We start from the raw sequence: 109,826 nt of genomic DNA on the forward strand, positions 1-109,826 counted from the left end.
GCGAGGCGTCGGCGGGGTCGAGGGCGGGCGCGCCCAGGCCGAGCGCGGTGAGCACCTGCTCACCCGGTCGGCGGGCCGCCGTGGCGGAAGCGTCGGTCGTCACAAGCTGTCCTTCGTGTTCGATATTTCGGACAAGGTTCGCGGCTCGGGGCAGAGAAAGGGCTTGGGTGTACGCCGGTACGGGGACCGTCAGGTCGTCCCCGTACCGGCGTACGGCTAGGGGCGGAGCAGCACCTTGCCCACCTTCGGATCGCCGGACCCGACCAGCTCGATGGCCTGCGGGAACTCGTCCAGCGGCAGTTCGTGCGTGACGAGCGGCAGCGGATCGAGCAGACCGGCCGCGAACACCCGCACCGTGTGCGCCCAGGCGTCCGGCGGTGCCCCGAAGACGGTGTGCACCTCCAGCTGCCGTACGACCAGGTCGGTCGGGTCGAGGCCCTCGGCGCCGGGCGCCGGGATGCCCGTCAGGACCAGACGCCCGCCGCGCCGGAGCAGACCGGCGGCGGTACGGGCCGCGTCCGCGGATCCGGCGGTCTCGATCACGACGTCGAGGTCGCCGGGCAGCTCCTGGTCCTTGGTGCGGAACTCGGTGGCGCCGAAAGTTCTCGAAAGCCCGGCCCGGTCGGGTCGCGTCCCCACGACGAGCAGCTCGCCCGGTGATCCGGCCCGCAGGAACTGCACGGCGAACATGCCGAGCGTCCCGGTGCCCACCACGCCGACCCGCTCGCCCGGCAGGGCGTTCGCCTTGATCGCGGCGGCCGCGATGCAGGCGGCCGGCTCCAGCAGGGCGGCGGCCGTCAGGTCCGCGTCGTCCGGCAGGACGTGCAGCAGCCGGGCCGGCAGGGTGAGCGTGGTGGCCATCGCACCCGGCTGGGTGAACCCGGTCTCCTCGTACCCGGCGGTGCACAGCGTGGTCTCGCCCGCGTGGCAGCGGTCGCACACCTGGCAGTTGCGGAAGCCCTCGCCGACGACCTTGCGGCCCACGAGACCCGACGGCACACCGGTCCCGACCGCCGCCACCGTCCCGGACCACTCGTGGCCGGGCGTGAGCGGGTAACGCACGTACCCCTCGGGCCGGTTGCCCTGGTACACCTCGCGGTCGCTGCCGCAGATGCCGACGGCGTGGACCCGGACGAGGGCCTCGCCGGGGCCGGGCTCGGCCGGCGTGTGACCGGTGAGCCGGTGCTCGCCCGGTCCCTCCACGACGACGGCGCTGCTCACTTGGCGCCCTTCGGGCTGCGCTTCTCCCAGCCCTCGGCCCACAGGTCGAACCGGGCCTGCTGCTGCGGGAACTCGGCCGCCGCGTCGACGTCCAGCTCGACGCCGAGACCGGGCGCGTGGGAGAGGTGGAAGCAGCCGTCCTCCGGGTTCACCTGCGGCGCGCCCTTGACGACCTTCTTGATCTCCGCGTCCGCGAAGTCGTTGAAATGCTCCAGGATCTTGAAGTTGGGGGAGGTGAAACCGACCTGGAGCGAGGCGGCGGTGAGCACGGGCCCGCCCACGTTGTGCGGCGCGACGAGCATGTAGTGGGTCTCGGCGGTCGCCGCGAGCTTGCGCGTCTCCCAGATACCGCCGATGTGGCCGACGTCCGGCTGGATGATGTCGACGGCCTGGCTCTCGAACAGCTCGCGGAACTCGATGCGGTCGTGAATGCGCTCACCGGTGGCGACCGGCATGTCGACCTTGGCGGCGACCTTCTCCAGCGCCTTGAGGTTCTCCGGCGGTACGGGCTCCTCCAGCCAGGCGGGCTTGAAGGGGGCGAGTTCCCGCGCCAGCCGTACGGCGGTGGCGGGGGAGAACCGGCCGTGCATCTCCAGCATCAGCTCGGCCTCGGGCCCGATCGCGTCGCGCACGGCCTCGATGAGGGAGACGGCGTAGAGGGTCTGCGCGTGGTCCAGCTCGAAGTGCCCGGTGCCGAAGGGGTCGATCTTCAGGGCCCGGTAGCCGCGCTCCATGACGCCCTGGGCGGCCTTGTGGTACGCCTCGGGCGTCCGCTCGGTGGTGTACCAGCCGTTGGCGTACGCCTTGACCTTGTCGGTCACCTTGCCGCCCAGCAGCTGCCAGACGGGCACGCCGAGAGCCTTGCCCTTGATGTCCCAGCAGGCCATCTCGATCACCGCGATGCCGGACATCACGATCTCGCCGGCCCGGCCGTAGTCGCCGTACTTCATCCGGCGGACGAGGTCTTCCACGGCGAACGGATCGGAGCCCAGAATGTGGTTGGCCTCGGCCTCCCGCAGATAGCCGATCAGCGCGTCGGTGTGGCCCAGCATGCGGGTCTCGCCGACTCCCGTGATCCCTTCGTCGGTGTGCACCTGGACGTAGGTCAGGTTGCGCCAGGGCGTCCCGACCACGTGAGTGCTGATTCCGGTGATGCGCACGGCAGTTGTCCCTCGCTGGTTCGACGTCTCTTCAACTGTGTTCGAAATTTCGTCACACGTTCGAAATGCTGGCGTGACAGTAAGGACGGGGCGGTAGGGGTGTCAATGGGTCGAACGCATAACGGTTTCGACACTGCTTTCGGTGCGCTTTTCGGCGACGGTTTCGGCGCCATCGGGGGAGATGCCCGACACGCCCTGCCGGACGACCTCAACTCGCCGCACCGGAACGGGTAGTTCCCCACACAACTTTCACAGCTGTGACTATGACCGTTACCTGAGAGGAACTTAGTCTTCCGGCGTCATGGATTACTGCCACCCGTGCCGCCGGCACCTCAATGGCGCCCTCGCCTGCCCGGGGTGTGGCGCGCAGCTCGAAGAACTCCGCGCGCATGCGGAGCACAGCGGCGTGCGTGAGCACGGGGGCGCGGCGTACGGCGCGGGTCCCGAGGGCCCGTACGGAGGCGCGGAGAGCCACGCCTCCGACGAGGACGAAGAGGGCGACGAGGGTGACGGGGACGCCGCCGCGGACGCCGATGACGCTCACGCGCCGGTGGGCCGTGCGGCCGCGCGGCGTGCGCAGGGACGTGGCCGCGGGCGGGGGCGCGGCGGACGGGCCGCCGAGGGACCCGGGGGCGCCGCAAGCCGCCGCGACCGCAAAGCGGCCGCCCATCGCCGTCGGCGGCGCCGGATCCTGCTGATCACCGTGGCCTGCGCGCTCGCGGCCGGCGGCCTCAGCCTCGCCGAACTGGGCGTCGACGCGCCCTTCTCGACCCCCAAGCCGGCCGCGGCCGGGGATCAGTCGGCGGAAGGCGCGGCGGCGTCGGAGGTGGGCAAGGCCAAGCCGGGTGACGGCAAGGCGGGCGCGGGTTCGGCCACGGGCGCCCCGTCTGCGGACGCGTCCCCCTCCGCGTCGAAGTCCCCCAAGGGCAAGGCGAAGAAGGACGAGCCCGGCAAGGACGCGCAGTCCTCCACGGCGACCGCGAACCCGGCCCCCGCGACGACACCCCCGGCTGCCACGCCCCCGCCGTCGACCCCGACGCCGACCACCGCCCCGACGAGGTCCGACCCGACCCCGACGCCTACGCCGTCACAGACGTGCAAGCGGTTCCTCTGGTGGTGCGGCTGAGGGGCTGAGTTCCCCTAGGCCGCGAGCATCCGCCGTAGCAAATCGCGCAAAGACCGGCGCTCCTCGTCCGACAGCCCGGCCAGCGGCTCGCGGGCGAAGCGCAGGCCGTCGCGGAGTTCCCGGGCGACCCGCAACCCCTCGTCCGTCGCGGCGGCCAGCTTCACCCGGCGGTCGGCCGGGTCCGGGCGGCGCTCGACGAGCCCCCGCGCCTCCAGGCGGTCCACGATCCCGGTGACGTTCGACGGCTCGCACTTCAGCTTGTGCGCCAGCTTCCGCATCGGCAGCGGCTCCAGCGACAGCAGACTCAGCAGCCGCGCCTGCGCGCCGGTCAGCGCGTGCTCGCCGGCGGCCTCCTCGTAGTCCGCGTAGAACCTGGCCACGACGTCGCCGATCAGCTCGACGACCTCCATGGTCAGCGCGTCGGGACGGCGGGTCTTCTCAGGGGTGGGCATGGCTCCAGGATACCCGGTTACTTGACAACATGAAATATTCAGGAGCATGGTTGTTTCAGCTACTGAAACATTTCCCCCACGCCCGGAAAGGCGCCCGACATGATCAACCGCGAATGGCACCTGCTCAGCCGTCCCGTCGGCTGGCCCAAGCCCGAGGACTTCGCCCTGGTCGAGACCGAGGTCCCGGCGCCGGGTCCGGGCCAGGTGCTGGTGCGGAACAAGTACCTCTCGGTCGACCCCTACATGCGCGGCCGTATGAGCGACGCCAAGTCCTACGTCGCCCCCTTCGAGCTCGGCAAGGTCATGCAGGGCGGCGCGGTCGGCGAGGTCGTCGCCTCGAACGCCGAGGGGATCGCGGCCGGCGACCACGTCCTGCACGTCTTCGGCTGGCGCGAGTACGCGGTCATGGACGCCAAGAACGCCGTCAAGGTCGACCCGGAGGCCGCGCCGCTGAGCACGTACCTCGGCGTCCTCGGCATGACGGGCCTGACGGCGTACGCGGGCCTGCTTCGGGTCGCCGCCTTCCAGGAGGGTGACGCGGTCTTCGTCTCCGGCGCCGCGGGTGCCGTGGGCAGCCAGGTCGGCCAGATCGCGAAGCTCAAGGGCGCCTCGCGGGTCATCGGCTCCGCCGGCTCCGACGAGAAGGTCAAGCTGCTCGTGGAGGAGTACGGCTTCGACGCCGCCTTCAACTACAAGAACGGCCCGGTCCGCGAGCAGCTGAAGCAGGCCGCCCCGGACGGCATCGACGTCTACTTCGACAACGTCGGCGGCGAGCACCTGGAGGCCGCGATCGGCGCGCTCAACCTCAAGGGCCGGGCCGTGATCTGCGGCATGATCTCGCAGTACAACGCGACCGAGCCGGCCCCCGGCCCGCGCAACATGGTCAAGATCCTGCAGAACCGGCTGCGCGTCGAGGGCATCCTCGTCGGCGACCACTACGACCTGCAGCCCCAGTTCGTCCAGGAGGTCGGCCCCTGGGTCGCCTCGGGGCAGCTGAAGTACCGCGAGACCGTCGTCGAGGGCATCGAGAACAACCTGGAGGCCTTCCTCGGCGTCCTGCGCGGCGACAACACCGGGAAGATGATCGTCAAGCTCTGACCCTTCCATGAGCCGGCCTCTTCTGCTGATTTCCGGTATGCGATAACTTCTTTCTGAAACCGTCGTCGATCGTGGGCGCGAGTCGCGGCGGACCCGAGGAGGAAGACAACCGCATGTCCATCCAGCAGACCGACGTCCTCTACACCGCCGTCGCCACCGCCGAGAACGGTCGCGACGGCCGGGTCGCCACCGACGACGGCAAGCTCGACGTCGTCGTGAACCCGCCCAAGGAGATGGGCGGCAGCGGCGCCGGCACCAACCCGGAGCAGCTGTTCGCGGCCGGCTACAGCGCCTGCTTCCAGGGCGCCCTGGGCGTCGTCGCCCGCCAGGAGAACGCCGACGTCTCCGGCTCGACGGTCACCGCGAAGGTCGGCATCGGCAGGAACGACGACGGCTTCGGCATCATCGTCGAGATCTCGGCCGAGATCCCGAACGTCGACGCCGCCACCGCGCGGGGCCTGCTCGAGAAGGCCCACCAGGTCTGCCCGTACTCGAAGGCGACTCGCGGCGACATCACCGTGACGCTGGGCTGACACCGCTCGTTGCGTACGACGGGGCCGCACCCCTGGACGTGGGGTGCGGCCCCTTCGTGCCGTGCGGTCTCTTCGTGCCGTGCGGTCTCTTCGTGGGGTGCGGCCCTCTCTTGTGGGACGCGGGCCGGATCAGACGCTCAGCGCCGCCGTGTGCGCCGCCCGCACCAGCCGCTCGTTCTCCGGCGCCGCCCCCTCCGGGCAGGCGCAGCGCCGCCGGGTGTAGCCGTAGGCGAGGCCGCTGCGCGGGTCCGCGAACGCCTGCGCCCCACCCCACCCGCTGTGCCCGAACGCCCCCGCGCCCAGGAACGGGTACCAGGTCTCGGCCGTCGCCTGGAAGCCGAGGCCGAAGGCCAGATGTGTGCGGGTCACCAGGTCGTGACCGACCGAGTGGATCTGCCCGACCTCGGCGACGGCGTCCGGCTTCAGCAGCGGCGGCCGCCCGGCCACCTCGCTGATCGCCGCGGCGTACATCCCGGCGAGCCCGCGCGCGGCGGCCACCGCGCCCGCCGACGCCGGTCCTCTGGCGCGCACGAGACGGGAGTTGGCGTGGTCCGCCGGTTCTCCCGCCCCGGGCACATGCGTGTTGAAGGCGATCGAGGCGAGCATGTGCGGCCCCTGCGGCGTCGCGTCCAGCACGGCCTGCTGCTTGGGCGTCGGGGCCATCGGCTGCACGGACCGGAAGCGCGGCTCCAGGGCCTCGGGCAGTCCCAGGTGGAAGTCCAGTGCGTACGGCGTCCGCACCCGGTCCTCGTAGACCTCCCGGAGGGTGTGGCCGGTGGCCCGGCGCACCACCTCGCCGGTGAGCGCGCCGATGACGAACGCGTGATGGCCGAAGGCCGTGCCCGGGCGCCAGAACGGCCGCTGGTCGGCGAGCCGTTCGGCGATCACGCGGTCGTCGGCCAGCTCGGACTCGGTGAACCCGGTGTCGAGGCCGATGAGTCCGGCGCGATGGGTGAGCAGGTCGCGCAGCGTCAGCGCCGCCTTGCCCTCCGCCCCGAACTCCGGCCAGTAGTACGTCACTTTGCGGTCCAGTTCGAGCGTGCCGTCCTGCACGAGCAGCGCGACGACCAGGTGGGCGGCGCCCTGGGTGGAGGAGAGCACGCCGTACAGGGACTCGGCGTCGTTGCCCTCGCCCGCCCACAGGTCGACGACCTTCCTCCCGTGCACGTAGGCGCACAGCTGTCCCTCGTAGTCCGGCAGTTCCCCCGCGACGAACGCGGCGAACTCCTCCCGCACCGCTTCGAAGCCGGTCGCGACGGTGCCGTGAATCTCTCGCGTCATCCGTTCTCCTCAACCTCGGCCGCCGTTCACCTGCGCCGGGCAGCACGTAGATCCGTACGGCGAGGTGGGCCCGTTCGACTCAACCGCACCAACCGGGAGTTCGGGTCACGGATGCCCCGGACGGCACATCCCGGACCGGCGGATGGGGGCATCCTGAGGTCGACCGGCGGCCGCCGACCGTGAGCCGAGGAGAGCCCATGGCAACGATCCCTTCGCTCCCGAGCAGGGACGAAGTGCTGCGCATGGCACGCAGCACCACCGACATCACCGGCCAGATCCTGGACACGGCCGGGAACATCACGAAGATCGCCATCAACACCTTCGACCCGCGCGACGGTTCGGGCACCGAGGTGCTGCGCGTGCTGCGGGAGACCACCGCGGAACTGGCCGAGGCGAGCGCGTCGCCCCAGGCGCAGGAGGCGTTCTACCGCATCGTCGACACCCTGACCCGGCTGGGCACGAGCGGGGCGCCGCTCGCGGTGCATCCGGTGAGCGAACCGGCACAGGCGCTGCTGACCGCGCTCGGTGACAGCCTGCTGCCGGTGCTGGACGCGGTGGAGCCGGCCGTCGAGGAGTTCGCGGACGCACTGGGCGACCTGGTCGAGGCGACCTCGCCGCTGCTGCCCGCGGCGGCGGGCGTGGCCGCGGGGGCGCTGCTCGCCGTGACGCCGGTGCTGCGGGCGGCGGCGGACGTGCTGCGCGACTCCTCGCCCGAACTGCGGCGTGTCGCCGACGCGTTGACGGCCGCGCTGGCTCCGCTGATGCCGTTGCAGGTGGCCCTCGCGGAGCGGGCGGCCGCCGCCGGGGCGGGGCTGGTCAGTGCCACGCTTCCGCCGCTGGCCGATCTCGTGGAGGCGGCGGCCGCGACGACGAAGGTGGCGCGCCCTCTGCTCGTGGCGGGGGAGGAGATGCTGGTGTCGGGACTGGAGCAGCTCCAGCCGGCGCTGCTCGCCGCGGCGTCCCGGGCGGGGCGGTTCGTCCGGGCGGGGGCGGTGCGGGTGTCCGCGGCGGTGTCGCCCGCGGCGGAGCAGGGGGTGGTCGTGGCCGTCACGCCGGTGTAGTGCTCGGCGAGGGCGCCCAAGCCGACCTCGGTAGAGTTCCCCCATGCGCGATCTTGGGGCCGGCTTCACCTACCTGCTGAAGGGCCAGCGGTGGGTGGCCCGGCATGGGAAGCAGTACGGGTTCGGGCTGCTGCCCGGGCTGATAACCCTTGTTCTGTACGCGGCGGCGCTGGTCGCGCTCGGGATGTGGGGGGAGGACGGGGTCGCCTGGGCGACGCCGTTCGCGGACGGCTGGGCGAGTCCGTGGCAGGGGTTGTTCCGCGGGTTCCTCACCGCCGTCCTGTTCGCCCTCGGTCTGCTGCTCGCGGTCGTCACGTTCACCGCGATCACGCTGCTGATCGGCCAGCCCTTCTACGAGAACCTCTCCGAGAAGGTCGACCGTGACGTCTCCCCGGACGGCACCGCCCCCGAATCCGGACTCCCCCTCTGGCGCGAACTGTGGATCTCGGGCCGTGACAGCCTTCGGATCGTCGCCCGCGCCCTCCTCTGGGGCATCCTGCTCTTCGCCCTCGGCTTCCTCCCGTTCGTCGGGCAGACCGCGGTCCCGGTGATCGGCTTCTTCGTCACCGGCTTCTTCCTCACCGAGGAGCTCGCCTCGGTGGCGCTCCAGCGCCGCGGCGTCGAACTGCGCGACCGTCTCGCCCTGTTGCGCTCCCGCAGGACCCTGGTCTGGGGCTTCGGCACGCCCCTCGGCCTCGCCTTCCTGGTCCCCTTCGTCGCGGTGTTCCTGATGCCGGGCGCGGTCGCGGGCGCGACGCTGCTGGCGCGGGAACTGCTGGGCGAGGAGATCGAGGAGGACGAGCCCGAGGACGAGCAGGTCACTTCCTGAGGGTCACTTCCCGGCGGTCACTTCCGGAAGGTCGCGTCGGCCGCCACGGTGATGATCGACCGCACCTGGGCGACGATGTCCAGCCGGTTGCGCACGAACTCGGGATCGGTGATCTGGGTCGTGTTCCCGCTCGCGAACTGGAGCACAGGCGTGTGCACATGGCCGCCCGGCAGCGTGTCGTGCAGTCCCATCCGGTCCCGCAGCAGTGTCGCCCGGTAGGCGATCTCGTTGGAGAGGTAGTCGCCGCCGCCCCCGGCCCGCGCGGTCGAGCCGGGCGTCGGCCCGTCCGGCCGTACGACGGGATCGGTGGCCCCCGCCGGGATCTCCGTCACCTCCGTGTGGTCGTACACCGGGAAGCGTCCCGTGTCCGCGGCCACGATCGCCTTGTACGGCAGGGTCGTCGTCGTCCACTGCGGCTGCGTGGCCGAGTCGGTCACCGGGACGGTCTCCGTCCGGCTGACGTTGTCGTTGTCCGGGAACCCGCCCCGCCAGGCCCCGTTGGTCCGCTCCACGTCGAACCGGCCGACCCGTCCCTGGCTGATGGTCGTGAAGAGATCCACCTTCTTGAGGTACGGCCGCAGGGTCCGTTCCACGGTTCCGTCGGCGAAGTCCCGCCAGCGCACCGGGAACACCACCGCCTCGATGCGCGCCGGACCCTCCGCGGTACGAATGACGGTGCCGTCGAGGGCGAGTGCCGTGGCCCCGGAGGGGTTGGAGATGCGGATGTCCCGGTCCAGCGTGAAGGGATCGAAGCCGGTGACGAGGATCCGCTTGACCGCCTTGCCGTGCGGGAGGCGGATGTCCGTCTGCCCGCGCGAGGTCCGCTCCAACTCGTCCAGCAGGGCTACGCGTTGGGGGTCGGTCAAGGCGAACCGAGGCTCCCAGGTGCGGACGTCCCTCGTCAGGCCGAGTCGCGCCCAGTACAGCGGGCGGTCGTCGTCCCTGCTGAGGTCGCCGTCCGCCGGGCCCCGGCCCTGCACCCGGTCCACGGCCCGCCGCCACAGCGCCGATCCCTCGCGTACGACGGTGCGGCGCGCCTCGCCGTAGGAGCGCGCCCTGCCCAACTCCGTTGCCAGGCGCGGCGCCACGTCGTCGAAGCCGGAACGGCGCAGGATCTCCTGGGGTGCCGCCTTGTCGAGCCGCTGCTCCTCGACGGTCGGGGAGGGGGCGGCCTGGGCCGTCGCCGTGGCCGCCGGGGCCGCGAAGCCCGCCATGAGTGTGAGTCCGAGGATGCCGATCCGAACGCGTAGGGAGTTCAAGGCCATCGGGTCCTTCCGTCGCCGTCGTGGGGGAGCGTGGTGCGGACGGTCGGCAGTATCACCCGGGGGAAGTGGTCTACGCCATGGGGCCGTTGAGGCATGTGGGGATCCTGGCCACCGCCTCTCGCAGTGCTCCGACGAACGCCTCCGCCGCCGGGGAGGCCGACCGGCCCCGTGCCGTCGCCGCGTACACCGCCCGCGCCGGCGCTCCCTCGTCGAGCACCGGCAGCAGGGCCACGTCCGGGCGTACGGACTCGGCGGCGAGGGCCGGGACCAGGGTGACGCCCAGGCCGGCGGCGACGTACCCCTGCTTGGCGGTCCACTCGCCGACGACATGCGTCACGCGCGGGCGAAAGCCCTGGCGCAGGGCCGCGTCCAGGAGGGTGCCCTCGGGGCGTGAGCTGCCGGATATCCAGTCGGCGTCGGCGAGTCGGCCGAGGCGGATCGGGCTCTCGCGGGCGGCCAGGGGGTGGCCGGCGGGGACGGCGACGTACAGCGACTCGTCGAGGAGGTGGTGGAGTTCGTACGAGTCCAGGGGCGCGCCGCCGGTGGTCGAGACGACGGCCAGGTCGAGGTGGCCCGCGGTCAGGCGGTCCAGGAGCCCGGGTGTGAAGCCCTCCTCGCGGGAGATCAGGACCTCGGGGTGCCGGGTGCGGAAGGCGGCCAGCGCGTACGGCACCAGGGCCGCGTCGGCCGTGGCGAACGCCCCGAACCGCAGCCGTCCGCCCGCCACTTCGCGCAGCGCCCGGAGTTCGCGGACGGCGCCGTGCAGCGTGTAGACGACCCTCTCCGCGTGCGGGACGAGCACGCGGCCGGCCTCCGTGAGGCGTACGCCGCGCGGCAGCCGGTCGAAGAGCTCCGAGCCGCCCAGGGCGGCCTCCAGTGCGGCCACTTGGCGTGACACCGCGGACTGGGTCCAGCCGAGGCGCCGTGCCGCCACCGTGAACGAACCGTTCCGGGCGACTTCCAGGAACACCCGCAGCCACACGGTGGACAGATCCGCTTCGTGATGCGTGTTCGGCATGGCAACCATGCTAGACACTCGCTTGTGGCATCCCGCCGGGCCCGCCTAGCGTCGGCGTATGAAGGTCACCCTGGACAATCCGCCCGCCGCGCCGCAGCCCGCGAGCCCCTACTACTCCCAGGTCGCCCGCGTCGAACACGCCGACGGCGGCGCCCTGTTGTTCGTCTCGGGCCAGATCGCCGAGGGCGACACGCTCGCGGAGCAGACGCGCGGCATCTTCGAGGGCCTCACCGCGCTGCTGGCGGCGCACGGCGCGACCCTGGAGCACGTCATCAGCATCCGCTCGTACCTGACCGACATCGAAAAGCTCCAGGAATACGGTTCCGTACGGCGGGAGTTCCTGATCGGGACGCCGCCGACGAGCATGACCTTCGAGGCCGCGCGGCTCTTCCGCCCCGAGGCGCAGATCGAGATCGAGGTCGTCGCCGCGGTGCCCGCTCCGGAGTGATCCATTCCGGGTGATACTGCCGTCCATGAAGGCTGCGAACCTCGGCGTCCTCTTCCTGATCGAGCTCGGCGCCCTCGCGGCCGTCGGGTACTGGGGCTTCACGCGTGACGTGGCGACCCCGCTCACCTGGCTGCTGGGCCTCGGCGGCCCCGCCGTACTCGTCGTGCTGTGGGCGCTGTTCGGCTCGCAGAAGGCCACGTACAAGACGCGCGGCGCGGTCCGCGTCGGCTTCGAACTGCTCTGGTTCGGAACCGGCGTGGCCGCGCTGTGGGCCGCCGGGGCGGTGGGCTGGGCGATCGCCTTCGCCGCCGTGTGCGCCGTCAGCAAGACCCTCGCGGTCATCTGGCGCCAGTAGCGGGAAGGTTCAGGTCTGCTCGCCCAGCAGCGCGAGGAAGTCCCGGAACGCGCCCGGCATGTCCACCGACTCCGGGTCCAGCAGCCACTGGTACTGCAGACCGTCCATGACCGCGACCAGGAGCGGGGCCGTGCGCTCCGGGGTGAGCCCGTTCGGCAGCCGCTCGCCGTACTCGGCGCGCAGCACCCCCGCCATGCTCTCGCGCACCTGCCGGTAGCGGTCGGTGAAATACTCCCGCGCCGGATGCCCCTCGGTGACGCTCTCGCCGAGCAGTGCGGAGAAGGTCTGGATGATGCCGGGCCGCATCGCGTTGTACTCCACCAGCGAGGCCAGCAGGTCGACCCGCCACTGCGTGGCCGGCACCGCGTCCCACTGGTCGCGCTCCTTGAGCACGGCGACCAGCAGCGCCTCCTTGGTCGGGAAGTGGTGCAGCAGCCCCTGCTGGGTGAGCCCGACCCGCTCCGCGACCGCGGCCAGGCTCGTGCCGCGGTAACCCCGCTCGGCGATCACCTCCAGCGCCGCCCGGACGATCTCCGCGCGCCGCTCCTCGCTCCTGACCCTGGCGTTCATGGCGTCACCGTACGGCATCCATGGGCCCGCACTATTACGGCACGATAACGAAACCTACCGCGTTACAGGTAACGGGTGCACGATGTGTCCCAGCACGACAGGACTCGACGAGGAGGCATCCCGATGGCGGGAAACCCTGGAACCTCTCCGGCCGACCAGGCGCGCGAGGCCGCCGTCGAGGCGGCGCTCGGCAAGCTGGACCTGGACGCGAAGACACGGCTGCTGGCCGGCCAGGACACCTGGTCGCTGCCCGCCCTGCCGGAGATCGGCCTGAGGTCCCTCGTCATGTCCGACGGGCCGATCGGTGTCCGAGGGGTGCGCTGGACCGCCGACGACCCGTCCGTCGCGCTGCCGTCCCCGACCGCGCTCGCCGCCACCTGGGACCCCGAACTCGCCCGCCGCGCGGGCACGTTGCTCGCGCAGGAGGCCCGCCGCAAGGGCGTGCACGTGCTCCTCGCCCCGACCGTCAACCTCCACCGCTCCCCGCTCGGCGGCCGCCACTTCGAGGCGTACAGCGAAGACCCGTACCTGACCGGCGTGATCGGCGCCGCCTATGTGAACGGCGTGCAGGCCGGCGGCGTCGGCACCACCGTGAAGCACTTCGTCGCCAACGACGCCGAGACCGACCGCTTCACGGTGAACAACCTGGTCTCCGAGCGCGCCCTGCGCGAGCTGTACCTCGCCCCCTTCGAGTTCATCGTGGAGAACGCCCACCCCTGGGGCATCATGACCGCCTACAACACGGTCAACGGCACGACGATGAGCGAGCACCGCCACCTCGTGAACGAGGTCCTGCGCGGCGAATGGGGCTTCGACGGCTACAACGTCTCGGACTGGACGGCCGCCCGCTCCACCGTCGGCGCGATCCAAGGCGGCCTCGACGTCGCCATGCCCGGCCCGCACACCGTGTACGGCGCACCCCTCGCCCAGGCCGTGCGGGACGGAAAGGTCGAGGAGGCCACCGTCGACGAGGCCGTACGCAACGTGCTGCGGCTCGCCGCCCGCGTCGGCGCCCTGGAGAGCGCCGAGCCGGCCGTCACCGAACCGCCCAGGCCCGTCGACGGCGCCGCACTGGCCCGCGAGATCGCCCGCCGCGCCTTCGTCCTCGTGAAGAACGACGACGGGGCGCTCCCGCTCAGGCCGGGCACGGTCGCGCTCATCGGCGCCGCCGCCCGTGACGCCCGTGTCCTCGGCGGCGGTTCCGCCACCGTCTTCCCCGCCCGGGTCGTCTCCCCGCTCGACGGCCTCACCGCCGCCCTGCCCGAGGGCACGCTCAGCTACGCCGTCGGCGCCGACCCGGCCACCGAACTCGCCGTCGCCGACAAGGGGTTCGCGCTGCGGGCCGTGTGCCGGGACGCGGACGGGAACGTCATCGGCACCGGCTCGGCCCCCAACGGCGCGATCCAGTGGATGGGTTCGGACCTGCCGGAAGGCGTCACCCACGACCGGCTGCACACCGTCGAGCTGACCGGCACCTTCACCCCGCGCGAGAGCGGCCCGCACACCTTCGGCACCAAGGGCAGCGGGCACTTCACCCTCACCGTCGGCGGCACGACGTACTACGACGAGGTCCAGCACCCCGCGGAGGACGGCGACCGCTTCGAGGCGTTCTTCGGCGCCCCGGTGCCCCGCGCCCTGGCCGAGCTGACCGCGGGCGAAACGGTCGAGGTCTCCCTCACCTTCGTCGTCACGCTCCCGGACGACATCCCCTTCAAGGTCGTCGCCTTCGCCCTCTGCCACCAGGAGCCGCAGCGTGACGCCGACGAGCTGATCGCCGAGGCCGTCGAGGCCGCCCGCGCCGCCGACACTGCCGTCGTCGTGGTCGCCACCACCGAGCGGGTGGAGTCCGAGGGCTTCGACCGCAAGGACCTCGCCCTCCCCGGACGCCAGGACGACCTGGTCCGCGCCGTCGCCGCCGCCAATCCGCGCACCGTCGTGGTGGTCAACTCCGGCTCCCCGGTGGAACTGCCGTGGCGCGACGACGTGGCCGCGGTCCTGCTGAGCTGGTTCCCCGGCCAGGAGGGCGGCGCGGCCCTCGCGGAGGTCCTCACCGGGGCGCACGAGCCGGGCGGCCGCCTGCCCACCACCTGGGGCTCCCTCGCCGACGCCCCGGTCACCCAGGTGGTGCCGGAGAACGGTGAACTCCCGTACACGGAGGACCTCTTCATCGGCTACCGCGCCTGGGAGAAGGCGGGCCGGACACCCTCGTACCCCTTCGGCCACGGACTCGGCTACACCGACTGGACGTACGAGTCCGTCGAGGTCGACGGCACCACCGCCAAGGTCCGCCTGCGCAACACCGGGGAGCGGCCGGGCCGCGAGGTCGTCCAGATCTATCTGGCCCCGGCCGCGACCGACCCCGCCCGCCCGGCCCGCCGGCTCGCCGGTTTCGCGGGTGTCCAGGCCGGACCCGGCGAGACGGTCGAGGCGGTCGTCGACCTGCCGCGCCGCGCCTTCGAGGTCTGGGACGAGGCGAACGGGGCATGGTCGTTTGTGAAGGGTTCGTACGAGATCCAGGTCGGGCGCTCGATCACGGACCGCAGGATCACGGTGACGATTAACGTCTGATCCGGGTCAAGTCTCTCCCCATGAACAGCCCCGGCCCGGGTCCTGACCCCTGGGCCGGGGCTCGTCACGTGTACCGCCCGGTCAGCGGGTGCCGAAGCGGTACGTGGTCCGGGACCTGAACACCTCGCCCGGCCGCAGCACCGTGCTCGGGAAGTCCGGCCGGTTCGGGGAGTCGGGGTAGTGCTGGGTCTCCAGCGCGATGCCGTCGCCGGGGGCGAAGGGCTCGCCCAGGTGGTCCGCGGTGTAGAGCTGCAGACCGGGCTCGGTGGTCTCCACGGTCATGACCCGCCCGGACGCGGGGTCGTGCAGCTCGGCGACCTCCCGCGGGGTCTCGGTGACCCCGCCGTCGAGCGCGAAGTTGTGGTCGTAGCCCCCGCCGGTCTTGCGCGCCTGACGGAAGTCGAAGCGTGTCCCCGTCACGTCGGCGGGGCCGCCGCTGGGAATCAGGTCCCCGTCGACCGGGGTGAAACGGGAGGCGGCGAGCCGCAGTTCATGACCGCCCGCGTTCCCCTGGCCGCCGAGGTTGAAGTAGCTGTGGTTGGTCAGGTTCACCACGGTCGGCGCGTCCGTGACCGCCTCGTACGAGATCGCCAGCGCCCCGTCCGCCTCCAGCGCGTACGTCGCGGAGACCTCAAGACGGCCCGGGAAGCCCTCCTCGCCGTCCGGGCTGACCCGGCTCAGCCGCAGCCCGTGTGCCCCGTCCGCCAGGGGCGTCACGTCCCACACCCGCTTGTCGAAGCCGCCGTCACCGCCGTGCAGCGAGTTCGGGCCGTTGTTCCGCGCGAGCACGTGGACCGTGCCGTCCAGCGAAAAGCGGCCGCCCGCGATCCGGTTGGCGTACCGGCCGATGAGGGCGCCCAAGTACGGCTCCGGGTGCGTGAGATAGCCGTCCAGGTCGGCGAACCCCAGCACCACGTTCACGGCGCGCCCGTCCCCGTCCGGGACCTCCAGCGACTGCACGATCCCGCCGTACGACAGGATCCGGACCCGTATGCCCGCCCGCTCCAGGGTCCAGCGGTGGACCGGAGTGCCGTCGGAAAGTGTGCCGAAGAGTTCGTTCATGTTCGGAACTTTAAGTCACCCCCTGCGCGGCGCCTGCCCCAGACCTTCGTCAGGCCTTCTCCGCGGTGACCTTGCGGTAGGCGATCTCCGCCAGCCTCGCCTGGCCGTTCACACTCGGGTGGAACCAGTCCCACCTGCTCAACTGCTCCGTGCCGAAGCGGTAGTCGTAGACCGCGCCGTCGTCGAAGCGGCACCGGCGGTCCTTCGCGCAGACCTCCCTCAGCACCGTGTTGTACGCCTCCACCCGCTTCTGCACCGTGTTCCGCCGCAGGGTCGCCGCCGAGTCCAGCGCGTCCGCGTCGCTCAGCATCGAGGGGCAGATGCCGAGCTTCCACACCTGCTTGCCCAGCGGATTGGTGCGCCCCTGCGACCACAGCCGCTTCAGGTTCGGCACACTCGCCACGTACACCTGCGTCTTGGGCAGGGACTCACGCAGCGTGCTCAGCGCGTCCTCGAAGTCGGCGCGGAAGCTCTCCACCGAGGTCATGGCGGAGGTGCTGGCCCGGCAGGCGTCGTTCGCCCCCGCCATGACCGTCACCAATTGGGGCCGGCGTGTCGCGGCCTGGGCCATCTGGCCGGGCAGGTCCGCCATTCGGGCCCCCGTCATCGCGTAGTTCCAGCTGCGCTCGGCCGCCCGCGTCCTGCCCAGCAGCCGCACCGCGAGGCTGTCCACGTCGGAGCTGGTGCCGGTCGCCCAGGAGACCTCGGGGCAGTCCGACAGGACCGTGCAGGCGTCGAAGCCGCGCGTGATGGAGTCGCCGACCGCGGCGATCGAGCGGGGGCTGACGTCCCACGCCGGTGCCGGCCTCACCTTGTGCGCCGACGCGCTCTTCGGTCCGGAGGAGTTGCCACCGACGGCGTCGCACCCGGCGAGGCCCAGCACGGTCGCCGCCACGGCGGCGAGAACGGTCCGTGAGCGGTGGCTTGTCTTCCGCATCCGCAGGCGATCCCCTCGGTAGTCGTACGCACGTGTCCCCTCATGACAACGTGCGAGGGTTCCCGATCCACGCCCTCCTGGAACGGTTCACACCCGTACAAGCGTCCTGCCGGGTGAATGGCGGACGTTTCAGCGCATCGGGACCGACGGTACGTCACACTCCTTGCGCCGTCGCACGGTAGCCTCGCCATCAACGTGGCTGCCCGGCCACGAGTCCGCCAGTTCGCCAGATCGACCTGCTCTGCCCGGAGGTGCCGGTGACGACACGTGGGGTTCTGTACGTGCACTCCGCGCCGCGCGCGCTGTGCCCGCACGTCGAATGGGCCGTCGCCGGAGTGCTCGGCACGCGCGTCAACCTCGACTGGATCCGGCAGCCCGCCGCGCCCGGCACCTGGCGCTCGGAGTTCTCCTGGCAGGGCGAAGCCGGCACGGCCTCCAAACTGGCCTCCGCGCTGCGCGGCTGGCATCTGCTGCGCTTCGAGGTGACCGCCGAGCCCTGTCCCACCGCGGAGGGCGAGCGCTACAGCTGCACCCCCGACCTCGGCATCTTCCACGCCGTCACCGGCATCCACGGCGACATCCTGATCCCCGAGGACCGTCTGCGCGCCGCCCTGACCCGCGCCCAGCAGGGTGAGACGGACCTCGAGGCCGAGATCGCCAAGCTGCTGGGCAAGCCGTGGGACGACGAGTTGGAACCTTTCAGATACGCGGGCGAGGGAGCACCGGTGCGCTGGCTGCACCAGGTCGTCTGACGCACGGACACGCGAACCCGCGGACAACACGGACACGCGAAGGGCCCCCACCGTCCGGTGGGGGCCCTTCGGTTGCGTACGGGCGCCGCTCAGATCGTGCGGAAGGCCAGCACCACGTTGTGGCCGCCGAAGCCGAACGAGTCGTTCAGCGCGGCGATCCGGCCCTCGACCGGCAGCTTGCGGGCCTCGCCGCGGACGATGTCCGCGTTGGCCTCGGCCTCCGGGTCGAGGTTCTCGACGTTGATGGTCGGCGGAGCGACCCGGTGGTACAGCGCGAGGATCGTCGCCACGGACTCCACGCCGCCCGCGCCACCCAGCAGGTGACCGGTCATCGACTTCGTCGCGGAGACCGCCATGTGGTCGGCGTCGTCGCCGAACACCTTGCGCAGCGCCTTCAGCTCGGCCACGTCACCGGCCGGCGTCGAGGTGGCGTGCGCGTTGACGTGCACGATCTCGGCCGCGTTCAGGTCGGTGCGCTCCATCAGGTTCTGCAGGGCGTGCGAGATGCCCTTGCCCTCGGGCTCCGGCTGCACGATGTCGTGGCTGTCGGCGGAGATGCCCTGGCCGACCGCCTCGGCGTACACCCGGGCGCCGCGCCGCTCGGCGTGCTCGGCGGACTCCAGCACCAGGACACCGGCGCCCTCGCCGAGGACGAAGCCGTCACGGTCCACGTCGTAGGGGCGCGAGGCGCCCTCGGGGTTCTCGTTGTTCTTGGACATCGCCATCATGTTGCCGAACGCGGCGATGGGCAGCGGATGGATCGCCGCCTCCGTGCCACCCGCGACGACGACGTCGGCGCGGCCGGTGCGGATCATCTCGATGGCGTAGCCGATGGCCTCGGCGCCCGACGCGCACGCGGAGACCGGCGTGTGCACGCCCGCACGGGCGCCCACCAGCAGGCCCACGTTGGCCGAGGGGCCGTTCGGCATCAGCATGGGGACGGTGTGCGGGGAGACGCGGCGGACGCCCTTCTCCTTGAGCACGTCGTACTGGTCGAGCAGGGTGGTCACGCCGCCGATGCCGGAGGCGATGACGGCGCCGAGCCGGTCGGGGTCGACGTGGCTGTCCTCGCCGGCCTTGTCGGTGAAGCCGGCGTCCGCCCAGGCCTCCTTGGCCGCGATCAGCGCGAACTGCGCCGAGCGGTCCAGCCGGCGGGCCTGCGGCCGGGGAATGACCTCGGTCGGCTCCACGGCGACGGGCGCGGCGATGCGGACCGCCTGCTCGGCGGCCCATTCCTGCTCGAGGGGCTTCACGCCGGACTTGCCGGCGATCAGACCTTCCCAGGTAGATGCTGCGTCGCCACCCAGCGGTGTGGTTGCGCCGATACCGGTGACGACCACGGTGCGATTGGTCGGGCTCACGGGAATTCTTTCTCCAACGGATCGGGATTCAGCGGCGCCACCGCCGGGTGGCGGGGCAAGGCAACCGGACCTGGAAGATCAGGCCTGGTGCTTGAGGATGTAGTCGGTCGCGTCGCCGACCGTCTTGAGGTTCTTGACGTCCTCGTCGGGGATCTTGACGTCGAAGCGCTCTTCGGCGGCGACGACGACCTCGACCATGGACAGCGAGTCGACGTCCAGGTCGTCGGTGAAGGACTTGTCCAGCTGGACGTCCTCAACCGGGATGCCGGCGATCTCGTTCACGATGTCGGCGAGACCGGCGACGATCTCTTCCTGAGTGGCGGCCATGTCAGGCGCTCCTTCTTTGTGATCCAGAGGGTTTGGCGGCCCACCGCGTCAGCGGCAGGTTGGGTACTGCCCGTGCGGACCGGTCGTACCGGCCCGGCACGGAGTGCCTAGGGGAGAGTAACGACCGTCGCGGCATACACGAGACCCGCCCCGAAGCCGATGACGAGCGCGGTGTCGCCGCTCTTCGCCTCACCGGTCGCCAGGAGCCGCTCCATCGCGAGCGGAATCGAGGCGGCCGAGGTGTTGCCGGTGGTGCGTACGTCACGCGCGACCGTGACGTGCTCCGGCAGTTTCAGCGTCTTCACCATCGAGTCGATGATCCGCTCGTTGGCCTGGTGGGGAATGAAGACGTCCAGGTCGTCCGGGGTGATTCCGGCCGCGTCCAGCGCCTGCTGGGCGACCTTCGCCATCTCGAACACGGCCCAGCGGAACACCGCCTGGCCCTCCTGCGTGATCGCAGGGAACTTGCCCGTGGAGCTGTCGTACTCGGTCCACGACACGGTCTGCTTGATCGTCTCGGACTTGTCGCCCTCGGAGCCCCAGACGGTCGGGCCGATGTGCGGCTCCTCGGCCGGGCCCACCACGACGGCGCCCGCGCCGTCGCCGAACAGGAAGGCCGTGGCGCGGTCCTCCAGGTCGGTCAGGTCGGACAGCCGCTCCACGCCGATGACGAGGACGTACTGCGCGGAACCCTCGACGATCATGCCCTTTGCGAGCGTGAGGCCGTAGCCGAAGCCGGCGCAGCCCGCCGAGATGTCGAACGCGGCGGCCTTGGCGGTGCCGAGCTTGTCGGCGATCTCGGTGGCGACGGCCGGGGTCTGCTTGAAGTGCGAGACGGTCGAGACGATCACGCCGCCGATCTGCTCGGCGGAGATCCCGGCGTCGGCGATCGCCTTGCCGGAGGCCTCGATGGACATCGCGGCCACGGTCTCCTCGTCCGAGGCCCAGTGCCGGGTCTCGATGCCGGAGCGCGAACGGATCCACTCGTCGGACGAGTCGATCTTCTCGAGGATCACCTCGTTGGGCACCACCCGGGTCGGGCGGTAGCCGCCGACGCCGAGGATGCGCGCGTACGGGGCGCCCTTGCTGGGCTTGATCTTCGACATGTTCGTACGGCTCCTTAGGGCTCAGGCTTCGGCGCCCGCTGCGCCAGCAGCAGAATCAGATGCTGCGGCGATGAGCGCGCGGGCCGCGTCGAGGTCGTCGGGGGTCTTCAGCGCCAGGGTCTGCACACCCGGCAGCGCGCGCTTGGCGAGGCCGACCAGCGTGCCGCCGGGGCAGACCTCGATGATCGCGGTCGCACCGAGCTCCTTGAAGGTCTCCATGCACAGGTCCCAGCGGACCGGGTTGGCGACCTGGCCGACCAGCCGCTCGACGATCTCGGCGCCGGTGGCGACAGTCTGCCCGTCCTTGTTGGAGACGTAGGTGATCCGCGGGTCGGCGGGCGCGAGTTCCTTGGCGGCCTCGGCGAGCCTGTCGACGGCGGGCGCCATGTGGTGCGTGTGGAAGGCGCCGGCGACCTTCAGCGGGACGACCTTGCGGACGCCCTCGGGCTTGTCCTCGTTCAGCACGGCGAGCTGCTCCAGCGTGCCCGCGGCGACGATCTGGCCCGCACCGTTGACGTTCGCCGGGGTCAGGCCCAGCTTCTCCAGGTGCGCGACGGACACCTCGGGGTCGCCGCCCAGCAGCGCCGACATCCCGGTCTCGGTGATCGCGGCCGCCTCGGCCATCGCCAGACCGCGCTTGCGTACGAGGGTCAGCGCGGCCGTGTCGTCGAGGACGCCGGCGAAGGACGCGGCGGTGATCTCGCCGACGCTGTGACCGGCGACGGCGCCCGGCGTCATGGCACCGAGTGCCGCGGCCGACAGGATTCCGGCCGCCACCAGCAGCGGCTGGGCCACCGCGGTGTCACGGATGGCGTCCGCGTCGGCCTGGGTGCCGTAGTGGGCGAGGTCCAGTCCGATGGCGTCCGACCAGGCGCCGACGCGGTCGGAGGCGCCTGGCAGTTCGAGCCAGGGAGTCAGGAAGCCGGGCGTCTGGGCGCCCTGGCCGGGAGCGACGAGTACGAGCACTCTCACACTCTCTCTTGAGGGCGGCCCAAGCCGCCCGTGGGGACAGGGACGAAGAACAGCAGGGGGTTTTGTAGGCCCCCGACAAAAGCCTAGGCCGGTAGATCTCCGTCGGCCAGACGCCCCAGGATCAGCGCGATCCGCAGCGTGAACGCGGAGCGTACATCGGAAGGCGACCACCCGGTGACGTCAGTCACACGTCGGAGCCGGTAGCGCACGGTGTTGGGGTGAACGAAGAGCATCCGCGCGGCTCCCTCCAGACTGCTCGCCTGCTCCAGATAGACCGAGAGCGTCTCCAGGAGAGCGGACCCGGCCTCCTCCAGTGGTCTGTAGATCTCCTCCACCAGCTGCTCGCATGCGCTCGGGTCGCCGGCGATGGCGCGCTCCGGCAGCAGATCGTCGGCGAGCACCGGCCGCGGGGCGTCCTGCCAGGCGAAACACGCCTTGAGGCCGGCGGCGGCGGCCTGCGCGGAGCGGGTCGCGGTGAGCAGGTCGGCCACCACGGGACCGGCCACGACGGGCCCGGCGGCATAGGGCCCGATCAGGGACTTGGCCACCCCGATGGGGTTGTCGCTGCCGCCGGCGATGACCACGAGGCGGTCGCCGAGTACGCCGGTGAGCACCTGGAGCTTGGCGTGCCGGGCGGCCCGCCGGATGGCCTCCACGGTCAGCTCGGAGTCCCCGTCGGGCGCGGTCCCGAGGACGACACAGACATGCTCGGGCGCGTTCCAGCCCAGGGCGGCGGCCCTGCTGACCGCGCCCTCGTCGGCCTCGCCGCTCAGCACGGCGTTGACGACAAGGGACTCCAGCCGGGCGTCCCAGGCACCGCGTGCCTCGGCGGCCTGGGCGTAGACCTGGGCGGTGGCGAAGGCGATCTCGCGGGCGTAGACGAGCAGCGCCTCGCGCAGCACGCGCTCGTCGCCCGGAGCGGCCACCTCGTCGATGGCGCTCTCCATGACCTCGATGGTGGTGCGCACCATCTCCACGGTCTGCCGCAGGGTGATCGCCCGGGTCAGCTCGCGCGGAGCCGTACCGAACACGTCCGTCGAGATGGCCTGGGGCGCGTCGGGATGCCGGAACCACTCGGTGAAGGCGGCGATACCGGCCTGGGCGACCAACCCGATCCAGGAACGGTTCTCCGGCGGCATCGCCCGGTACCACGACAGCGTCTCGTCCATGCGCGCGATGGCCTGCGCGGCGAGGGAACCGGAGGACATCTCCAGTCGCTTCAGGGTTCCGGCATGCGGGTGCACATCGGGCGCAATGGTTTCGGGCTTGCTCGTTTCGGGTTCGGGCACGGGACAAGACTGCCTTATCCGGACGGGAGTGCGCGTCGCCGGGTCGCCGGTGCGTCCCACGGCGCGGTTCGCGCGCCGCTACCGTGGGGTGCGTGATGGACGTACGGCGCGCTGCGGAGCGCTATCCGGGAGGCGACCCGGCGGCCGGTATCGAATCCCGGCACGCCTTCTCCTTCGGCCCGCACTACGACCCCGACAACCTCCGCTTCGGCGCGGTGATCGCCTGCAACGAGGAGTGCCTGGCTCCCGGCGCCGGCTTCGACGAACACCCGCACAGCCACACGGAGATCGTGACCTGGGTGGTCGAGGGCGAACTGACGCACCGTGACTCGGCGGGTCACCGGACGGTGGTGCGCCCCGGCGACGTGCAGCGCCTCAGCTCGGCGGCGGGCGTACGGCACGTGGAGCGCAACGACGACGACCGGCGGCTGGTCTTCGTGCAGATGTGGCTGGCCCCCCTCGAACCGGGCGGCGACCCCGCCTACGAGATCGTCCGCGGCATCGCCGACTCGACGCCGTACGCGGTCCCGGAGGCGGGCGCGATGCTGCACGTCCGGCGTCTGCGGGCCGGGGAGCGGGCGGCGGTCCCGGACGGCGCCTTCGTGTACGTCCACGTCGTGCGCGGCGAGGTACGACTCGACGGCGAACGGCTCGCCCCCGGCGACGCGGCCCGCGTCACGGACGCCAAGGACCTCGAGGCGGAGGCCCTGACGCAGGCCGAGTTCCTGATGTGGGAGATGACGGCGGTCTAGAGGACCGGCCCGTACGCGCGGTGCCGTCGCGCCCGCCGGCTCGTCCGCCGTCGCACCCGGAGTGCCGATGCCGCTCTTGTCGTGGTGCTTGTGCTGTGGTCCTCCGCGGCAGGAACAACTCCGAGATCGCCCGGGACCTGTTCGTCGCCGAGAGCACCGTCAAGACGCACGTCACGCACGCCCTCGCCAAGCTGGGCCTGCGCGACCGCATCCACGCCGTGCTCTTCGCCTACGAGCACGGCCTCACCGAGCCGGGGAGGCCCGGCCCCGGGACCGGCTGATCAGCGGCGGCCTTCGGTGACGTCCCGGCGAACGGCGGCCGCAACGGCCCGGGACTAGCGGGCCTCCGCCAGCACCGCGTCCGTGAACGCGGGCCACGCCTCCACGGCCCACGGCCCGAAGTCCCGATCCGTCAACGCGGCGCACGCGATCCGCGCGTCGGGGTCGATCCACAGGAACGTGCCCGACTGGCCGAAGTGGCCGAAGGTTCGGGCGGACGAGGAACTCCCCGTCCAGTGCGGTGACTTGGAGTCGCGGATCTCGAAGCCGAGGCCCCAGTCGTTCGGGTTCTGGTGGCCGTAGCCCGGCAGGACGCCCTTGGTGCCCGGGTACTGCACGGTCATCGCCTCGGCGACGGTGCGCGGGTCGAGCAGGCGCGGTGCCTGGACCTCGGCCGCGAACCGCAGCAGGTCCGCCACCGTGGAGACGCCGTCCTTCGCCGGGGAGCCCTCCAGCGACGTCCCCGTCATGCCGAGCGGCTCCAGCACCGCCTGGCGCAGATACTCCGGGAACGGGATGTCCGCCGCCTTGGCGATGTGGTCGCCGAGCTGCTCGAAGCCGGCGTTGGAGTACAGGCGGCGTTCGCCGGGCGGGGCCGTCACCCGGTGCTCGTCGAAGGCCAGGCCCGAGGTGTGGGCGAGCAGATGACGCACGGTGGAGCCGGGCGGGCCGGCCGGCTCGTCGAACTCGATCGCCCCCTCCTCGTACGCGACGAGGGCGGCGTACGCTGCGAGCGGCTTGGTGACCGAGGCCAGCGGGAAGCGCCGGTCGACGGGTCCGCGGGTGCCGAGGACCGTCCCGTCGGCACGCACCACACCCGCCGCGGCAGCGGGAACCGGCCAGTTTTCGATCAACGCGAGGCTCTGCAAGGACATGCCGACGAGCCTAAGCGGACCCGCGGCCCGGCAGCACCCAGGGGTGCGGCCGCCGCCCCCGCGGGGAGGGCGCCGCCGATTTCTTACCCGTTCCGCTTGCTTGGAGTGCGCTCCAAGGCCATAGCGTTGAGGGCATGACGGTGATGGAGACCACGCCCACCAGGACCGACGCCTGTGGCGCCCCACCCCACCCGCACAGGCGTCCCGAAGGACAGGACAGCTACACCATCAGCGAGGTCGTCGCCTTCACCGGGCTGACCGCGCACACCCTGCGCTGGTACGAGCGGATCGGGCTGATGCCGCACGTCGACCGCTCGCACACCGGTCAGCGGCGCTACAGCAACCGCGACCTCGACTGGCTGGACCTCGTCGGCAAGCTCCGGCTCACCGGCATGCCGGTCGCCGACATGGTGCGGTACGCGGAGCTGGTGCGCGAGGGCGACCACACGTTCGGCCAGCGGTTCGAGCTGCTGGAGGCCACCCGCCGGGACGTGCTGACCCGGATCGCCGAGCTCCAGGACACCCTCGCGGTGCTCGACCGGAAGATCAGTTTCTATGCGGACGCCGACCGCGCCCGCGCCTACGAGGCAGAGAAGGTTCGATGACGGACAGCACGATCCCGACCGCACGGCTCGGCGCGACCGGCCCCGAGGTCGGCGTACAGGGCCTCGGCTGCATGGGCATGAGCTTCGCCTACGGCCCCGTCGACGCGAAGGCGTCGCGGGCCACCCTGGAGCGGGCCCTGGAGCTGGGCGTCACGCTGTACGACACCGCGGACGCCTACGGGATGGGCGAGAACGAGAAGTTCCTGTCGCCGTTCTTCAACGCCAACCGCGACCGGCTGGTCATCGCGACCAAGTTCGCCCTGTCGATCCCGGCGGACGACCCCACCCGCCGCGTCATCCGCAACGACGCGCCCTACATCCGCCAGGCCGTCGAGGCCAGCCTCAAGCGCCTGGACGTCGACGTGATCGACGTCTACTACATGCACCGGCGCGACGTGAACGTGCCGATCGAGGAGACCGTCGCCACCATGGCCGAGCTGGTGCGCGAGGGCAAGGTCAAGCACCTGGGCCTGAGCGAGGTCACGGCGGAGGAGCTGCGGGCGGCCCAGGCCGTGCACCCCATCGCCGCGGTGCAGTCGGAGTGGTCGCTGTTCAGCCGGGACATCGAGGCGCACGTGGTGCCGGCCGCGCGTGAGCTGGGGGTGGCCCTGGTGCCGTACTCCCCGCTCGGCCGCGGCTTCCTCACCGGCTCCTTCACCAACGCCGACAAGGAGCTCTCCTCCGACGACTTCCGCCGTCAGCAGCCCCGCTTCACCGGCGACAACGCCGCCGCGAACGCAGCCCTGCTGGAGCCGGTCCGTGCGGTGGCCGAGGCGCACGACGCCTCGCCGGGCCAGATCGCCCTGGCCTGGGTCCAGCAGCAGGCGGCCGTCCACGGCCTGTCGGTGATCCCGATCCCGGGCACCCGCAAGCCCACCCGGGTCGAGGAGAACGCGGCGGCCACCCACATCGTCCTGACGGAGGCCGAACTGGCCCTCCTGGAGCCGATCGCGGCCAAGGTGGCGGGCGAGCGGTACGCGGACATGACGTTCACGTCCGCGGGCCGGGAGTGACCTAGAGCTCGGCCAGCAGCTCGGCCTTCTTCACCGAGAACTCCTCGTCCGTCACCAGCCCCGCCTGGTGCAGTTCCCCCAGGTGCCGGATGCGCTCGGCGATGTCGGCGGGGTCCCGCCGCACCGGCCCGGCGGGCACCGCCGCGGCACCGTTCTGCCGTACCGCCGCCAGTACGGCGGCGGCGAACGGAAGCGACTCGTGCACGGGGCCGTACCCGAGTCCGAACACCACGGCCGCCGGATCCTGGTCGGGCTGCGCGGGCACCGCCGTCCCGTCGCGGCGGATCAGCCGCAGATGTCCCTCGAAGACCTCGGGGGAGCGCCACTCGACCCCGCTCAGCTCGGCGACCGGGAAGCTCTGGTCGCCCGCCTTCCACTTCGCCGACGACGCGCCCGTCCAGAACCAGCGGAAGTTCACCGTCCCGCCGTCGAAGGACGCCTTCGCGTCGTACGCCTTGAACTGCCGGGGCGCCTCGGGAGCGTCCACCAGATGGCGCTCGGCGGGCTCGCCGTCGTCCTTCAGCCGGGTCCGCAGCTCGTCGGCGTAGTACTCGGCGAGCGTCTCGCGTTCGGCGGGCAGCACCAGCCGGTACGGATCGCACCCCTCCTTCAGCTGCCCCGCGGCGGCCTCCAGGAGGGGATCGGCGCCGGCCCGCAGTTCGGCGCGCAGCACGACCGTGCCGCGCCTGCCGGGGGCCAGTGTCACCCCGGAGATCGCCTCGATCGGAACACGACGCTCACCCAGCGCCTGGAAGAGCTTAGGTGTTCGAATCCCCCGTTCGTAACGGATGAGCACGGAGTCGGACTCGAACTCCCAGGCGGCATGAAATCCGGCCAGTACGTCACCCATGCGGCTCATCGTATGCGGGTCCTGCTCTTTCGTCGCCACCCTGCGCAGACCGCAGTTTCTGCGCCTCTACGCGCGTCCCACGGCGGCGGCGCCGGACAAACCCGTCCGGCACGCGCCGTCGTCCCGTGCACAGTGCACCGAGCGGTATGCGCCAACCCCGATCTCGGCGAAGTTCTCCAGGCTCTGTGTGCCCGGTTCGAAGTAACCGGCGTGTCCCTTCGCGCCCCGCGCCGACAGCACCCGCGCCCCGAACCCGGCCGACACCGGGTCGGCTCCGTGGCCCAGCCCGCCGACCTCCATGTACGGCACGTCCTGGATCCAGTCCGTGGCGTCCCGCATCGCCCACACCTGGGCGGAGGTGCGCAGGTGCACGGCGCTCTGCACGCGCATGCCGGGGCTGGCGGCCACCGCGATGTCGGCCACCCGGCGTGGCAGCTCGTGCGCGGCGACGCCGCACACCACGGAGCCGTAGCTGTGGCAGAACAGCGACACCGGCGCCTTGCCGGGCAGGCTGCGCACGAGGTCGTTCAGCCGCACCGCACCGTCCTCGGCGCGCATCGCCGTCGCCGACTCGATGCCGAGCCCGGCGGGCGCGGTGTAGTCGGCCCAGGCGATCACGGCCGTGGGCGTGGCCGGGCTCGCCTCCTGCTCGGCGCCGTAGAGCGACTTGGCCATGCCGACCGGCGCCGTGTACTGGCGGTTGGTCTTCTGGAAGGTGAGCAGGTCGGTGTCGACGCCGGGGACCACGACCGACACGCGCTCGGCCTTGGCGAGGTCCCCGAACACCTCGGCGACCCGCCCCGCCCCGGCGGGGTCGAAGGCGAGGATGTGCCGGTCGCCGCTCATCAGCGCCTCGTAGCGGTGCATACGGCGGCCGGCGTCCTGCTGCCCGGTGGGCGAGAGGCGGCTGTCGTGCATCCGCTTGAGCTCGACCTTGCGCTGCTCGGCGAGCGCGTGGTGGTTGGCGCGGTAGCGCAGCTCCACGGGGGCGCCGTTCATGTTGCCGACCGCCAGGGAGTAGCGGTGCGCGAGGTGCGTGCGCTCCTGGGCGGTGAGCGAGGCGAAGAAGCGGGCCAGGCGGGCGGGGGCCGCGTCGGGGTCCGGCAGGTGGTGCCCGTGGATGCGGCCGTGCTGCCAGGAGGAGATCGATGCCTGGAGCGGGGTGTCCGGGCGATGGCTGCGCAGGGCCGTCCAGCCGGTGGTGGCCAGCATGACGAACACGACCGCCAGGGCGAGCACTGCTCGCCCGACGCTCAGTTGCGGGGGAGTTTCGAAGGAAGTCACTGGGAGGACACACTAGGAGAACGGGAGGGTCTCGCGTTGGCCGAGTGACAGGGATCACGTTTCGATAACGCGGTGATGGCCTCGGCGTGTCCGTATGTGTATCAGGTTGTCCGCCAGTTCTGTGTAAGTGCTGGTCCCACCTGTTCGAGGTACGCGATCGTCAACGCGCGCATGGCGTCGAGGCCGAGCTCCCCGCCCGCGCTCCAGCGCCGCTCCGTCACCCGCATGACCCCGCCGAACACCGCCACGGCCAGCCGCGGCCGGGGGTCGGCGTCCACGTCGACGCCCTCGCGCCCGGCGAGCACGCGCGCGAGTGTGTCCTCGGTCTCCTCGTTGCGCCGCAGGTGGGCGGCGAGCAGGACCGGTGTCGACTCGATCACGCGGTACATCCGCAGATACAGCTCGACCGGTACGACGGATTCGATGACCTCGCCGAGCGTGTCCCAGCCCTCCAGCACCGCCTGGCGCAGTGCCTGCATCGGCGCCTCGTCGGCCGGCCGCTCGCGCACGGCCTCGACGAACCGCGCCACGGCCAGCTCCTGGAGGGCGAGGGCGGCCTCCTCCTTGCCGGCGAAGTAGCGGAAGAAGGTGCGCTGCGAGACGTCGACGGCCTCGGCGATCTCGTCGACGGTCGTCCGCTCGTAACCGCGCGTGGTGAACAGTTCGACGGCGGCCCGCAGCAGCGCGTCCCGGGTGCGCTGCTTCTTGCGTTCGCGGAGTGTTTCCATACACGTCAGTTACTGACTTGTGATTTGGTTTGTCAATTGTCAGCGGCTGTCATTAGCCTCGCGCGCATGACTAGTCAGACCGCCATCGAATCGACGGGGTCGGGGGACAAGGCACCGGCAGCCCCGTCGGACGCGCCGCCGGCCTCCGGGCTGCGCGGCCACCCGTGGTTCACGCTCATAACCGTCGCCGTCGGGGTCATGATGGTCGCCCTCGACGGCACCATCGTGGCCATCGCCAACCCGGCCATCCAGAAGGACCTCGAGGCGAGCTTCGCCGACGTCCAGTGGATCACCAACGGGTACTTCCTCGCCCTCGCGGTCTCCCTGATCACCGCGGGCAAGCTCGGCGACCGCTTCGGGCACCGCCAGACCTTCCTGATCGGCGTGACCGGCTTCGCCGCCGCCTCGGGCGCCATCGGGCTGTCCAGCAGCATCGCCGCGGTCGTCACCTTCCGCGTCCTGCAGGGCCTGTTCGGCGCGCTGCTGATGCCGGCCGCGCTCGGTCTGCTGCGCGCGACCTTCCCGGCCGAGAAGCTGAACATGGCCATCGGCATCTGGGGCATGGTCATCGGCGCCTCCACCGCGGGCGGCCCGATCCTCGGCGGCGTCCTGGTCGAGCACGTCAACTGGCAGTCGGTGTTCTTCATCAACGTCCCGGTCGGCGCCCTCGCCCTGGTCCTGGGCCTGCTGATCCTGCGCGACCACCGCGCCGAGAAGGCCCCGCGCTCCTTCGACGTGCTGGGCATCGCCCTGCTCTCCGGCGCGATGTTCTGCCTGGTCTGGGCCCTGATCAAGGCTCCGGCGTGGGGCTGGGGCGACGGCAGGACGTGGGCGTTCATCGGTGCCTCGGCGGTCGGGTTCGTCCTCTTCTCCTTCTGGGAGACGAAGGTCCGGGAGCCGCTGATCCCGCTCGGCCTGTTCCGCTCGGTCCCGCTGTCGGCGGGTGTGGCGCTGATGGTCCTGATGGCCATCGCGTTCATGGGCGGCCTGTTCTTCGTGACGTTCTACCTGCAGAACGTGCACGGGATGAGCCCGATCGACGCCGGTCTGCACCTGCTGCCGCTCACCGGCATGATGATCGTCGCCTCGCCGCTCGCGGGCGTCGCGATCACCAAGCTCGGCCCGCGCGTCCCGCTGGCCGGCGGCATGATCGCGACCGCGGTCGCCATGTACGGCATGTCGACGCTGAAGGCCGACACCGGCAGCGCCGTGATGTCCGTCTGGTTCGCCCTGCTCGGCCTCGGCCTCGCGCCGGTCATGGTCGGCGCCACCGAGGTCATCGTCGGCAACGCCCCCATGGAGCTCTCCGGCGTCGCCGGCGGTCTCCAGCAGGCGGCGATGCAGATCGGCGGCAGCCTCGGTACGGCGGTGCTGGGCGCCGTCATGGCCTCCAAGGTCGACAGCGATCTTGCGGGCAACTGGAAGGACGCCGGGCTCCCGCAGCTCAACCCGGCCCAGTTGGGTCAAGCGTCGGAGGCGGTCCAGGTCGGCGTCGCCCCGGTCGCCAAGGGCACCCCGGACGCGATCGCCGCGAAGATCGCGGGCGTCGCGCACGACACGTTCATCTCCGGCATGAGCCTCGCGTCGCTGGTCGCCTGCGGCGTCGCGACCGTGGCGGTCTTCGTCGCCCTGCTCACCAAGCGGGGCGAGAACGCGGAGGCGGGTGCGGGCGCCGCCCACATCTGATCCGGTGAAGGACGCGGTCAAGGCGGGGGCGCGGTCACGGCGCGGTGCGATTGCACATAACTCGGCGGATTTCAAACCGACTTCGCCTATCAGGGTGAAGAGGCTAAAGATCCGTCGCTCCCGGTGCGCGCCGCAGGTCACAGTGGTCAAGCCCCGCCGTACGGCATGTTCCGCAGGCAAGTTCGTACGGTTCCGGGGGCGACCGGTGCTGCGGCGCGCTGCCGGAGGGGGACAGCGCGCCGACGGCCCGGGGATTAGGGAGCGGATCGGGGGTACCCGCTGTTTGAACCCCGAACAGACCCCGGGGTTCAGGGAGTTGATGATGGCGGGCTTCGGACAAGGAACGCGCAGGCACCCCCGCTCGCGTGGCCGGACGTGGTCACGGTCCGGGCCGGATCGCGCAACGCTCGGAATCATCGGAGTCATCTGCGCAGTCGCGGGATTCTTCGTGCTGGGGATCATCCTCGGCCCCGTGGCGATGGTCTGCGGCTGGCTCGCAATGGGCCGCCAATGGGCACGCTCCGGTCCCATTCCGGCACTGGTCGCCCTGGTACTGGGCGCCATCGACACGCTCCTCGCGATCATCTGGCTCGCGGGAGCGGCCACCCCGGGCAACGGCTTGCTGTGACCCGGGGAGTGTGAGGGAAGGGCCCCCGGTGGGACGACCGGGGGCCCGCCTTCATCCCTCGACCCTTTCGGCGGGCGTCCCCCTCAGTTCCGCCACCTCGGCCCGCAGCGCCCGTACCTCCTCGGTCAGCGCCTCGATGGCCTCCGTCTGCCGCCGCTCCTCCACGTCGTCCTTCTCGAACCGGGCGAGGAACCACGCGGCGATGTTCGCGGTCACCACACCGAGCAGCGCGATCCCGGAGAGCATCAGCCCGACGGCGATCATCCGGCCCAGTCCGGTCGTCGGCGCGTGGTCCCCGTATCCCACGGTCGTCATGGTCGTGAACGACCACCACAGCGCGTCACCCAGCGTCCGGATGTTCCCGTCGGGCGCGTCGCGCTCCGCCGAGAGCACGGCCAGCGAGCCGAACATCAGCAGCCCGACGACCGCCCCGGCGACGTAGGTCGTCAGCCTGATCTGCTCGGCCATCCGGGCCCGCCGCCCCAGCAGCATCAGCGTCGCGACCATGCGCAGCAGCCGCAGCGGCTGGAGGATCGGCACCACCACGGCGCACAGGTCCAGCCAGTGCCTGCGCACGAACTCCTTGCGCTCGCCGGCGAGCGCGAGACGGGCCACGTAGTCCGCGGCGAACGCGCCCCACACCAACCACTCCACCACCGTGCAGGCCGCGGTCAGCGAACGGCCCGCCGAACCGTCCACGATCGGCACGGCGTAGGCGACGGCGAACACCACGGCGAGCGCCAGCAGAGGCCGCTGGGTGTGGTGTTCCCAGCGTGCTTGCGCCGTTTGTTGCTCCATGCCCGCATCGTAAGGAAAACGTGAAGGGCGACGGACCCGCAGGCCCGTCGCCCTTCACGACAGCGTGCCTCAAAGGGGCGCGGGGAACCGCGCGCTCAGCCCCCACCGGCCCGCAGCGGCGCTCGGCCCGTCGTCAGCCGAAGCCGAGCGCAGCGGTTACGCGTCGCCGCCGGCGGCCCCCGGGTCCGCCGCCGACACGTCGAGCAGCTGGTACCGGTCGATCGCCTGCTTGAGCACCGAGCGGTCGACCTTGCCCTCCCGCGCCAGCTCGGTCAGCACCGCCACCACGATCGACTGCGCGTCGATGTGGAAGAAGCGCCGCGCCGCACCGCGGGTGTCCGCGAAGCCGAACCCGTCGGCGCCCAGCGACTGGTACGTCCCCGGCACCCAGCGCGCGATCTGGTCCGGAACCGACCGCATCCAGTCGGAAACGGCCACGAACGGGCCCTCGGCCCCGCTCAGCTTCCGCGTCACGTACGGCACCCGCTGCTCCTCCTCGGGGTGCAGCAGGTTGTGCCGCTCGACCTCGACGGCCTCGCGCCGCAGCTCGTTCCAGGAGGTCGCCGACCAGACGTCGGCCTTGACGTCCCAGTCCTCGGCGAGGATCCGCTGCGCCTCGATCGCCCACGGCACGGCCACGCCCGAGGCGATGACCTGCGCCGGGATCGACCCCGACGGGCCCTCGCCCAGGCGGTGGACACCCTTGACGATGCCCTCGACGTCGACGTCCGCCGGCTCGGCCGGGTGCTGGATGGGCTCGTTGTAGAGGGTGAGGTAGTAGAAGACGTCCTCGCCGTGCGGGTGTTCCTCGGAGCCGCCGTACATCCGGCGCAGACCGTCCTGCACGATGTACGCGATCTCGTACGAGTACGCCGGGTCGTAGGCGACGCAGGCCGGGTTGGTCGAGGCCAGCAGCTGCGAGTGGCCGTCCGCGTGCTGGAGACCCTCACCGGTCAGCGTCGTACGGCCGGCGGTCGCACCCAGCACGAAACCGCGCGCCAGCTGGTCGGCCATCTGCCAGAACTGGTCGCCGGTGCGCTGGAACCCGAACATCGAGTAGAAGACGTAGACCGGGATCAGCGGCTCGCCGTGCGTGGCGTACGCCGAGCCCGCCGCGATCAGCGACGCCGTGCAGCCCGCCTCGGAGATGCCGTCGTGCAGCATCTGCCCGGTCGGCGACTCCTTGTAGGCGAGCAGCAGATCGCGGTCCACCGACTCGTACTGCTGGCCGAGCGGGTTGTAGATCTTCGCACTCGGGAAGAACGAGTCCATGCCGAAGGTGCGGTACTCGTCCGGCGCGATCAGCACGAACCGCTTGCCGAACTCCTTGTCCCGCATGAGGTCCTTGAGCAGTCGTACGAAGGCCATCGTGGTGGCGATCGACTGCTGGCCGGAGCCCTTCTTCACGGTCGCGTACGCCTTGTCGTCCGGCAGCGCGAGCGGCTTGGAGCGCACCAGGCGGGTGGGGACGTAGCCGCCGCAGCCCTTGCGGCGGTCGTGCATGTACTGGATCTCCTCGGAGCTGCGCCCCGGGTGGTAGTACGGCGGCGCCCCGCTCTCCAGCTCCTTGTCGGAGATCGGCAGGTGCAGCCGGTCGCGGAAGCCCTTGAGGTCGTCGACCGTCAGCTTCTTCATCTGGTGTGTGGCGTTGCGGCCCTCGAAGTTCGGGCCCAGCGTCCAGCCCTTGATCGTCTTGGCCAGGATCACCGTCGGCTGGCCCTTGTGCTCCTTGGCCGCCGAGAACGCCGCGAAGATCTTCTTGTGGTCGTGGCCGCCGCGCCCCAGGTGCAGGATCTGGTCGTCGGTCATGTTCTCGACCATCGCGCGCAGCCGCTGGTCGTCGCCGAAGAAGTGGTCGCGGATGTACGCGCCGGACTCGGTGGCGTACGTCTGGAACTGGCCGTCCGGCGTCGTGTTCATCCGGTTCACGAGCAGGCCGTCGCGGTCCTGGGCGAGCAGCGGGTCCCAGGAGCGGTCCCAGATGAGCTTGATGACGTTCCAGCCGGCGCCGCGGAAGACCGACTCCAGCTCCTGGATGATCTTGCCGTTGCCGCGCACCGGGCCGTCCAGGCGCTGCAGGTTGCAGTTGACGACGAAGGTCAGGTTGTCCAGGCCCTCACGGGCGGCGATGGACAGCTGGCCGAGCGACTCCGGCTCGTCCATCTCGCCGTCGCCGAGGAAGGCCCACACGTGCGACTTCGAGGTGTCGGCGATCCCGCGCGCGTGCATGTAGCGGTTCATCCGCGCCTGGTAGATCGCGCCGATCGGGCCGAGGCCCATGGAGACCGTCGGGAACTCCCAGAAGTCCGGCATCGAGCGCGGGTGCGGGTAACTGGACAGGCCGTCGGGGTACTTCGACTTCTCCTGGCGGAAGCCGTCCAGCTGCGCCTCGCTGAGCCGGTCGAGCAGGTAGGCGCGGGCGTAGATGCCGGGGGATGCGTGCCCCTGGAAGAAGACCTGGTCGCCGCCGTCGCCCTCGTCCTTGCCGCGGAAGAAGTGGTTGAAGCCCACGTCGTACAGCGACGCGGAGGAGGCGAAGGTCGCGATGTGGCCGCCGACGCCGATGCCGGGGCGCTGGGCGCGCGAGACCATGACCGCCGCGTTCCAGCGGGTCGCGTTCAGGATCTTGCGCTCGATCTCCTCGTTGCCCGGGAAGAACGGCTCGTCCTTGGTCGCGATCGTGTTGACGTAGTCCGTGCTGCGCATCTCGGGCACGGCCACGCGCTTCTCGCGGGCCCGCTCGATGAGCCGCAGCATCAGATACCGGGCACGCTCACGGCCGCGCTGGTCGACGGCGGCATCGAGGGAGTCGAGCCACTCCTGGGTCTCCTCGGGGTCGAAGTCAGGTACCTGACTCGGAAGGCCGCCAATGATGATCGGGTTGCGATCGGATCCGGAAGCCACGCTGATCCTTACCTGTCAGAGGGCTGTTCGAGCTGTATTTCGGTATGTCTGCACCGTTCCCCATCGTGTACCTCGGGCGGGCAAACGTCATCTCTACTGCGAGGTAACCGAGGCCCGCCTCGGCGACTTCGGGTTCCCAAAGCCGCAAAGGGGGCACAAAGGTGTGGTGTGGCTCACGCGTGGCGGCGACGTCGTGCCTGGAGTTGCGGTGAGACGGCCAGGATCGTCACCGTTTCGGCGGTCTGAACGGCCGGGTACTTGCGCGATCCGCCCCGCCCGTGTGGACTACGGCCAATGCTTCGCGCACGCGCGTGGCTGAGATACTCACCAAGACATGATCAGGAGGCAACCCGTGAGCGCGACCGCGGACCACGCGGAGACGAGCCCTGCCGTAAGGCTGGGGTTCCAGCCCGAGCAGGTGGTCCAGGAGATCGGCTACGACGACGACGTAGACCAGGAACTCCGCGAGTCCATCGAGGAAGTCATCGGCAGCGACCTCGTGGACGAGGACTACGACGACGTCGCCGATGCCGTGGTGCTCTGGTTCCGCGACGACGACGGCGACCTGACGGATGCGCTGGTGGACGCCACCACGTACATCGAAGAAGGTGGCTCGATCCTGCTCCTCACGCCGAAGACAGGGCGTGATGGCTACGTCGAGCCGAGCGACATCTCCGAAGCCGCGACGACGGCGGGACTCTCCGCCTCCAAGAGCGTCAGCGTGGGCAAGGACTGGAGCGGCAGCCGGCTGGTGACGCCGAAGGCGGCCAAGTCCAAGAAGTGACCTCGCCGGACGGGCCGGGCGCATCGCCCGGCCCGTCCGCCGTACCCCGGTGATCGCTGCGTAGGGTGGAAGCCACCCGAACAGCTCCACCGAAAGGGACGTACTGCGATGGCGATCCAGGTCGGCGACAAGGCCCCCGACTTCGAGCTCAAGGACAACCACGGTGCCACCGTGAAGCTCTCCGACTTCCGTGGCGAGAAGAACGTGGTCCTCCTCTTCTACCCGTTCGCCTTCACCGGCGTGTGCACCGGCGAGCTGTGCGAGGTGCGCGACAACCTGCCGAAGTTCGCCGACCGCGACACCCAGGTGCTCGCCGTCTCCAACGACTCCATCCACACCCTGCGCGTCTTCGCGGAGCAGGAGGGCCTGGAGTACCCGCTGCTCAGCGACTTCTGGCCGCACGGCGAGGCCAGCCGCGCCTACGGCGTCTTCGCCGAGGACAAGGGCTGCGCGGTGCGCGGCACCTTCGTCATCGACAAGGACGGCGTGGTCCGCTGGACCGTCGTCAACGCGCTGCCCGACGCCCGCGACCTGAACGAGTACGTGAAGGCGCTCGACACCCTGTGATCCGTCGACACCCCGTGATTCTTCGGTGCCAAGCCCTGCGTGGTTCGGGAACCCCTCACTAGGATCGATTCGTTGATCCGATGTCAGACGCACGGCGGGGCACCCCGCCCCTGGACACCAATGGAGGGACTCGTGGGAGTCAGCCTCAGCAAGGGCGGCAACGTTTCGCTGACCAAGGAGGCCCCGGGCCTGACCGCGGTCATCGTCGGTCTGGGGTGGGACGTCCGCACCACGACCGGCACCGACTTCGACCTGGACGCCAGCGCCCTGCTGCTGAACGCCTCGGGCAAGGTCGGCAGCGACGCCAACTTCGTCTTCTTCAACAACCTCAAGAGCCCGGACGGCTCGGTCGAGCACACCGGTGACAACATCACCGGTGAGGGCGAGGGGGACGACGAGCAGATCAAGATCAACCTCGCGGCCGTCCCGGCCGACATCGAGAAGATCGTCTTCCCGGTCTCGATCTACGACGCCGAGAACCGCCAGCAGTCGTTCGGCCAGGTGCGCAACGCCTTCATCCGCGTCGTGAACCAGGCGGGCGAGGCGGAGATCGCGCGGTACGACCTCTCCGAGGACGCCTCGACGGAGACCGCGATGGTCTTCGGCGAGCTGTACCGGCACGGTGCGGAGTGGAAGTTCCGTGCCATCGGCCAGGGCTACGCCTCGGGCCTGCGCGGCATCGCGCAGGACTTCGGCGTGAACGTCTGAGCCCGGACGCGCACGTCGCAGGCTCGCACCAGCCGGCGCCGCACCCTTCCGGTGCGGCGCCGGGGGCGCCCCCTCTGGGGGAGTGCAGGACAACCAAAAAGCACCATCTCGGGGAGGACCAGCATCATGGGCGTCACGCTCGCCAAGGGGGGCAACGTCTCCCTGTCAAAGGCCGCACCCAACCTCACGCAGGTGATGATCGGGCTCGGCTGGGACGCACGCTCCACCACAGGCGCACCCTTCGACCTCGACGCCAGTGCGCTGCTGTGCAACGGCGGGCGGGTGCTGGGTGACGAGTACTTCGTCTTCTACAACCAGCTCAAGAGCCCCGAGGGCTCGGTGGAGCACACGGGCGACAACCTCACCGGTGAGGGCGAGGGCGACGACGAGTCGATCCTGGTCGAGCTCGGCCAGGTGCCCGCCCAGTGCGACAAGATCGTCTTCCCGGTCTCGATCCACATGGCCGACGAGCGCGGACAGACCTTCGGCCAGGTCAGCAACGCCTTCATCCGCGTCGTCAACCAGGCCGACAACCAGGAGCTCGCACGCTACGACCTCAGCGAGGACGCCTCCACCGAAACCGCGATGATCTTCGGTGAGCTCTATCGCTACCAGGGCGAATGGAAATTCCGTGCAGTAGGTCAGGGGTACGCGTCCGGTCTGCGAGGCATCGCTCTAGACTTCGGAGTCAATGTTTCGTAAAGCCGAGTACGGCGCGGGGGAGATCCACCCTCAAGCTGCGCTTGGGGGGACCCCCAGACAGGATTGGGTAGCCAGTGCTTCTGAAAACCTTCGGCTGGTCGTTCGCGATTACCGCGCTCGGCCTGGTCGCGGCCGTCTTCTACGGGGGGTGGGAGGCCTTCGGGATTGTGGCGATCCTCGCCGTCCTGGAGATCTCCCTGTCGTTCGACAACGCGGTGGTCAACGCCGGGATCCTGAAGAAGATGAATGCCTTCTGGCAGAAGATCTTCCTCACCGTCGGTGTCCTCATCGCCGTCTTCGGCATGCGGCTGGTCTTCCCGGTCGTCATCGTCGCCGTCACGGCCAAGATGGGCCCCATCGAGGCCGTCGACCTCGCCCTGAACAACAAGGACCGCTACCAGGAACTGGTCACCGACGCCCACCCGGCGATCGCGGCCTTCGGTGGCATGTTCCTGCTGATGATCTTCCTCGACTTCATCTTCGAGGACCGGGACATCCAGTGGCTGCGCTGGATCGAGCGGCCGCTGGCCAAGCTCGGCAAGGTCGACATGCTGTCGGTGTGCATCGCCCTGATCGTCCTGCTGATCACCTCCTTCACCTTCGCCACCCACGCCCACCAGCACGGCGGCGGCCACGCGGACAAGGCGCAGACGGTGCTGATCGCCGGCATCGCGGGTCTGATCACGTACATGGTGGTCGGCGGCCTGTCGGGCTTCTTCGAGGACCGGCTGGAGGAAGAGGAGGAACGGGAGCACGAGGCGGAGGAAGAGGCCGAACGCACCGGCAAGAAGAAGTCGCCGGTCGTACTGGTCGGCCAGGCGGCGTTCTTCATGTTCCTCTACCTGGAGGTCCTGGACGCCTCGTTCTCCTTCGACGGCGTGATCGGCGCGTTCGCCATCACCAACGACATCGTGCTGATGGCGCTGGGCCTGGGCATCGGCGCGATGTACGTCCGCTCGCTCACCGTCTACCTGGTCCGCCAGGGCACCCTTGACGACTACGTCTACCTGGAGCACGGCGCGCACTACGCGATCGGCGCGCTGGCCGTGATCCTCATGGTCACCATCCAGTACGAGATCAACGAGGTCATCACCGGCCTCGTCGGCGTCATCCTGATCGCCTGGTCCTTCTGGTCCTCCGTCCGCCGCAACCGCGCCCTCGCCGAAGCCGAGGGAAACGCGGGCTCGGACGAGAAGGCTGAGGTCTCGGCCCCTCTCTAGGGCCCGATCCAGCTCGCTCGGCCCGTCAGGTGTGTCGCACCCGCGGGTGAGGGAACGCTCTGAGCGGGGCGGCCGTCCTCCGGCCGCCCCGCCGGTCTTTTCGAGGGAAGGCCGGGTCCGCCGGGACCCGGGTGACGGTGGGGGCGGGAATGGGTTTCTTCGACGGGCTCTGGGGTGGGCGCGACGCCGACTTCGACTCGGGCAGCGCGGCCACGAACTCCATAGAACTGACGAAACGGCACCACCAGGTCTCGCTCACCAAGCAGGGCGCGGCCACGGGCCATCTGCGGGTCAACCTCAGCTGGCGGATGCGGACGTCCGACATAGGCGGCTCCCCGCGGGAGTCGCTGTTCCGCCACCCCTTCAAGGCGCTCAAGCCCGCCGAGATCATGGGGCACGGCCAGAGCATGGTCAACGTCGACCTCGACCTGGGCTGCCTGTACGAGCTCATGGACGGCACGAAGGGGGTCGTGCAGCCCCTCGGCGGCTACTTCGGGGACGTCAACGCGGCCCCGTACGTCAAGCTCAGCGGCGACGACCGGTTCGGTTCGGCGTCCGGCGAGACGATGTACGTCAACCTCGACCACCGGGAGCAGATCAAGCGCCTGCTGGTCTTCGTCTACATCTACGACCAGACGCCGGCCTTCGACCGCACGCACGCGATCGTCACGCTCTACCCGAGCAACGGCCCGCGCATCGAGATCCACCTCGACGAGCGCCACCCCCAGGCCCGCTCGTGCGCGGTCGTGATGATCGAGAACGTCAAGGGCGAGCTGGTCGTCCGCCGCGAGGTGAAGTTCGTCTACGGCTTCCAGGCCGAACTGGACCGGCTGTACGGGTGGGGGCTGCAGTGGGGCCGGGGCTACAAGTCGAAGGTGGACCGCTGACCCCTCGCGGGGCGTCGGCGGAACACGCCTGAGAGCTCGGTGCGTTCGGTCGTGTGGCGGCTGCGGGGCGCCCGTGGCCGGTCGCGCAGTTCCCCGCGCCCCTGGCCCGTCAGCGGCCGATGAACTGGGGGCCCTGGGGTGGCAGCCGGAAGTCCGGGTCCGGGGCCGACGTGACCGCGGGCGGGTAGCCGTAGCCGGCCTGGGTGCCTGCCACGGCCGCCGCGGGCTGCGGGTAGCCGTAGGCGGGCTGGGTGGTGAGCGGCGGCTGGGGATAGCCGTAGGCCGGCTGGGACGGGACCGCGGCCGGCTGCTCCGGGGGCAGCGGCTGGGCGAACTCGGGCACGGCCGTGGTGGCCGGCGGGGCCTGTGTGGCCTCGGGCACGACCTCCGACTCGTCCACCGAGATGCCGAACTCCGTGGCCAGGCCCTTCAGGCCGTTCGAGTAGCCCTCGCCCAGCGCGCGGAACTTCCACACCCCCTCCCGGCGGTAGAGCTCGCCACAGATCAGGGCGGTCTCCTGGCCGGTCTGGGGCTTGATGTCGAAGTGCAGCAGCGCTTCGTCCTCGGAGCCCGCCGCGTCGTACAGCAGGATGCGCAGCCCTTGTACTCGGTCGAAGGTGACGTCGTCGGCCGATGCGACCAGGAGAATCCGGCTGACATCGGACTCGACTCCGGCCAGATCTGTCTGGATCGTGTCGGTGAGGCCGTCGGCGACGCGTTTCTTGCCGAGCCACCTGGCCTTCCCGGAGGGGTGCCGGGGCTGGTTGTAGAAGACGAAGTCCTCGTCGGAGCGCACACGACCGCCGGGGCCGAGGAGCAGCGCGGAGGCGTCGACGTCGGGGACCCCCTGCCCGGGCGTCCAGCGCAGCACCGCGCGGACCGTGGTGGCATCGAGCGGGACGTTCGACCCCTTCAGCATCGCGTGCGTCATGCGGTCATCCTGCCTTCTCGGTCCTGGCCACGACAACGCGGGGTGCAAGCAGCGCAGTCGTTCCGACGGTGCCCCGCAGCGCCGCCGACATGGCCGAGTTACCAGAAATTCATGCCCTGCGGGAACCCCTGACATGGATCTCTACGTACTATTACCGGCCACCTGTTTACGAATCCACAGTTTTACCTTGCGCCACGGGGGAGTCCTATGCGTCATTTCGGGCACATCGCCCCTGAGGTGCGGCAGCGCCTCTTCCACCAGCAGCCGTGCGAGTTCGACGCGAACTCACCGGCCCGGCTGCTCGCCGCGGCCCTGGGTGCCACGCTCTACAGCCCGGCCACCCGCGCGCGCCTCGCCGACGACATCCTCAAGCAGGCGGCGCGGGGCGTGGTCTCCATGGTGCTGTGCCTGGAGGACTCGATCGACGACGCGGACGTGCCGGCGGGGGAGGAGAACCTCGTCCGCCAGTTCGCCGACCTGGACGCACGGGACGGCGCGGGCCTTCCGCTGCTGTTCGTCCGGGTCCGTGCGCCCGAGCAGATCCCCGACCTCGTCGAACGGCTCGGGCCGTCGGTCCGTCTGCTGTCCGGGTTCGTGCTCCCCAAGTTCACCGAGGAGCGCGGCATCCCCTTCCTGGAGGCCCTCGCGAGCGCCGAGGCCGCGAGCGGGCGGCGGCTGTTCGCGATGCCGGTGCTGGAGTCGCCCGAGCTGCTCTACCGCGAGTCGCGGGTGGAGAGCCTGGAGGGCATCGCCCGCGTCGTCGACAAGTACCGCGACCGCGTGCTCGCGCTGCGACTCGGCGTGACCGACTTCTGCTCCTCGTACGGCCTGCGCCGGGCTCCCGACATGACGGCGTACGACATCCATGTCGTCGCCTCCGTGATCTCCGACGTCGTGAACCTGCTGGGGCGCGTCGACGGCACCGGGTTCACGGTGACCGGGCCCGTGTGGGAGTACTTCCGGGTCCCGGAGCGCATGTTCAAGCCGATGCTGCGGACCAGCCCCTTCCTCGAGGGGCAGGCCGTCGAGCTGCGCGAGAGACTGATCGAGCACGCCATGGACGGGCTGCTGCGGGAGATCTCCCTGGACCAGGCCAACGGCCTGCTCGGCAAGACCTGCATCCACCCCTCCCACGTCCTGCCCGTGCACGCGCTGTCCGTGGTCAGCCACGAGGAGTTCGGGGACGCCTCGGACATCCTGCGGCCCGAGCGCGGCGGCGGGGGTGTGCTGAGGTCGGCGTACACGAACAAGATGAACGAGGTGAAGCCGCACCGCGCATGGGCCGAGCGGACCATGCTGCGGGCCGAGGTGTTCGGTGTCGCACGCGAGGACGTCAGTTTCGTGGACCTGCTCGCCGCCGGCGTGACCGGCTGAGCCTCACTACCTAGGGACGCATGATCAACGCAGTGAACAACGGGGTCTGGTCCGGCAGCTGGGTCGCAGAGCGGCTCGGCGTCGAACTCGTGGGCGACGACAGGCTGACCGACCTGCTCGGGCTGGCGCTCCGGCGCAACCCCAAGCGGGCGCATCTCCTGGTCTCCCACGTGCTCGGCAAGCACGTACCGCAGTCGCCGTCCGTCGTGTACGGGTACGGCTTCGCCCTCGGCCGCCGGGTACGGGACCTGCTCGGCGAGGAGGCCGGGGCGGCGGTCGTGCTCGGATACGCGGAGACGGCGACCGGCCTGGGCCACTCGGTGGCCGACGGTCTCGGGCTCGCGCCCTATCTGCACTCCACGCGGCGCCCGGTCGCGGGCGTGGCGGCCGCGGGCGGCTTCGAGGAGTCGCACTCGCATGCCACCTCCCACCTGCTGCTCCCCGAGGATCCGGCGCTGCTGGCGGGCGACGGGCCGCTGGTGCTGGTCGACGACGAGTTCTCCACGGGGAACACGGTGCTGAACACCGTCCGGGACCTGCATGAGCGGTACCCGCGGCGGCGGTACGTCGTGGTCGCCCTGGTGGACATGCGGTCGTCCGCCGACGCGGGGCGCCTCGCGGATTTCGCGGCGGAGATCGGTGCGCGAGTGGATCTCGTCGCCGCCGCCTCGGGGACGGTGCGGTTGCCCGAGGGGGTGCTGGAGAAGGGGCGGGAGCTGGTGGCACGGTACGAGTCTGTCGGTGCCGGGTCGGGTGGTTCGTCGACTGCGGGTGCGCCGTGGCCGGTCGCGCAGTTCCCCGCGCCCCTGAAAGACGCTGCCGTGGCGGCCGACGTCGACTGCGACCCCCCAGGGGCGCGGGGAACTGCGCGACCAGCCCCCACGCACCTGCACCCGGTCACGCGCGTGGAACTGAACTGGCCCCGCAACCTGCCGGACGGCGGTCGGCACGGCTTCACCCCCGCCCACCGCACCCGCCTCGAAACGGCCCTCCCCGCCATGGCCGCCCGGCTCGCGGAGGCGCTCCCCGCCGCTGCCCGCCGCGTGCTGACGCTGGGCTTCGAGGAGTTGATGTACGCGCCGCTGAGGCTCGCGCGGGAGCTGGAACAGATCGTCGACGCCGAGGTGCGGTACTCGACGACCACCCGGTCACCGGTCCTCGCGGTGGACGACCCCGGTTACGCGATACGCAGCCGCATCGTCTTCCCCGCGCACGACGACCCCGCCGACGGCCCCGGCGAGCGGTACGCCTACAACGTCGCCGGCGCCGGTTTCGACGCCGTGATCGCGGTGGTCGACTCCGCCGCCGACACCCCCGAACTGCACGCGCCGGGCGGCCTGTTGGCCCGGCTGGCGGAGCACACCCCGCACGTCGTCCTCGCCGTCGTGCCCGCGTACGTCCCCGAAAGGCCCGCCATGCTGCCCGAGCCCCTCCGCGGCCCCGCCTTCTCCTCGTACGCGCCCGAGGAGGTCGGCTGGCTGCTCCAGGACCTCTCGGACGTGACGCTGGAGGCGCCGACCGAGGAGCGGGAGGAGGCCATCCAGAGCGGGGGCGCGCACTACGCCGAGTCGCTGCCCGTCGAGTACCAGCCGAGCGAGCAGTACCAGGAGCTGTACCACGCGGCGCTGGAGACGGCCGCCGTCCGGCTGGCGCAGGCGGTGGGCGCGGTCACCGAGATCGTGCTCGCCGAGCGCCCCCACGCCGGCCGGCCCGTCCTCGTCTCGCTCGCCCGTGCCGGCACCCCCGTGGGCGTCCTGATGCGGCGCTGGGCGCAGTTCCGGCACGGCCTGGACCTGCCGCACTACGCCGTCTCCATCGTGCGCGGCCGCGGCATCGACGCCAACGCCCTGCGCTGGCTGGCCGCCCACCACGACCCGTCCGACGTCGTGTTCGTCGACGGCTGGACCGGTAAGGGCGCGATCGCCCGTGAACTCGCCGCCGCCGTCAAGGAGTTCGAGGCGTCCGAAGGTGTCACCGGGTTCGACCCGGAGATCGCGGTGCTGGCCGACCCGGGCTCCTGCGTGCGGACGTACGGCACCCGCGAGGACTTCCTGATCCCCTCCGCCTGCCTCAACTCGACCGTCTCGGGCCTGATATCACGCACCGTGCTGCGCGCGGACCTGGTCGGCCCGCACGACTTCCACGGCGCCAAGTTCTACCGCGAACTCGCGGGCGCCGACGTCTCGGTGGGCTTCCTGGACGCCGTCGCCGCCCGTTTCCCGGAGGTCGCGGACGCCGTCGACATCCAGGCCAAGGAGCTGCTGTCCGGCGACCGCACACCCACCTGGGAGGGCTGGGCGGCCGTGGAACGCATCAGCGAGGAGTACGGCATCCACGACGTGAACCTCGTCAAGCCGGGCGTCGGCGAGACCACGCGGGTGCTGCTGCGCCGGGTGCCCTGGAAGATCCTGGCGCGGGCCGGGGCGGGCGCCGACCTGGACCACGTACGGCTGCTGGCCGGTCAGCGGGGTGTCCCCGTCGAGGAGGTCGGCGAACTGCCGTACACCTGCGTGGGGTTGATCCACCCGCGCTACACCCGCGGCGCGACGGGTGCCGACGGCAAGGCGGTGAACGTCTGATGCCGGTGCTGGTGGCGAGCGACCTCGACCGTACGCTGATCTACTCCGCGGCGGCCCTCGCACTGACCATGCCGGACGCGCGGGCGCCCCGGCTGCTCTGCGTGGAGGTGCACGAGAGCAGGCCGCTGTCGTTCATGACGGAGACGGCGGCCGCCCTGCTGACCGACCTCGGTGACGCGGCCGTGTTCGTGCCGACGACGACCCGGACCCGCAAGCAGTACCAGCGCATCAACCTGCCGGGCCCGCAGCCGACGTACGCGATCTGCGCCAACGGCGGCCATCTGATGGTGGACGGCGTCTCCGACCTCGACTGGCACGCCCAGGTGACGGCACGCCTCGCCGAGCAGTGCGCGCCGCTGGACGAGGTGCGCGAGCATCTGCTGGCGACGGCGGACCCGGCGTGGGTGCGCAAGCACCGGGTCGCCGAGGACCTCTTCGCCTACCTCGTGGTCGAACGCGAACTGCTGCCCGAGGAGTGGCTGAAGGAGCTCGCGGTCTGGGCGGAGAACCGCGGCTGGACGGTCTCGCTCCAGGGCCGCAAGATCTACGCCGTCCCCAAGCCGCTCACCAAGAGCGCCGCGATGAGGGAGGTGGCCCGCCGCACGGGCGCCCACCTGACCCTGGCCGCGGGCGACTCCCTCCTGGACGCCGACCTCCTCCTCGCAGCCGACAGGGGCTGGCGCCCGGGCCACGGCGAACTCGCGGACGCGGACTGGACGGCCCCGGCCATCACGGCGCTACCGGAGCGAGGAGTGCTGGCAGGGGAACGAATCCTGCGCGAGTTCCTGAAGCTGACGGGGGCCGCAACTCCCTAGGGGCGCGGGGCCGTGTCTGATGTACGGCTACCGCCGCGTGGGCGCGTCCCACCACGACGCACCCGCACCCGGCCAAGCACCGGGGCCGACCTGGTGCTGTGACCGGAAAGGTTCACCGGCTCGCGACGCCCGGCACGGCACCTCGCCGCGTTGTCGCATCACCCGAGTACATCCAGTACGCGGGCGATGCTCCGCCTTGCGATGCACCGCACCGGACGCCGCGAGCCTTCCGGCAAACCTTTCCGGTCACAGCACTAGCCGCAGCACCCTCCACCGCAGCAACCGCCCCCGCCGCCCCCGCCCCTCGGCGCCGCGGCGGGGGCGGACGCGCTCCCGCCCACCGCCACCGTCGACAGCAGCTTCACCGTGTCCGCATGCCCGGCAGGGCACTCCGCGGGGGCGGACGACTCCGCCATGGGCCGGCTCATTTCGAACGTGTCGCCGCAGGTCCGGCAGCGGTACTCATAGCGAGGCATGTGGCCAGATTAACGTGTGCCTGTTCCGGGACCCCCCACGGCAAGGAGAACCCCCCAGTGAGATCAAGCAAGTCCCTTGCGGGCAGCGGCCGGTGCACCGCCCTCACCGCGATCTCCCTGTCCGCCGCGCTGGTTCCCCTGTCCTCCGCCCACGCCGCCGGCGATGGCCCGTCCGGGGGAAAACCGGCCCTGACGGCGGCGGCCACCGGCACCTTCGGCCGCGCCGCGGACGCCCTGCTCACCGGCCGCACGACCGCCCTCGTCGAAGCGACCCCGTCCGGCCGTACGGCCCTGAAGGCGGCCGGCGGAGTGCGGCTGACGGCCGCGGAAGCCAGGTCCGAGACCCGCGCCCTGGCCTCCCTGCACGGCACCCGCTCCCGGCTCGCCTCGCTCGGCGAGGCCTACACCGGCTCCGACACCGAGGTCACCGTCGACAGCATCCGCCTGCGGGGCCGCACGGCCACCGTCCAGGTCACCGAGAACACCACGCTGACGTACGCCAAGATCCGCGGCGACGAACCCGACACCACGGCATTCGTCGCGCACCACGAACTCACCTTCGCCGCCCGCCCGGACGGCACCTGGCAGCTCACCGGTGAACACCTCACCGACCAGGGACCCCGCCCGGTCAACGCCCCCCTCCCCGTGGGCATGGGAGCCGTGGTCCGCCCGGACGACGTCATCGACGCGCCCCGTTCCGCCATCACCTACCCCGCTCGCGCGAAGGCCAAGAACCTCGGCACCGGCGCCAGGTACAAGTACGCGGCGATGGCGGCGTACGCCGAGAAGTACTGGCAGAACTACAACACCGCCTACCGCCGCTACAACAGCGACGGCGGGGACTGCACCAACTTCCTCAGCCAGTCCCTCTACGCCGGCGGCTGGAAGGAGGTGACGAACTCGGCTGCGGACTACGGCACTTGGTACTCCAAGAAGAAGACCGCCGATTCCGACACCTGGGTCGGCGTCAACGAATGGTCCTGGTTCACGCAGACCACGAGGCGGACGACAGCGCTGGCCAACGCGTACCAGATGGACGTCGGTGACGTGCTGCAGATCGACTTCGACAAGGACGGGTCCAAGGACCACTCGATGCTGACCACGTACCGCAGCGCGAGCGGCGTCCCCTACATGACCTACCACAGCAACGACACCTACCGGCGATCGCTGTCGAGCGTGATCGCCGCGAACCCGAACGCCGCCTACTACGCCTACCGCAGCTGACCGCGCCCGCGCAGGGACGCCGGACTCAGTGCCCGCCCCCGCGCTCCTCCCGGATCTGCGCGACCACCCGCGCCACCGTCTGCCGTACGGCGTCCGTCTCGGTCAGGAAGTGCCAGAAGTCGGGGTGACGCCCCTCCAGACCGGCGATCGCCCGGTCCAGCCGGGCCACCGAGTCGTCCAGCGGGCGGGCATGCTTCGGATCCGGCGTGCTCCGCCCGGTCATCGCCAGGCGCTGCGCGTCGCGGATCGCGAAGCGGGTGCGGTCGATCTCCTGCTGCGGGTCCTTCTGCACGGCGTTGAGCCGCTGCAGCCGGTCGCGCGCGGCCGACACCGACTCGTCCGTGGTGTTCAGCAGCGCCCGCACCGTCGACAGCAGCGAGGTCGCGTCCGGCCAGCGCTGCTCGTCCCGCGCCGCCTGCGCCTCCTTCAGCTTCAGCTCGGCCTGCCGGACGTTCTCCCCGGCCTGCTCCGGCACATGCTGCAGGTCCTGCCAGCACGCGGCCACGAACCGCCGCCGCAGCTCGCTCAGCACCGGATCCACCTGCCCGGCACGCGTCGTCAGCGCCTGCGCGCGGGTACGCAGCGAGACGAGCCGGTGATCGATCTCGGCAGCCCTCGCCGGCAGCCGCTCGGCCTCCGCCCGGACCGCCGCGGCCTCCCGCGCCACCCGCTCGGCGCGCTCCAGCGTCTCGGGCACCCCATGGTGTCCCGCACCCTGGTTCAGCTTGGTCAGCTCGGGCGCGAGCGCGGCGAGACGCGCGGCGAGATCGTCCGCCTTCAGCGCCGTCCCCCGTACCGCGTCGAGGGCGTTGGACGCGGCGAGCAGCCCCTGCCGGGCCCGCTCGACCGCCGGAGCCACCCGGGCCAGCTGCGTCTCGGCCTTGCCGAGCAGAGGCCCGAGACTGTCACCGAAACGATCCAGCTCCCGCTTGACGTTCGTGAGCTCGTCCTTGGCCCGGGTGAGCTCGGTGCGCGCCTGCGCCGCGACCGCGGCCTCCAGGTCGTCACGGTCGAGGTCGTGCGCGTCGACCGCCTCGATGTACTGATGGCTGACCTCGTCGATACGGCGCCCCAGCGCCTCGAAGTCGGACACCGCGCGCCGGGCGGCGGGGGAGTCGTCCACCGCCATGATCGTCTCGATCGAGATCCGCAGATCCCGCTGGGCGGTGTCCAGCTCGTAGAACGCGGCCGCCGCGGCGTCCTTCGCGGCCTGCGCCTCGGCCCGCTGGCTCTCGGCCCGGCCGCCGAACCAGCGCCGGGTGCCGCCGCCGGCGAACGCGGCGGCCAGCGCCGGCGCGGCGAGCAGCGGCAGCGCGAGAAGGGTGAGGGTGTCCTTGACTGCCTGGCGGTGTGCACACGGCACCGACGGCGAGTCCGACTGCGAAGGTGTCGCCGTCACATCCCTCTCCTGTGCTGTCATCCGTCCTGGCCGGTGCCTCGCTTCATTCTCCCACCGGTTAAGGACGAACACACAGGCCGGTCAGTTCGCGGTCCTGAGCGTGACTTTCCCGTCGCCGGTACGCGCGGACACCACATGCGCGCTGGAGTCGGAACGCGGCACCGACACGTCCACCGAGCCGTCGCCGGTCTTCGTCGTCACGCGGTAGGACGCCTTGGGCAGCGCCACGGTCACCGAGCCGTCGTGGCTGGTGGCGTCCACCAGGTCGGGTACGGCGCCCAGTTCGAGGTGCACGGAACCGTCACCGGTCTCGGTGCGCACCTGCCGCGAGGACACCTCCGCGTGCACGGAGCCGTCGCCGGTGTGCAGATCGAGCGGACCGGCGGAGTCCGTGACGTGCACCGACCCGTCGCCCGTACGCACGCTCAGCGCGTCCTCGAAGCCCCGCGCCCGTACGCTCCCGTCGCCGTCCTCCACCTTCACGGTGACCCCGCGCGGCACCTCGATCCGGTGCTTGGCCGAGCAGTCGGCGACGACGCCGGAGCACTTCATCCGCAGCGTCAGCCGGTCGTCCTTCATGGACCACGACACCTTGGGGTCCTTCCCGAACGCGACCTGCCCCTGGAACCAGCGCGTGACCTCGACCTTCCCCTCGGGATTCCCGTCCGCGGCGACGATCTCCAGCGCCGAGTCGTCCGAGTCGACGGTGAGGGTGTGCCCGCTGAGTCCGAACGTCCGGTGATCGGGATCCTTGTCGTCCCCCGCGGACGCCCCACAGGCGGTGGCCGCCCCGACAAGAACCACGACGGCCCCGGCGGCGAGGGCTGCGCGGGCGGTGACGGTACGGACCATGACGATCTCCCCCTGGGAATGCTGGTCGGACGCTGATGTGAGGCGCTTCGGAACGTGGTGACGGTGAAGGCACTTAGAACGTACGGACCGGGGGACCGCAGCGGGATCCGGGCCGCTCCCGGATCCGGGGTGGGGTAAACCCCCGCATTGACCGGCCCCGATACGGGTTTGCGGGGCACCGGCCCGGGCAAGGTAGGCTGTCGGCTTGCCTCGGGTGCGTAGCTCAGTGGTAGAGCGCCTGCCTTACAAGCAGGATGTCGGCGGTTCGAAACCGTCCGCGCCCACAGCCAAGAAGACCCCGGCCGATCGCGGCCGGGGTCTTCTCGTGTCATGCCTCGTGGGCGTGCTTCAGTCTCGTGCGGGCGTCGACGCGGTCGGCGCCCGTGATCTGCGTCCAGAAGCGGTGGGTGGTGACGAAGACGGCGAGTTCGTGCTCGCGCTGCCGGAGCTTTTCCACCTCGGCCTGTTCGTCGGCCGTCCAGCCCGGGGAGGCGGGGCGCTCCACCTTGCGCCAGCCGCCCTCGTCGCTGAATCCGTCCAGGGGCTCCACCGACCAGGGGAGCCGCTTGAGCAGGGCCGACAGCTCGGCCCGGACCTGATGCAGCTCCTCCTGACCGGCCAGGAGGTCACTCGGAAAGTCATAGGTCGCTGCCACGGCCCAATGCTACGCCTGTTCGATTTTGGGATGCGAGTTCCTTCGCGGGGTTCACGCGAACGAGTCGTCAGCCGAGCTCCTCCGCCAGTCCGACGACGATGCCCTCGGGGCCGCGGACGTAGCAGAGCCGGTAGACGTTCTCGTACTGCTCGATCCCGCCCACGAGTTCGGCGCCGCGGGTGCGCAGACGGGCGACGGTGTCGTCGATGTCGTCGACGGCGAACATGATGCGGCGGATGCCCAGCGTGTTCGAGGGCGCGTCGTCCGGGACGCCGGAGACCGCCTTCGGGGTGTGGAACTGCGCCAGTTCGACGCGGCCGGGGCAGTCCGGGATGCGCAGCATGGCGACCTCCTGGCGGACGTCGTCGAGCCCGATGACGCGTGCCGCCCAGCGTTCCTCGAGCGGGAACCTGCCCTCCAGTTCCATGCCGAGTTCGACGAAGAACGCGATGACGGTGTCGAGGTCCTCGACGACGATGAGAACGTTGTCCATCCGCTGAATCGCCATGCTGGGTCTCCTTGGTGTGGTGGGGGCCACGGCGGCCGCGTCCGCCCTGGGACGGAGCCGCCGGGCCGTTCTCGACATCAGCCGCGGATGCCGTCCTGCAACTCCTCGACCACCCGCGCCGCCACGGGTACGTCGATGCCGTGCCGTTCGGCCGCGCGGAGCAACGCGCCGCCGATCGCGTCCAGTTCGAGGGGGCGGCCGGCTTCGGCGTCGCGTTGCATGGAGGACTTGGTCTGCGGCGGGAAGGCGTCGTAGCGGGCCATGGCCTGGCCGGGGTCGCCCGGGCCGCCGGACGCGCGGCTGACGGCCGCGGTCTCCGCGACGAGGGCCGCCAGTTCGTCGCGATGCCGCGTGCGTACGTCGCCCAGGGGGAGGGCGTGGCGGGTGGTGAGGAGGGCGAACGGGGCGAGGAACGACATCTTCGCCCACAGGGCGGCGGTCTCGTCGTCGAGGACGCGGGTGGCCGGGCCGGCGGCGTCCAGGGCCTGCGCGAGCGCGTCGAGGCGTGCCTGCTCGACCCCTTCTCCCGTCAGGTCGATCTCGGCGAAGGGGCTGCCGTGTTCGATCACGCCCGGGGCGACGCGGGTCGACTCGACGCGGATGACGGCCGGGGCGACGCGGTCGGGGCGGTGGCGGGCGCGCAGGGTCGCGGGGTGTTCGACGCCGTTCAGGAACGGGACGACGAGGCCGTCGCCGACCGCCGTGGGCGGGACGCGGTCCAGGGCGGTGTCCAGGCTGGTGTGCTTGACCGTGATCAAGCACGCGTCGACCGGTTCGCGCAGCACGGTGTCGGCCTCGACGCGTGCCGTGAAGTCGCCGAACAGTCCGCTGCGCACGCGGATCCCGTCGGTGGTCAGCGTCTTGGCGGTGTCCTCGCCGGCCAGGCAGATCACCCGGTGCCCGGCACGGGCCAGCAGTGCCGCGAGCAGTCCGCCGATGCCGCCCGGGCCGAGGACGGCCACCGTGAGTTCGTCGTTCGCCATGATGCGTTCGTCCCTCCGTCGGTCGGCCCCGATCGGTGGCCGCCTGGCAAAGGATCATCGCAGCCGCGCGGGAGTTGGGCGAGACTTGTCTCATGTGCCGAAGCATCAAGACACTTCGTCCGCCCGTGTTGCCCGAAGAGGCGACGGAGGAAGAGATCAGGGCCGCCGCTCTCCAGTACGTCCGCAAGGTCTCCGGCTTCCGGGCCCCCGCCGCCCACAACCAGGAGGTCTTCGACCAGGCGGTCTCCGCGATCGCGGAGGCGACCGCGGAACTGCTGGCGGGGCTGGAGGTACGGGGGCAGAAGGTGCGGGCCTGAGGGCGGGGCTTCGCGGCCGGCGACCGGCGCGGGGCTGGGGGCGTGGCCCTCTGGCCTCTGGGTGGAGGCCCTCCCGTGCCCGGGCGGACCGGGGCGGGAGGCCCTCCCGTGCTCGGGCGGACCGGGGCGGGAGGCCCTCCCGTGCTCGGGCGGACCGGGGCGTGACCGCGCGGCGCCTGCGCGGGTGGCGCCGCGCTCGGGCGCCGGCGAGCCCGCGGGCGGGGGCCGAGGGGTGCGCGGGCGGGGCCGAGGGGTGCGCGCCTGACGCCTGTGACAGAGCGTGTGCCTGGCGGTGTCAGGCCTTGGCCGGGCGGCGCATCACGAAGGCCGCGCCCGCCCCTGCCCCGAACAGCGCCAGGACCGACACCCCGGTCGCCAGCCAGGTCGTGCCGAGCCACTGGCCGCCGTAGTAGCCGAGGGCCACGCTGTAGGTGGCCCAGGTCAGGCCGGCCAGGGCGGACCAGGGGAGGAAGTCGCGGACCCGGCGGTGGGCGGCGCCGGCGCCGAGGGAGACGACGGAGCGGCCGGCCGGGGCGAAGCGGGCGAGGACCACCAGGGCGCCGCCGCCCCGGGCGAGCGCCGCGCCGAGACGTTCCTGCGCGCTGGTCAGCCGGCGTGAGCGGGCGATCGCGCGGTCCAGGCGTTCGCCGCCGCGCCACGCCAGCCGGTAGGCCACCAGGTCACCGAGGACGGAGGCGACGGCCGCGCAGAAGGTCAGCGCGAGGATGTCGGGGACGGCGTGCGGCACCTTGCCGGTCGCCGAGCCGGCGGCCGCCGCCGTGGCCGCCGTGATGACCAGCACCCCGCTCGGCAGCACCGGCAGGAACACGTCGAGCAGGACCGACAACGCGACCATCGCGTAGATCCAGGGGCCGCCGGTCAGCGACTCCACACTCTCCAGCACCGCATACTCCCCGTGACTCCCCCGTGGGCGGACCCGTGCCGCGACGTCGCGAGGGAGCGGCAGGGGCGGCCATGACAGCCATACAGCGTACGCGTGGAGTGTGGCAGGAGATTCATGGGGGGCGCGTGTGATCGGCACAGGTCGTTCACGATCGTGTCCGATCGGGTGGCGAAGGGACCGGTCAGGGGCGAGCCCGGCCACCTCACTCCGACGTCGGCGGCCTCACTCCGACGTCGGCGACCTCACTCCGACGTCGGCGGCCTCACTCCGACGTCAGCGTCGTGTCCTCCACGGTCACCAGCACTCCGTTCCCCCGCGCCTGTTCCAGCCGTAGCCGTGCCGAACGGCCCCGCAGGGTCAGGGTCATGAGCTGGTTGCCGAACCAAGGGCCGCCCTTCTTGCGCCACTTGACCGGCGGCCGCTCGCACCGGCCGTGCCGGGCGAGGCGGCGGCCGAGGGCGCGGGCGGGTGCGCTCCAGCCGAAGCGGAAGCCCCAACGCATGTACCCGGGTACGGAGTTGTGGACGGGGGAGCAGGTCAGCTGGAGGACGCGGGCGTCCGGTCCGCCCGTGGGCCACGTCGGCTCGGCCACGTACGCGTGATGGACGTCTCCCGACAGGACCAGCACGCTCGCCGGCGCCTCCGGTCCTGAACCCGTCTCGGCGAACAGGTCGGCCAGCGCCGTGAAGGAGGACGGGAACGCCGCCCAGTGCTCGAGGTCGGCCTTGCGCCGCAGCTTCTCCCCGAACCGCGCCCAGCGCGCGCCGCGCTCCCCGCGGGACAGGGCCGCGTCCCACGCCTCGGCGTCGTGCACCAGGTGCGGCAGCAGCCAGGGCAGGGAGGTGCCGACGAGGAGGTGGTCGTAGGAGCCGCGCTCGTCCCGCACCTGCTCGCGCAGCCACGCCTCCTCGCCCGGGTCGAGCATCGAGCGCGCGTCCTCCTGAAGTACGCGGGCCGCCCGGCTGTCCACCATCAGCAGCCGTACGCGGCCGAAGTCGCGCCGGTAGCTCCAGCGCGCGGAGGCGGCGTCGGCGTCCGCCTCGCAGGCGAAGGTGCGCAGCCGGTCGGTGCCGTCGGGGGTCTCCCGCACCGCCGCGTAGAGGGGGTCGGTGGCGAGCTCGGCCGGCGAGAGGTTGCCGAGGTGCTGGTAGACCCAGTACGACATCAGGCCGCTCAGGATCCGCTCGCGCCACCACGGCGTGGCCCGCATGTCCTCCAGCCAGGCGGCGGAGGTGTTCCAGTCATCGATGACGTCGTGGTCGTCGAAGATCATGCAGCTCGGCACGGTGGACAGCAGCCAGCGGATCTCGGGGTCGAGCCAGGATTCGTAGTAGAGCCGGGTGTACTCCTCGTAGTCCGCGACCTGGCTGCCCGGCGGGTCGCTCAGATCGCGCCGTGCGGCCAGCCAGCGCCGGGTGTCCTCGGAGGTCTCGTCGGCGTACACCTGGTCGCCCAGCAGCACCAGCACGTCCGGGCGTTCGCCCTCCGCGTCGGCCGCGATGCGTCCGGCGAGGGTGTCCAGGGCGTCCGGGCCGACGGGGTCGTGCTCGTCGGCGGCCGGTGCGGCCCAGCGGCAGGAGCCGAAACAGACGCGGAGGTCGTCGCCCTCGAGCGAGGTCCGGATGACGGAGGGCGGAAACGACGAGAAGGGTGCGTCCGGCAGTGGCCACACGCGCGTGTCGTCCAGATACACCTCGTACGGCGTGGTCGTGCCCGGGGTGAGCCCGGTGACCGCTACCAGCGCGTAGTGGTGACCCGCCACCTGGAAGGTGCGGGACTCGCCGCGGGCGCCGCCCGCGCAGCGCACCTCGGCGGTGCACGGACGGCTCGCCTCGACCCAGACGGTCGCGGACGAGCCGTCGGCGTACCTCAGCAGTGGACCCAGGCGCAGTTCTGCCACGCGATCACCCTCCTCCGTCGACCCGTACGGTACGGAACGACGGAGGTGGGCGGGGAGGTCCGGTGCGTAACGATCAGCAGGACGACAGGTAGTTCGTGAGCGCCGACTTCTCGGCGGAGTCGACCGAGAGCTTGTAGTAGTACTTCACCTGGACCCAGGCGCGGACGTAGGTGCAGACGTAGGCGGACCGGGACGGGACCCAGGTGGAGGGGTCCTGGTCGCCCTTGGACTGGTTGACGTTGTCCGTGACGGCGAGGAGCTGCGGGCGGGTGACGTCGTTGGCGAGGGCCTCGCGCTGGGCGGTGGTCCACTTGCTCGCGCCGGAGTCCCAGGCCTCGGCGAGCGGGACCAGGTGGTCGATGTCGACATCGGAGGCGGCGGTCCAGGTCGCTCCGTCGTAGGGGGAGTACCAGCTGCCGCTGGTGGCGGTGCAGGCGGAGTTGGTGACGACGTTCGTGCCGTCGCGCTTGAGGATCCACTCGCGGGTGTTGCACGTGCCGCTGATGGTGTCCCACGTCGGGAAGAGGTCGCGGCTGTAGCCGGTGCGGTTCTCGGCGGCCACGGTGAGGGAGGCGAGGTAGGTGCGGGCGGTGGCGGCGCTCACCGGGGTGGGGAGGGCGGCGGAGGCGGTCGGACCGTTGAGCAGTCCGACCGAGGCCACCATTCCGGTGAGCGCGGCGAGTATGCTGAGCCGTCGACGCGCGTAGAATTTCGGCATGCGAACTCCCTTGCTGAGTGGGGGCGTTGGCGGGCGAGCGAGGGAATGCTCGCCGCGCCGTGTTGCGGGAGAGTGAGTGTTCGGTAAGAAACTAGTGACGTGTGCATGACACGACAAGGTTCATGTTCGAACTTCTGTCGCGTACCATGGACGGCGCAGAAGGGGAGTAGCTCTTCGCCGGACCGTCGACACACTGCTCAGCTCGTCTGAGCCGGCGCCCGGAGGCAGCTCCCGAGAAGGGGCCGGCCAGCGAGACCTTCGGCAAAGCAGTGCACATCCGTGTGTGCTGCCGTGCCGAGGTGTCGTATCGCGACCAAACACTCTCGGTGGGGCAGCCCCGACCGATTGAGGAATCTTGATCAGCATCACCGTCACCGCGCTCGTGTTCGGCGTGATCTTCCTGGCCGAGTTGCCGGACAAGACCGCTCTCGCCGGGCTCGTGCTCGGCACCCGCTATCGCGCCTCGTACGTCTTCGCCGGCGTCGCCGCGGCCTTCCTGCTGCACGTCGTGCTGGCCGTCGCGGCCGGCAGCGTGCTGACGCTGCTGCCGCAGCAGATCGTGCACGCGCTGACGGGCGTCCTGTTCCTGGGCGGCGCGGCGGTGCTGCTGATGAAGAAGGGCGAGGACGACGAGGAGATCCGCAGGCCCGAGAACCAGACCTTCTGGAAGGTCGCGAGCGCCGGGTTCATGCTCATCCTGGTCGCGGAGTTCGGTGATCTGACGCAGATCATGACGGCGAACCTGGCCGCCCGCTACGACGACCCGCTGTCCGTCGGCCTGGGTGCCGTGCTCGGTCTGTGGGCCGTGGCCGGGCTCGGGATCGTCGGCGGAAAGGCCCTGATGAAGCGTGTTCCGCTGGTCCTCATCACCAAGATCGCGGCACTGCTGATGATCGCGCTCGGCGTGTGGAGCCTGTGGGAGGCCGTGGCCGGCTGAGCTGAACGGCGGGTGAACTGTTCCGGGGAGCGGTGGCGGATTCGGGCCAGGTTTTGTACCGTGGAGAAACAAAGTGGCCCCCGCCCGTTTTCCCTGACCGGCGGGCGGGGCGCTTTGTTCTCCCCGGGGGTCCACCCGCGCCCCTCACTCTTGTGCCTTGGAGCTGCCGATGACGGTCACCACCGTGCCCACCGTCCTCACCGCCCGCGCCCTCCTGCTGGACATGGACGGCACCCTCGTGAACTCCGACGCCGCCGTCGAGCGCATCTGGCGGCGCTGGGCCGAGCGGCACGGTCTGGACGCGGGCGAGGTCATGAAGGTGGTGCACGGGCGCCAGGGCTACGCCTCCATGGCGCTGCTGCTGCCCGACCGCCCCATGGAGCACAACCTCGCGGACAACGCGCGCATGCTCGCCGAGGAGACCGCCGACACCGACGGTGTCGTCGCGATCCCCGGCGCCCTCGAGTTCCTGGCCTCCCTGCACGGCCTCCCGCACGCCCTGGTCACCTCGGCCGACGTGGCCCTCGCCACGGCACGGATGGCCGCCGCCGGTCTTTCGATGCCGGACGTACGCGTGACCGCAGAGTCGGTCGGCGCGAGCAAGCCGGACCCCGAGGGGTTCCTCAAGGGCGCCGCGGAACTGGGTGCCGACCCGGCGGACTGCATCGTCTTCGAGGACTCCGCGGCGGGTATCCAGGCCGGACGCTCGGCCGGAATGCGGGTCGTGGGGGTCGGTCCGCGCGCAGATCTGCACGAGCCCGATGTCGTGGTGCCGGATCTCACCCGGGTGCGGGTGGAGGCGGCGGCCGACGGGACGATCGAGCTCTACGTGCGATAGGGACGCGGCGGGGATGGTGCCGGCGGCAGCGCCCCGGCACCACACCGGTCACGGCTCCCGCGTCTCCGACTCCAGCCGTGCCCGCGTCTGCGCCCCGTAGACCCCCTGCTCGTCCCCCTGGATCCCCCGGGCCCACTGGTAGCGGCTGACCGCGCTCTCGACCCACTTGTCGTAGTAGCCGCGGGGATTCCTCGTGTAGAGGCCGAGCTGGGTCAGGCGCTGTTCGAGTTCCGTCACCTCCGGGCCCTGCGAGCCGGGGCGCAGGACGGGGGCCGAGGACGGCTGCCGGTCGGACGCTCCCAGGCTGGGTGTCGCGGTGGCTGTCGGAGAGGACGACCCGGACGACCCGGACGGGCTCGGTGAGGAGCTCGCCGGGGACGAGGACGGGGACGCCGAGAGCGAGGGGCTCGTGCTGCCGGTCGGCGTCGGCGCCGTGGGTGACGGTGCGGACGGCTGGAGCGAGGTCGCGTTCTCCGGCGACGGCGCGGACGCCGCGCTCGTCGACGCGTCCGGCACGCTCGCCCGTACGCCGTCGGGGAGAGCGCCGTCCCGCGACGGCTTCTCGTAGGAGAACAGCCCGCTCGCCAGCCCGGCCGCGGCCACCACCGCGACGACGGCTCCGCCCGCGCCGAGCAGCACGGTGCGGCGTCTGCCGCGCGGCCGCTGCGCCGCGTCGTCCGCGCGGGCGTGCGCGGCGTGGGGGCCCGCCCCCTCGAACAGACGCAGATCGGCCGGGCTCGGTGTCTCGGGGGACACGGCCCGCAGCGGCATCGTCGCCTCGGCCGGCGGCACCTCGGGGAGCGCCGTGTGCGCGGTCTCGTCGTGCTCCAGCTCCACGTACGGCCGTATGCGCAGCGGATCGAAGTCCTCCGCCGCGGCCTGCTCCGCCGTACGGGCCTCGCGCAGGGCGTCGGACGCCCGCCGGGTGCAGCCGCAGGACGGGGTGCTGTCCGCCCCTCTGGGCGCACCGCACTCCGGGCACTGGTGACCTGTCGGGTCTGTCACGCGTTCGTCCCTCCCTTCACAGGCTCCCCTCGCGAACTCCAGAGGTTATCCAGATCATTTAGCGGCCGTTGCCACCGGCCCCCGGAATATTGCGTTCCAAGCGGACTCGACAGGCCATAACCGGCCATACCGATCACCATGGACGTGTAACGAGAGCGTCGGGAGGTCTTCATGGCCGGGGATGCGCACGGTAGGACGGGACATGTGCGAGACGCACAGCCGCCCGACGAGCCCCCGCAACGGGGCAGCGCCGCCCAGCAACACGTGTCCGGGAACGTGCTCGTCTCGATCGGCGCGCTGCTCCTCGGGCTGCTGCTCGCCGCCCTCGACCAGACCATCGTCTCGACCGCACTGCCCACCATCGTCAGCGACCTCGGCGGCCTGGAGCACCTGTCCTGGGTGGTCACCGCGTATCTGCTGGCCTCGACCGCCGCGACCCCGCTGTGGGGCAAGCTCGGCGACCAGTACGGGCGCAAGAAGCTGTTCCAGACCGCGATCGTGATCTTCCTGATCGGCTCGGCACTGTGCGGAATGGCGCAGAACATGCCCGAGCTGATCGCGTTCCGGGCCGTGCAGGGCCTGGGCGGCGGGGGGTTGATCGTGCTGTCGATGGCGATCGTCGGGGACGTCGTCGCGCCCCGTGAACGCGGCCGCTACCAAGGGCTGTTCGGAGCCGTGTTCGGCGCGACGAGCGTCCTGGGCCCGCTGCTCGGCGGCCTGTTCACCGAACACCTCAGCTGGCGCTGGGTCTTCTACGTCAACCTGCCCGTCGGTGTCGTGGCGCTCGCCGTGATCGCGACCGCCCTGCACATCCCGCGCAAGTCCACGCAGCACGTCATCGACTACCTCGGCACCCTGCTCATCGCCTCGGTCGCCACCTGCCTGATCCTGGTCGCCTCGCTCGGCGGGACCACCTGGGACTGGGGCTCGCCGCAGATCATCGGGCTGATCGTGCTGGGCGTCGTGCTGGGTGTGGCGTTCGTCGCCGTGGAGCGCAGGGCGGCCGAACCGGTGCTGCCGCTCAAGCTGTTCCGCATCCGCACCTTCACCCTCTCCGCGATCATCAGCTTCATCGTCGGCTTCGCCATGTTCGGCGCGATGACCTATCTGCCGACCTTCCTCCAGGTCGTCCAGGGCGTCACACCGACCATGTCCGGCGTGCACATGCTGCCGATGGTCTTCGGCATGCTGCTGTCGTCCACCGCGTCCGGGCAGATCGTCAGCCGCACCGGCCGCTGGAAGGTGTTCCCGATCGCCGGCACGGCGGTCACCACGATCGGGCTGCTGCTCCTGCACCAGCTCGACGAGAACAGCTCCACCGCCACGATGAGCACGGACTTCTTCGTCTTCGGCCTCGGCCTCGGCCTGGTCATGCAGGTGCTGGTGCTCATCGTGCAGAACGCGGTCTCCTACGAGGACCTCGGCGTCGCCACCTCGGGCGCGACCTTCTTCCGCTCCATCGGCGCCTCCTTCGGCGTCGCCATCTTCGGCACCGTCTTCGCGAGCCGGCTCGGCGACAAGCTGACGAGTGCCTTCCAGGGCGTCCGGCTGCCCGGCGGCGTCTCACCGGACGCGCTCGAGTCCGATCCGCGCGGCATCGGGTCGCTGCCGCCCGCGCTGCGCCCGGCCGCCCTGCACGCGTACGCGTCGTCCATCACCGACGTCTTCCTGTACGCCGCACCCGTCGCCCTGCTCGGCTTCGTGCTGGCCTGGTTCCTCAAGGAGGACAAGCTGCGCGGCTCGGTCACCGCGCCGGACATCACGGAGACCCTCGCCAGCAACCCGGTCGAACGCTCCTCCGCCGACGAGGTGTGCCGCGCGCTGTCCGTGCTCGGCACCCGCGAGGGCCGCCGGGAGATCTACGTGAAGATCACCGAGCGGGCGGGCTACGACCTGCAGCCCGCGGCGAGCTGGCTGCTGCTGCGGATCAAGAAGTACGGCTGGGCCGAGCCGGGCGTGCTCGCCGAGCGCACCTCGCTGCCGATCCAGGTCATCATCGCCGGCGCCCGCCAGGTCGAGGAGCGCCGCCTGGCCCGGCGCGAGGGCCTGGACCTCGTCCTCACCTCCAAGGGCCGCGCGACGGCCGAGCGGCTCTCCGAGGCGCGCGAGGAGTCGCTGGCCGAACTCCTCGGCGACTGGTGGGGCCCGGACCGGCCCACCGACCTCACCCAGCTGGTCGCCGAGCTCAACGACGAGCTGTGCGGCTCGGACCGTGAGCAGCCGCACAGCGGTGCGCCGGAACAGGTCACGTGAGGTCCTTGCGGAACCAGTGCTCGGCGTAGACGTCGTCGTTGTGCGGCTCGGTCTCGGTGTAGCCGAGCCGCGCGTACAGGGCGCGGGCCTCGACGAGATCGCTGCGCGTGTCGAGGATGATGCTCCCGGCGCCGAGGTCCCGGGCGGCGTCCTCGGCGGCCCGCACGAGGAGCGGGGCGCCGCCCTTGCCGCGTCTGTCCTCGTCCACGAACACCCTGGTCAGCTCGGCGGTCCGCGCGTCCAGCAGCCGCACCCCCGCACAGCCGGCCGGCTCACCGCCGTACCGGGCGACGAGCAACTTCCCGGTGGGCGGAGTCAGTTCGGACCCGGAGCGGGCGGCGATCTCCCGCTCCAGCTCGTCCGGGCCGGTCCGCCGCCGCTCGTGCAGCAGGTACCACCGGTCGCTGACCTCGGTGTAGTACGCCCGCCAGAGCGCGAGGGCGGCGGGGGAGTCGTAGGGCTCGGGGGCGACGGTCCAGGTCATGCCCGCCATTGTCGGGAGACACCGGGCACGGTCCGCAACCGCATTTGGACGGCTTCCGCCCCCTGCGCCGATCGGCGGACGCCCAGGTGGAGGGACCGGCTCCGGACGGCGGCCGTTTGAGGAGGGCCTTCCGGGCAACTCGAACGACGACCGGCCCGTCGGGCCGGCTCAGCCGATCTAGCCGACCCGAAATCGGAAGGCACCCATGTCCACTGGCTTGATCATTGCTTTGATCGTGATCGTGGCGGCCGTGATCGTAGTCGCGGCCGTGCTCAGCATGCGATCCCGCGGCCCGCGCGGCGGCCGGGACCTGAAGCGGCGCTTCGGCCCCGAGTACGACCGGACGCTGGCCCGGCACGACGGGGACGCCAAGGCTGCCGAGCGTGAGCTCGCCGAGCGCGTGGAGCGGCACGGTTCACTGCGCGAGCGGGAACTGGAGCCGGCGCAGCGCGAGGAGTTCGAGGCGCGCTGGACGGCCGCGCAGGAGCGGTTCGTCGACGCACCGCGCGAGGCGGTGGCCGAGGCCGACCGCCTGCTGTCGGAGCTGGCCGCGGCACGCGGCTTCCCGGAGGGCGGCCAGTACGAGGAGCAGCTCGCGGCGCTCTCCGTCCACCACGCCCACCACGTCCACGGCTACCGGCACGTCCACCGCGTCGCACGCGTCAGTGCGAGCGGGCAGGACGGCGACCGGGCCGACACGGAGGAGATGCGCGAGGCCATGGTCGAGGCGCGCGCACTCTTCGAGGAACTGACCACGCAGGGCCGCCGCGCCGGCCGGAACGACGGCACCGCCAGGACCGAGAAGCCGGCGGCGCGGGCCGCGGACCGTACGGACGACCGCGGCGAAAGCCGCAGCCCGCTGCCGTGGGCCTTCAACCGACGTCACGCAAAGGGGAGTTGAGCGACATGACGGACGCGACGACCGGACGCGGTGCGGGTCGCGAGACCCCGCCGGGACACGACAGGATCGTGGCACCGACTCCGCACGAGGCGAGCGATCCCGAGGCGCCGGCCCCCGGCACCAAGGCGACGACGGACTTCGAGGGGACCGGGCGCGGCGGAACCACGGAGCGCGCCGGGACGGGGACCACGGAGCGCGCCGGGACCACCGAGCGCCCCGGGACCACCGAGCGCGCCGGAGCCACCGAGCGCGTGCGTGCCGCCGAACCCACGGGCACCGGCGACACCACCGGCCACGGCTCCATCACCGGCCGCGGATCCACCACCGGCCATGGCGACACCACCGGTCTCCTCCCCCACGACGAGTGCGACAAGCTCGAACTGCGGCTGCGCAACGCCGTCTCCGGGTTCGTCGACAGCCCCAAGCAGGCCGTCGAGGAGGCCGACCACGTGGTCGAGGAGATCGCCGGCCGCTTCACGGAGGCGCTGACCCGGCGCCGCCGTACCCTGCGCACGTCCTGGCAGGACGGCGAGGCGGACAAGGCGACGCACTCCGACACCGAGCAACTCCGGCTGGCCCTGCGGGACTACCGGGAGCTGGCGGAACGACTCCTGCACAGCTAGCCGCGCCTACGCGGACGGTTCGTCCGCGGCCGCCGACGCCCGGCCCTCCCGCCACTGCGCTACGACCTCTTCGACGTCGTAGGGCTTCATCCCGAGCGGGGGGCCGGGCGGCGGCCTGAACATCATGTCGCGGATCTTGACGTTGACCTCGGTGATGATCTTCCGCGCGATCCGCTCCGAGGGCGCCGCGTACGCCGCGGCGAGCGCGTCCTCGGCCTCCTTGCGCAGGGCAAGGCCCGGCGGCAGCACCGAGAGGCCCTCGCGGGCCATCTTGCCCTTGATCCACCACAGTTCGTCGTACGCGGTGTCGGCGGGCAACGGCTTGCCCGCGCCGGGCAGTCGGGCGAACTCTCCGCGCCCCTCGGCGTCACGGATCTGCTTGTCGACCCAGGACTCGAACGGGACGCCCGGTGGCTTTCGCTCGGTCATGACTCCATTGTGCCGGACGGGATGTGGTCGGGCGATTTAGTATGCGGCCGCTGTGTCACGACACTTCATGAGGAGCAGCGCGTGCTCGAACTGACCATGGCCACCGTCTCCGGGGAAGAGGGGGCCACGGCAGGCATGCTGATGGCCGACGCGCCGAGCGAGCCCGGTGCCGTGCTGCGGGTGGGCCGGGACAAGGCCGTGTGCCGCCTGGTGACGCCCGACGACTGGCTGTTCGTCTCGCGGGTCCACCTGGAGTTCCAGTGCGGCCCGGAGGGGATCTGGCAGGTCACCTGGCTGCGCGGCTCGCAGCCCGACCCCTCCTCCGAAGTCCGGCTGGTCGTCGGGGAGTATGCCCAGCCCCTCGTCTACGGCGGCACGGTGGCGCTGCCCCGCGGCGGCAACGGCGAGATCGTCGTGCAGGACCGCACCGCGCCGCGCAGCGTCAACATCGGCTTCTACCACGAGTTCTGAGCGCCGGCGGCGGCGCAGGGGCCGGCCGGGGTCACGCCAGCACGCGTGCGAGCGCGAAGCCGTCGTGGCCCTTGCTGCCCACCGTCTGCAGGGCGGTGCCGCTCAACCTCGGGTGGCGGGCGATCAGTTCGACGGCGGCGCGGCTGCCGACGACGTCCGGGTCGGTGCTGCCCGCCTCCACGACCCGGCCCTGCCGTACGACGTTGTCCACGACGATCAGGCTGCCCGCGCGGGTGAGGCGGAGCGCCCACTCGACGTAGCGCGGGTTGTTGGCCTTGTCGGCGTCGATGAAGACCAGGTCGAAGGGGGCGGGGTTCTCGTCGGCCAGCTTGGGCAGCGACTCCAGGGCGGGGCCGACGCGGACCTCGGCGATCCGGTCGAGGCCCGCGCGGGCGATGTTGCGGGTGGCGACCTCGGCGTGCCGGGCGCTGTACTCCAGCGAGATCAGGCGGCCGTCCGCGGGCAGCCCGCGGGCCATCCAGATCGTGCTGTAGCCGCCGAGGGTGCCGATCTCCAGGATGGTGCGGGCGCCCTGGATCTGCGCGAGGAGCTGCAGGAACTTGCCCTGGGGCGCGGTGACCGCGACCGGCGGGAGGCCGGCCGCCTCACTGTCGCGCACGGCCGCGTCGAGGGCCTCGTCGTTCGGCGAGAGCTGGGTGGTGAAGTAGTCGTCCACGTCGTGCCACAGCTGCGACTCGCTCATTCACCTGTGCCTTTCGTAGGGCTCGTTACGGCTTCTAACTAGCCGGCCTAACGAACTCCAGTATGCGCCGGTTCCGGGCGGCGGGAGCGGCGCAGGGCGAACACGGCCACGGCCGTCACGAGGACCGCGAGCGTGCCCACGACGGTCAGCAGCCATGCCGGGATTCCGGCCACCGTGCGCAGGTGGTCGTCGTAGACGACCTGCTCGAAGGGTGTGTCCGAGGAGGCCCGGCGCAGCTCGTGGTCGCCGGAGATCGAGGACGGGCGGGGGAACTCCTGGCCGATCGCGGTGAGGTACGGCGCGCCCTTGGCGAGTGCGGACAGCGGGCCCCAGTTCGTGTCGACGCGCCCGGCGTAGGTGACGCGGGGGCGTTCGCCGCCGATGGCCGAGCTGGTCCGCATGCGGTGCGCGGCGAGGACGTACAGGCCCAGGGACTGGGGTGTGCGGGCGAGGCGGGACAGGCGCATCGGGTAGACGGGGCGGCCGGAGGCGAAGGTGAGGTGCAGCGGGTCGAGCGTGCCGGCGAGGGGGGCGCCCGCGCGGTCGGGGGCGAGGCGGACGGCGACGTACTCCCAGTGCTGGTCGACGTACGGCTGGAGGGCGTCCTGGAGGCGGGGCGGCATCACGAATCCGTGGGAGCCGAGCCAGTCGTTCAGGGCGGCCGGGTCGGTGGCGGTCAGGCGCGCCACGTCGAAGGGGCCGAGCTTCTGCCGGCCGACCACGCCCACGCCCTGCGGGGCGCCGGCGCCCGGGAACGAGGCGCCGGAGTCGTCGCCGGTGACCAGCGGCCAGTCGCCGTCCTGGGGCCAGAAGTGGTAGCGGTCCCGGTGGACGGGGGCGGTGGCGGTGCGGAGCTGGGTGAACAGCTCGGGATCACCGAGCTTGACGCTCGCCCGGTGCGGGACGGGCATGATCCAGGCGGCCTTGTCGGCGTCTCCGCCGACCGTCAGGCTCATCACGATCTGCTCCTGCCGCCCGTCCCACCGGACGACGGACTCCTCCCGGTCGACCCCCACCTGCTGCCGGGCCCCCGGAATCATGGCCCCGCAACCACACGCGTATGCGGGTGCGATCAGTGACCCCAGCTGAATGCCGAGCAGCGCCAGCACGACCGTCAGTACGCGCGCGTGCACCCATTTCCGCAGGAAACGGCCCATTCCTCGAAGCCTCCGTGATGCCGTGGACGGGGCTTCAGACGTCATGCGGGGCGAGGTGGTTCCAGGGGGTGTTCGCCGGGTCGCGGTGGGTGGGGGCCGGAGCCGGACCTCGCCGGCGCTACCGGGAATCATTCGCAGTGCTCCGGTCTTCGGGTCGGGGGTGAAGCGAATCCTGTGGTTGCGAGGCGGAGCGCCGCGGTGGCTTTCCGGCGGAGCCGGACCCTGCTTCGTGGCGGTGACGTGTCGCTCGCATGTTCTCGGTGACGACGTGGGTTCGACTTGCCTAGTGTGATCGTCATGCAGCTCCGGTACGCCTTCAGGTTGTACCCCGACGCCGCTCAGCAGGCCGCGCTGGCCAGGGCGTTCGGGTGCGCCCGCGTCGTGTTCAACGACGCGGTCCGCGCCCGTGAAGGCGCCCGAAGCGCCGGGCAGCCGTTCCCGACGGCCGGGCAGCTGTCCCGGAAGCTGATCACCGAGGCGAAGCAGACCACCGGGCGGTCCTGGCTGGGCGAGTTCTCCGCGGTAGTGCTCCAGCAGTCCCTGCGGGACGCCGAGACCGCCTACAGGAACTTCTTCGCCTCCCTCAAGGGCACCCGCAAGGGCCCCAAGCTCGGCGCACCCCGCTTCAAGCCCCGCAAGGACAAGCGGCAGTCGATCCGGTTCACCGCCAACGCCCGCTGGCACATCACCGGCCATGGCCGTCTGAACCTGCCCAAGATCGGCGCGGTCAAGGTGACGTGGTCCCGCACCCTGCCCACCACCCCCACCTCCGTCACCGTCATCAAGGACGCGGCGGGCAGATTCTTCGCCTCCTTCGTCATCGACACCGACCCCACCGCCGACCAGGCCCGCATGCCCGACACCGACCGCACCATCGGCATCGATCTCGGCCTGAACCACTTCGCGGTCCTCTCCGACGGCACGAAGATCGACTCCCCGCGCTTTTTGCGGCGCGCGGAGAAGAAGCTGAAGAAGGCCCAAAAGGAGCTGTCCCGCAAGCAGAAGGGATCAAAGAACCGGGCCAAGGCCCGCCTCAGGGTCGCCCGCGCCCACGCCAAGGTCACCGACGCACGGCGCGAGTTCCACCACCAGCTCTCCACGAAGCTGATCTCCGAAAACCAAGGGATCGCCGTGGAGGACCTCTCGGTGGCGGGACTGGCCCGCACCAAGCTGGCCAAGTCCGTCCATGACGCGGGCTGGACGTCGTTCGTGAACATGCTGGAGTACAAGGCACAACGGTACGGCCGCACCCTGGTCAAGATCGGACGGTTCGAACCGACGAGTCAGATCTGCTCCACCTGCGGCGTCAAGGACGGACCCAAACCCCTCAACGTGCGGGAATGGACTTGCACCGCCTGCGGCACCCTCCACGACCGGGACACCAACGCCGCACTCAACGTGAAGACGGCCGCCGGACTGGCGGTATCGGCCTGCGGAGCGCCGGTAAGACCAGAATCCGTTCTGGCACAGCGCGAAGAAACAGGAAGCCACGGATTCGAGACCGGAAACCGTGCCGCGTAGCGGCACAGCAACCAGTTGAGAAGGCCGGAATCCTCGCCCTTCAGGGCGAGGAGCATGTCAATTCTCCACGGAAGGCGCCGACCCCGGCAGCGGGCGGCCGGCCGACTCCGTCATGAACCAGACCGCGATGCCGCCGATGACGGCCGCGGCCATCATGTAGTACGCGGGCATCATCATGTTGCCGGTGGCGCCGATGAGGGCCGTGACGACCAGGGGGGTCGTGCCGCCGAAGAGGGAGACGGAGACGTTGAAGCCGATGGACAGGGAGCCGTAGCGGACCCTGGTGGGGAACAGGGCCGGGAGGGCGGACGGCATCGCGGCGGTGAAGCAGACCAGGAGCAGGCCGAGCGCGGCCATGCCGAGGGCGACCGCGGCCAGGCTGCCCTGGCGGATCAGCAGGATCGCCGGGACGGAGAGGAACAGGAAGCCCGCGCAGCCCGCGGCGATCACCGGGCGGCGGCCGATCCGGTCGGTCAGGGCGCCGGCGAAGGGCTGGACGATCATCATCAGCGCCATCACGCCGAGGACGACCAGCAGTCCGTGCGTCTCGTCGTAGTGGAGCTCGCTGGTCAGGTAGCTCGGCATGTACGACAGCAGCATGTAGTCGGTGACGTTGAAGACCAGGACCAGGCCGACGCAGAGCAGCAGCGCCCTCCACTGGCCGGTGATCATCTCGCGCAGCGGCACCTTGGGCCGGACCGACTCCGCCTTCTCGACCTCGGCCGCGAACGCCGGGGTCTCCTCCAGCCGCATCCGCAGATACAGGCCGACGATGCCCATCGGACCGGCGATCAGGAACGGGATCCGCCAGCCCCAGGTCACCAGGTCGTGCGAGGACAGCAGCGCGGTCATCAAGGTGACCAGGCCCGCCCCGCCGATGTAGCCGGCGAGCGTGCCGAACTCCAGCCAGCTGCCGAGGAACCCGCGCTTCTTGTCCGGCGCGTACTCGGCGATGAAGGTCGACGCCCCCGCGTACTCGCCGCCGGTCGAGAAGCCCTGCACCAGCCGCGCCAGGAGCAGCAGCAGCGGCGCACCCACGCCGATCGTGCCGTACGACGGAATCAGGCCGATCGCGAAGGTGCCCGCGGCCATCATGATCATGGTCACCGCGAGGACCTTCTGGCGGCCGATCCGGTCCCCCAGCGGTCCGAAGACCATGCCGCCGAGCGGGCGGACCAGGAACGCCGCGGCGAAGGCGCCGAACGTGGACAGCAGCTGGGCGGTGGGGTTGCCCGACGGGAAGAAGACCTTGCCCAGTGTCACCGCGATGTAGCTGTAGACACCGAAGTCGAACCACTCCATCGCGTTGCCCAGCGCGGCCGCCTTCACGGCGCGGCGCACGAGGGCGGATTCGGTGGCGGTGACCTCAGGGGTGGTGTGTACGGGAGGGGAGGTGACGGTGGCGGTCGCCAAGAGTTCGCTCGCCTGCCTTTCGACGGGGACAAGGACACGGCCCGCTCGGCGGCGATGGCGGGGGACCGGACAGCGACCATAAGGGCATTTCCTGCCCTTACGGGACGCACACGACTCGTTGCACAGTGCAGGTAAACGCCGTGTTACAGGCTCGTTTGCCCGGCTGCCGATCAGCTCCGACGCGCGTTCGCTGTGATCCATCTCGCGTCCGGCGGAGGCAACCGGCCCCCCGGCGCACTATCGTCTTTCCGACAAAAGCAGGACGGACGCCAGGTGAAGCAGGGGTAGCCTGCGTCTCCTTCAGGGGGCACGGCACAACGGGGCGGGAGGCCGACCAGGCGTGGCGAACGTGGAGCACAGCGGGCGACCGGCGGAAGCCTTCGGAGCGACGGCCGTAGGCGGCGTCAAGGGCCGCCTGCGCGCCGCGCGCCTGGGTCTGTGGCTGATCGCGGCGGTCCTCGCCGTGCGCCAGGTGGCCGTCGTCCTCAGCACCCCGAGAGGCGAGCGGCTGACCGACCTGGAGACCTGGGTCGGCCCGAACGGCGTCCTGCACGTGAAGGGCTCGCTCTACGACTCCACGCAGTTCACCGGCACACCCTTCGCCGGCCTCGTCCTCAAACCCCTGACCCGCGCCGCCGAGCAGGCCCTCGGCTGGGGCTGGACCTTCGGCACGCTGCTGCTGGTCGTCGCGCTCGGGCTGGTCGCGGCCCGCGCGCTGCCGCAGCCGGTGAGCAGGCGGACCTCACTGCTGGCCGCGCCGGTCGCGGTCAGTCTGCTCATGCTGTCGCTGCCCGTGCGCAACGCCCTCTGGCTCGGCCAGATCAGCATCCTGCCGGTGCTGCTCGTGCTGGTCGGCTGCTTCATCGTCCGCGGGGAGCGCACCAGCGGCCTGCTCATCGGCATCGCCGCCGCGCTCCAGCCGACCGTGCTGCTCTTCGCGCCGCTGCTGTGGTTCACCGGCCGCCGCCGGGCCGCCGTCTCCGCAGCCGTCACGGCCGCCGCGTGCACCGCGCTCGCGTGGGCCGCGATGCCGCACGACTCGTACGCCTACTGGGTGCACCACATGGCGGGCACCGGCCTGGGCGGACCCGCCGACGACCTCGCCAACCAGTCCCTGCACGGCGGACTGCTGCGGCTGGGCCTGACCGGCCCGCTGGAGATCGCCCTCTTCTTCGGCCTCGGCACCGCGGTCGCCGTCCTCGGCGTGCGCCGCGCCGTGCACTACGCGCGCGACGGGCAGCTGCTCCTCGCCGTCGCGATCACCGGCTGCGCGGCCATCGCCGTGTCCCCGACCACCTGGCAGCACCAGCTGCTGTGGGTGCTGCTCGCGGTCGTCGGGCGGGTCGGCAAGCGGGCCTCGGACCGGTACGTGTGGCCGGTGGCCGTCGTGCTGGTGATGACGCTGCCCGCCAAGATGATCCTGCCGAACATGTCGGCGGTGTACACCCTGCGCGACGACATCGTCCTGCTCGCCGCCCTCCTCGCGGCGACGGCCGTGCCGTTCCTGTCCCGGACCTCGCCGTACTACCGGTCGCCGATCCCGACCGAGTACGCCGCCCCGGTGCCCGCGCGCCTGAAGCACGTCCCGCTGCTGCCGTTCCTGCGCCGGGTCCTCACCCGCCCGAACCTCCTGCTGGAACTGCTGCTCATCCGCGTCACCTACGCCGCGTACCAGAAGGTCAGGCTCGCGGCGACCGGCGGCTCCAACTCGGCCGGGCGGGTCCGCGCCGAGCACCACGGCCGCCAGATCCTCGACATCGAGAGCTTCCTGCACATCGACGTCGAGCACTGGGTCAACCACGCCGTGGTCAAGGTCGACTGGCTGCGCGGCTTCTACGACTTCTACTACGAGTCCTTCCACTTCGTCGTCCCGCTGACCGTGCTCGCCGTGCTGTACTGGCGCCGCCCGGTCGACTACCGCTGGGCCCGCTCGTCCCTGGGCTTCGCCACGCTGCTGGCCCTGGTCGGCTTCTGGCTCTACCCGCTGGCCCCGCCGCGCCTGCTGCCCGGCCTCGGCATCATCGACACCGTCCACGGCGTCCAGGACTTCTCCAAGCCGGACTACGGCACGCTCACCGCGCTGACCAACCAGTACGCGGCGATGCCCTCGCTGCACTTCGGCTGGGCGCTGTGGTGCGGTGTGGTGATCGCCGTCATCGCGCCCAGGTGGTGGATGAAGGCGCTCGGCCTGCTGCACCCGTTCTTCACGGTCTCGGCGATCGTGGCCACCGGCAACCACTGGGTGCTGGACGCCGTGGGCGGCGCGGCGGTCGTGGGCGCGGGCTTCGGGCTGTCCTACCTGTTCCAGGGGCCGCGGGCCCGATCGGCCATGGCGACGGCCGCGAGCAAGGAGCCGGCGCCGGAGAAGGAACCGTCGCCGAGCTGACAGCGGCGTCCCGCTTGCGGTGAAATGTGAGCGGAGGCGCCATGGACTGGGACGCTCGGGTCGTGCGGGGGCGGGAGGCCGCCCGTGCGCTGGCCTGGACCGAGACCTACGAAGTGCTGGGCGCGGCCGACGCCGAGCGGCCGCTGGAGACCGCCGACCTGGAGCTGCTCGCCGAGGCCGCGGACATGCTGGGCAACTGCGACGACGCGGTGGCGCTGCTCCGGCGCACCTACACCGGGCACGCCGAGTCCGGGGCCGTCGGACGGGCGCTGCGCTGCGGGTACTGGCTGTGCAAGGCGCTGGCGTGGGGCGGTGAGTTCGCGCAGTCGGGGGCCTGGCTGGCCCGGGCGCGGCGGCTGGCGGCGACGGAGCCGGGCTGCCCGGAGCGCGCCTACCTGGTGCTGCTGGAGGCCGAACTGCACTTCCGGGCGGGCGAGTTCGGGCCGATGCTGGAGGCGATGAACCGCCTGTCCGAGCCGGTGCGCCCCGGCACGGACCCCGACCTCGCGGCCGGTACGACGATGACGCGCGGCCTCGCTCTCGTCAGCAACGGCGACATCGCCGCCGGGCTCGCCGAGCTCGACGACGCGATGATGACGGTCGCCGAGGGCACGGTGTCCGCGCGCTGCACCGGGATGATCTACTGCGTCGTCATCGGTGCGTGCCACGGCGTACGCGGCCTGGGCGGAACTCCCGGTGCGGGCCCGGACCGCGGTGCGGCGGGTGTCGTACGAAGGCGGCCGCTACCTCGTCGAGACGGACGGCGACCTGCGCTACGAGGCCGAGAACGTCGTGATCGCGGCGGGCTACGACCGCCTGCCGAAGACGCCCGAGTATGCCGATCAACTGGATCCGGAAGTAAGCCAGTTGCACGCGGTGGACTACCGCAACCCCGGCCAGCTCCAGGACGGCCCCGTCCTGGTCGTCGGCGCCGGGAACTCGGGCGCCGACATCGCCCTCGAACTCGCCCGCGGCCACCGGGTGCTGCTCTCCGGCCCACACCCGGGACAGCTCCCATGGCACATCGACCGGCGCCCGGCCCGCGTCCTGGTCCCCGCCCTCTTCTTCCTCTTCCGCAACCTGCTGACCGTCCGCACGCCGATCGGCCGCAAGGTCCGCCCGAAGGTCCTCGCGCACAGCGCCCCGCTGATCCGCGTGGAGTCCGCCGACCTGAAGGCCGCGGGCGTCCGGCGCGTCGCGCGCACGACCGGCGTGCGGGACGGGCGCCCGGTGCTCGCCGACGGCACCGCGGCGGATGTCACCAACGTCGTGTGGTGCACGGGGTTCCGGCCGGACACCTCCTGGATCGACCTCCCCGTCTTCGGCCCGGACGGCGAACCGGCCCAGCAGCGCGGCGTGCTGGAGTCGCAGCCGGGCCTGTACTTCGTCGGCCGGCTCTTCCAGTACGCGATGGCCTCGTCGATGATCCAGGGCGTGGGCCGGGACGCCGAGCACGTCGTACGGCATCTGGTGGCGCGGTCGCCCGAGCGGCCGACTACCGCTGAAATATGCGCCGTTGACGCGCACAACCGTTCGTCGTCCGGATGAGTTTCTGCGTACATGCGGCGGCGCGGCGGTTGGCCGGAGCGCGCGGACGGTAGCAAGGAACGGATCGATCATGTCCGCGCGTTCCGACCACAGGGGGGTTCATGAGACGCGCAGGATTACGTGCCCGTGCCCGCGCCGTGGCCGCGGCAGCCACGCTCACGCTGCTCGCGCTCGGCTCGGGCCAGGCGTCCGCGCACACCGCGCAGCCGCAGCCGTCGTCGCCACCGCACTACACCGCCCTCGACCTGGGCACCCTCGGCGGCACCAGCAGCTCGGCGATCGCCGTCGACCGTGACACGGTCGTCGGCAGCTCGGCGCTCGCCGACGGCTTCCTGCGGCACGCCTTCGCCTACGACCGCTCCACGCACGTCATGACCGACCTCGGCACGCTCGGGGGGAACACGAGCAGCGCGGTCGCCGTGCAGGGCCGCCACGTCATCGGCGACTCCACGACCGCCGACGGCGACGAGCACGCCTTCGTCTACGACCTGCGCACCCACCACATGCGGGCCCTGGGCACCTTCGGCGGCACCGGCAGCCACGTCGACGCCATCAGCGGGGACACGGTGGTGGGCAGCGCCCGCACGGCCGGCAACCAGAGCACCCACGCCTTCGCGTACAACGTGCGCACCGGCACGATGACCGATCTCGGCAGCCCGGCGGGACCGGCGGGGATCAGCAGCGCGGTCGGCATCTCCGAGGGCCGCTACGTCGCTGGCACCTGGGACGTCCCCTCGGCGCCGTTCGACGGCGGCCAGAGCTTCGTCTACGACCTGCGCACGCACACCATGACCGACCTGTGCGTCGGCGGCGTCCACAGCAAGGCCACCTCGATGAGCGGCCACACGATCGTCGGCACCACTCAGCCGAAGCCGAGCGGCTCCGGCGACACTCCCGCGCCCCGCGGCTTCGCCTACGACATCCGCACCGGGACCGTGACCGACCTGGGCCCGGAGATGTCCTACGGGCCGGTCGTCACCGGGCACACCGTCGTCGCCAGTGCCACCCCGGCCGCGTACGCCCTCGACCTCGTCACCGGGGCCAGGACGACCTTCGGCACCGGACCCGGCAGGACGGGCATCAACGGCGCCGCCGGAAAGTTCGTCGTCGGTGACGGTTTCCCGGGCCCGTTCTCCTACGTCTACCGGGTCGACACGCACCGGTTCACGCTGCTGCCCGCCGCCGGTGGCGTCCATGGCACGGCGACCGGAGCCGACCGCGGCGGGGCGGTCGTCGGCACGAGCGCGACGGCCCCGACGGACCCCTCCACGCCGGACGGCAGCTACCACGCGACGCTCTGGAGCCTACGGAAGAGCTGATGCGGCGATCGTGAGTGACGGGCCGGCGGCGCCGGGATGCCGCCGGCCCGAGTTCGTCAACCGGCCTGTACCTGGAGGTGCTTGACGCCGTTGATCCAGGCGGAGCGCAGGCGGTCGGGGTCGCTGGTCAGGGTGAGGCCGGGCAGGGCATCGGCGATGGCGTTGAAGATCAGGTCGATCTCCAGGACGGCCAGGGACTTGCCGAGGCAGTAGTGCGGGCCGCCGCCGCCGAAGCCGAGGTGGGGATTGGGGTCGCGCAGGATGTCGAAGCTGCCGGGGTCGGTGAAGACCTCGGGGTCGTGATTGGCGGCGGCGTAGAAGATGCCGACCCTGTCGCCCTTCCTGATCTGCTTGCCGCCGAGTTCGAGGTCCTGGGTGGCGGTGCGCTGGAAGGCGTTCACGGGGGTCGCCCAGCGCACGATCTCCTCGGCCGCGGTCTGCGGCCGCTCCCTCTTGTACAGCTCCCACTGGTCGGGGTGGGTCAGGAAGGCGTGCATGCCGTGGGTGATGGCGTTGCGGGTGGTCTCGTTGCCCGCGACGGAGAGCATCAGCACGAAGAAGCCGAACTCGTCGGAGTTCAGGTTCCCTTCGTCCTCCGCCGCCACCAGCGTGGTGACGATGTCCTTGGCCGGGCACTGCTTGCGGTCGGCGGCCATGTTCATGGCGTAGGCGATGAGTTCGGTGGCCGACTCGGCGCCGACCTCCTCGGTGATGGCGTACTCCGGGTCGTCGTACGAGATCATCTTGTTGGACCAGTCGAAGATCTTGGCCCGGTCGTCCTGCGGGATGCCGATGAGCTCGGCGATGGCCTGCAGGGGCAGTTCGCAGGCGACCTCGGTGACGAAGTCGAAGGTGCCGTCCTGGGCGCGGGCGTTTTGCGCGATGGCGTGGGCGCGGTCGCGCAGCCGTTCCTCCAGCGCCCTGATGGCGCGCGGGGTGAAGACGCGCTGCACGATCTGGCGGACGCGGGTGTGCTCCGGCGGGTCCATGTTGAGCAGGATCAGCCGCTGCATGTCGATCGCGTCGCGCTCGATGTGCTCGTTGAAGCGGATGATCGCCGTGTTCTGCCACGACGAGAACAACTCGGGGTGGGTGGAGACGTACTTGACGTCCGCGTGCCGGGTGACGGCCCAGTACCCCTCGTCCCGGAAGCCGGCCACGTTGTCCGACTGCGGGATCCAGCGGACCGGTTCGGCCCGCCGCAGTTCGGCGAACTCCGGCAGGGGCACGCGGTGGTGCAGCAGGTCGGGATCGGTGAAGTCGAACCCTTCGGGGAGAGCTGGACAGGGCATGGGCGACTCCAGCCTGTGTTCTGACGATCCATCAGGTTTGCCGTGAAGGTAATAACGGGTTCTACAAGAGGCAAGAGGCGCGACACGCCGAATTGCGTGCACGACCCTTGCGGTTGTGACCGTGGGGTCAGCAGACTGCATGCAGAACTAGAACACGTACTAGTTCAGCGTGGCGGGGCCGGCCGGGACGCCCCCGCGCCGCGCGGGTACCGGAGGAGAGGATCCCCCACCATGGCCGCGGAACCCGTGATCGTCGAAGCCGTACGCACCCCCATCGGCAAGCGCGGTGGAGCGCTCGCCAATCTGCATCCCGCCTACCTCCTGGGCGAGACCTACCGTGAACTCCTCGGCCGCACCGGCATCCCCGCCGACGCGGTCGAACAGATCGTCGGCGGCACGGTGACCCACGCCGGCGAGCAGTCCATGAACCCCGCGCGCACGGCCTGGCTCACCATGGGGCTGCCGTACGAGACCGCCGCGACGACGGTCGACTGCCAGTGCGGGTCCTCGCAGCAGGCCTCGCACATGACGGCCAACATGATCGCGGCGGGTGTCATCGACGTCGGGATCAGCTGCGGGGTCGAGGCGATGTCGCGGGTGCCGCTGGGGTCGGGGTCCAAGCACGGCCCCGGCAAGCCGTTCCCGGACGAGTGGAACGTCGACCTGCCGAACCAGTTCGAGGCGGCCGAGCGCATCGCCCGCCATCGCGACCTGAGCAGGGAGAACGTCGACTCGCTCGGCCTGATCTCGCAGGAGCGGGCCGCCGTGGCCTGGGCCGAGGAGCGGTTCAAGAAGGAGACGTTCGCCGTCCAGGTCCCCACCACCGAGGACGAGCAGCGGGCCGGCCAGGGCATGTGGCGGCTCGTCGACCGCGACGAGGGGCTGCGCGACACGACGATGGAGGCGCTGGCGCGCCTGAAGCCGGTGATGCCCACGGCCGTCCACACGGCGGGCAACTCCTCACAGATCAGCGATGGTGCGGCCGCCATCATGTGGGCGTCGAAACGGATGGCGCGTGCGCTGAAGCTGAAGCCGCGGGCGCGGATCGTGGCCCAGGCGCTGGTGGGCGCCGACCCGCACTTCCACCTGGACGGCCCGATCGACGCGACGCGCGCGGTGCTCGGCAAGGCGGGCATGTCCCTGAAGGACATCGACGTCGTCGAGATCAACGAGGCGTTCGCCTCAGTGGTGTTGAGCTGGGCGCAGGTCTTCGAGCAGGATCTGGAGAAGGTCAACGTCAACGGCGGAGCGATCGCCCTCGGGCACCCCGTGGGCGCTACCGGGGCGAGGCTGATCACGAGCGCCCTGCACGAACTGGAGCGCAGCGACAAGGAGTTCGCGCTCGTGACGATGTGCGCGGGTGGCGGCCTGGCCACCGGGACGATCCTTCAGCGGCTGTAGTAACCACTTGTCGGGGTTGACGCGAACTGATCAACTTACCCCATGCTGATCAACGTAATCCTCCGCGTCCTGCCCTTCTACATCCGTGAACCGCTCATCCTCGCGATCTGCGCCTTCTTCTCCGGCCTCGCCTTCTACTGGTTCTTCACGGCAGGAGGCCTGGGCCGGGCCGGCATCGGCCTGCTCTTCCTCGCGGTCGGCGCCCTGCGCGTCTACGTCTTCCGCAAGGAGTGGAGATCCCGCAGAGCGGCGAAGGAAGGCGGTGTCACGCAGCAGGCGTAGGGCCCGGTCAGTCGCGCTGGAGCGCGGCCAGACGCGGCAGCCGGCGGGTCATCTCGCCGGTGTCGTCGAAGTCGAAGGACCAGGCCGGGTCCAGCGGCGGGTAGGTGATGGTGAACGCGCCGGCGGGCAACTGCTCGCCGGTCGCCGTCAGGTGCGCGCTCCACGCGATGCCCAGTACGTCCTCGCACTCGAGCTCGCACCACTCCTGCGCCGAGCTCCGCACGGCAGGCATCTCCGCGAGGGCGTCGGGGTCGGCGAGCACGCGCTCGAAGACCTCGCGCCCCTGCGCGACCAGCCAGCCGCGGAAGTAGTCGAAGCCGTCGTCGGAGCAGCCGCCGTTGACGAGGTAGGCGGCGGCCCACAGCGGGTTGGTGTACGACTCGGCCAGCACGTCCCACAGTGCCTGCTGAGCCGCGACGATCTCCGGCACCGGCCGCTCGGCGAGCAGGGAGGAGGCCCGGCGGGCGACCGCCTCCGCGTCGTCCGGGTCGGGCACCTGGTCGCGGGCGGCCTCGATGAGCTGCCAGAACTGCTCTCTGTCCATGGCGGCAGAGCATGCCACCCGGCACTGACATCCTGGCCGGGACGGCGCACTACCCTTGCCGTCCGTACCCGTGAACAGCCGGACACGGACACGGACAGGGCAGGTGGACCATGGACGAGATCGAGGTCGCGGTGGGCGGCCCGGTGACCGTGCGGGAGATGCAGCCCGAGGACGAGGCGGGCGTGGGGCGGCTGTTCGGCGCCTGCGAGGACTACTTCGTCGCGGCGACCGGGGCGCCGGCCCTTCCGGCGGACGTGCAGAGCCTGTACTACGCGCTGCCCGAGGGCGCGGACTTCGAGCAGAAACGGCTGCTGGTGGTGTGCCGGGGCGCGGACGACGTCGTGGGTCTGGTCGATGTCGTGGATCGGCATCCCGATGTGGGCAGTTGCTCGGTCGGGGTGTTCCTTGTGGCGCCCGAACTCCGGCGTCAGGGGGTCGGCGCCGGGGTCGCGCGGCGGCTGATCGAGGAGGTGGCCGGGCGGGGCATGCGGACCGTGCTCGCCACGTGCCCGGGGGACTGGGAGCCGGGTGTGGCGTTCCTGCGGATCCTGGGCTTCGAGATCGGCGGGCCGGAGGCGGCGGCCGCTACGACCGTGGGCAACCGGACCCGGCACCCCGGCGAGAGCGGCCTGCGTACGGCGCGGCTGAAGGTGGTGGCCGACCGATGAGTTCCGTGCGCCGCTGACGTCTGCCCTGTGAGAGGGAGGTGGTCGCGGTGGATGCTGCGGCACGGCAGGCAGCGCTGGACCGGCTGGACGTCCTGGTCGGGGAGTGGGTGGTGGAGGCCGAGTTCCCCGGGCTGGAGGCGCCACCCGGGCGGAGTGTCTTCGAGTGGACGCTGGACCGGCAGTACCTCGCCCAGCGGACGGAGGCGCCCGATCCCGCACCGGACGCCATGGCGATCATCGCTGTGGACCCGGAGACCGGCGGCTACACCCAGCACTACTACGACTCCCGCGGCGTCGTACGGCTCTACGCCATGACCTTCGAGGACGGGGTATGGCAACTCCTGCGCGAGAAGCCGGACTTCTCGCCCCTGAGTTTCCGGCAGCGCTACGTCGGTCACCTGAGTGCGGACGGCGGCACGATCCGCGGCGCCTGGGAGACGGCCAAGGACGAGACGGGCCCGTACGTGCGGGACTTCGTCCTCAACTACCGCAGGAGCGGCCGCTCATGACGCCGGACGAGATCGTACGCGGCATCGTCGACGCCGGCCTGTACATGGTCCTCGCCACCGCCGACGGGGAAGGGCGGCCGTGGAGCTCGCCCGTCTACTTCGCGCACGTGGACTGCCGGGAGTTCGTGTGGGTCTCCTCGCCGGGCGTGCGGCACTCGCGCAACATCGCGGTACGGCCCGAGGTGGGCATCGCCGTCTTCGACTCGTCGGCGGCGATCGGCACCGGTCAGGGTGCCTACATGTCCGCCGTCGCCGAGGCCGTCGAGGAGGCGGACGCCGCCGAGCGTGTGCTCGACGTGTTCTCGCGCCGCTCGCTCACGCACGGCGGCCGGGTGTGGACGCTCGACGACGTGCGGGGCGACTCCGGGATGCGGCTCTACCGGGCGGTCGCGGTCGAGCACTCGATCCTGGCCAAGGACGGCAGGCCGGACCACCGGATCGCGGTCGAACTGGGCTGAATTCGTGGGTGCGCCGCTCACTCCCGGCCCGAGGAAACCACCGCCAGCAGCCCCGCCGCCCCCGCCGCGACCAGCAGCGGGATGCCCAGTCCGTGGTGCAGCACCAGCCACGCGCCCAGGCCGGCGCCCGCCGCCATCGCGACCACGGAGGCCGAGCGGCGGGGCGAGCGTCCTCCTGAGCCGCCGCCGGCGCGGGAGTCGGCGGCCAGGCCGGTCAGTGTCATCGTCAGGACCGTGGTCGTCAGGTCGGCGACGCCCAGCTTGCGGACCGTGGCGTTGCGCAGGCCCATCGCGAAGGCGGTGAGGGCGATCAGGGCGTAGACGGAGGCCGTGGCGTGCGGGGCGGCGAAGGCGACCGCGGCGGACGCGCCGACCAGGACCGCCTCGGCGGCGAGGACGAGCCGCGCCCAGGTGCGGCGCGAGCCCTCGCCCCGCCACCGCCCGACCCGGCCGCCGGCCACCGCGCCCAGCAGGAAGCACACCAGCGAGGTCGCCGTGTGCGGCACCGAGAACCCCGGGGCGCCGGCCGCGGCGAAGCCCAGCACGACCACGTTGCCGGTCATGTTGGCGGTGAAGACGTGCCCGAGCCCCAGATAACTCACCGCGTCGATCAGCCCGCTGACCACGGTCAGCCCCAACAGGACGGCCACCAGCCGCAGTCCGCGCGCCTCCCGGCCCGGATCGGCTGCCTGCGGGTCGGTGCTCTGCTCGGCCATGGCCTCTCCGGTGGGCGGTAGGGACGCGGTGTACCCAAGTCCACCATGGAGGCGGGGGACGCTCGGATGTCGGCGCGCGGTTCGCGTACGTAGCGTCTGAGACATGAGTGATGAGACGCGCAAACACCATGAAAACAGGAGTAGTTGGCGGACGCGGCGGGGACTCGCCGGAGCGGCCGCCCTGCTGCTCGCCGGGCTCGCGGCCGCTCCGGTCGCGGCGGCGGCCGAGCACCCGCACACCGGCGGCCGGCGCGGCGCCCTGGTCTCCGTCACTCCGGTCGCCCACCACGACGCCGCGCAGGTCAGGACGTTCCTGGCCGGGCGGCACGTCAAGGCCGACGAAGTGCGGTACGGCGTCCGGGCGTACCGGCTGACGTACCGGACGGTGGACCCGCAGGGGAAACCCACGACCGCGACCGGCCTGCTCACTCTCCCCGCGGGCGGCGCCCACCGGCTCGACCTGGTCTCCGACACGCACGGCACGATGGTCAAGCGCAGCTACGCGCCGTCCGCGAGCGAGGACACCGGGCGGGTGCCGTCGTATCTGAACGCCTCGGCCGGGCGCGCGGTCGCCGCGCCCGACTACCTGGGCCTCGGCGAGGGGCCGGGCCCGCACCCGTACTTGGACACCCGCTCCTCCGTCACCGCGTCCCTCGACATGCTGCGCGCCGCCCGCACGGCCGCGGCCCGGCTCGGCCGCCCGGTCGCCGGCGACGTCTACGCGACCGGGTTCTCCCAGGGCGGCCAGGTCGCGATGGCGCTCGGGAAGGCGCTGGAATCAGGCGCCGACCAGCACTTCCGCCTCAAGGCGCTGGCGCCGGTCAGCGGGCCGTACGACCTTCAGGGCCAGGAGATACCGGCTCTGTTCGACGGCCGCGTCAACGACACGAGCGGCGTCCTCTACATCTCGTACTGGCTGGTCGCGCAGAACAGGCTCCACCATTTCTACGACGACCCGGCCGAGGCGTTCCGCGCCCCCTACGCGAGCCGCGTCGAGGGCCTCCTGGACGGCAGTCACGAGGAGGAGGACGTGGTCAGGGGACTCGCACCGACCGTGAAGCGGCTGCTCACGCCCGGCTTCTACGAGCGGCTGCGGCACCCGGCGGGGCCGCTGCTGGCCGCGATGCGCGCGGCCGACCACACCTGTGACTGGAAGCCGGACGTGCCGGTGCGGCTGTACGCGGGCGACGACGACACCGACGTGCCCATCGGCAACGCCCGGACATGCGAACGCACCCTCGCCGGGATCGGGGCGAGGGTGCGGGTCGTGGACCAGGGGGCCGTGAACCACTTCGGTTCGTTCGCGGTGTCGGCGCCGCAGGTGGTGCGGTTCTTCGACCGGGTGGGCTGATCAGTACCAGCCGTGGGTCTGCCAGAAGGACCAGGCGCCGACCGGGCTGCCGTAGCGGGAGTTCATGTAGTCCAGGCCCCACTTGATCTGGGTCTTGGCGTTGGTCTTCCAGTCCGAACCGGCGGAGGCCATCTTCGAGCCCGGCAGGGCCTGGACCAGGCCGTAGGCGCCGGAGGAGGAGTTGGTCGCGGTGACGTTCCAGCCGCTCTCGCGCTCGACGATCTTGCTGAAGGCGTTGTACTGCGCGGCGCTCGGGATCATCTGGTGCGCGATCGACCGGGCCTCGGTGACGGAGTTGGCGGTCGCGGCGTGGGCGGGAGCCGCGGTCAGCACCATGCCGGCGGTGGCGGCGGCCACGGCGGCGGAGGCGAGGGCCTTCTTCGGGTTCGTGAGGTGGCGGGCGATGCGGGAGACAGTCACGAGGAACCTTTTCTTCGGGGACAGGGTGTCGCTCGCAGGCCGGGGCATACGTGGGCGCCGAGACCCTGGGGGTACGTCGGCGCCGTGCGACGTCGTCCAGAGAAACAGGCTCGGAGGGCGTCCGCAATGCCCCCTTTTACTAGTTGTGGTCGCATCTGGGGGCGGTGGGGTTCGTGTGATCTGGCTCTCAAAGTGCAGGTCGGACGCCCTTTTGGCGTGGGCATGGCGTCCGAAATGCACTACTAGGGTGTTTAGTGAGTGACGTGAGTCATGTGGGGCGGTTCACCGTTCAACGGGGGTCGAATGTGACCGCGGTCTCGAAGGCGGCCCGGCGGGTGGCCCTGCGTAGCGCCTTGAGCACGGCCGGGCCGAGCGTGAGCGTCAGGACCACCGTGACGAGGGCCCGGCCCGTGTCCCAGCCCAGCGAGGTGGCCGCGCAGTACGCGACGAAACGGGCCAGGTTGGCGGGGACGGCCGCGTGCGGGTCGAAGGCGATGCCGGAGGCGAGGGCGCCCATGAAGGGCCAGCCGGCGAGATTCATGATCGTTCCGTAGGCGAACGCGGCCAGGAAGCCGTAGGCGGCGAGCAGGCCGGTCTCGCCGCGGCCGCGCAGCCGGTCCGGGCCCGGCAGCAGGCCCGCGCCCATGGTGAACCAGCCCATCGCCAGCATCTGGAACGGCATCCACGGGCCGACCCCGCCCGTCAGCAGCGCCGACGCGAACATCGTGAGCGAGCCCAGGGTGAAGCCGAAGCCCGGGCCCAGGACCCGGCCGCTCAGCACCATCAGGAAGAACATCGGCTCGATGCCTGCGGTCCCGGCGCCGATCGGGCGCAGGGCGGCGCCGGTCGCCGCGAGAACGCCGAGCATGGCCACGGCCTTCGGGCCGAGGCCGGACTCGGAGATCGTCGCCGCCACGACGGCGACGAGCAGGACCAGCAGACCGGCGAAGAGCCAGGGGGCGTCCTGGGCGTGGGCGTTGAGCTGGGAGGTGGGCGGGGCGAGGAAGGGCCAGCCGAAGGCGGCGACGCCGACGGCGCTGACGAGGGCGAGGGCGGCGACGGAGCGGGGGCCGAGGCGGATGGCCCTGGCCCGGGCGGCCGGTCCGGCGTGCGCCTTCGGTCTGGCCTGCGTGGTCATCCCAGCGCCCCCCTCACCTGCGCGACCGTGAGCCACTCCTGCGGGGCCAGGATCTTGGTGACCTGGGGGGCGAAGGAGGGGGAGGAGACGACGACCTCGGCGGTGGGGCCGTCGGCGATCACCTCGCCCTCCGCGAGCAGCACAACTCGATGGGCGAGTTCGGCGGCCAGCTCCACGTCGTGCGTGGCGAGGACGATCGCGTGGCCCTCGGCGGCGAGGGCGCGCAGCAGGGTGACGAGCCGGGCCTTCGCCGCGTAGTCCAGGCCGCGGGTCGGCTCGTCGAGGAGGAGCAGGGGCGGGCTCGCGGTGAGGACGACCGCGAGCGCGAGAGTGAGGCGCTGGCCCTCGGAGAGGTCGCGCGGGTGGGTGTCGTCGGGGATGCCGGGGAGCAGCTTCGAGACCAGGGCGCGGCAGGTGCCGGGGGCCGCTTCGGCGTCGCGGTCGGCGGAGGCGCACTCGGCCGCGACCGTGTCCGCGTAGAGGAGGTCGCGTGGTTCCTGGGGGACGAGGCCCACGCGGCGAACGAGGTCTCGGGGAGCCGTGCGGTGGGGGGTCACGCCGGTGGTCAGGACCTCGCCGGTGGTGGGGGTGACCAGGCCCACCAGGGTGTTGAGCAGGGTGGATTTGCCTGCGCCGTTGCGGCCCATGAGGGCGACGGTCTCGCCGGGGGCGACGGTGAGGGTGACGTCGCGCAGGGCTTGGACGTGAGCTCGGCGGACCGAGAGGGAGCGGACGTCGGCGACGAACGCCGGAGCCGGGCTCACCGGGGTCTTCCTGCGGAAGCGGCGAGGGGAGGGGGCGGGGACGGGGGCGGGGCGGTGCACCACGGCGGGAGGTTCGTGGGGTGCCGCCGTGAGCCCGGACAGACGGTCACGGAGGGCACCGGCCCGGCGCCGTGCGTCTCGTACCGTCAGCGGCAGCGGGGACCAGTCGGCCAGGCGGCCCAGGGCGACCACCGGGGGATACACCGGTGACACGGCCATCATCTCGGCCGGGCCGCCGAGAACCGGAGGTGCTCCCGGGGACGGCATCAGGGCGACCTGGTCGGCGTACTGGATGACCCGTTCCAGGCGGTGTTCGGCCATCAGGATCGTCGTGCCCAGGTCGTGGACGAGGCGCTGGAGGACGGCGAGGACCTCTTCCGCGGCCACCGGGTCCAGGGCCGAAGTGGGTTCGTCGAGGACCAGGACCTTCGGATGCGGGGTGAGGACCGAGCCGATGGCCACCCGCTGCTGCTGGCCGCCGGAGAGGGTGGTGATGGGGCGGTCGCGCAGGTCGGCCAGGCCCAGCAGGTCGAGGGTCTCCTCGACGCGGCGGCGCATCACGTCCGGGGCGAGGCCCAACGACTCCATGCCGTAGGCCAGTTCGTCCTCGACCGTGTCCGTCACGAAGTGGGAGAGCGGGTCCTGGCCCACCGTGCCCACCACGTCGGCGAGTTCGCGCGGCTTGTGCGTGCGGGTGTCACGGCCCGCGACCGTGACGCGGCCGCGCAGGGTGCCGCCCGTGAAGTGCGGCACCAGGCCGCTGACCGTGCCGAGGACCGTGGACTTGCCGACCCCCGACGGGCCGACCAGAAGCACCAGTTCGCCCTCCGGGACCTCGAGGTCTACGCCCCGCACGGTGGGTTCGGCCGCGCCGTCGTACGTCACGGAGACATCCTCGAAGCGGATCACGACGGCTCCTTCGGGGCGATGAAGGCGGGGAGCAGACCGAGGAGGACGGCTGCCGCCGGCCACAGCGGGAGGGCGGGGGCGACGAGCGGGACGACGCCCGGATGCAGCGCCGGGTCGTCCGCGGCGGCGAGGGTGAGCAGCGCGGCGACCGCGGCGCCGGACCCCGCGACCAGCCAGGCGCGGGCGTCCCAGCGGTCCGGGCGGTAGCGCGTACGCAGGCTGCGGCGGCCGCCGAGGCGCAGGCCGGCCAGGGCCGCGGCGACCCCGGCGAGCAGCAGGGGCAGGCCGTAGGTGCCGCCTTCGGCGGTCAGCAGTCCGTACGTTCCCGCGCAGACGCCGAGCAGGCCGCCGAGGGTGAGCGCGGCGGTGGTGCGGCGGACGGCGGGCGGGACGTCGGCGGTGCGGCCGTAGCCGCGGGCGTCCATCGCGGCGGCCAGGGCGACCGACCGCTCCAACGCGCCCTCCAGGACGGGCAGTCCGACGTGCAGCAGGCCGCGGACGCCGCTGTCGGGACGGCCGCGCAGCCGGCGCGCGGCGCGCAGACGCTGGACGTCGGCGATGAGGTTCGGGGCGAAGGTGAGGGCGACGACCACCGCGACGCCCATCTCGTACAGCGCGCCCGGCAGGGACTTCAGCAGACGGGACGGATTGGCGAGGGAGTTCGCCGCGCCGACGCAGATGAGGAGTGTGGCCAGCTTCAGGCCGTCGTAGAGGGCGAAGACGAGTGACTCGGCGGTGACCCGACCGCCCAGGCGGATGCCCTGCGCCCAGTGCGGGAGGGGGACTTCGGGGAGCGTGACGAGCACGTGCGTGCCGGGGACGGGGGAGCCGAGGGCGACCGCGAAGAAGAGGCGGATGACCAGGACGGCGAGGGCGAGCTTGAGGAACGCGGTGTACGAGCGGGCCCAGGGGGCGCGGGGACGGCAGGTGACCACCACGTAGGCGGACGTCGCTATGAGCAGGGCGAGGACGAGGGGGTTGGTGGTGCGGGTGGCCGCGGTGCCGAGGCCGAGCGACCACAGCCACCAGGCACCGGGGTGCAGCGCCGGCCGGCCTGGGCCTGTTGCGAAAGTCCCGCCTGCCCGGCGACGCCCGGCACGCACTCTCGCCGCACCGGGCACAGACCCGAGTACATCCAGCACAGACCCGAGTACATCCAGTACGAGGGCCTGCACCCGGCACGCCGAGAGCACGCACCGGACGCCGCCGTGCCCGCCCTTCGGGCGGACGACGGGACCTTCGCAACAGGCCCTAGCCATGCCGGCGTCGCCGTGCCTGCCACACCGCCGCCGCGCCCAGCAGGGCGACCGCGCCCGCCCCGGCGAACAGGCCCACGGACGGGCCGCTGTCGCTCTTGGGCGCCTTGTCGGCCTGGTGCGCCTTGCCGGGGGCGGCCGTCGTCTTCTTGCCGCCGCCGACCTGTTCGCCGCATCCCGTCTGCGGATATCCGGCGATCGCGCACAGCAGGGCGTTGGTGTCGTAGCGGAGCGGCTTGGCGACCGAGGCCAGCGCGTCGGCCGTCGTGGCGTCGGCGGGCACCCGTGCGCAGGCCGTGCGTCCCGCCGGAGGCGTCTCGCCGGACGGGGCGTCCGCCGCCGTGCCGAAGTCGAGGACGAGGGCCACGCGCTTCTTGCCCTCCTGGGCCGGAGTCCGCGCGCAGATCGCCGAGAACGACGTCGTCCCGCGCGGCTTCGACGCGTCGCCCGAGTCCTCGCTCACCGAGAAGCGGAAGCCCTGGACGTCGCCGTCGGAGGGGCGGGCGGTGGCGGGGCCCTGGGTGGCGTAGGTCCAGTGGCCGGCGGCGTGGTCCCAGAAGGACCAGTAGCGGTAGCCGGTGGCGTGGGCCGGGCCGGTGGCGGTCAGGGCCAGCAGCAGCGTGGCGAGCAGGACGGCACAGCGGCGGATCACGGCTGTCACCTCTTGTTGCGGGCGCTGAGCAGGAAGCCGATGCCGATGCCGGCGACGAGGAAGACGGCGACGATCCACCAGACGCCGAAGCCGGAACCGGAGCCCGAGTCGTCCTTCTTGTCGGAGGTCTTGTCCGCGGCCCGGGCCGAAGTGGTGGCGGAGGCGGCCGGCTTCGGGCCGGTCGCGTCGAGGAGCTGCACCAGGTCCTGGCCGCCGAAGTCGTGCACGTCGGCGCCGTACGCCTTCGCGGCGAGGATCAGTTCGGCGTACGCCGCAGGTCCGGCCTGCTTCGCCCACGGCCCGGCGTTCGCCTCCAGCCAGCGCACGGCGCCGGCCGCCCGGTCGCCCCGGCCGGCGGTGGCGAGGGCGAGGACCGCGTCGGCCGTGTTGCCGTAGTCGGGCTGGGGCTTGGCGCCGGGCAGGGCCGTGCTCAGGTGGTGGTCCTTGGCCAGGGCCTTGGTGAGGTAGGCGGCGCCGTTGTGCGCCGCCTGCTCGGGGTCGCTCGCGTCCTTGCACGTCGCGGCGGTGCCGGACGGCTTCACGGCCGCCCCGGTCAGGCCCTTGCCGAGCGCGCCCACCACGGCCGCCGCGGTCGCGTCCGCGTTGGCGGCGAGCTTGCCCTTCTTGTCCGGCTGGAAGGCGAAGGCGCCCGCGTCGGCAGCCGCGTCCGTGCCGTGGCAGGGGAGGGCGAAGGTGAGCAGGGCGTCGTAGGGGGACTTGCCGCCCTTGGTGATCTGCGCGGGCTTGTCCCCGGCGGCGGCGAGCGCGCCGATGACGACGGCGGTCGAGTTGGCGTCGCTCGGGCCGCCCTGGGAGTAGCCCCAGCCGCCGTCCTTGTTCTGCACGGACTTCAGCCAGCTGACCGCCTTTGCGGTGGCGGCGTCGTGGCCGCCGAGCGCGGTGAGGGCCTGGACGGCGGCGGCCGTGCTGTTGGTGTCGGCCATGACCTTGGCGTCGCAGGGCTTGGCGGCGTCCGCGCGGAACGGCGCGAACGACCCGTTCGCGCACTGCTGCCCCACCAGCCAGTCCACGGCCTTCGCCGCCGGCTTCACGCCCACCTCGTCCTGCGCGAGCAGCGCCAGCGACTGGCGCCAGACGCCGTCGTACTTCGGGTCGGCGGTGCCGTACAGGCCGCCGGGCAGCGCGGCCGAGGGGGACGGCGAGGGGGACGCGGCGACGGCGGGCGCGGCCGCGCCGATCACGGCTATGGCGGCCAGGGCCGCTGCGCTGCGGCGGACGACGTTCATGATCGGCGGGTGCCTCTCCTGCGGGGGCGGGCAGCACGGGGACACCCCGGGCGGCTCGGCTCCGTATGCCTCGACGGTGCGGTGCGCCGGCGGGCTGCCGACACAGGTGAGCCGGTCACGACCGTACGGAGCAGTCCGGCTGGCCGCCCTCGGCGGACGGTTTACGGTTGCGGGTCAGCGCCGGAATTGCACCGGCTTCCCCCCGTACGGGTGTGATGACGACCTGGCCACTCTACCGGCCCGTAGAAAAGGGCTGAGAGGCGCCTGTGGACGGGGCGGGGCGGCGGACGTCAGGTCGGCCGGCGGGTCGGGGTCATGATCCGTGCCGGTGCCTCGGCCGGCTGGCACAGGACCAGGGCCAGGTCGTCGGTGCGGCGGACACCGGCGTGGGCGACGACCCGGTCGTAGAGCGAGTCGAGCGCGTCGTCGGGCAGCGGCTCGCGCAGGGCGTCGGCGACCTCGGTCAGGAGCGGGAACGGGGTGCCGTCGGCGGAGCGGGCGTCGGTGAGGCCGTCGGTGTGGAGGAGCAGCCGGTCGCCGGGCTGGAGGAGGAAGCGGTACTGGCGCGGATCGGGGTGCAGCCCCAACGGCGGTACCGGCTCGCGGGGTTCGAGCGGCTCGACGCGCTGCCCGGCGCGCAGCGGGGCAGGGTGGCCGCAGTTGACCAGGCGGACCTCGCCGGGCGCGAACTCGGCGAACACCGCGGTGACGAAGTCCTCGGCGTCCAGCTCCGGGGCGAGCCGCTTGTCGAGGTGGGTGACTAGGGTGGGCAGATCGGGGGCGGTGTAGGCCAGTTCGCGGAAGGCGGCGATCGTCGCCGCGGTCAGCCGCAGGGCCTCCAGGCCGTGGCCGCGGACGTCGCCGACCAGGACCCTGAGGCCGTACGGCGTCACCGCGATGTCGTACAGGTCGCCGCCGATGGCCGACTCGGAGCCGGCGCAGTGGTAGCGGGTGCACACGTGTGTGCCGGCCAGGTCGCGGGAGAGGGGGCGCAGGATCAGGTGCTGGGTGCTGCGGGCCACTTCGCGGGCCTGGGCGAGTGCCGCCTCGAGGGCGAGCAGCGTGCGCCTGACGTTCAGCCAGACGCAGGCGAGGAGCGATCCGATCAGGATCGGTGCGATCGGCAGTGCGTGCATGGCGTTCATCGCGTTGCCCTTGCCACCCTCTCTGCTGTCCCCGCACGACGATGTCCGAATATCTCCCCTCCGTCGCGTGCCGACATGGAGTTGAGCGCAACTCGTCGGAATATGCCGCGAACTGCCCAATTCCCGTGATCTTTCTGTCGTGCTTGGCCATGTGGTGCAGGGGTTCGTCCGAGGCGGCGACACTGGTGCGCGTGTCTCGGAAGAACGTTGTGCCCAGGCCCGGGAACCTGCCCGCCGACGCCCGTGTTTTCGTCGGCAGACTGGACGAACTCGACCATCTGGAGGATGAGTTGGGTCCCGGTGGGGACGGGCGCCTGCTGACCCTCCTCGGGGTCGGCGGGGTCGGCAAGACGCGGCTCGCGCTGCGGGCGGCCGAGCGGGCGTCGAAGGCGTATGCCGACGGCGTGTGGCTGGTGGAGCTGTCCGCGCTGCGCGCCCCGGGGCAGGTGCCGCTGGCCGTGATGGAGGCGCTGCGGCTCGCCGACCAGTCGACCGGCCCGGTGACGGACGCGCTGTGCGCATGGGCGCAGGACAAACAACTGCTGCTCGTCCTCGACTCCTGCGAGCACCTGCTGGCGGAATGCGCGGACCTCGTCGCCGATCTGCTGATCGCCGCGCCGGCGCTGCGCGTCCTCGCCACCAGCCGGGAACTGCTCGGGTTGCCGGGGGAACGGCTCCTTGCGGTCGAACCGCTGCCCGTCGGCGATCCGGACGGCGATCAACAGGCCGACGCCGAGACGCTGTTCGCGCAGTGCGCCGCGCGCGTCGACCCCGGCTTCGCGCTCGACGAGCGGACCCGCCGCGAGGTGGGTGACGTCTGCCGCGCCCTCGACGGCATCCCGCTCGCGCTCGAACTCGCCGCCGCCCGGCTGGCCACCCACAGCCTGGGCGCGCTCCATGCCCTGCTCACCGACCGCCTGCGCTCCCGCTTCGAACTCCTCGAGACGGAGGAGTGCGACGGCGAGGGCCCGCCGCGCCACTGGACGCTGCGCACCACCATCGGCTGGAGCCACGAACTGTGCGTGCCGCTGGAGCGGTTGCTGTGGGCCAGGCTGTCGGTCTTCGCGGGTACGTTCACCACCGGCGCCGCCACCTGGGTGTGCGCGGGTGGGCCGCTGGGCGCCGACCAGGTCCGGGGCCTGCTGCTGCGGCTGGTGCAGCAGTCGATCGTGCTGCGCGATCCCGCCGACCCGGACCGCTTCCGGCTCCTGGACACCATCCGCGAGTACGGCGCCGGCTGGCTGCGTGAGCTGGGGGAGGAGGAGGCCCTGCGGCTGCGCCACCGTGACCACTACCGGCGGTTCGCCCGGGAGGCGTGCTCCGACTGGAACACGAGCCGGCAGGTGGCCTGGTGCGACCGCGTCGTCGCCGAACACGCCAACCTCCGGGCCGCGGTGGACTGCGCGCTGGCCGAGCCGGGCAGCCCGGTCGCGCTGGAGGTGGCGGGCAGCGTCGGCTTCCTGTGGCGCAACTGCGGAATGCCGCGCGACGCGCAGCTGTGTCTGGACCGGGTGCTGGCGGAGGAGCACCCGGCGGGGCCGGATCTCGTGCTGGCACAGTGGTCGCGCGGGGCGGTGGCGATGAACCAGGGCGACCTGGACGTGGTGCGCGACTGGGGGGTGCGGTGCACCGACGTGGCGCGCGAACTCGGCGACCCCGCAATGATCCGGGCCTCCGCCTACCTCACCGGCGGGTATCTGGCCCTCGTCGGCCGGCTGCCCGAGGCGGTCGACGCCCTGGCGCCGAACCCCCGGGTGCTCGTCGGGATGGACTGGCGGGGGGCCGCACTCGTGATGAACAGCCTGGGAGTGACCTACAGCCACCTGTACAGCGGGGACCTCGACAAGGCACGCGAGGCGGCGCGGGCGACGAGGGCGAGCAGTGTGCAGTGCGGTGAACGCTGGTCGAGGTCCTTCATCGACGCGATCATCGCCCAACTGGACGTCGCCCGCGGCGACACCGACGCGGCGCGCCGCAACTGCCGCGACGCGCTGGCCGGACACCGGTCCCTGCACAACACGCTCGGCCTGGCCTTCACCCTCGACATCCTGGCCCAGGCCGAGGCGACGGGCGGTGACGGCCGGTTCGCGGCCCGCGTCCAGGGCGTCAGCCAGCGCATCTGGGAACTCCTCGGGCGCGCCCAGATGGACTCGCCCCAGCAGATCGCCGCCCGCCGCGCCCGCGAGCGCACCCTGCGCGAGCGCCTCGGGGACGAGGTCTACGAGCAGGCGTACGAGGAGGGCACGGCGATGTCGTACGACGAGGGCCTCGACTACGCCCTGACCGGCGGTGTTTGACCCTTCGCCCCGGCCCGGCGACGTAGCTGCGGCCACGTGGGTAGTTTTCAGCCCATGGGGATCACGGGGAGACTGCTCGGCTCGGGGCGCGTCAACGACGTGTACGAGATCGACGGAGCGTGGGTGCTGAGGCGGAGCCGGGAGGGGTGGGGGGACGCGGTCGCCGAGGGGGCCGTGATGGAGCATGTGCGCGCGTACGGCTATCCCGTGCCCGGTGTCCGGCTCGCCGAGTCGACGCCGACGGAGCTGGTGATGGAGCGGTTGCACGGGCCGACGATGCTGGAGGCGTACGGCGCCGGGCTCATCGGTGCGGCCGAGGCCGGGGAGGTGCTCGGCCGGCTGCTGCGGCAGTTGCACGCCATTCCCGGCCGCCGGTCGGCCGATCGCCGCATCCTGCATCTGGACCTGCACCCGGACAACGTGATGCTCACGCCCGACGGGCCGCGCGTGATCGACTGGAGCAACACCGAGGAGGGCGACCCCGGTCTGGACTGGGGCATGTCGGCCGTCATCCTCGCGCAGGTCGCCGTCGGCGACGAGCCGATCGCCGCTCCCGCCCGCGAGCTGCTGGACGCGCTGCTGGCCGACCCCGCCCACCTCACCGAGGCCGGGCTGACGGAGGCCCGGCGCCGGCGTGCGGCCGACGTGATGACGAGCCGCCGGGAGGTCGAACTCCTCGGGCAGGCGGAGGAGTTGGTCAGGTCGTACTGGCGGTGAACCCCGGTATCGGTGCCCGGGCCGACCGTGCCGCTCACCCCACCACGGCCACCGCGTCCACCTCCACCAGCACCCCTTCACGCACCGGCCGCACCACCACCGTCGTACGGGCCGGCAGCGGTGAGGAGTCGGCGAAGAAGTCGCGGTAGACGCGGTTGAAGTCGCCGAAGTGGGCGTGGTCGGCCAGGTAGCAGGTGCAGCGGACGATCGAGTGCCGGTCGCCGCCGGCCGCCGCGACGACGGCCTCGACGTTGGCGAGGACCTGCTGCGTCTGCGCGGCGAAGTCGGCCGGCATGTCACCGGTCGCCGGGTCCAGCGGGCCCTGCCCGGAGGTGAACAGGTACGGGCCGGTGCGCACCCCCTGGGAGAGCGGCGGCTCGGTGCCGTCGGGAAACGGGATGAAGGGGGCGGCGTCCGTCCGCACACGCACGGGACCGCCGCCGAAGGGCAGGACGAGCGTGCGGGTGGCGAGCAGCCAACTGCCGTCGTGGCTGCGGCGGAAGGTGTCCTCGTAGTGGCCGACCTGGAAGGGCGGCCCGGCCGGCAGCATGCCGCCGCTGTGTCCGTCGACGCGGTAGGTGGTGAAGTACGAGGTGGCCGAGGCCGTGTCCGCGGAGGTCACCGTCACGAGGACGTTGGACATCGTGCGGCGGGACAGACGGTCGGCGGGGCGGGATCCGAAGTACGTGCGCAGCGCGTCCCGGCCCTCGACGCGCCGTCCGTCCCCCGGAGCCGGCCATGCCCACACACCGTCCTCGGTGAACAGCTCGGCCACGGAGGCGGGTTCGCCCAGATCGAGGCGGTGGACGAAGTCGAGGATCAGGCGTTCACAGGCACGTTCGGCGAGCAGTCGCTCCAAGGGCTCCATAGGTACGTATTCATACGTGCCCGACGGCCAGGTACGCCACCGGATCACTGCCCGCCACCGCCTCCGCCCGCCCCAGCTTCACCAGCCGGCGCAGGTGCGCCTCGGCCTCCGAGACGGCGATGTTCCTTGATCCGTAGGGGATTTGGGCCCAGGGGCGGTTCCACTCCATGCGCTCGGCGAGCTGCCAGGGCGTGAGCGGTTCGACCAGCAGGGCCTGCAGACCGGTGAGCCGTTCCTCGTGGTGGTCGAGCAACTCCCGTACGCGTGCCGCCGCGTCGGGGAAGGTGTGCTGGTGGGCGGGGAGCACCTCGGCAGGGGCGAGGCGGCCGATGCGTTCGAGGGAGTCGAGGTAGTCGCCGAGGGGGTCGGTGACGGTGGCGTCGTCGGGGTCCTCGTACAGGCCGATGTGGGGGGTGATCTCGGGGAGCAGGTGGTCGCCGGAGAACAGGCGTCCGTGGCCCGGGAGTTGGCCGTGCGGCTGGGCGGGGTGCTCCTCCTCCAGGTGCAGGCAGACGTGGCCGGGTGTGTGGCCCGGGGTCCAGATGGCGCGCAGTCGCCTGCCCGGGAGGTCGAGGAGTTCGCCGGGGACGATCTCGCGGTCGGGCAGGGCGGGGGAGAGGCCCGGGAGGGCGGGGCGGGGGGCGGCGTCGCGCAGGGGCGCCACGTGCTCCTCGGGGGCGCCGGCGGCGGTGAGTTTGGCGGCCATGTAGGAGAACCAGCGGCCGGGCCTGGTGTCGCGGGTGCGCCGCACGATCGCGGTGTCCGCGGCGTGCATGGCGATCCAGGCGCCGGACGCCTCTCGCACCTTGCCGGACAGGCCGTGGTGGTCGGGGTGGTGGTGGGTGATCACGACGCCGTGGATCTCGCCGGCGGAGGTGCCGCAGGCGGCCAGCCCCTCCGCGAGGGTCTGCCACGAATCCGGGTCGTCCCATCCGGTGTCGATGAGGACCGGGCCGCGGTCGGTGTCGACGACGTACACGAGCGTGTGCCCGAGGGGGTTGTCCGGGATGGGTACCTGGACGGACCGTACGCCTCCGCCGTGGTCGGTGACCTGTGCCATGGGTTCCCCTGTCGCCGCGTTCCCGTCACTATAACTAGAACCAGTTCCAATGGGAGCCCAAGTCACCTTTCGCTGCGCTGTGGACTCCTCCTCTGTGGACTCCTCCGAGGGGAACTGGTATCAGTTCCCGTATCTGATGAACCGTCAGAGCCAGCTCCGGGGAGGCAGTCGGTCATGACCGAGCTCGTGGAACACGGACAGCTGTTCATCGGCGGGGTGTTGACCGATCCCCTCGGCAAGGACGTCATCGAGGTGATCTCCCCGCACACGGAGGAGGTCATCGGGCGGGTCCCGCACGCCTCGGCGGCGGACGTGGACCGGGCGGTCGAGGCCGCGCGGCGCGCCTTCGACGACGGGCCCTGGCCGCGGATGCCGCTGGAGGAGCGGATCGAGGTCGTCACCCGGATCAAGGACGCGATCGCCGTACGACACGAGGAGATCGCTCGCGTCATCTCCTCCGAGAACGGCTCGCCCTACTCCTGGAGCGTCCTCGCCCAGGCGCTCGGCGCGATGATGGTCTGGGACGCGGCGATCACCGTCGCCCGGAACTACACCTACGAGGAGCCCCGCGACGGCGTGCTGGGGAAGATCCTGGTGCGCCGCGAACCGGTGGGGGTGGTGGCGGCCGTCGTGCCGTGGAACGTCCCGCAGTTCGTGGCCGCCGCCAAGCTCGCGCCCGCGCTGCTGACCGGCTGCACGGCGATCCTCAAACCGTCGCCCGAGTCGCCGCTGGACGCCTACATCCTCGCGGAGATCGCACGCGAGGCCGGGCTGCCGGAGGGCGTGCTGTCCGTCCTGCCCGCCGACCGCGAGGTGAGCGAGTACCTGGTCGGGCACCCGGGCGTCGACAAGGTCTCCTTCACCGGGTCGGTGGCGGCGGGCAAGCGCGTGATGGAGGTCGCCGCCCGTCATCTCACGCGCGTGACACTGGAGTTGGGCGGCAAGTCGGCGGCGGTCGTGCTGCCCGACGCGGACGTGGAGGCCACCGTTGCGGGGGTCGTCCCGGCCGCGTGGATGAACAACGGACAGGCGTGCGTGGCCCAGACCCGCATCCTCGTACCCCGCTCGCGCTACGACGAGTTCGCCGACGCCTTCGCCGCCGCCGCGGGCGCGCTCGTGGTCGGCGACCCGCTGGACACGGCGACCCAGGTCGGCCCTCTGGTCGCCAGGCGGCAGCAGCAGCGCAACCTCGACTACATCCGCATCGGCCAGGAGGAGGGCGCCAAGATCCTCACCGGCGGCGGCCGTCCGCCGGGCCTGGAGCGCGGCTGGTACGTCGAGCCGACCCTCTTCGGCGGCGTCGACAACTCGATGCGCATCGCCCGCGAGGAGATCTTCGGCCCCGTCATCTGCCTTCTCCCCTACGGCGACGAGTCCGAGGCCGTGAAGATCGCGAACGACTCCGACTACGGGCTGAGCGGCAGCGTGTGGACGGCGGACGTCGCCCGCGGCATCGACGTGGCACGCCAGGTCCGTACCGGCACGTACTCGGTGAACACGTTCAGCCTGGACATGCTCGGCCCCTTCGGCGGCTACAAGGACTCCGGCCTGGGGCGGGAGTTCGGCCCCGAGGGCTACGGCGAGTACCTCGAACACAAGATGATCCACCTGCCGGCCGGCTGGGAGGGATGAACGCCATGGGTGACCGCTGGCACGTCGAGGTCGACCGCTCCCTCTGCATCGGCTCGGCCCAGTGCACCCACCGCGCCGAGGGCGCCTTCCGCCTCGACTCCGCCATGCAGTCCCACCCCGTGGAACCGGAGACCGACGCCAACGAACGCATCCTGGACGCCGCGGAGAACTGCCCGGTCGAGGCGATCGCGATCACCGTGCTGGGCAGCGGGGAGCCGGTCTTCCCGCCGGAGGACTAGGAGTTGTTCGGCCTCGGATCATGTGGTTGAGGTGAGGAGCTTCAACCACATGATCCGAACCCCGAACAGCTCTAGGCGAGCGGCAGGGTCAGTACGTAGTCCGCGTCGCCCGCCGCTACCAGGTGGCCTGCGTGGTAGGTGAGCTCCTCGGGGATCGTGCACGACATCGACATGGCGTCCACCGGGTGGTGGGGCATCGTGCAGCGGTTCGAGGACGGGGTGGCCTTGGCGACGGCTCGTGCGCTGCCGGGGCGCACATGGAGGACGTACTCGGTGCCAGGGCTGTAGACGTGGGCGTAGACGCCGTCGGCGCCGTCATCGGTGAGCCAATTCACCTGCAGTGAGGCCAGCTTCTCGGACACGCCCTCGGCTCTCGCGGGCAGTGCCGGGCGGCTGACGGTGCCGTCGGGGGCGACGGTGCGCAGGCCGGCGAGTGTCTGGGCGTGGAAGGGGCCGGACGCCGTCCATACCGTGCCCGACCGGTTCACGGCGGCGTCCTCCATCAGCGTGTTGGCGACCTCCTTGTCGCCCGTGGCGGGCAGTTGGAGGAGGCGGGTCAGCCGGCCGTCCTTGAGGGACCACAGGACGTCGGTGTCGACGAGCACGAGGGAGCCGTCGGGACGGACGCCCGCGAGCCACGGGGCGTTGTAGCCGGCGTGGACGGTACCGACCGGCGCGGAGGCCGGCACCGTGGTGCCCACCTTGCGGTCTTTCGCCGCGAAGGCGGCCACCACCTGGGACGTGCCGTCGGGCCGCCACCGCAGGACGTCGGTGCCGCGGGCGGTGAGGAAGGTCCCACCAGGCTCGGCGACCAGGCCGTGGTTCTCCCAGTCCACCGACCTGCCTCCGCTGATGTCGGTGGCGTGTATCGTGCGGTCGGCGTCGAACCGCAGCAGGTAGGCGGTCATGACGCGCAGTCGCCCGTCGGAGCCGTAGGCGATGCCGGTGGCGTCCGTGTTGAGGGCGTAAAGGGCGCTGACGACGTCGGGGGGCAGCTTGCGCATCGCCGCGGTGTCGTTCACGTCCCACTTGAACAGCTCCGCCGCCTGGCCCTTGTGTGGCGGCTTGCTGCCGCCGCCGCAGCCTGCCACGCCGGCCAGCGCGACCAGGGCCAGCGCCACCGCGAGGACGCCGTTACGAGTACGCCGCCGGCCGATCCGATGCCGCATGTGTGCATGCCCCCCAGGCTCCGCCGGCCCACGTGAGCCGACATCAGGTGGGACGCGGGAGAAGCACGGGGCGTTCCCGAGCGACACTCGGTGGTGATCAATGAGCTGGTAGGAGGCCGGCGCAGGACCTCGAAGACACCCGCGTCCCGCCAACCTTGCAAACAGCTGGTAGACGGTCTGCCGGCACCGAACCGCTCGGGCATCTCCCGCCACCGGGCGCCGGCGCGGATCCGCCAGACCACCCCATCGGCCCTAGCCGGCTTGGAGACTGGCGACCAGGCCCCTGACGCGGGTGCCGTCGGTGTGCTCCCACACGCCGGAGACATGACCGACGGCGCCCTGCGGCGGTGCGTCGCCCTGCACCGGCGTCAGCACGCGGTGCAGCCGCAGCGTCAGGCCGCCCGCCACGGCGAAGTCGGTTGCTTCCGCGGTGTCCTGGGGTGCGCCGAGCGCGCCGATCGGTCCCTCACCGGCGTAGGAACGGACGACCTCCCGGTCGAGGGTGTCGCTGATGCTCTGCGCGTGCGCGGGGGCGCGTCCCTCGACGAGGGCGAGCAACTGGGCGGTCAGCACGGGGTCGTGACAGCCGTCGTAGGCCCAGCGCGGACCGAGCACACCGTGCTCCATGGTGCCGACGAGCGCGTGCTCGGCGCCCTCGAGCGGGGCGCCGCGGTAGGTCAGCGGCACCAGGTACGCCCCCGACGACGCTTCCCCGACGACCATGAACTCGATCCCGACCTGCCCCTCGGGGTCATCCAGCCGAAACCCGCCGGCCTTCGCCAGCTCCGGTGCGGCGGAGCCGCGGTACCAGGGGCGGGTGGGCAGCCAGGTGTGGAGGAGTTCCAGCTTGGTGGGCGTCACGATGGTGCGGTGGATGATCGACATGGAGCGATTGTCCGGCCCGGCCGGGAGGCCCCGCCAGGCAATTTCAGCCGTGTGTCACACGGGCACCTCGGACACCTCGGGTCCCTTCGGACGTCACGCGTGCGCCTCGGGGGCGCCTGTTCCGCCGACCTCCGTCAGATCGATCAGCCGGCACACCGTCTCGATGTCGATCTTGACCTGGGCGATCGAGGCGCGGCCCGAGAGCCAGGTGATCAGGGCCGAGTGCCAGGTGTGCTCGATGACGCGGACCGCGGAGAGCTGCTCGGGGGTGGGGTTCTCCAGGCCCATCGCGTCCAGGATGATCACCGTGGTCTGGCGGGAGACCTGGTCGACCTCCGGCGAGACGCTGCGGTCGGCGAAGGTGAGCGCACGGACCATCGCGTCGGCCAGGTGCGGCTCGCGCTGCAGCGCGCGGAAGGCCCGCATCAGGGTCTCCGCGACGCGCTCGGCCGCCGTGTCACCCGTCGGCGGTTTCTTGCGCAGCGTGCCGTGCATGTGCTCCAGCTGGTCCTGCATGGTGGCCACCAGCAGATGGATCTTCGACGGGAAGTACCGGTACAGCGTGCCCAGGGCGACCTGCGAGGACTCCGCGACCTCACGCATCTGCACCGCGTCGAAACCGCCCCGGCTGGCCAGCTGCGCGCTCGCGTGCAGGATGCGCCGGCGACGCGCCTCCTGCCGCTCCGTGAGGGGCGGGGAGGCCGGCTGCGAGGTACTGGTTTCCACCTTGGCCACCTTGGTTTCCGCGGGATGGGTCCCGATCCGTGACAGTCGGTGAGGGCTGGTGATCACACCGAGCATGACAGGGCGTCCGCCGTGGCGCGAATCACCTGATCCACTGCTCACAGCGCCCCTACCTGCCGGTAGATTCGGAGCCTCCTGGACGATCAAGTCTGAAACTTGTTCTAGATTAGCGTCCCGGCGTAATCTCGCGGGACAGTGCATGCAGAAGGGGGCCCAGAGTGACCGCTGAGGCCAGTCCGGCAGGGCTCCAGGAGGACCCCGCCGCGGACGGCGAGCGACCGCTCCACATCGCGCTCCTCACCTATAAAGGGAACCCGTTCTGCGGCGGTCAGGGCGTCTACGTCCGCCACCTCTCACGCGAGCTGGCCCGCCTCGGGCACCGCGTCGAGGTCATCGGCTCCCAGCCCTACCCGGTCCTCGACGAGGGCGCGGAGTACGCGGACCGCCTCACCCTCACCGAGCTGCCCAGCCTCGACCTCTACCGCTCGCCCGACCCCTTCCGCACTCCGGGGCGCGACGAGTACCGCGACTGGATCGACGCCCTCGAAGTGGCGACGATGTGGACCGGCGGCTTCCCCGAACCGCTGACCTTCTCCCTGCGCGCCCGCCGCCATCTGCGCTCCCGGCGCGGCGAGTTCGACGTCGTGCACGACAACCAGACCCTCGGCTACGGCCTGTTGGGCGACGTCGGCGCACCCCTGGTGACCACGATCCACCACCCCATCACCGTCGACCGCCAGTTGGAGCTCGACGCGGCGCAGGGCCGCATGCAGAAGCTGTCCAAGCGGCGCTGGTACGCCTTCACCCGCATGCAGAAGCGCGTCGCGCGCCGCCTGCCCTCGGTCCTCACCGTCTCGGGCACCTCCCGCGCCGAGATCGTCGACCACCTGGGCGTGCGCGACGACCGCATCCACGTGGTGCACATCGGCGCGGACACCGACCTGTTCTCGCCCGACCCGTCCGTGCCCGTCGTACCGGGCCGGATCGTGACGACGTCCAGCGCGGACGTACCGCTCAAGGGACTGGTCTTCCTCGTCGAGGCGCTGGCCAAGGTCCGCACTGAGCATGCCTACGCCCACCTCGTCGTCGTCGGCAAGCGCCCCACCGAGGGCCCGGTCGCCCAGGCCATCGAGCGCTACGGCCTCGAAGGCGCCGTCGAGTTCGTCAAGGGCATCTCGGACGCCGAACTGGTCGACCTGGTCCGCTCCGCCGAGGTCGCCTGCGTCCCCTCCCTCTACGAGGGTTTCTCCCTCCCGGCGGCCGAGGCGATGGCCACCGGCACGCCCCTCGTCGCCACGACCGGCGGCGCGATCCCGGAGGTCGCCGGGCCCGACGGCGAGACGTGCCTCGCGGTGCGGCCAGGGGACGCGGGGGAGCTCGCGGTGGCGCTGAACCGGCTGCTCGGCGACCGCGAACTGAGGGTGCGCCTCGGCCGGGCCGGCCGTGAGCGGGTACTGGCCCGCTTCACCTGGGCCCGCGCCGCACAGGGCACGGTGTCCCACTACCGCGACGCCATGGCCGTCCCCCACGCTCGGCTTCGCTCGCGCGGGGGGACCCCCATCGCCGGCACATCCCCCGGCCGCTCCGCGGCCCCCCGAACCCCCGAGACCGGCAGGGCGACGCCCGCACCAGAACCAGCCGCATCCAACCCCGAAAGCAGGGCCACGTGCTGACCGTCGACTTCTCCCGGTTCCCGCTCGCCCCGGGCGATCGCGTCCTGGACCTCGGCTGCGGGGCGGGACGGCACGCGTTCGAGTGCTACCGGCGCGGAGCGCAGGTCGTGGCGCTGGACCAGAACGCCGAGGAGATCCGCGAGGTCGCCAAGTGGTTCGCGGCGATGAAGGAGGCCGGCGAGGCACCCGAGGGCGCGAGCGCCACAGCCATGGAGGGCGACGCCCTCGCCCTGCCCTTCCCCGACGACTCGTTCGACGTCGTCATCATCTCCGAGGTCATGGAGCACATCCCGGACGACAAGGGCGTACTCGCCGAGATGGTACGGGTGTTGAAGCCCGGCGGCCGGATCGCCATCACCGTCCCGCGCTACGGCCCCGAGAAGGTCTGCTGGGCCCTGTCCGACGCCTACCACGAGGTCGAGGGCGGCCACATCCGCATCTACAAGGCGGACGAACTGATCGCCAAGATCCGCGAGGCGGGCCTCAAGCCGTACGGCACGCACCACGCGCACGCGCTGCACTCGCCGTACTGGTGGCTGAAGTGCGCGTTCGGCGTCGACAACGACCAGGCGCTGCCGGTGAAGGCGTACCACAAGCTGCTGGTCTGGGACATCATGAAGAAGCCGCTGGCGACCCGGGTCGCCGAGCAGGCGCTGAACCCGCTGATCGGCAAGAGCTTCGTGGCCTACGCGACCAAGCCGCACCTGCCGTCGGTGGACGCCCGGTGACCACTCCCCGGACAGAACACCTCGTCCTGCCCGGGGTCCTCACCGCCGGGCAGGCCGCCGCCACCGTGCAGGGCATCCTCGCCGTGCAGCGGGAGGACGGCGCGATCCCCTGGTTCCGCGGACACCACCTGGACCCGTGGGACCACACCGAGGCCGCGATGGCGCTCGACGCGGCGGGCGAACACGACGCCGCCGAGCGGGCCTACGAGTGGCTCGCACGGCACCAGAACGCCGACGGCTCCTGGTACGCGGCCTACGCCGACGGGGACTTCGCGGACGTCACCGACCGCGGCCGGGAGACCAACTTCGTCGCCTACATCGCGGTCGGCGTGTGGCACCACTACCTGTCGACCGGCGACGACACCTTCCTGGACCGCATGTGGCCGGCCGTCTACGCGGCGATCGAGTACGTCCTGGGACTCCAGCAGCCCGGCGGGCAGATCGGCTGGAAGGGCGAGGACGACGGCACCTTCACCACCGACGCGCTGCTCACCGGCTCCTCGTCCATCCACCACGCGCTGCGCTGCGCGCTCGCCATCGCCGAACAGCGTGAAGAGCCGCAGCCCGACTGGGAGTTGGCGCTCGGAGCCCTGCGGCACGCCATCCGCCGCCACCCCGAGCGGTTCCTCGACAAGGACCGCTACTCGATGGACTGGTACTACCCGGTCCTGGGCGGCGCGTTGACGGACGCGGAGGCCAAGTCCCGTATCGAGGAGGGCTGGGAGCGCTTCGTCGTCCCCGGCCTCGGTGTGCGCTGCGTGGTCCCCAACCCGTGGGTCACGGGCGGAGAATCGGCCGAACTCGCCCTCGCTCTGTGGGCGATGGGCGAGTCCGACCACGCGCTGGACATTCTGAAGTCGATCCAGCACCTGCGCGATGCGGACACCGGCCTGTACTGGACGGGTTACGTCTTCGAGGACGAGGCGGTCTGGCCCCAGGAGCTGACCACGTGGACCGCCGGCTCCCTCCTCCTCGCGGTCGCGGCCCTCGGGGGCCACGAGGCGACATGCACGGTGTTCGGAGGAGAGAGTCTGCCGCGAGGGCTCGACCCGGACTGCTGCTGAGCCCTCGGCGGCGATGGATAAAGGGGTTGCCTTCGCGTCCTCAGTGACGGTGGACGCGGTTGGCGATGGCATGGCCGATGAAGAGGTAGACGACGGCTGCGAGACCGTAGCCGGCGACCACTCGGGCCCATGCCGCGTCGAACGTGAACAGGTCGTGCGACCAACCCGCCAGCCACAGAGCCGCGTTGTGGATGAACTGCACGAACTCGTTCGCGCGGTTCGCGTCCAGCAGGTACATCAGGATCCACAGGCCCAGGATCAGGGCCATGATGTCGGCGACGACAGCGATGACCGTTCCGGCCTGATTCGCACCGCGATATCTGGGGGACATGCCTAACGGGTTGCCGCCGAAACGTGGGGCAAACCCGAGTGGTTGAAACGTGCGTGCGATCTGCAGGTCAGCGGTCTAGGAGTTGAGCTCGGCCAGCACGCGCAGCGACTCCCGGTCCGGGGACAGCGCGAGCAGGTCGGTCACCGGACCCTTGCGCCACAACTCCAGCCGCTCAGCGATCCGTTCGCGCGGCCCGACCAGTGAGATCTCGTCGGCGAAGGCGTCCGGTACGGCGAGCACGGCCTCCTCGCGCCGGCCCTCCAGGAACAGTTGCTGAATGCGCCGCGCCTGCTCCTCGTAGCCCATGCGTGCCATGAGGTCGGCGTGGAAGTTGCGGGAGGCGTGCCCCATGCCGCCGATGTAGAAGCCGAGCATGGTCTTGACGGGCAGCAGCCCCTCCGTGACGTCGTCGCAGACCTGGACGCGGACGAGGGGGGCGACGATGAACCCGGGCCGAAGGTCGGCGATGGCCGGTCCGTAGACGTCGGGCCGCGTCGGCGACCAGTACAGCGGGAGCCAGCCGTCGGCGATTCGGGTCGTCTGCTCGACGTTCTTGGGCCCCTCCGCGCCGAGGAGGACGGGGAGTTCGGGGCGCAAGGGGTGTGTGATGGGTTTGAGCGCTTTGCCGAGCCCGGTCCCGTCCTGGCCCCGATACGGATGCGAGTGGAACCGCCCGTCCAGCTCCACCGGCGCCTCCCGTCGCAACACCTGCCGTACGACGTCGACGTACTCCCGCGTAGCAGTCAGTGGTGACTTGGGGAACGGCCGCCCGTACCACCCCTCCACCACCTGCGGTCCCGACAGCCCCAGTCCGAGCATCATCCGCCCGCCGGAGAGATGGTCCAGCGTCAGCGCGTGCATCGCGGTGGTCGTCGGCGACCGGGCCGCCATCTGCGCGACTGCCGTACCCAGCTTGATCCTTGAGGTCTGCGCCGCGATCCAGGTCAGCGGCGTGAAGACGTCCGACCCCCACGACTCGGCGGTCCACACCGAGTCGTACCCGAGCCGCTCGGCCTCCTGCGCGAGCGGCACATGGTCCGCGGAGGGGCCGCGGCCCCAGTAGCCGAGGGCGAGACCGAGTCGCATGAGGCCTCCATTATCTGACGGTCAGTCAGCTACGTGGCTGTGAGCTGCGACTGTACGACAACGGCCCCCCGCCCGGAAGGGCGAGGGGCCGTGCGGAGTGTTGCGGGTCGGCTCAGCCGCGCTGGATGCCGGACGTGTCCTGCAGCACGCCGCGACGGCCGTCCTGCGTCTGCGCGACCAGACCCGGACCACGCTGCTCGACGGCCAGGTACCAGGTGCCGGGCGCCAGTTCGGCGATCGGCGTGGGCGACCCGTCCTCGGCGAACAGCGGCCGCGCGACGGGCACCGCGAACCAGAACGGCGAGAAGTCCCCACCGGTCGGCTGCGGCTGGCCCGGCTGGGGCGCGCCCGCGTGCGGCTGACCCGGCTGAGGTGCTCCCGCCTGCGGCTGGGCCCCGTAGGGCTGCCCGGGCTGCGGCTGCCCGCCGAACTGCGGCTGCTGGGCACCGGGGTAGCCGTAGCCACCGGGGGGCTGGGCGCCGTAGGGAGGCTGCGGGGCGGCCGGCTTGGGAGCCGGGAGGAGGGCCGCCTGGAGGGCGGGGACCAAGGGGGTGGCAACGGCGGCTGCAGCCATGACGATGGTGGCGACGAGAGCCAGGATCAGACCCGTACCGGCGCTCGGCCCGTCATTGGAACTGCCGATGTTGTCCGCGCCGCCCGCCGGGTCGAAGACGTTGCCGAGGGCACTCCACGCGGCGAAGATCGCGAAGGCGACGCCGAACGCGCCGAGTTCGAGACCCGCCACCTTGCGCGGCTGCGGCAGACCGCGGGACACAACGATGAGCGCGGCCGCGATGATGCCTGCCAGGACGACACTGAGCAGAACCGGTCCGCTCTCCCACAGATTTGGGAGATCGACGCTGTCGGGCACGCCGTTGTACGAGTAGTTGTCGAGGAACGACGCGATGAACAGCAACACCGCTGCTCCGATCACCACGCCGTCGCCTCGAGTGAGGGAGCGGATATTCACTTCAGGTCCTTCGTAGGTCGTCTCGTCGTCGGTAGACACTATCGTCCCCCGACCAGGGTGTCCGCCGGGATCAGCCCGCCTATCACGAAGCGTGCAGGAAACTCACGATTCCATCAGAGATCCCTTGCGCCGCCTTCTGGCGCCATGTGCCACTCGTGAGTAGCGCCGCGTCCTTGCTATCGCGCATGTTGCCGCACTCGATGAAGACCTTGGGAACTGTTGACAGATTGAGACCGCCCAGGTCCTTACGCGTGACGAGACCGGTGCCGTCGCCGATGTAGTTGGAGGGCGCACTGCCCGTCGCGTGCACGAAGTTGCCGGCGATGCGCTGGCCGAGTTCGGCCGAGGGGCCGACGATCTTGCGGGTGTCCGCCGCGCCCGCGTCCACGAACCCGGGAAGGATCACGTGGAAGCCGCGGTTGCCGGCGGCGGAGCCGTCCGCGTGGATGGAGATCGCGGCGTCGGCGTGGGCCTTGTTGCCGATCGCGGCCCGCCCGTCCACACAAGGTCCCCAAGCGGGGGAGCCGTTGTCGTGGGTGAGCTTCACCGTGGCGCCCTGCTTCTCGAGCAGCGTCTTCAGCCGGTGGGAGACGTCCAGCGTGAACTGGGCTTCCGTGTAGCCCGCGTTGGTGGACGTGCCCGTGGTGTCGCACTCCTTGCGGTTCGTGCCGATGTCGACCTGGCGGTTGATCTCCGCCGTGTGCTGGAAGTTGCCGGGGTTGTGCCCGGGGTCGATGACGACGACCTTGCCCTTGAGGGAGCCGGTCGCGGCGGGCGCCGAGGAACTGGGCGAGGAGTGGGTGGCCGGCGAACTCGGCTGCTTGTCGTCGTCGGTGGTGGCGGAGCCGGGCGCGCTGGCCGCCGCCGACGTGGACGCAGGCGCGGACGCGGAGGTCTGCACCGTCGCCTTGTCGTCGCCGCCTCCACCCCCCGTTCCGCCCACGGCTTCGTACACGAGCCATCCGAGCAGCGCGCCGGGTACGAGCGCGGCGATCGCGACGGTCAGGGGACCGCGGCGGGGGCGGCGGGGCTGGGGAGGATCGAAGTCCGGGCCTACGTACGACACGTCTGCCACCCTAGCGGGCGTCCAAGTTGTCCATAGGGGCCACGGACGGTCGATGCAGCGTGCCGCGGACGGCACCCGGTGCCTGGAGGCGTTCGGGCAACCGCGCCACCGGAATCAATCGTCGGCCTGCTGCTCGCGACGGTAGGAGACCGTGGCCAGCTCTTGCAGCAGTTCGTGCTCGCTCTTGCCGGTCTCGCGCGCCATCTTGTGCAGCAGAAGGGCACAGAGGGCGGCTGCGCCGTCCATGAGCGTCTCCACCGCCTCGGGATCCTCGCGCCGCCGCTCGACCACGTATTGCGTGAGCAGCTCATTTCCGGAGACGTAGGCGGTCATGAACTCGATGCCGTTGCGAATGCGGTCGTAGTCGTTGCTCATGGCCACACGATCGCACGTCAGGCGGCGTTGTTGCGCCCGGGCGGTCGTAGGGGTCCGTCTGTGACTGAGACCGGGCCCCAGATCCCGGCGCCGGTTCGCCGCAGGACGCGCAGTGAGTCAGTCCGGCCTGTGCGGCAGCCTCCGGCAACGGCAGTCTGAACGCCCCCGCCTCGACGCGCGGCGAACACCGGCTGACGCACACCGCGGTGCTATCTCGGACCTCGAGGACGGGGACGGTCTACGTGTCTGGATCAGTCCTCGACGTGCCTCACGCCAACGTCATACTCCAGATCTGGAAATGCTGTGAGCTGCTCCTTCACCGCGTCACACTTGTCACCAGCCAGCGACAGCGATGCCCCGGCCGGGTCGTCGGGAGCGCCCGAGCGGGTGACGGATGACACGATCGCGTCCGGATCCACGTTCTCCAGTGCGTGAAGAACCTCGTCGAGACGGTCGTTCCGCACAGTCGTCGAGACGTAAGTACGAACAGCCATGGTTCCTCCCTTGTGATGGCCCGACTCCTCCGGCCGCCGCTCGATCAGCTCGGCCCTGGCCGCCGTCGTCGGACAGGCAGACGACTACGGGCGTTACGGAGGCCCTGCCGCCACTTTGACCCGCGACAGGTCCATGCGCATCCTCACGTCCAACCCGGACGACGGGGCGTTGCGCTGTCCGTGTGCGCGCAACCGCGACAAGGGACTCAGCTGAACTCGGATTCGACGCCGAACGCCTCCCGTAGAGGGCCCTCAGATCCCTACGCCGGTGCGCCGCAGGACGCGCAGCGAGTCGGTCACCGAGATCTCTGTGAAGGCTCCGGACTGAAGGGCCCGGAGGTAGACGCGGTACGGCGCCTGCCCCGTGAACTCGTCCTCGGGGTTCGGGAAGACGTCGTGGATGAGGAGGAGGCCGCCCTCGGCGACGTGCGGGGCCCAGCCCTCGTAGTCGGCGTTGGCGTGCTCATCGGTGTGGCCGCCGTCGATGAAGACCAGCCCCAGCGGGGAGCCCCAGACCGACGCGACCTGCGGCGAACGCCCGACCAGCGCGACCACGTGCTCCTCCAGCCCGGCCTTGTGCAGCGTCCGCCGGAAGGTCGGCAGCGTGTCCATCAGCCCGATCTCGGGGTCGACGGTCTCCGGGTCGTGGTAGTCCCACCCGGGCTGCTGCTCCTCGCTCCCGCGATGGTGGTCGACGGTCAGCGCCATGACCCCGGCCTCACTGGCGGCATCGGCGAGCAGGATCGTGGAGCGGCCGCAGTACGTCCCGACCTCCAGCAGCGGCAGCCCGAGCCCGCCCGCCTCGACGGCCGCCGCGTACAGCGCCAGTCCCTCGTCCGCGGGCATGAACCCCTTCGCCGCCTCGAACGCGGCCAGGATCTCGGGCTTGGGTGCGGCCGCGGCCATGGAGGGTCCTTCCGGTCGTACGTCGTACGTCTGCGGCCCCATGCTGCCGCACCCCCGGCCGAGGATTCGACCGGGGGTGCGGGCAGTGAGCTGTTTGGTTTTGCTTTTAGGGGCGCGGGGAACCGCGCGACCAGCCACAACGATCCCGCAGCCCGCCGACGGACGCCCCCGCGCACCGCACTGGGCGTTACGCCGTCACCGACTCCCCAGGCAAGGACAGATCCAGGTCCACAGCCCGCTCCGCACCGGGGTGCGTCGCAGCAGAGGCCAACGGCCCATGCCCCGCCGCCCGTGCGGCCAGCACATACGCTCCCTCGGTCGGCACGGCCAGCACATAGCTGCCGTCCTCCTCGGAGAGCGTCGCCCCGGCCTGCCGCCCCCGCCGGTCGATCAGTGTGACCTTGGCGCGAGCCACCGGCGAACCCCCGGCGTCCAGGACCCGCCCGCGGAAGCCCCGCAGAACCTCCTCGGCGCGAGCGATGCCCGCCTCCTCCTCGCTGCTGACCCGCAGCTGAGGCGCACGGTTCGGCTTCGGCAGGAACACGGCTATCAGCAGGCCCACGGCAACCGCACCGGTGGCGATCAGGAAGGAGACATGGAACCCGTGCATGGTCGGGATCGCGACGCCGCCCACGTTGTGCGCGGTGTTCGCCAGCACCATGCCGATGACGGCACTCGACACCGACGTACCGATCGATCGCATCAGGGTGTTGAGACCGTTCGCCGCACCCGTCTCCGACGCCGGCACCGCGCCGACGATCAGCGCGGGCAGCGAGGAGTACGCGAGGCCGATGCCCGCACCCAGGATCACGGCGATGACGGCGCTCTGCCAGGGCGCGCTCATCAGGCCGAGACCGGCGCCGTAGCCGATGCCGATGATCAGCATGCCGAGGATGAGGGTGACCTTCGGGCCGTACCGCGCGGACAGCCGGGCGTAGACCGGCGCCGTGACCATCATCGTCAGGCCCAGCGGGGCGACCAGCAGGCCGGCGACGACCATCGACTGGCCGAGGCCGTAGCCGGTGGCCTTCGGGAGCTGGAGCAGCTGGGGGAGGACGAGGGAGACGACGTAGAAGGAGACACCGACCATGATCGAGGCCAGGTTGGTGAAGAGGACGGCCGGGCGGGCCGTGGTGCGCAGGTCGACCAGGGGGGCCTTCTTGCGCAGCTCCATCAGGCCCCACAGGAGCAGGACGAGGGCGGAGGCGCCGAAGAGGCCGAGTGTGGTGCCCGAGGTCCAGCCCCAGTCGCTGCCCTTGGTGATCGGCAGCAGGAAGAGGACCAGGCCGGCGGAGAGGCCGAGTGCGCCCAGCACGTCGAAGGTGCCCTTGGCGCGCATCGGGGACTCCGGTACGACGGCGAGGGTGAGGAGGATGGAGAGGACGCCGAGGCCGGCGGCGCCGTAGAACAGCGCGTGCCAGTCGGCGTGCTGGGCGACCAGGGCCGCGAGCGGCAGCGCGAGTCCGCCGCCGACGCCGATGGAGGAGCTCATCAGGGCCATGGCCGAGCCGAGCTTCTCGCGGGGCAGCATGTCGCGCATCAGGCCGATGCCGAGCGGGATCGCGCCCATGGCGAAGCCCTGGAGGGTGCGGCCGGCGATCATCGTGAGCAGGTCGCTGGTGAGCGCGCTGACCAGGGCGCCGACCACCATCACGGCGAGGCTGAGGATCAGCATGCGCCGCTTGCCGTACAGGTCGCCGAGCCGGCCCATGATCGGGGTGGCCACGGCGCCCGACAGCAGGGTGGACGTCAGGACCCAGGTGGCGTTGCTGGGTGCGGTGTCCAGCAGCTGCGGCAGGTCCTTGATGACCGGGACGAGCAGGGTCTGCATCACCGCGACAACGATGCCCGCGAAGGCGAGCACCGGGACGACGGTCCCGCTCGCTCTCCGGGTGGGCTGTTCAGTCGTCGTGTGTGTCATTGCGTGAGGCCTCCCATTGGATAAGTGCTGGGTAAACCTCGTATGCATAGGCAACTATTCCGTTGCTTCGGGCCTCTAATCATTTCTTGACCTTGTGTTGGGAATCTGACCCCCGGTCAGGTCTGGTGGGTAGGTGGAACGTGTTCTACTCTGCGCGCCATGAAGGCCTACGTCGCCGGTGTCGGCATGACCCGATTCGAGAAGCCCGAGACGCGTGAGTGGCAGTACTGGGACATGGTGCGGGAGGCCGGCGGCACCGCCCTGGCCGACGCGGGAATCTCCTACGACGAGGTGGAACAGGTTGCTGCCGGCTACTGCTTCCAGCCCTCGACGGCCGGACAGCGGGCCGCCTACGAGCTCGGTCTGACCGGCGTCCCCGTCTACAACGTCAACAACAACTGCGCGACCGGCTCGACCGCTCTGATGCTCGCCCGGCAGCTGGTCGAGGGCGGGGCGGCCGACTGCGTGCTGGCGCTGGGCTTCGAGAAGATGAAGAGGGGCGCGCTCGGGGGCGGGGCTGAGGGCGGGGACTTCTCGACATCCCCCGTCGCGCGGCACTACGGCGTGATGGCCGCCCGGCACGGCTTCGAGATGACGCCGCCCACGGCGCAGATCTTCGGCGACGCGGCCCGTGAGCACATGGAGAAGTACGGCACGACCGAGGCGCAGCTCGCCGCCGTCGCCGCCAAGAACCACCGGCACTCGGCGCACAACCCGTACGCCCAGTTCCGGGACGTGTACGAGGTCGCCGACATCCTCGCGGCCCGCACCGTCCACCGGCCGCTGACCAAGCTCCAGTGCTCGCCTACCTCGGACGGGGCGGCGGCCGCGGTGGTGGTCTCGGAGCGGTTCGCCGAGCGGCGGGGTGTGACGGGGGCGGTGGAGATCGTCGCGCAGGCGATGACGACCGACACCGAGGAGTCCTTCGCCTCCGGCTCCTGCATCGACGTCGTAGGGCAGCCCATGTCGCGGGAGGCGGCCCGGCAGGTCTACGAGCGGGCCGGGCTCGGGATCGAGGACGTGGACGTCGTGGAACTGCACGACTGCTTCTCGATCAACGAGCTGCTGACCTACGAGGCGCTCGGCATGTGCGCGGCGGGGGAGTCCGGCAAGCTCGTGGAGTCGGGCGCGACGACGTACGGCGGGCGCTGGGTGGTCAACCCGT

General features: G+C 71.4%; 109 protein-coding genes, 1 tRNA gene, 2 pseudogenes and 1 riboswitch (2 of these 113 only partly in view). Of the genes and pseudogenes, 51 read left to right on the forward strand and 61 right to left on the reverse strand.

The annotated features are described in order from the left end of the window. The 3 genes from ACIBN2_RS12255 to ACIBN2_RS12265 all read right to left on the reverse strand — a co-directional run. On the reverse strand, positions 1 to 103 hold the start of the coding sequence (locus ACIBN2_RS12255) for a hypothetical protein (protein WP_399134237.1). Its footprint begins 878 nt before the window's first position; 103 of the gene's 981 nt are visible here — the first part of the coding sequence; its start codon is at positions 101 to 103; its stop codon lies beyond the left edge, outside the window. Positions 104 to 216: 113 nt separating this feature from the next. Then, the gene (locus tag ACIBN2_RS12260; protein ID WP_399134238.1) at positions 217 to 1,221 is read right to left on the reverse strand and encodes a zinc-binding dehydrogenase; all 1,005 of its coding nucleotides are present in this window, start codon (positions 1,219 to 1,221) and stop codon (positions 217 to 219) included. Beyond that, positions 1,218 to 2,381, reverse strand: a complete 1,164-nt coding sequence (locus ACIBN2_RS12265) for a mandelate racemase/muconate lactonizing enzyme family protein (RefSeq protein ID WP_399134239.1) — start codon at positions 2,379 to 2,381, stop codon at positions 1,218 to 1,220. Before ACIBN2_RS12265 ends, ACIBN2_RS12260 begins: the two co-directional genes overlap by 4 nt. A gap of 406 nt (positions 2,382 to 2,787) precedes the next feature. On the opposite strand from ACIBN2_RS12265, the gene ACIBN2_RS12270 reads away from it, so the two are divergent. Then, positions 2,788 to 3,507 carry a hypothetical protein gene (locus ACIBN2_RS12270; RefSeq protein WP_399134240.1) on the forward strand — a complete coding sequence of 240 codons (720 nt, stop codon included), beginning with the start codon at positions 2,788 to 2,790 and terminating at the stop codon, positions 3,505 to 3,507. 14 nt (positions 3,508 to 3,521) lie between these two features. Here the strand turns inward: ACIBN2_RS12270 and ACIBN2_RS12275 are convergent, their stop codons facing one another. Next, positions 3,522 to 3,959, reverse strand: coding sequence for a MarR family winged helix-turn-helix transcriptional regulator (locus tag ACIBN2_RS12275; RefSeq protein WP_399134241.1), 438 nt, complete (start codon positions 3,957 to 3,959; stop codon positions 3,522 to 3,524). A gap of 99 nt (positions 3,960 to 4,058) precedes the next feature. Here ACIBN2_RS12275 and ACIBN2_RS12280 point away from each other — a divergent pair, with 99 nt between their 5' ends. Beyond that, complete coding sequence (locus ACIBN2_RS12280; RefSeq protein ID WP_399134242.1) at positions 4,059 to 5,057, forward strand: NADP-dependent oxidoreductase; 999 nt, start codon at positions 4,059 to 4,061, stop codon at positions 5,055 to 5,057. Between the two features lie 113 nt (positions 5,058 to 5,170). Next, entirely contained in the window at positions 5,171 to 5,590 is a 420-nt protein-coding gene (locus ACIBN2_RS12285; protein ID WP_399134243.1) for an organic hydroperoxide resistance protein, read from the forward strand. Positions 5,591 to 5,719: 129 nt separating this feature from the next. On the opposite strand, the gene ACIBN2_RS12290 is transcribed toward ACIBN2_RS12285, so the two are convergent. Next, positions 5,720 to 6,871: a serine hydrolase domain-containing protein gene (locus ACIBN2_RS12290; protein WP_399134244.1), complete on the reverse strand. Its 1,152-nt coding sequence runs from the start codon at positions 6,869 to 6,871 to the stop codon at positions 5,720 to 5,722. Positions 6,872 to 7,068: 197 nt separating this feature from the next. Between ACIBN2_RS12290 and ACIBN2_RS12295 the strand changes: the two genes are divergently transcribed. Both ACIBN2_RS12295 and ACIBN2_RS12300 read left to right on the forward strand, forming a co-directional pair. Next, positions 7,069 to 7,932: a hypothetical protein gene (locus ACIBN2_RS12295; protein WP_399134245.1), complete on the forward strand. Its 864-nt coding sequence runs from the start codon at positions 7,069 to 7,071 to the stop codon at positions 7,930 to 7,932. Between the two features lie 43 nt (positions 7,933 to 7,975). Beyond that, positions 7,976 to 8,761, forward strand: coding sequence for an EI24 domain-containing protein (locus ACIBN2_RS12300; RefSeq protein WP_399134246.1), 786 nt, complete (start codon positions 7,976 to 7,978; stop codon positions 8,759 to 8,761). A gap of 17 nt (positions 8,762 to 8,778) precedes the next feature. Here ACIBN2_RS12300 and ACIBN2_RS12305 read toward each other — a convergent pair whose 3' ends face one another. Together ACIBN2_RS12305 and ACIBN2_RS12310 are read right to left on the reverse strand one after the other, a co-directional pair. After that, positions 8,779 to 10,026, reverse strand: coding sequence for a pyroglutamyl peptidase (locus ACIBN2_RS12305; RefSeq protein ID WP_399134247.1), 1,248 nt, complete (start codon positions 10,024 to 10,026; stop codon positions 8,779 to 8,781). Between the two features lie 70 nt (positions 10,027 to 10,096). Further along, on the reverse strand, positions 10,097 to 11,053 hold the full coding sequence (locus ACIBN2_RS12310) for a LysR family transcriptional regulator (RefSeq protein ID WP_399134248.1): 957 nt from the start codon (positions 11,051 to 11,053) through the stop codon (positions 10,097 to 10,099). A 49-nt stretch (positions 11,054 to 11,102) separates the two neighbouring features. On the opposite strand from ACIBN2_RS12310, the gene ACIBN2_RS12315 reads away from it, so the two are divergent. Beyond that, entirely contained in the window at positions 11,103 to 11,492 is a 390-nt protein-coding gene (locus ACIBN2_RS12315) for a RidA family protein (RefSeq protein WP_399134249.1), read from the forward strand. 25 nt (positions 11,493 to 11,517) lie between these two features. Beyond that, complete coding sequence (locus ACIBN2_RS12320; RefSeq protein ID WP_399134250.1) at positions 11,518 to 11,847, forward strand: YrdB family protein; 330 nt, start codon at positions 11,518 to 11,520, stop codon at positions 11,845 to 11,847. Positions 11,848 to 11,856: 9 nt separating this feature from the next. Here ACIBN2_RS12320 and ACIBN2_RS12325 read toward each other — a convergent pair whose 3' ends face one another. Beyond that, positions 11,857 to 12,435 (reverse strand): TetR/AcrR family transcriptional regulator, encoded by a 579-nt coding sequence (locus ACIBN2_RS12325; RefSeq protein WP_399134251.1) that lies wholly within the window; start codon positions 12,433 to 12,435, stop codon positions 11,857 to 11,859. 105 nt (positions 12,436 to 12,540) lie between these two features. Here ACIBN2_RS12325 and ACIBN2_RS12330 point away from each other — a divergent pair, with 105 nt between their 5' ends. Next, complete coding sequence (locus ACIBN2_RS12330; protein WP_399134252.1) at positions 12,541 to 14,985, forward strand: beta-glucosidase; 2,445 nt, start codon at positions 12,541 to 12,543, stop codon at positions 14,983 to 14,985. Between the two features lie 81 nt (positions 14,986 to 15,066). On the opposite strand, the gene ACIBN2_RS12335 is transcribed toward ACIBN2_RS12330, so the two are convergent. Then, entirely contained in the window at positions 15,067 to 16,047 is a 981-nt protein-coding gene (locus tag ACIBN2_RS12335) for an aldose epimerase family protein (protein WP_399134253.1), read from the reverse strand. A 49-nt stretch (positions 16,048 to 16,096) separates the two neighbouring features. Further along, on the reverse strand, positions 16,097 to 16,984 hold the full coding sequence (locus ACIBN2_RS12340; RefSeq protein ID WP_399134254.1) for an SGNH/GDSL hydrolase family protein: 888 nt from the start codon (positions 16,982 to 16,984) through the stop codon (positions 16,097 to 16,099). 257 nt (positions 16,985 to 17,241) lie between these two features. Here ACIBN2_RS12340 and ACIBN2_RS12345 point away from each other — a divergent pair, with 257 nt between their 5' ends. Next, complete coding sequence (locus ACIBN2_RS12345; RefSeq protein WP_016435485.1) at positions 17,242 to 17,736, forward strand: DUF3145 domain-containing protein; 495 nt, start codon at positions 17,242 to 17,244, stop codon at positions 17,734 to 17,736. Positions 17,737 to 17,825: 89 nt separating this feature from the next. On the opposite strand, the gene fabF is transcribed toward ACIBN2_RS12345, so the two are convergent. The 5 genes from fabF to ACIBN2_RS12370 all read right to left on the reverse strand — a co-directional run bounded on the left by fabF (position 17,826) and on the right by ACIBN2_RS12370 (position 22,791). Then, positions 17,826 to 19,097 carry a beta-ketoacyl-ACP synthase II gene (gene fabF / locus ACIBN2_RS12350; RefSeq protein ID WP_399134255.1) on the reverse strand — a complete coding sequence of 424 codons (1,272 nt, stop codon included), beginning with the start codon at positions 19,095 to 19,097 and terminating at the stop codon, positions 17,826 to 17,828. A gap of 78 nt (positions 19,098 to 19,175) precedes the next feature. Next, positions 19,176 to 19,424 carry an acyl carrier protein gene (locus tag ACIBN2_RS12355; RefSeq protein ID WP_015660680.1) on the reverse strand — a complete coding sequence of 83 codons (249 nt, stop codon included), beginning with the start codon at positions 19,422 to 19,424 and terminating at the stop codon, positions 19,176 to 19,178. A gap of 107 nt (positions 19,425 to 19,531) precedes the next feature. Then, positions 19,532 to 20,530 (reverse strand): ketoacyl-ACP synthase III, encoded by a 999-nt coding sequence (locus ACIBN2_RS12360; protein ID WP_399134256.1) that lies wholly within the window; start codon positions 20,528 to 20,530, stop codon positions 19,532 to 19,534. Positions 20,531 to 20,551: 21 nt separating this feature from the next. Next, positions 20,552 to 21,496 carry an ACP S-malonyltransferase gene (locus ACIBN2_RS12365; protein WP_399134257.1) on the reverse strand — a complete coding sequence of 315 codons (945 nt, stop codon included), beginning with the start codon at positions 21,494 to 21,496 and terminating at the stop codon, positions 20,552 to 20,554. An 89-nt stretch (positions 21,497 to 21,585) separates the two neighbouring features. After that, the gene (locus ACIBN2_RS12370; RefSeq protein ID WP_399134258.1) at positions 21,586 to 22,791 is read right to left on the reverse strand and encodes a PucR family transcriptional regulator; all 1,206 of its coding nucleotides are present in this window, start codon (positions 22,789 to 22,791) and stop codon (positions 21,586 to 21,588) included. A gap of 95 nt (positions 22,792 to 22,886) precedes the next feature. Here ACIBN2_RS12370 and ACIBN2_RS12375 point away from each other — a divergent pair, with 95 nt between their 5' ends. Beyond that, on the forward strand, positions 22,887 to 23,543 hold the full coding sequence (locus ACIBN2_RS12375; protein ID WP_399134633.1) for a pirin family protein: 657 nt from the start codon (positions 22,887 to 22,889) through the stop codon (positions 23,541 to 23,543). 95 nt (positions 23,544 to 23,638) lie between these two features. Further along, a pseudogene (locus ACIBN2_RS12380) lies at positions 23,639 to 23,824 on the forward strand (response regulator transcription factor); the annotation flags it as partial. A 54-nt stretch (positions 23,825 to 23,878) separates the two neighbouring features. On the opposite strand, the gene ACIBN2_RS12385 reads toward ACIBN2_RS12380, so the two are convergent. Further along, a complete protein-coding gene (locus tag ACIBN2_RS12385; RefSeq protein WP_399134259.1) occupies positions 23,879 to 24,697 on the reverse strand; it encodes a serine hydrolase domain-containing protein in 819 nt (272 codons plus the stop codon). Between the two features lie 134 nt (positions 24,698 to 24,831). On the opposite strand from ACIBN2_RS12385, the gene ACIBN2_RS12390 reads away from it, so the two are divergent. Continuing rightward, entirely contained in the window at positions 24,832 to 25,302 is a 471-nt protein-coding gene (locus ACIBN2_RS12390; protein WP_384249277.1) for a MerR family transcriptional regulator, read from the forward strand. After that, positions 25,299 to 26,315, forward strand: a complete 1,017-nt coding sequence (locus ACIBN2_RS12395; protein ID WP_399134260.1) for an aldo/keto reductase — start codon at positions 25,299 to 25,301, stop codon at positions 26,313 to 26,315. The genes ACIBN2_RS12390 and ACIBN2_RS12395 overlap by 4 nt, the downstream gene beginning before the upstream one ends. Position 26,316: 1 nt before the next feature. Here ACIBN2_RS12395 and ACIBN2_RS12400 read toward each other — a convergent pair whose 3' ends face one another. The 3 genes from ACIBN2_RS12400 to ACIBN2_RS12410 all read right to left on the reverse strand — a co-directional run bounded on the left by ACIBN2_RS12400 (position 26,317) and on the right by ACIBN2_RS12410 (position 29,177). Beyond that, positions 26,317 to 27,174: a DUF4429 domain-containing protein gene (locus ACIBN2_RS12400; RefSeq protein WP_399134262.1), complete on the reverse strand. Its 858-nt coding sequence runs from the start codon at positions 27,172 to 27,174 to the stop codon at positions 26,317 to 26,319. A gap of 57 nt (positions 27,175 to 27,231) precedes the next feature. Then, a complete protein-coding gene (locus tag ACIBN2_RS12405; RefSeq protein ID WP_399134263.1) occupies positions 27,232 to 28,449 on the reverse strand; it encodes an alpha/beta hydrolase in 1,218 nt (405 codons plus the stop codon). A 101-nt stretch (positions 28,450 to 28,550) separates the two neighbouring features. Continuing rightward, the gene (locus tag ACIBN2_RS12410) at positions 28,551 to 29,177 is read right to left on the reverse strand and encodes a TetR/AcrR family transcriptional regulator (protein ID WP_399134264.1); all 627 of its coding nucleotides are present in this window, start codon (positions 29,175 to 29,177) and stop codon (positions 28,551 to 28,553) included. A gap of 66 nt (positions 29,178 to 29,243) precedes the next feature. On the opposite strand from ACIBN2_RS12410, the gene ACIBN2_RS12415 reads away from it, so the two are divergent. Next, complete coding sequence (locus ACIBN2_RS12415; RefSeq protein WP_399134265.1) at positions 29,244 to 30,863, forward strand: MFS transporter; 1,620 nt, start codon at positions 29,244 to 29,246, stop codon at positions 30,861 to 30,863. 319 nt (positions 30,864 to 31,182) lie between these two features. After that, positions 31,183 to 31,491 (forward strand): small hydrophobic protein, encoded by a 309-nt coding sequence (locus ACIBN2_RS12420; RefSeq protein WP_384249494.1) that lies wholly within the window; start codon positions 31,183 to 31,185, stop codon positions 31,489 to 31,491. Between the two features lie 51 nt (positions 31,492 to 31,542). On the opposite strand, the gene ACIBN2_RS12425 is transcribed toward ACIBN2_RS12420, so the two are convergent. Beyond that, positions 31,543 to 32,289, reverse strand: a complete 747-nt coding sequence (locus ACIBN2_RS12425; protein WP_399134266.1) for a potassium channel family protein — start codon at positions 32,287 to 32,289, stop codon at positions 31,543 to 31,545. A 156-nt stretch (positions 32,290 to 32,445) separates the two neighbouring features. Next, positions 32,446 to 35,193, reverse strand: coding sequence for a pyruvate dehydrogenase (acetyl-transferring), homodimeric type (aceE, locus tag ACIBN2_RS12430; protein ID WP_399134267.1), 2,748 nt, complete (start codon positions 35,191 to 35,193; stop codon positions 32,446 to 32,448). A gap of 352 nt (positions 35,194 to 35,545) precedes the next feature. Between aceE and ACIBN2_RS12435 the strand changes: the two genes are divergently transcribed. From ACIBN2_RS12435 to ACIBN2_RS12460, 6 genes are all read left to right on the forward strand, one after another. Continuing rightward, a complete protein-coding gene (locus tag ACIBN2_RS12435) occupies positions 35,546 to 35,977 on the forward strand; it encodes a DUF3052 domain-containing protein (RefSeq protein ID WP_399134268.1) in 432 nt (143 codons plus the stop codon). A gap of 108 nt (positions 35,978 to 36,085) precedes the next feature. Continuing rightward, the gene (locus ACIBN2_RS12440) at positions 36,086 to 36,544 is read left to right on the forward strand and encodes a peroxiredoxin (RefSeq protein ID WP_399134269.1); all 459 of its coding nucleotides are present in this window, start codon (positions 36,086 to 36,088) and stop codon (positions 36,542 to 36,544) included. A 132-nt stretch (positions 36,545 to 36,676) separates the two neighbouring features. Further along, the gene (locus tag ACIBN2_RS12445) at positions 36,677 to 37,252 is read left to right on the forward strand and encodes a calcium homeostasis/redox stress adaptation protein (RefSeq protein ID WP_399134270.1); all 576 of its coding nucleotides are present in this window, start codon (positions 36,677 to 36,679) and stop codon (positions 37,250 to 37,252) included. A gap of 126 nt (positions 37,253 to 37,378) precedes the next feature. Then, on the forward strand, positions 37,379 to 37,954 hold the full coding sequence (locus ACIBN2_RS12450) for a TerD family protein (protein ID WP_399134271.1): 576 nt from the start codon (positions 37,379 to 37,381) through the stop codon (positions 37,952 to 37,954). A gap of 74 nt (positions 37,955 to 38,028) precedes the next feature. Further along, positions 38,029 to 39,174: a DUF475 domain-containing protein gene (locus ACIBN2_RS12455; RefSeq protein WP_399134272.1), complete on the forward strand. Its 1,146-nt coding sequence runs from the start codon at positions 38,029 to 38,031 to the stop codon at positions 39,172 to 39,174. Between the two features lie 149 nt (positions 39,175 to 39,323). Beyond that, on the forward strand, positions 39,324 to 40,061 hold the full coding sequence (locus tag ACIBN2_RS12460) for a Tellurium resistance (RefSeq protein WP_399134273.1): 738 nt from the start codon (positions 39,324 to 39,326) through the stop codon (positions 40,059 to 40,061). Positions 40,062 to 40,170: 109 nt separating this feature from the next. On the opposite strand, the gene ACIBN2_RS12465 is transcribed toward ACIBN2_RS12460, so the two are convergent. Further along, a complete protein-coding gene (locus tag ACIBN2_RS12465) occupies positions 40,171 to 40,992 on the reverse strand; it encodes a TerD family protein (RefSeq protein WP_399134274.1) in 822 nt (273 codons plus the stop codon). A gap of 207 nt (positions 40,993 to 41,199) precedes the next feature. On the opposite strand from ACIBN2_RS12465, the gene ACIBN2_RS12470 reads away from it, so the two are divergent. From ACIBN2_RS12470 to ACIBN2_RS12480, 3 genes are read left to right on the forward strand one after another with little or no spacing between them, the layout of a single operon-like run. Continuing rightward, positions 41,200 to 42,366: an HpcH/HpaI aldolase/citrate lyase family protein gene (locus tag ACIBN2_RS12470; protein ID WP_399134275.1), complete on the forward strand. Its 1,167-nt coding sequence runs from the start codon at positions 41,200 to 41,202 to the stop codon at positions 42,364 to 42,366. Between the two features lie 20 nt (positions 42,367 to 42,386). Further along, a complete protein-coding gene (locus ACIBN2_RS12475) occupies positions 42,387 to 44,945 on the forward strand; it encodes a phosphoribosyltransferase (protein WP_399134276.1) in 2,559 nt (852 codons plus the stop codon). Beyond that, positions 44,945 to 45,760: an HAD family hydrolase gene (locus tag ACIBN2_RS12480; RefSeq protein WP_399134277.1), complete on the forward strand. Its 816-nt coding sequence runs from the start codon at positions 44,945 to 44,947 to the stop codon at positions 45,758 to 45,760. The genes ACIBN2_RS12475 and ACIBN2_RS12480 overlap by 1 nt, the downstream gene beginning before the upstream one ends. Positions 45,761 to 46,014: 254 nt before the next feature. Here the strand turns inward: ACIBN2_RS12480 and ACIBN2_RS12485 are convergent, their stop codons facing one another. Continuing rightward, positions 46,015 to 46,236 carry a zinc ribbon domain-containing protein gene (locus ACIBN2_RS12485; protein WP_399134278.1) on the reverse strand — a complete coding sequence of 74 codons (222 nt, stop codon included), beginning with the start codon at positions 46,234 to 46,236 and terminating at the stop codon, positions 46,015 to 46,017. A gap of 57 nt (positions 46,237 to 46,293) precedes the next feature. Between ACIBN2_RS12485 and ACIBN2_RS12490 the strand changes: the two genes are divergently transcribed. Next, the gene (locus ACIBN2_RS12490) at positions 46,294 to 47,460 is read left to right on the forward strand and encodes an amidase domain-containing protein (RefSeq protein WP_399134279.1); all 1,167 of its coding nucleotides are present in this window, start codon (positions 46,294 to 46,296) and stop codon (positions 47,458 to 47,460) included. Between the two features lie 25 nt (positions 47,461 to 47,485). Here ACIBN2_RS12490 and ACIBN2_RS12495 read toward each other — a convergent pair whose 3' ends face one another. Both ACIBN2_RS12495 and ACIBN2_RS12500 read right to left on the reverse strand, forming a co-directional pair. Next, positions 47,486 to 48,859: a hypothetical protein gene (locus tag ACIBN2_RS12495; protein ID WP_399134280.1), complete on the reverse strand. Its 1,374-nt coding sequence runs from the start codon at positions 48,857 to 48,859 to the stop codon at positions 47,486 to 47,488. An 81-nt stretch (positions 48,860 to 48,940) separates the two neighbouring features. Continuing rightward, the gene (locus tag ACIBN2_RS12500; protein WP_399134282.1) at positions 48,941 to 49,711 is read right to left on the reverse strand and encodes a DUF4097 family beta strand repeat-containing protein; all 771 of its coding nucleotides are present in this window, start codon (positions 49,709 to 49,711) and stop codon (positions 48,941 to 48,943) included. A gap of 212 nt (positions 49,712 to 49,923) precedes the next feature. Here ACIBN2_RS12500 and ACIBN2_RS12505 point away from each other — a divergent pair. After that, positions 49,924 to 49,995: transfer RNA gene (locus ACIBN2_RS12505), tRNA-Val, on the forward strand. A 44-nt stretch (positions 49,996 to 50,039) separates the two neighbouring features. Here the strand turns inward: ACIBN2_RS12505 and ACIBN2_RS12510 are convergent. From ACIBN2_RS12510 to ACIBN2_RS12520, 3 genes are all read right to left on the reverse strand, one after another. Further along, positions 50,040 to 50,366: a hypothetical protein gene (locus tag ACIBN2_RS12510; protein ID WP_399134283.1), complete on the reverse strand. Its 327-nt coding sequence runs from the start codon at positions 50,364 to 50,366 to the stop codon at positions 50,040 to 50,042. 67 nt (positions 50,367 to 50,433) lie between these two features. Continuing rightward, the gene (locus ACIBN2_RS12515) at positions 50,434 to 50,874 is read right to left on the reverse strand and encodes a VOC family protein (RefSeq protein ID WP_399134284.1); all 441 of its coding nucleotides are present in this window, start codon (positions 50,872 to 50,874) and stop codon (positions 50,434 to 50,436) included. A 77-nt stretch (positions 50,875 to 50,951) separates the two neighbouring features. Next, complete coding sequence (locus ACIBN2_RS12520; protein ID WP_399134285.1) at positions 50,952 to 51,857, reverse strand: ketopantoate reductase family protein; 906 nt, start codon at positions 51,855 to 51,857, stop codon at positions 50,952 to 50,954. Between the two features lie 92 nt (positions 51,858 to 51,949). On the opposite strand from ACIBN2_RS12520, the gene ACIBN2_RS12525 reads away from it, so the two are divergent. Further along, complete coding sequence (locus ACIBN2_RS12525) at positions 51,950 to 52,174, forward strand: DUF2277 domain-containing protein (protein ID WP_399134286.1); 225 nt, start codon at positions 51,950 to 51,952, stop codon at positions 52,172 to 52,174. 295 nt (positions 52,175 to 52,469) lie between these two features. Here ACIBN2_RS12525 and ACIBN2_RS12530 read toward each other — a convergent pair whose 3' ends face one another. The 3 genes from ACIBN2_RS12530 to ACIBN2_RS12540 all read right to left on the reverse strand — a co-directional run bounded on the left by ACIBN2_RS12530 (position 52,470) and on the right by ACIBN2_RS12540 (position 55,696). Continuing rightward, entirely contained in the window at positions 52,470 to 53,078 is a 609-nt protein-coding gene (locus ACIBN2_RS12530) for a DedA family protein (RefSeq protein ID WP_399134287.1), read from the reverse strand. A gap of 262 nt (positions 53,079 to 53,340) precedes the next feature. Then, positions 53,341 to 54,978 (reverse strand): alkaline phosphatase D family protein, encoded by a 1,638-nt coding sequence (locus tag ACIBN2_RS12535; RefSeq protein WP_399134288.1) that lies wholly within the window; start codon positions 54,976 to 54,978, stop codon positions 53,341 to 53,343. Positions 54,979 to 55,051: 73 nt separating this feature from the next. Next, a complete protein-coding gene (locus tag ACIBN2_RS12540) occupies positions 55,052 to 55,696 on the reverse strand; it encodes an HNH endonuclease family protein (RefSeq protein ID WP_399134289.1) in 645 nt (214 codons plus the stop codon). A gap of 355 nt (positions 55,697 to 56,051) precedes the next feature. Here ACIBN2_RS12540 and ACIBN2_RS12545 point away from each other — a divergent pair, with 355 nt between their 5' ends. Together ACIBN2_RS12545 and ACIBN2_RS12550 are read left to right on the forward strand one after the other, a co-directional pair. After that, positions 56,052 to 56,633: a TMEM165/GDT1 family protein gene (locus ACIBN2_RS12545; protein ID WP_399134290.1), complete on the forward strand. Its 582-nt coding sequence runs from the start codon at positions 56,052 to 56,054 to the stop codon at positions 56,631 to 56,633. Between the two features lie 169 nt (positions 56,634 to 56,802). Next, a complete protein-coding gene (locus ACIBN2_RS12550; RefSeq protein WP_399134291.1) occupies positions 56,803 to 57,471 on the forward strand; it encodes an HAD-IA family hydrolase in 669 nt (222 codons plus the stop codon). A gap of 48 nt (positions 57,472 to 57,519) precedes the next feature. Here the strand turns inward: ACIBN2_RS12550 and ACIBN2_RS12555 are convergent, their stop codons facing one another. Next, positions 57,520 to 58,476: a peptidoglycan-binding protein gene (locus ACIBN2_RS12555; protein WP_399134292.1), complete on the reverse strand. Its 957-nt coding sequence runs from the start codon at positions 58,474 to 58,476 to the stop codon at positions 57,520 to 57,522. Between the two features lie 171 nt (positions 58,477 to 58,647). On the opposite strand from ACIBN2_RS12555, the gene ACIBN2_RS12560 reads away from it, so the two are divergent. Continuing rightward, complete coding sequence (locus tag ACIBN2_RS12560; RefSeq protein ID WP_399134293.1) at positions 58,648 to 60,729, forward strand: DHA2 family efflux MFS transporter permease subunit; 2,082 nt, start codon at positions 58,648 to 58,650, stop codon at positions 60,727 to 60,729. On the opposite strand, the gene ACIBN2_RS12565 is transcribed toward ACIBN2_RS12560, so the two are convergent. Further along, positions 60,722 to 61,222, reverse strand: a complete 501-nt coding sequence (locus ACIBN2_RS12565) for a GNAT family N-acetyltransferase (protein ID WP_399134294.1) — start codon at positions 61,220 to 61,222, stop codon at positions 60,722 to 60,724. The genes ACIBN2_RS12560 and ACIBN2_RS12565 overlap by 8 nt on opposite strands. A 196-nt stretch (positions 61,223 to 61,418) precedes the next feature. Here ACIBN2_RS12565 and ACIBN2_RS12570 point away from each other — a divergent pair, with 196 nt between their 5' ends. Both ACIBN2_RS12570 and ACIBN2_RS12575 read left to right on the forward strand, forming a co-directional pair. Further along, entirely contained in the window at positions 61,419 to 62,114 is a 696-nt protein-coding gene (locus ACIBN2_RS12570) for a hypothetical protein (protein WP_399134295.1), read from the forward strand. 5 nt (positions 62,115 to 62,119) lie between these two features. Then, positions 62,120 to 62,737 (forward strand): hypothetical protein, encoded by a 618-nt coding sequence (locus ACIBN2_RS12575; RefSeq protein ID WP_399134297.1) that lies wholly within the window; start codon positions 62,120 to 62,122, stop codon positions 62,735 to 62,737. A 6-nt stretch (positions 62,738 to 62,743) separates the two neighbouring features. On the opposite strand, the gene ACIBN2_RS12580 is transcribed toward ACIBN2_RS12575, so the two are convergent. After that, positions 62,744 to 63,166 carry a DUF1992 domain-containing protein gene (locus ACIBN2_RS12580; RefSeq protein ID WP_399134298.1) on the reverse strand — a complete coding sequence of 141 codons (423 nt, stop codon included), beginning with the start codon at positions 63,164 to 63,166 and terminating at the stop codon, positions 62,744 to 62,746. An 81-nt stretch (positions 63,167 to 63,247) separates the two neighbouring features. Here ACIBN2_RS12580 and ACIBN2_RS12585 point away from each other — a divergent pair, with 81 nt between their 5' ends. After that, positions 63,248 to 63,637 (forward strand): hypothetical protein, encoded by a 390-nt coding sequence (locus ACIBN2_RS12585; RefSeq protein WP_384249180.1) that lies wholly within the window; start codon positions 63,248 to 63,250, stop codon positions 63,635 to 63,637. 31 nt (positions 63,638 to 63,668) lie between these two features. Here the strand turns inward: ACIBN2_RS12585 and ACIBN2_RS12590 are convergent, their stop codons facing one another. Beyond that, complete coding sequence (locus ACIBN2_RS12590) at positions 63,669 to 64,340, reverse strand: O-methyltransferase (protein ID WP_399134299.1); 672 nt, start codon at positions 64,338 to 64,340, stop codon at positions 63,669 to 63,671. 47 nt (positions 64,341 to 64,387) lie between these two features. Next, positions 64,388 to 65,497, reverse strand: coding sequence for a DUF2330 domain-containing protein (locus ACIBN2_RS12595; RefSeq protein WP_399134300.1), 1,110 nt, complete (start codon positions 65,495 to 65,497; stop codon positions 64,388 to 64,390). Positions 65,498 to 65,794: 297 nt separating this feature from the next. Between ACIBN2_RS12595 and ACIBN2_RS12600 the strand changes: the two genes are divergently transcribed. Further along, the gene (locus ACIBN2_RS12600; protein ID WP_399134301.1) at positions 65,795 to 67,018 is read left to right on the forward strand and encodes an RNA-guided endonuclease InsQ/TnpB family protein; all 1,224 of its coding nucleotides are present in this window, start codon (positions 65,795 to 65,797) and stop codon (positions 67,016 to 67,018) included. Positions 67,019 to 67,075: 57 nt separating this feature from the next. Here the strand turns inward: ACIBN2_RS12600 and proP are convergent, their stop codons facing one another. Beyond that, positions 67,076 to 68,431 carry a glycine betaine/L-proline transporter ProP gene (gene proP / locus ACIBN2_RS12605; RefSeq protein ID WP_399134302.1) on the reverse strand — a complete coding sequence of 452 codons (1,356 nt, stop codon included), beginning with the start codon at positions 68,429 to 68,431 and terminating at the stop codon, positions 67,076 to 67,078. A gap of 340 nt (positions 68,432 to 68,771) precedes the next feature. Between proP and ACIBN2_RS12610 the strand changes: the two genes are divergently transcribed. From ACIBN2_RS12610 to ACIBN2_RS12620, 3 genes are all read left to right on the forward strand, one after another. Beyond that, positions 68,772 to 70,817, forward strand: coding sequence for a bifunctional glycosyltransferase 87/phosphatase PAP2 family protein (locus ACIBN2_RS12610; RefSeq protein WP_399134303.1), 2,046 nt, complete (start codon positions 68,772 to 68,774; stop codon positions 70,815 to 70,817). A gap of 657 nt (positions 70,818 to 71,474) precedes the next feature. Beyond that, positions 71,475 to 72,365: a flavin-containing monooxygenase gene (locus ACIBN2_RS12615; protein ID WP_399134304.1), complete on the forward strand. Its 891-nt coding sequence runs from the start codon at positions 71,475 to 71,477 to the stop codon at positions 72,363 to 72,365. Positions 72,366 to 72,466: 101 nt separating this feature from the next. After that, positions 72,467 to 73,684 carry a hypothetical protein gene (locus ACIBN2_RS12620; protein WP_399134305.1) on the forward strand — a complete coding sequence of 406 codons (1,218 nt, stop codon included), beginning with the start codon at positions 72,467 to 72,469 and terminating at the stop codon, positions 73,682 to 73,684. A 56-nt stretch (positions 73,685 to 73,740) separates the two neighbouring features. Here ACIBN2_RS12620 and ACIBN2_RS12625 read toward each other — a convergent pair whose 3' ends face one another. Then, positions 73,741 to 74,976, reverse strand: coding sequence for a cytochrome P450 (locus tag ACIBN2_RS12625; protein WP_399134306.1), 1,236 nt, complete (start codon positions 74,974 to 74,976; stop codon positions 73,741 to 73,743). A 231-nt stretch (positions 74,977 to 75,207) separates the two neighbouring features. Here ACIBN2_RS12625 and ACIBN2_RS12630 point away from each other — a divergent pair, with 231 nt between their 5' ends. Together ACIBN2_RS12630 and ACIBN2_RS12635 are read left to right on the forward strand one after the other, a co-directional pair. Beyond that, positions 75,208 to 76,377 carry a steroid 3-ketoacyl-CoA thiolase gene (locus ACIBN2_RS12630; protein WP_399134307.1) on the forward strand — a complete coding sequence of 390 codons (1,170 nt, stop codon included), beginning with the start codon at positions 75,208 to 75,210 and terminating at the stop codon, positions 76,375 to 76,377. A gap of 42 nt (positions 76,378 to 76,419) precedes the next feature. Beyond that, the gene (locus tag ACIBN2_RS12635; RefSeq protein WP_399134308.1) at positions 76,420 to 76,659 is read left to right on the forward strand and encodes a hypothetical protein; all 240 of its coding nucleotides are present in this window, start codon (positions 76,420 to 76,422) and stop codon (positions 76,657 to 76,659) included. A 7-nt stretch (positions 76,660 to 76,666) separates the two neighbouring features. On the opposite strand, the gene ACIBN2_RS12640 is transcribed toward ACIBN2_RS12635, so the two are convergent. Next, a complete protein-coding gene (locus ACIBN2_RS12640; RefSeq protein WP_399134309.1) occupies positions 76,667 to 77,203 on the reverse strand; it encodes a DUF4240 domain-containing protein in 537 nt (178 codons plus the stop codon). A gap of 110 nt (positions 77,204 to 77,313) precedes the next feature. Here ACIBN2_RS12640 and ACIBN2_RS12645 point away from each other — a divergent pair, with 110 nt between their 5' ends. From ACIBN2_RS12645 to ACIBN2_RS12655, 3 genes are read left to right on the forward strand one after another with little or no spacing between them, the layout of a single operon-like run. Beyond that, positions 77,314 to 77,871 (forward strand): GNAT family N-acetyltransferase, encoded by a 558-nt coding sequence (locus tag ACIBN2_RS12645; protein ID WP_399134310.1) that lies wholly within the window; start codon positions 77,314 to 77,316, stop codon positions 77,869 to 77,871. A gap of 47 nt (positions 77,872 to 77,918) precedes the next feature. Continuing rightward, a complete protein-coding gene (locus ACIBN2_RS12650) occupies positions 77,919 to 78,380 on the forward strand; it encodes a hypothetical protein (protein WP_399134311.1) in 462 nt (153 codons plus the stop codon). Next, the gene (locus ACIBN2_RS12655) at positions 78,377 to 78,838 is read left to right on the forward strand and encodes a pyridoxamine 5'-phosphate oxidase family protein (RefSeq protein ID WP_399134312.1); all 462 of its coding nucleotides are present in this window, start codon (positions 78,377 to 78,379) and stop codon (positions 78,836 to 78,838) included. Before ACIBN2_RS12650 ends, ACIBN2_RS12655 begins: the two co-directional genes overlap by 4 nt. A gap of 17 nt (positions 78,839 to 78,855) precedes the next feature. Here ACIBN2_RS12655 and ACIBN2_RS12660 read toward each other — a convergent pair whose 3' ends face one another. Beyond that, the gene (locus tag ACIBN2_RS12660; RefSeq protein ID WP_399134313.1) at positions 78,856 to 79,554 is read right to left on the reverse strand and encodes a YoaK family protein; all 699 of its coding nucleotides are present in this window, start codon (positions 79,552 to 79,554) and stop codon (positions 78,856 to 78,858) included. Between the two features lie 103 nt (positions 79,555 to 79,657). Here ACIBN2_RS12660 and ACIBN2_RS12665 point away from each other — a divergent pair, with 103 nt between their 5' ends. Continuing rightward, positions 79,658 to 80,905 (forward strand): alpha/beta hydrolase, encoded by a 1,248-nt coding sequence (locus ACIBN2_RS12665; protein ID WP_399134314.1) that lies wholly within the window; start codon positions 79,658 to 79,660, stop codon positions 80,903 to 80,905. Here the strand turns inward: ACIBN2_RS12665 and ACIBN2_RS12670 are convergent, their stop codons facing one another. The 7 genes from ACIBN2_RS12670 to ACIBN2_RS12700 all read right to left on the reverse strand — a co-directional run bounded on the left by ACIBN2_RS12670 (position 80,906) and on the right by ACIBN2_RS12700 (position 88,436). Beyond that, a complete protein-coding gene (locus ACIBN2_RS12670) occupies positions 80,906 to 81,325 on the reverse strand; it encodes a transglycosylase SLT domain-containing protein (protein WP_399134315.1) in 420 nt (139 codons plus the stop codon). Positions 81,326 to 81,614: 289 nt separating this feature from the next. Continuing rightward, entirely contained in the window at positions 81,615 to 82,463 is an 849-nt protein-coding gene (locus ACIBN2_RS12675) for an ECF transporter S component (protein ID WP_399134316.1), read from the reverse strand. After that, the gene (locus ACIBN2_RS12680) at positions 82,460 to 84,136 is read right to left on the reverse strand and encodes an ABC transporter ATP-binding protein (protein WP_399134317.1); all 1,677 of its coding nucleotides are present in this window, start codon (positions 84,134 to 84,136) and stop codon (positions 82,460 to 82,462) included. Before ACIBN2_RS12680 ends, ACIBN2_RS12675 begins: the two co-directional genes overlap by 4 nt. After that, positions 84,133 to 85,239 carry an energy-coupling factor transporter transmembrane component T gene (locus tag ACIBN2_RS12685; protein ID WP_399134318.1) on the reverse strand — a complete coding sequence of 369 codons (1,107 nt, stop codon included), beginning with the start codon at positions 85,237 to 85,239 and terminating at the stop codon, positions 84,133 to 84,135. Before ACIBN2_RS12685 ends, ACIBN2_RS12680 begins: the two co-directional genes overlap by 4 nt. 148 nt (positions 85,240 to 85,387) lie before the next feature. Further along, positions 85,388 to 86,044 (reverse strand): SCO2322 family protein, encoded by a 657-nt coding sequence (locus ACIBN2_RS12690; RefSeq protein ID WP_399134319.1) that lies wholly within the window; start codon positions 86,042 to 86,044, stop codon positions 85,388 to 85,390. A gap of 5 nt (positions 86,045 to 86,049) precedes the next feature. Then, complete coding sequence (locus ACIBN2_RS12695) at positions 86,050 to 87,291, reverse strand: prenyltransferase/squalene oxidase repeat-containing protein (protein ID WP_399134320.1); 1,242 nt, start codon at positions 87,289 to 87,291, stop codon at positions 86,050 to 86,052. Between the two features lie 133 nt (positions 87,292 to 87,424). Further along, positions 87,425 to 87,491, reverse strand: a riboswitch (cobalamin riboswitch). Between the two features lie 90 nt (positions 87,492 to 87,581). Further along, the gene (locus ACIBN2_RS12700) at positions 87,582 to 88,436 is read right to left on the reverse strand and encodes a PP2C family protein-serine/threonine phosphatase (protein WP_399134321.1); all 855 of its coding nucleotides are present in this window, start codon (positions 88,434 to 88,436) and stop codon (positions 87,582 to 87,584) included. 191 nt (positions 88,437 to 88,627) lie between these two features. Here ACIBN2_RS12700 and ACIBN2_RS12705 point away from each other — a divergent pair, with 191 nt between their 5' ends. Together ACIBN2_RS12705 and ACIBN2_RS12710 are read left to right on the forward strand one after the other, a co-directional pair. Continuing rightward, positions 88,628 to 90,733: an ATP-binding protein gene (locus ACIBN2_RS12705; RefSeq protein ID WP_399134322.1), complete on the forward strand. Its 2,106-nt coding sequence runs from the start codon at positions 88,628 to 88,630 to the stop codon at positions 90,731 to 90,733. 54 nt (positions 90,734 to 90,787) lie between these two features. Continuing rightward, the gene (locus tag ACIBN2_RS12710; protein WP_399134323.1) at positions 90,788 to 91,450 is read left to right on the forward strand and encodes a phosphotransferase; all 663 of its coding nucleotides are present in this window, start codon (positions 90,788 to 90,790) and stop codon (positions 91,448 to 91,450) included. 34 nt (positions 91,451 to 91,484) lie between these two features. On the opposite strand, the gene ACIBN2_RS12715 is transcribed toward ACIBN2_RS12710, so the two are convergent. From ACIBN2_RS12715 to ACIBN2_RS12725, 3 genes and pseudogenes are all read right to left on the reverse strand, one after another. Next, the gene (locus ACIBN2_RS12715; RefSeq protein WP_399134634.1) at positions 91,485 to 91,880 is read right to left on the reverse strand and encodes a RidA family protein; all 396 of its coding nucleotides are present in this window, start codon (positions 91,878 to 91,880) and stop codon (positions 91,485 to 91,487) included. Between the two features lie 6 nt (positions 91,881 to 91,886). Beyond that, positions 91,887 to 92,318: pseudogene (locus tag ACIBN2_RS12720) on the reverse strand (nuclear transport factor 2 family protein); the annotation flags it as partial. Positions 92,319 to 92,328: 10 nt separating this feature from the next. Then, the gene (locus tag ACIBN2_RS12725; RefSeq protein ID WP_399134324.1) at positions 92,329 to 93,378 is read right to left on the reverse strand and encodes an MBL fold metallo-hydrolase; all 1,050 of its coding nucleotides are present in this window, start codon (positions 93,376 to 93,378) and stop codon (positions 92,329 to 92,331) included. Positions 93,379 to 93,552: 174 nt separating this feature from the next. Between ACIBN2_RS12725 and ACIBN2_RS12730 the strand changes: the two genes are divergently transcribed. Both ACIBN2_RS12730 and ACIBN2_RS12735 read left to right on the forward strand, forming a co-directional pair. Further along, positions 93,553 to 95,010, forward strand: coding sequence for an aldehyde dehydrogenase (locus tag ACIBN2_RS12730; protein ID WP_399134325.1), 1,458 nt, complete (start codon positions 93,553 to 93,555; stop codon positions 95,008 to 95,010). A gap of 5 nt (positions 95,011 to 95,015) precedes the next feature. After that, a complete protein-coding gene (locus tag ACIBN2_RS12735; protein ID WP_399134326.1) occupies positions 95,016 to 95,249 on the forward strand; it encodes a ferredoxin in 234 nt (77 codons plus the stop codon). A gap of 71 nt (positions 95,250 to 95,320) precedes the next feature. Here ACIBN2_RS12735 and ACIBN2_RS12740 read toward each other — a convergent pair whose 3' ends face one another. From ACIBN2_RS12740 to ACIBN2_RS12750, 3 genes are all read right to left on the reverse strand, one after another. Beyond that, positions 95,321 to 96,418: a hypothetical protein gene (locus ACIBN2_RS12740; protein WP_399134327.1), complete on the reverse strand. Its 1,098-nt coding sequence runs from the start codon at positions 96,416 to 96,418 to the stop codon at positions 95,321 to 95,323. A 252-nt stretch (positions 96,419 to 96,670) separates the two neighbouring features. Beyond that, positions 96,671 to 97,303, reverse strand: a complete 633-nt coding sequence (locus tag ACIBN2_RS12745) for a 1,4-alpha-glucan branching protein (protein WP_399134328.1) — start codon at positions 97,301 to 97,303, stop codon at positions 96,671 to 96,673. Between the two features lie 93 nt (positions 97,304 to 97,396). Further along, positions 97,397 to 98,104 (reverse strand): TetR family transcriptional regulator, encoded by a 708-nt coding sequence (locus ACIBN2_RS12750; RefSeq protein ID WP_399134329.1) that lies wholly within the window; start codon positions 98,102 to 98,104, stop codon positions 97,397 to 97,399. A 161-nt stretch (positions 98,105 to 98,265) separates the two neighbouring features. On the opposite strand from ACIBN2_RS12750, the gene ACIBN2_RS12755 reads away from it, so the two are divergent. From ACIBN2_RS12755 to ACIBN2_RS12765, 3 genes are read left to right on the forward strand one after another with little or no spacing between them, the layout of a single operon-like run. After that, complete coding sequence (locus tag ACIBN2_RS12755; RefSeq protein ID WP_399134330.1) at positions 98,266 to 99,720, forward strand: glycosyltransferase family 4 protein; 1,455 nt, start codon at positions 98,266 to 98,268, stop codon at positions 99,718 to 99,720. Next, positions 99,714 to 100,448, forward strand: a complete 735-nt coding sequence (locus tag ACIBN2_RS12760; protein ID WP_399134331.1) for a class I SAM-dependent methyltransferase — start codon at positions 99,714 to 99,716, stop codon at positions 100,446 to 100,448. The genes ACIBN2_RS12755 and ACIBN2_RS12760 overlap by 7 nt, the downstream gene beginning before the upstream one ends. Further along, on the forward strand, positions 100,445 to 101,512 hold the full coding sequence (locus tag ACIBN2_RS12765; RefSeq protein WP_399134332.1) for a prenyltransferase/squalene oxidase repeat-containing protein: 1,068 nt from the start codon (positions 100,445 to 100,447) through the stop codon (positions 101,510 to 101,512). Before ACIBN2_RS12760 ends, ACIBN2_RS12765 begins: the two co-directional genes overlap by 4 nt. A 40-nt stretch (positions 101,513 to 101,552) precedes the next feature. Here ACIBN2_RS12765 and ACIBN2_RS12770 read toward each other — a convergent pair whose 3' ends face one another. The 8 genes from ACIBN2_RS12770 to ACIBN2_RS12805 form a co-directional block, all read right to left on the reverse strand. Further along, entirely contained in the window at positions 101,553 to 101,843 is a 291-nt protein-coding gene (locus tag ACIBN2_RS12770; RefSeq protein ID WP_393869881.1) for a hypothetical protein, read from the reverse strand. Between the two features lie 75 nt (positions 101,844 to 101,918). Beyond that, positions 101,919 to 102,929: an LLM class F420-dependent oxidoreductase gene (locus ACIBN2_RS12775; protein ID WP_399134333.1), complete on the reverse strand. Its 1,011-nt coding sequence runs from the start codon at positions 102,927 to 102,929 to the stop codon at positions 101,919 to 101,921. Positions 102,930 to 103,041: 112 nt separating this feature from the next. Beyond that, a complete protein-coding gene (locus ACIBN2_RS12780; protein WP_399134334.1) occupies positions 103,042 to 103,899 on the reverse strand; it encodes a hypothetical protein in 858 nt (285 codons plus the stop codon). Positions 103,900 to 103,981: 82 nt separating this feature from the next. Then, on the reverse strand, positions 103,982 to 104,965 hold the full coding sequence (locus ACIBN2_RS12785; protein ID WP_399134335.1) for an N-acetylmuramoyl-L-alanine amidase: 984 nt from the start codon (positions 104,963 to 104,965) through the stop codon (positions 103,982 to 103,984). A gap of 114 nt (positions 104,966 to 105,079) precedes the next feature. Continuing rightward, complete coding sequence (locus tag ACIBN2_RS12790; RefSeq protein ID WP_399134336.1) at positions 105,080 to 105,340, reverse strand: hypothetical protein; 261 nt, start codon at positions 105,338 to 105,340, stop codon at positions 105,080 to 105,082. Between the two features lie 251 nt (positions 105,341 to 105,591). Beyond that, a complete protein-coding gene (locus ACIBN2_RS12795; protein WP_399134337.1) occupies positions 105,592 to 105,834 on the reverse strand; it encodes a hypothetical protein in 243 nt (80 codons plus the stop codon). Positions 105,835 to 106,086: 252 nt separating this feature from the next. Continuing rightward, positions 106,087 to 106,782 carry a class I SAM-dependent methyltransferase gene (locus ACIBN2_RS12800; protein ID WP_399134338.1) on the reverse strand — a complete coding sequence of 232 codons (696 nt, stop codon included), beginning with the start codon at positions 106,780 to 106,782 and terminating at the stop codon, positions 106,087 to 106,089. A gap of 145 nt (positions 106,783 to 106,927) precedes the next feature. After that, entirely contained in the window at positions 106,928 to 108,661 is a 1,734-nt protein-coding gene (locus ACIBN2_RS12805; protein ID WP_399134339.1) for an MFS transporter, read from the reverse strand. Between the two features lie 159 nt (positions 108,662 to 108,820). Here ACIBN2_RS12805 and ACIBN2_RS12810 point away from each other — a divergent pair, with 159 nt between their 5' ends. Next, on the forward strand, positions 108,821 to 109,826 hold the 5' portion of the coding sequence (locus ACIBN2_RS12810) for a lipid-transfer protein (RefSeq protein WP_399134340.1). It continues 185 nt past the right edge of the window; the window shows 1,006 of its 1,191 coding nt (coding positions 1-1,006); its start codon is at positions 108,821 to 108,823; its stop codon lies beyond the right edge, outside the window.

The sequence above is a fragment of the Streptomyces sp. NPDC050534 genome, from assembly GCF_044457745.1.
Taxonomy (GTDB): domain Bacteria; phylum Actinomycetota; class Actinomycetes; order Streptomycetales; family Streptomycetaceae; genus Streptomyces.

Coding starts and splice junctions, on each gene's coding strand:
- ACIBN2_RS12580 (WP_399134298.1), bottom strand. CDS start 63,166: ATGACCGAGCGAAAGCCACCGGGCGTCCCGTTCGAGTCCTGGGTCGAC.
- ACIBN2_RS12280 (WP_399134242.1), top strand. CDS start 4,059: ATGATCAACCGCGAATGGCACCTGCTCAGCCGTCCCGTCGGCTGGCCC.
- ACIBN2_RS12475 (WP_399134276.1), top strand. CDS start 42,387: ATGATCAACGCAGTGAACAACGGGGTCTGGTCCGGCAGCTGGGTCGCA.
- ACIBN2_RS12565 (WP_399134294.1), bottom strand. CDS start 61,222: ATGGCGGGCATGACCTGGACCGTCGCCCCCGAGCCCTACGACTCCCCC.
- ACIBN2_RS12590 (WP_399134299.1), bottom strand. CDS start 64,340: ATGAGCGAGTCGCAGCTGTGGCACGACGTGGACGACTACTTCACCACC.
- ACIBN2_RS12295 (WP_399134245.1), top strand. CDS start 7,069: ATGGCAACGATCCCTTCGCTCCCGAGCAGGGACGAAGTGCTGCGCATG.
- ACIBN2_RS12600 (WP_399134301.1), top strand. CDS start 65,795: ATGCAGCTCCGGTACGCCTTCAGGTTGTACCCCGACGCCGCTCAGCAG.
- ACIBN2_RS12710 (WP_399134323.1), top strand. CDS start 90,788: ATGGGGATCACGGGGAGACTGCTCGGCTCGGGGCGCGTCAACGACGTG.
- ACIBN2_RS12385 (WP_399134259.1), bottom strand. CDS start 24,697: ATGTCCTTGCAGAGCCTCGCGTTGATCGAAAACTGGCCGGTTCCCGCT.
- ACIBN2_RS12420 (WP_384249494.1), top strand. CDS start 31,183: ATGATGGCGGGCTTCGGACAAGGAACGCGCAGGCACCCCCGCTCGCGT.
- ACIBN2_RS12570 (WP_399134295.1), top strand. CDS start 61,419: ATGTCCACTGGCTTGATCATTGCTTTGATCGTGATCGTGGCGGCCGTG.
- ACIBN2_RS12750 (WP_399134329.1), bottom strand. CDS start 98,104: ATGCTCGGTGTGATCACCAGCCCTCACCGACTGTCACGGATCGGGACC.
- ACIBN2_RS12770 (WP_393869881.1), bottom strand. CDS start 101,843: ATGTCCCCCAGATATCGCGGTGCGAATCAGGCCGGAACGGTCATCGCT.
- ACIBN2_RS12645 (WP_399134310.1), top strand. CDS start 77,314: ATGGACGAGATCGAGGTCGCGGTGGGCGGCCCGGTGACCGTGCGGGAG.
- ACIBN2_RS12560 (WP_399134293.1), top strand. CDS start 58,648: ATGGCCGGGGATGCGCACGGTAGGACGGGACATGTGCGAGACGCACAG.
- ACIBN2_RS12740 (WP_399134327.1), bottom strand. CDS start 96,418: ATGCGGCATCGGATCGGCCGGCGGCGTACTCGTAACGGCGTCCTCGCG.
- ACIBN2_RS12665 (WP_399134314.1), top strand. CDS start 79,658: ATGAGTGATGAGACGCGCAAACACCATGAAAACAGGAGTAGTTGGCGG.
- ACIBN2_RS12515 (WP_399134284.1), bottom strand. CDS start 50,874: ATGGCGATTCAGCGGATGGACAACGTTCTCATCGTCGTCGAGGACCTC.
- ACIBN2_RS12395 (WP_399134260.1), top strand. CDS start 25,299: ATGACGGACAGCACGATCCCGACCGCACGGCTCGGCGCGACCGGCCCC.
- ACIBN2_RS12305 (WP_399134247.1), bottom strand. CDS start 10,026: ATGGCCTTGAACTCCCTACGCGTTCGGATCGGCATCCTCGGACTCACA.
- ACIBN2_RS12465 (WP_399134274.1), bottom strand. CDS start 40,992: ATGACGCACGCGATGCTGAAGGGGTCGAACGTCCCGCTCGATGCCACC.
- ACIBN2_RS12285 (WP_399134243.1), top strand. CDS start 5,171: ATGTCCATCCAGCAGACCGACGTCCTCTACACCGCCGTCGCCACCGCC.
- ACIBN2_RS12375 (WP_399134633.1), top strand. CDS start 22,887: ATGGACGTACGGCGCGCTGCGGAGCGCTATCCGGGAGGCGACCCGGCG.
- ACIBN2_RS12315 (WP_399134249.1), top strand. CDS start 11,103: ATGAAGGTCACCCTGGACAATCCGCCCGCCGCGCCGCAGCCCGCGAGC.
- ACIBN2_RS12410 (WP_399134264.1), bottom strand. CDS start 29,177: ATGGAAACACTCCGCGAACGCAAGAAGCAGCGCACCCGGGACGCGCTG.
- ACIBN2_RS12320 (WP_399134250.1), top strand. CDS start 11,518: ATGAAGGCTGCGAACCTCGGCGTCCTCTTCCTGATCGAGCTCGGCGCC.
- ACIBN2_RS12595 (WP_399134300.1), bottom strand. CDS start 65,497: ATGGGCCGTTTCCTGCGGAAATGGGTGCACGCGCGCGTACTGACGGTC.
- ACIBN2_RS12425 (WP_399134266.1), bottom strand. CDS start 32,289: ATGGAGCAACAAACGGCGCAAGCACGCTGGGAACACCACACCCAGCGG.
- ACIBN2_RS12745 (WP_399134328.1), bottom strand. CDS start 97,303: ATGTCGATCATCCACCGCACCATCGTGACGCCCACCAAGCTGGAACTC.
- ACIBN2_RS12675 (WP_399134316.1), bottom strand. CDS start 82,463: ATGACCACGCAGGCCAGACCGAAGGCGCACGCCGGACCGGCCGCCCGG.
- ACIBN2_RS12775 (WP_399134333.1), bottom strand. CDS start 102,929: ATGCGACTCGGTCTCGCCCTCGGCTACTGGGGCCGCGGCCCCTCCGCG.
- ACIBN2_RS12415 (WP_399134265.1), top strand. CDS start 29,244: ATGACTAGTCAGACCGCCATCGAATCGACGGGGTCGGGGGACAAGGCA.
- ACIBN2_RS12640 (WP_399134309.1), bottom strand. CDS start 77,203: ATGGACAGAGAGCAGTTCTGGCAGCTCATCGAGGCCGCCCGCGACCAG.
- ACIBN2_RS12500 (WP_399134282.1), bottom strand. CDS start 49,711: ATGGTCCGTACCGTCACCGCCCGCGCAGCCCTCGCCGCCGGGGCCGTC.
- ACIBN2_RS12355 (WP_015660680.1), bottom strand. CDS start 19,424: ATGGCCGCCACTCAGGAAGAGATCGTCGCCGGTCTCGCCGACATCGTG.
- ACIBN2_RS12470 (WP_399134275.1), top strand. CDS start 41,200: ATGCGTCATTTCGGGCACATCGCCCCTGAGGTGCGGCAGCGCCTCTTC.
- ACIBN2_RS12625 (WP_399134306.1), bottom strand. CDS start 74,976: ATGCCCTGTCCAGCTCTCCCCGAAGGGTTCGACTTCACCGATCCCGAC.
- ACIBN2_RS12725 (WP_399134324.1), bottom strand. CDS start 93,378: ATGGCACAGGTCACCGACCACGGCGGAGGCGTACGGTCCGTCCAGGTA.
- ACIBN2_RS12800 (WP_399134338.1), bottom strand. CDS start 106,782: ATGGGGCCGCAGACGTACGACGTACGACCGGAAGGACCCTCCATGGCC.
- ACIBN2_RS12525 (WP_399134286.1), top strand. CDS start 51,950: ATGTGCCGAAGCATCAAGACACTTCGTCCGCCCGTGTTGCCCGAAGAG.
- ACIBN2_RS12635 (WP_399134308.1), top strand. CDS start 76,420: ATGCTGATCAACGTAATCCTCCGCGTCCTGCCCTTCTACATCCGTGAA.
- ACIBN2_RS12290 (WP_399134244.1), bottom strand. CDS start 6,871: ATGACGCGAGAGATTCACGGCACCGTCGCGACCGGCTTCGAAGCGGTG.
- ACIBN2_RS12540 (WP_399134289.1), bottom strand. CDS start 55,696: ATGCCGAAATTCTACGCGCGTCGACGGCTCAGCATACTCGCCGCGCTC.
- ACIBN2_RS12450 (WP_399134271.1), top strand. CDS start 37,379: ATGGGCGTCACGCTCGCCAAGGGGGGCAACGTCTCCCTGTCAAAGGCC.
- ACIBN2_RS12795 (WP_399134337.1), bottom strand. CDS start 105,834: ATGGCTGTTCGTACTTACGTCTCGACGACTGTGCGGAACGACCGTCTC.
- ACIBN2_RS12440 (WP_399134269.1), top strand. CDS start 36,086: ATGGCGATCCAGGTCGGCGACAAGGCCCCCGACTTCGAGCTCAAGGAC.
- ACIBN2_RS12630 (WP_399134307.1), top strand. CDS start 75,208: ATGGCCGCGGAACCCGTGATCGTCGAAGCCGTACGCACCCCCATCGGC.
- ACIBN2_RS12390 (WP_384249277.1), top strand. CDS start 24,832: ATGACGGTGATGGAGACCACGCCCACCAGGACCGACGCCTGTGGCGCC.
- ACIBN2_RS12575 (WP_399134297.1), top strand. CDS start 62,120: ATGACGGACGCGACGACCGGACGCGGTGCGGGTCGCGAGACCCCGCCG.
- ACIBN2_RS12460 (WP_399134273.1), top strand. CDS start 39,324: ATGGGTTTCTTCGACGGGCTCTGGGGTGGGCGCGACGCCGACTTCGAC.
- ACIBN2_RS12700 (WP_399134321.1), bottom strand. CDS start 88,436: ATGAACGCCATGCACGCACTGCCGATCGCACCGATCCTGATCGGATCG.
- ACIBN2_RS12275 (WP_399134241.1), bottom strand. CDS start 3,959: ATGCCCACCCCTGAGAAGACCCGCCGTCCCGACGCGCTGACCATGGAG.
- ACIBN2_RS12655 (WP_399134312.1), top strand. CDS start 78,377: ATGACGCCGGACGAGATCGTACGCGGCATCGTCGACGCCGGCCTGTAC.
- ACIBN2_RS12485 (WP_399134278.1), bottom strand. CDS start 46,236: ATGCCTCGCTATGAGTACCGCTGCCGGACCTGCGGCGACACGTTCGAA.
- ACIBN2_RS12790 (WP_399134336.1), bottom strand. CDS start 105,340: ATGAGCAACGACTACGACCGCATTCGCAACGGCATCGAGTTCATGACC.
- ACIBN2_RS12550 (WP_399134291.1), top strand. CDS start 56,803: ATGACGGTCACCACCGTGCCCACCGTCCTCACCGCCCGCGCCCTCCTG.
- ACIBN2_RS12340 (WP_399134254.1), bottom strand. CDS start 16,984: ATGCGGAAGACAAGCCACCGCTCACGGACCGTTCTCGCCGCCGTGGCG.
- ACIBN2_RS12520 (WP_399134285.1), bottom strand. CDS start 51,857: ATGGCGAACGACGAACTCACGGTGGCCGTCCTCGGCCCGGGCGGCATC.
- ACIBN2_RS12735 (WP_399134326.1), top strand. CDS start 95,016: ATGGGTGACCGCTGGCACGTCGAGGTCGACCGCTCCCTCTGCATCGGC.
- ACIBN2_RS12400 (WP_399134262.1), bottom strand. CDS start 27,174: ATGAGCCGCATGGGTGACGTACTGGCCGGATTTCATGCCGCCTGGGAG.
- ACIBN2_RS12330 (WP_399134252.1), top strand. CDS start 12,541: ATGGCGGGAAACCCTGGAACCTCTCCGGCCGACCAGGCGCGCGAGGCC.
- ACIBN2_RS12695 (WP_399134320.1), bottom strand. CDS start 87,291: ATGAACGTCGTCCGCCGCAGCGCAGCGGCCCTGGCCGCCATAGCCGTG.
- ACIBN2_RS12730 (WP_399134325.1), top strand. CDS start 93,553: ATGACCGAGCTCGTGGAACACGGACAGCTGTTCATCGGCGGGGTGTTG.
- ACIBN2_RS12325 (WP_399134251.1), bottom strand. CDS start 12,435: ATGCCGTACGGTGACGCCATGAACGCCAGGGTCAGGAGCGAGGAGCGG.
- ACIBN2_RS12335 (WP_399134253.1), bottom strand. CDS start 16,047: ATGAACGAACTCTTCGGCACACTTTCCGACGGCACTCCGGTCCACCGC.
- ACIBN2_RS12360 (WP_399134256.1), bottom strand. CDS start 20,530: ATGTCGAAGATCAAGCCCAGCAAGGGCGCCCCGTACGCGCGCATCCTC.
- ACIBN2_RS12300 (WP_399134246.1), top strand. CDS start 7,976: ATGCGCGATCTTGGGGCCGGCTTCACCTACCTGCTGAAGGGCCAGCGG.
- ACIBN2_RS12805 (WP_399134339.1), bottom strand. CDS start 108,661: ATGACACACACGACGACTGAACAGCCCACCCGGAGAGCGAGCGGGACC.
- ACIBN2_RS12480 (WP_399134277.1), top strand. CDS start 44,945: ATGCCGGTGCTGGTGGCGAGCGACCTCGACCGTACGCTGATCTACTCC.
- ACIBN2_RS12660 (WP_399134313.1), bottom strand. CDS start 79,554: ATGGCCGAGCAGAGCACCGACCCGCAGGCAGCCGATCCGGGCCGGGAG.
- ACIBN2_RS12620 (WP_399134305.1), top strand. CDS start 72,467: ATGAGACGCGCAGGATTACGTGCCCGTGCCCGCGCCGTGGCCGCGGCA.
- ACIBN2_RS12310 (WP_399134248.1), bottom strand. CDS start 11,053: ATGGTTGCCATGCCGAACACGCATCACGAAGCGGATCTGTCCACCGTG.